The 112,210-nt window shown below is 68.9% G+C and carries 105 protein-coding genes, 1 tRNA gene and 1 pseudogene (2 of these 107 cut by a window edge); 51 read left to right on the plus strand and 56 right to left on the minus strand.

All coding sequences use genetic code 11. The features are described 5' to 3' along the window. The 3 genes in view from ACZZZF_RS13670 to ACZZZF_RS13680 are tightly spaced (at most 47 nt apart) and all read left to right on the plus strand, a layout consistent with a single transcriptional unit that may run on beyond the window. Positions 1 to 1,004: the 3' portion of an aldehyde dehydrogenase family protein gene (locus tag ACZZZF_RS13670; protein WP_463498879.1), read on the plus strand. 358 nt of this gene lie to the left of the window's left edge; 1,004 of the gene's 1,362 nt are visible here — the last part of the coding sequence; its start codon lies beyond the left edge, outside the window; its stop codon occupies positions 1,002 to 1,004. A gap of 47 nt (positions 1,005 to 1,051) precedes the next feature. Further along, a complete protein-coding gene (locus ACZZZF_RS13675) occupies positions 1,052 to 1,831 on the plus strand; it encodes a 3-oxoacyl-ACP reductase (protein WP_463498882.1) in 780 nt (259 codons plus the stop codon). 33 nt (positions 1,832 to 1,864) lie between these two features. After that, a complete protein-coding gene (locus ACZZZF_RS13680) occupies positions 1,865 to 2,593 on the plus strand; it encodes a FadR/GntR family transcriptional regulator (protein WP_072591934.1) in 729 nt (242 codons plus the stop codon). A 34-nt stretch (positions 2,594 to 2,627) separates the two neighbouring features. On the opposite strand, the gene ACZZZF_RS13685 is transcribed toward ACZZZF_RS13680, so the two are convergent. Both ACZZZF_RS13685 and ACZZZF_RS13690 read right to left on the minus strand, forming a co-directional pair. Beyond that, positions 2,628 to 4,016 (minus strand): aminotransferase class III-fold pyridoxal phosphate-dependent enzyme, encoded by a 1,389-nt coding sequence (locus ACZZZF_RS13685; protein WP_463498885.1) that lies wholly within the window; start codon positions 4,014 to 4,016, stop codon positions 2,628 to 2,630. Positions 4,017 to 4,052: 36 nt separating this feature from the next. Continuing rightward, positions 4,053 to 5,537 carry a CoA-acylating methylmalonate-semialdehyde dehydrogenase gene (locus tag ACZZZF_RS13690; protein ID WP_056279153.1) on the minus strand — a complete coding sequence of 495 codons (1,485 nt, stop codon included), beginning with the start codon at positions 5,535 to 5,537 and terminating at the stop codon, positions 4,053 to 4,055. A gap of 99 nt (positions 5,538 to 5,636) precedes the next feature. Here ACZZZF_RS13690 and ACZZZF_RS13695 point away from each other — a divergent pair, with 99 nt between their 5' ends. Then, complete coding sequence (locus ACZZZF_RS13695; RefSeq protein ID WP_447648218.1) at positions 5,637 to 7,175, plus strand: PucR family transcriptional regulator; 1,539 nt, start codon at positions 5,637 to 5,639, stop codon at positions 7,173 to 7,175. A 1-nt stretch (position 7,176) separates the two neighbouring features. Here the strand turns inward: ACZZZF_RS13695 and ACZZZF_RS13700 are convergent. The 6 genes and pseudogenes from ACZZZF_RS13700 to ACZZZF_RS13725 form a co-directional block, all read right to left on the minus strand. Beyond that, positions 7,177 to 8,570, minus strand: a pseudogene (locus ACZZZF_RS13700) (aspartate aminotransferase family protein). Further along, a complete protein-coding gene (locus ACZZZF_RS13705; RefSeq protein ID WP_053097793.1) occupies positions 8,567 to 9,034 on the minus strand; it encodes an Lrp/AsnC family transcriptional regulator in 468 nt (155 codons plus the stop codon). Before ACZZZF_RS13705 ends, ACZZZF_RS13700 begins: the two are co-directional and overlap by 4 nt. Before the next feature lie 88 nt (positions 9,035 to 9,122). Continuing rightward, positions 9,123 to 10,283 (minus strand): acyl-CoA dehydrogenase family protein, encoded by a 1,161-nt coding sequence (locus ACZZZF_RS13710; RefSeq protein WP_053097792.1) that lies wholly within the window; start codon positions 10,281 to 10,283, stop codon positions 9,123 to 9,125. Beyond that, positions 10,280 to 11,038 (minus strand): alpha/beta fold hydrolase, encoded by a 759-nt coding sequence (locus ACZZZF_RS13715; RefSeq protein ID WP_072591929.1) that lies wholly within the window; start codon positions 11,036 to 11,038, stop codon positions 10,280 to 10,282. Before ACZZZF_RS13715 ends, ACZZZF_RS13710 begins: the two co-directional genes overlap by 4 nt. A gap of 44 nt (positions 11,039 to 11,082) precedes the next feature. After that, a complete protein-coding gene (locus tag ACZZZF_RS13720) occupies positions 11,083 to 11,997 on the minus strand; it encodes a sugar kinase (protein ID WP_072591928.1) in 915 nt (304 codons plus the stop codon). Next, positions 11,994 to 13,202: an MFS transporter gene (locus ACZZZF_RS13725; protein ID WP_187250725.1), complete on the minus strand. Its 1,209-nt coding sequence runs from the start codon at positions 13,200 to 13,202 to the stop codon at positions 11,994 to 11,996. The genes ACZZZF_RS13720 and ACZZZF_RS13725 overlap by 4 nt, the downstream gene beginning before the upstream one ends. Positions 13,203 to 13,591: 389 nt before the next feature. Between ACZZZF_RS13725 and nrdH the strand changes: the two genes are divergently transcribed. From nrdH to nrdF, 5 genes are read left to right on the plus strand one after another with little or no spacing between them, the layout of a single operon-like run. Beyond that, entirely contained in the window at positions 13,592 to 13,825 is a 234-nt protein-coding gene (gene nrdH, locus ACZZZF_RS13730) for a glutaredoxin-like protein NrdH (protein ID WP_042537838.1), read from the plus strand. A 6-nt stretch (positions 13,826 to 13,831) separates the two neighbouring features. Continuing rightward, positions 13,832 to 14,293 carry a class Ib ribonucleoside-diphosphate reductase assembly flavoprotein NrdI gene (gene nrdI, locus ACZZZF_RS13735; RefSeq protein ID WP_463498888.1) on the plus strand — a complete coding sequence of 154 codons (462 nt, stop codon included), beginning with the start codon at positions 13,832 to 13,834 and terminating at the stop codon, positions 14,291 to 14,293. 20 nt (positions 14,294 to 14,313) lie between these two features. Continuing rightward, the gene (nrdE, locus tag ACZZZF_RS13740; protein WP_053099256.1) at positions 14,314 to 16,434 is read left to right on the plus strand and encodes a class 1b ribonucleoside-diphosphate reductase subunit alpha; all 2,121 of its coding nucleotides are present in this window, start codon (positions 14,314 to 14,316) and stop codon (positions 16,432 to 16,434) included. Positions 16,435 to 16,444: 10 nt separating this feature from the next. Then, on the plus strand, positions 16,445 to 17,227 hold the full coding sequence (locus tag ACZZZF_RS13745) for an NUMOD3 domain-containing DNA-binding protein (protein WP_463498891.1): 783 nt from the start codon (positions 16,445 to 16,447) through the stop codon (positions 17,225 to 17,227). After that, positions 17,224 to 18,201, plus strand: a complete 978-nt coding sequence (gene nrdF, locus ACZZZF_RS13750) for a class 1b ribonucleoside-diphosphate reductase subunit beta (protein WP_053097786.1) — start codon at positions 17,224 to 17,226, stop codon at positions 18,199 to 18,201. Before ACZZZF_RS13745 ends, nrdF begins: the two co-directional genes overlap by 4 nt. A gap of 659 nt (positions 18,202 to 18,860) precedes the next feature. Here nrdF and ACZZZF_RS13755 read toward each other — a convergent pair. The 4 genes from ACZZZF_RS13755 to ACZZZF_RS13770 all read right to left on the minus strand — a co-directional run bounded on the left by ACZZZF_RS13755 (position 18,861) and on the right by ACZZZF_RS13770 (position 22,198). After that, entirely contained in the window at positions 18,861 to 19,325 is a 465-nt protein-coding gene (locus tag ACZZZF_RS13755; RefSeq protein WP_463498894.1) for a hypothetical protein, read from the minus strand. Positions 19,326 to 19,873: 548 nt separating this feature from the next. Continuing rightward, positions 19,874 to 20,314 (minus strand): hypothetical protein, encoded by a 441-nt coding sequence (locus tag ACZZZF_RS13760; protein ID WP_082297898.1) that lies wholly within the window; start codon positions 20,312 to 20,314, stop codon positions 19,874 to 19,876. A 91-nt stretch (positions 20,315 to 20,405) separates the two neighbouring features. Further along, the gene (locus ACZZZF_RS13765; protein ID WP_082298048.1) at positions 20,406 to 21,752 is read right to left on the minus strand and encodes an MFS transporter; all 1,347 of its coding nucleotides are present in this window, start codon (positions 21,750 to 21,752) and stop codon (positions 20,406 to 20,408) included. A 5-nt stretch (positions 21,753 to 21,757) separates the two neighbouring features. Beyond that, on the minus strand, positions 21,758 to 22,198 hold the full coding sequence (locus ACZZZF_RS13770; RefSeq protein WP_056279186.1) for a MarR family transcriptional regulator: 441 nt from the start codon (positions 22,196 to 22,198) through the stop codon (positions 21,758 to 21,760). 81 nt (positions 22,199 to 22,279) lie between these two features. On the opposite strand from ACZZZF_RS13770, the gene ACZZZF_RS13775 reads away from it, so the two are divergent. The 5 genes from ACZZZF_RS13775 (at position 22,280) to ACZZZF_RS13795 (ending at position 26,929) form a co-directional block, all read left to right on the plus strand. Further along, the gene (locus ACZZZF_RS13775) at positions 22,280 to 23,017 is read left to right on the plus strand and encodes a copper homeostasis protein CutC (RefSeq protein WP_285364359.1); all 738 of its coding nucleotides are present in this window, start codon (positions 22,280 to 22,282) and stop codon (positions 23,015 to 23,017) included. 55 nt (positions 23,018 to 23,072) lie between these two features. Beyond that, positions 23,073 to 23,927: an alpha/beta fold hydrolase gene (locus tag ACZZZF_RS13780; protein ID WP_053097778.1), complete on the plus strand. Its 855-nt coding sequence runs from the start codon at positions 23,073 to 23,075 to the stop codon at positions 23,925 to 23,927. 161 nt (positions 23,928 to 24,088) lie between these two features. Continuing rightward, positions 24,089 to 24,826: a DUF1684 domain-containing protein gene (locus ACZZZF_RS13785; RefSeq protein WP_053097777.1), complete on the plus strand. Its 738-nt coding sequence runs from the start codon at positions 24,089 to 24,091 to the stop codon at positions 24,824 to 24,826. Between the two features lie 49 nt (positions 24,827 to 24,875). Beyond that, positions 24,876 to 25,925: a lipoate--protein ligase family protein gene (locus ACZZZF_RS13790; protein WP_463498897.1), complete on the plus strand. Its 1,050-nt coding sequence runs from the start codon at positions 24,876 to 24,878 to the stop codon at positions 25,923 to 25,925. Beyond that, on the plus strand, positions 25,904 to 26,929 hold the full coding sequence (locus ACZZZF_RS13795; protein ID WP_463498900.1) for a DNA-methyltransferase: 1,026 nt from the start codon (positions 25,904 to 25,906) through the stop codon (positions 26,927 to 26,929). Before ACZZZF_RS13790 ends, ACZZZF_RS13795 begins: the two co-directional genes overlap by 22 nt. 51 nt (positions 26,930 to 26,980) lie before the next feature. Here the strand turns inward: ACZZZF_RS13795 and ACZZZF_RS13800 are convergent, their stop codons facing one another. Further along, a complete protein-coding gene (locus ACZZZF_RS13800) occupies positions 26,981 to 27,526 on the minus strand; it encodes a hypothetical protein (RefSeq protein ID WP_053097774.1) in 546 nt (181 codons plus the stop codon). Positions 27,527 to 27,651: 125 nt separating this feature from the next. On the opposite strand from ACZZZF_RS13800, the gene ACZZZF_RS13805 reads away from it, so the two are divergent. After that, on the plus strand, positions 27,652 to 29,118 hold the full coding sequence (locus ACZZZF_RS13805; protein ID WP_463498903.1) for a carboxylesterase/lipase family protein: 1,467 nt from the start codon (positions 27,652 to 27,654) through the stop codon (positions 29,116 to 29,118). Positions 29,119 to 29,163: 45 nt separating this feature from the next. Here the strand turns inward: ACZZZF_RS13805 and ACZZZF_RS13810 are convergent, their stop codons facing one another. From ACZZZF_RS13810 to ACZZZF_RS13820, 3 genes are all read right to left on the minus strand, one after another. After that, positions 29,164 to 29,637 (minus strand): DUF3237 domain-containing protein, encoded by a 474-nt coding sequence (locus ACZZZF_RS13810; protein ID WP_463498906.1) that lies wholly within the window; start codon positions 29,635 to 29,637, stop codon positions 29,164 to 29,166. After that, the gene (locus ACZZZF_RS13815; RefSeq protein WP_463498909.1) at positions 29,634 to 31,349 is read right to left on the minus strand and encodes an FAD-dependent monooxygenase; all 1,716 of its coding nucleotides are present in this window, start codon (positions 31,347 to 31,349) and stop codon (positions 29,634 to 29,636) included. Before ACZZZF_RS13815 ends, ACZZZF_RS13810 begins: the two co-directional genes overlap by 4 nt. 94 nt (positions 31,350 to 31,443) lie before the next feature. After that, entirely contained in the window at positions 31,444 to 32,100 is a 657-nt protein-coding gene (locus tag ACZZZF_RS13820; protein ID WP_072591912.1) for a TetR/AcrR family transcriptional regulator, read from the minus strand. A gap of 162 nt (positions 32,101 to 32,262) precedes the next feature. Here ACZZZF_RS13820 and ACZZZF_RS13825 point away from each other — a divergent pair, with 162 nt between their 5' ends. Genes ACZZZF_RS13825 through ACZZZF_RS13845 form a run of 5 tightly spaced genes read left to right on the plus strand, consistent with a single transcriptional unit; the run spans position 32,263 to position 39,014 of the window. Then, complete coding sequence (locus tag ACZZZF_RS13825) at positions 32,263 to 33,963, plus strand: amidohydrolase (protein ID WP_463498911.1); 1,701 nt, start codon at positions 32,263 to 32,265, stop codon at positions 33,961 to 33,963. Next, positions 33,960 to 35,618, plus strand: a complete 1,659-nt coding sequence (locus ACZZZF_RS13830; RefSeq protein ID WP_463498913.1) for an ABC transporter substrate-binding protein — start codon at positions 33,960 to 33,962, stop codon at positions 35,616 to 35,618. Before ACZZZF_RS13825 ends, ACZZZF_RS13830 begins: the two co-directional genes overlap by 4 nt. Continuing rightward, positions 35,615 to 36,571: an ABC transporter permease gene (locus ACZZZF_RS13835; protein ID WP_463498916.1), complete on the plus strand. Its 957-nt coding sequence runs from the start codon at positions 35,615 to 35,617 to the stop codon at positions 36,569 to 36,571. Before ACZZZF_RS13830 ends, ACZZZF_RS13835 begins: the two co-directional genes overlap by 4 nt. Then, the gene (locus tag ACZZZF_RS13840) at positions 36,568 to 37,434 is read left to right on the plus strand and encodes an ABC transporter permease (protein ID WP_463498919.1); all 867 of its coding nucleotides are present in this window, start codon (positions 36,568 to 36,570) and stop codon (positions 37,432 to 37,434) included. The genes ACZZZF_RS13835 and ACZZZF_RS13840 overlap by 4 nt, the downstream gene beginning before the upstream one ends. Beyond that, positions 37,431 to 39,014, plus strand: coding sequence for an ABC transporter ATP-binding protein (locus ACZZZF_RS13845; RefSeq protein ID WP_463498922.1), 1,584 nt, complete (start codon positions 37,431 to 37,433; stop codon positions 39,012 to 39,014). Before ACZZZF_RS13840 ends, ACZZZF_RS13845 begins: the two co-directional genes overlap by 4 nt. Before the next feature lie 42 nt (positions 39,015 to 39,056). On the opposite strand, the gene ACZZZF_RS13850 is transcribed toward ACZZZF_RS13845, so the two are convergent. The 8 genes from ACZZZF_RS13850 to ACZZZF_RS13885 form a co-directional block, all read right to left on the minus strand. Beyond that, positions 39,057 to 40,733, minus strand: a complete 1,677-nt coding sequence (locus tag ACZZZF_RS13850) for an amidohydrolase (RefSeq protein WP_463498925.1) — start codon at positions 40,731 to 40,733, stop codon at positions 39,057 to 39,059. A gap of 4 nt (positions 40,734 to 40,737) precedes the next feature. Beyond that, a complete protein-coding gene (locus tag ACZZZF_RS13855; RefSeq protein ID WP_400341361.1) occupies positions 40,738 to 41,205 on the minus strand; it encodes a DUF3237 domain-containing protein in 468 nt (155 codons plus the stop codon). After that, positions 41,202 to 42,905, minus strand: coding sequence for a nickel ABC transporter ATP-binding protein NikE (nikE, locus tag ACZZZF_RS13860; RefSeq protein ID WP_463498928.1), 1,704 nt, complete (start codon positions 42,903 to 42,905; stop codon positions 41,202 to 41,204). Before nikE ends, ACZZZF_RS13855 begins: the two co-directional genes overlap by 4 nt. Continuing rightward, positions 42,902 to 43,765, minus strand: a complete 864-nt coding sequence (locus ACZZZF_RS13865) for an ABC transporter permease (RefSeq protein WP_463498930.1) — start codon at positions 43,763 to 43,765, stop codon at positions 42,902 to 42,904. Before ACZZZF_RS13865 ends, nikE begins: the two co-directional genes overlap by 4 nt. Beyond that, a complete protein-coding gene (locus tag ACZZZF_RS13870) occupies positions 43,762 to 44,709 on the minus strand; it encodes an ABC transporter permease (protein ID WP_295100879.1) in 948 nt (315 codons plus the stop codon). Before ACZZZF_RS13870 ends, ACZZZF_RS13865 begins: the two co-directional genes overlap by 4 nt. Before the next feature lie 30 nt (positions 44,710 to 44,739). Further along, positions 44,740 to 46,389, minus strand: coding sequence for an ABC transporter substrate-binding protein (locus ACZZZF_RS13875; protein WP_463498932.1), 1,650 nt, complete (start codon positions 46,387 to 46,389; stop codon positions 44,740 to 44,742). Positions 46,390 to 46,462: 73 nt separating this feature from the next. Continuing rightward, entirely contained in the window at positions 46,463 to 46,897 is a 435-nt protein-coding gene (locus ACZZZF_RS13880) for a DUF3237 domain-containing protein (protein ID WP_056279234.1), read from the minus strand. Next, positions 46,894 to 48,552, minus strand: coding sequence for a CocE/NonD family hydrolase (locus ACZZZF_RS13885; RefSeq protein ID WP_463498935.1), 1,659 nt, complete (start codon positions 48,550 to 48,552; stop codon positions 46,894 to 46,896). The genes ACZZZF_RS13880 and ACZZZF_RS13885 overlap by 4 nt, the downstream gene beginning before the upstream one ends. A 146-nt stretch (positions 48,553 to 48,698) precedes the next feature. Here ACZZZF_RS13885 and ACZZZF_RS13890 point away from each other — a divergent pair, with 146 nt between their 5' ends. Both ACZZZF_RS13890 and ACZZZF_RS13895 read left to right on the plus strand, forming a co-directional pair. Further along, the gene (locus tag ACZZZF_RS13890; protein ID WP_056279238.1) at positions 48,699 to 49,268 is read left to right on the plus strand and encodes a TetR/AcrR family transcriptional regulator; all 570 of its coding nucleotides are present in this window, start codon (positions 48,699 to 48,701) and stop codon (positions 49,266 to 49,268) included. A 168-nt stretch (positions 49,269 to 49,436) separates the two neighbouring features. Beyond that, on the plus strand, positions 49,437 to 49,871 hold the full coding sequence (locus tag ACZZZF_RS13895; protein WP_463498938.1) for an NUDIX hydrolase: 435 nt from the start codon (positions 49,437 to 49,439) through the stop codon (positions 49,869 to 49,871). Between the two features lie 170 nt (positions 49,872 to 50,041). On the opposite strand, the gene ACZZZF_RS13900 is transcribed toward ACZZZF_RS13895, so the two are convergent. Beyond that, positions 50,042 to 50,581, minus strand: a complete 540-nt coding sequence (locus ACZZZF_RS13900; RefSeq protein ID WP_463498940.1) for a hypothetical protein — start codon at positions 50,579 to 50,581, stop codon at positions 50,042 to 50,044. Positions 50,582 to 50,960: 379 nt separating this feature from the next. Between ACZZZF_RS13900 and ACZZZF_RS13905 the strand changes: the two genes are divergently transcribed. Together ACZZZF_RS13905 and ACZZZF_RS13910 are read left to right on the plus strand one after the other, a co-directional pair. Further along, entirely contained in the window at positions 50,961 to 51,344 is a 384-nt protein-coding gene (locus ACZZZF_RS13905; protein WP_400341378.1) for a hypothetical protein, read from the plus strand. An 81-nt stretch (positions 51,345 to 51,425) separates the two neighbouring features. Further along, the gene (locus tag ACZZZF_RS13910) at positions 51,426 to 51,677 is read left to right on the plus strand and encodes a PASTA domain-containing protein (RefSeq protein WP_400341379.1); all 252 of its coding nucleotides are present in this window, start codon (positions 51,426 to 51,428) and stop codon (positions 51,675 to 51,677) included. A gap of 24 nt (positions 51,678 to 51,701) precedes the next feature. Here ACZZZF_RS13910 and ACZZZF_RS13915 read toward each other — a convergent pair whose 3' ends face one another. Genes ACZZZF_RS13915 through ACZZZF_RS13930 form a run of 4 tightly spaced genes read right to left on the minus strand, consistent with a single transcriptional unit; the run spans position 51,702 to position 53,724 of the window. Further along, on the minus strand, positions 51,702 to 52,049 hold the full coding sequence (locus ACZZZF_RS13915; protein WP_463498942.1) for a hypothetical protein: 348 nt from the start codon (positions 52,047 to 52,049) through the stop codon (positions 51,702 to 51,704). A 58-nt stretch (positions 52,050 to 52,107) separates the two neighbouring features. Beyond that, entirely contained in the window at positions 52,108 to 52,719 is a 612-nt protein-coding gene (locus ACZZZF_RS13920; protein ID WP_463498945.1) for a hypothetical protein, read from the minus strand. A gap of 23 nt (positions 52,720 to 52,742) precedes the next feature. Beyond that, positions 52,743 to 53,156, minus strand: a complete 414-nt coding sequence (locus tag ACZZZF_RS13925) for a hypothetical protein (protein ID WP_400341384.1) — start codon at positions 53,154 to 53,156, stop codon at positions 52,743 to 52,745. Between the two features lie 7 nt (positions 53,157 to 53,163). Next, positions 53,164 to 53,724, minus strand: a complete 561-nt coding sequence (locus ACZZZF_RS13930) for a hypothetical protein (protein WP_463498948.1) — start codon at positions 53,722 to 53,724, stop codon at positions 53,164 to 53,166. A 105-nt stretch (positions 53,725 to 53,829) separates the two neighbouring features. Here ACZZZF_RS13930 and ACZZZF_RS13935 point away from each other — a divergent pair, with 105 nt between their 5' ends. Then, entirely contained in the window at positions 53,830 to 54,606 is a 777-nt protein-coding gene (locus tag ACZZZF_RS13935; RefSeq protein ID WP_463498949.1) for a lysostaphin resistance A-like protein, read from the plus strand. 160 nt (positions 54,607 to 54,766) lie between these two features. Here ACZZZF_RS13935 and ACZZZF_RS13940 read toward each other — a convergent pair whose 3' ends face one another. From ACZZZF_RS13940 to ACZZZF_RS13950, 3 genes are read right to left on the minus strand one after another with little or no spacing between them, the layout of a single operon-like run. Next, the gene (locus tag ACZZZF_RS13940; RefSeq protein ID WP_233277244.1) at positions 54,767 to 55,129 is read right to left on the minus strand and encodes a cupin domain-containing protein; all 363 of its coding nucleotides are present in this window, start codon (positions 55,127 to 55,129) and stop codon (positions 54,767 to 54,769) included. After that, positions 55,126 to 56,532 (minus strand): NAD(P)/FAD-dependent oxidoreductase, encoded by a 1,407-nt coding sequence (locus ACZZZF_RS13945; protein ID WP_463498952.1) that lies wholly within the window; start codon positions 56,530 to 56,532, stop codon positions 55,126 to 55,128. Before ACZZZF_RS13945 ends, ACZZZF_RS13940 begins: the two co-directional genes overlap by 4 nt. A gap of 28 nt (positions 56,533 to 56,560) precedes the next feature. Continuing rightward, the gene (locus ACZZZF_RS13950) at positions 56,561 to 57,028 is read right to left on the minus strand and encodes an Lrp/AsnC family transcriptional regulator (protein WP_463498956.1); all 468 of its coding nucleotides are present in this window, start codon (positions 57,026 to 57,028) and stop codon (positions 56,561 to 56,563) included. A gap of 100 nt (positions 57,029 to 57,128) precedes the next feature. Here ACZZZF_RS13950 and ACZZZF_RS13955 point away from each other — a divergent pair, with 100 nt between their 5' ends. Next, positions 57,129 to 58,562 (plus strand): gamma-aminobutyraldehyde dehydrogenase, encoded by a 1,434-nt coding sequence (locus tag ACZZZF_RS13955; protein ID WP_463498959.1) that lies wholly within the window; start codon positions 57,129 to 57,131, stop codon positions 58,560 to 58,562. A 14-nt stretch (positions 58,563 to 58,576) separates the two neighbouring features. On the opposite strand, the gene ACZZZF_RS13960 is transcribed toward ACZZZF_RS13955, so the two are convergent. Continuing rightward, positions 58,577 to 58,864: a hypothetical protein gene (locus ACZZZF_RS13960; protein ID WP_285364384.1), complete on the minus strand. Its 288-nt coding sequence runs from the start codon at positions 58,862 to 58,864 to the stop codon at positions 58,577 to 58,579. 157 nt (positions 58,865 to 59,021) lie between these two features. Here ACZZZF_RS13960 and ACZZZF_RS13965 point away from each other — a divergent pair, with 157 nt between their 5' ends. Genes ACZZZF_RS13965 through ACZZZF_RS13975 form a run of 3 tightly spaced genes read left to right on the plus strand, consistent with a single transcriptional unit; the run spans position 59,022 to position 62,388 of the window. Continuing rightward, positions 59,022 to 60,161: an ROK family transcriptional regulator gene (locus ACZZZF_RS13965; RefSeq protein WP_072591897.1), complete on the plus strand. Its 1,140-nt coding sequence runs from the start codon at positions 59,022 to 59,024 to the stop codon at positions 60,159 to 60,161. Next, a complete protein-coding gene (locus ACZZZF_RS13970; protein ID WP_056279274.1) occupies positions 60,158 to 61,066 on the plus strand; it encodes a polysaccharide deacetylase family protein in 909 nt (302 codons plus the stop codon). The genes ACZZZF_RS13965 and ACZZZF_RS13970 overlap by 4 nt, the downstream gene beginning before the upstream one ends. Next, the gene (locus ACZZZF_RS13975; RefSeq protein ID WP_463498962.1) at positions 61,063 to 62,388 is read left to right on the plus strand and encodes an MFS transporter; all 1,326 of its coding nucleotides are present in this window, start codon (positions 61,063 to 61,065) and stop codon (positions 62,386 to 62,388) included. Before ACZZZF_RS13970 ends, ACZZZF_RS13975 begins: the two co-directional genes overlap by 4 nt. 6 nt (positions 62,389 to 62,394) lie before the next feature. Here ACZZZF_RS13975 and galE read toward each other — a convergent pair whose 3' ends face one another. From galE to galT, 3 genes are all read right to left on the minus strand, one after another. Then, positions 62,395 to 63,372 carry a UDP-glucose 4-epimerase GalE gene (gene galE, locus ACZZZF_RS13980; RefSeq protein WP_463498964.1) on the minus strand — a complete coding sequence of 326 codons (978 nt, stop codon included), beginning with the start codon at positions 63,370 to 63,372 and terminating at the stop codon, positions 62,395 to 62,397. Positions 63,373 to 63,466: 94 nt separating this feature from the next. Beyond that, entirely contained in the window at positions 63,467 to 64,663 is a 1,197-nt protein-coding gene (galK, locus tag ACZZZF_RS13985; protein WP_463498966.1) for a galactokinase, read from the minus strand. Beyond that, complete coding sequence (galT, locus tag ACZZZF_RS13990; protein ID WP_463498969.1) at positions 64,660 to 65,880, minus strand: galactose-1-phosphate uridylyltransferase; 1,221 nt, start codon at positions 65,878 to 65,880, stop codon at positions 64,660 to 64,662. The genes galK and galT overlap by 4 nt, the downstream gene beginning before the upstream one ends. 158 nt (positions 65,881 to 66,038) lie before the next feature. Here galT and ACZZZF_RS13995 point away from each other — a divergent pair, with 158 nt between their 5' ends. The 7 genes from ACZZZF_RS13995 (at position 66,039) to ACZZZF_RS14025 (ending at position 74,009) form a co-directional block, all read left to right on the plus strand. Further along, positions 66,039 to 66,992, plus strand: coding sequence for a LacI family DNA-binding transcriptional regulator (locus ACZZZF_RS13995; protein ID WP_463499945.1), 954 nt, complete (start codon positions 66,039 to 66,041; stop codon positions 66,990 to 66,992). 277 nt (positions 66,993 to 67,269) lie between these two features. Next, positions 67,270 to 68,433, plus strand: a complete 1,164-nt coding sequence (locus ACZZZF_RS14000) for a Gfo/Idh/MocA family protein (RefSeq protein WP_400341400.1) — start codon at positions 67,270 to 67,272, stop codon at positions 68,431 to 68,433. Between the two features lie 2 nt (positions 68,434 to 68,435). Beyond that, positions 68,436 to 69,608 carry a dihydrodipicolinate synthase family protein gene (locus tag ACZZZF_RS14005; RefSeq protein WP_463498971.1) on the plus strand — a complete coding sequence of 391 codons (1,173 nt, stop codon included), beginning with the start codon at positions 68,436 to 68,438 and terminating at the stop codon, positions 69,606 to 69,608. After that, the gene (locus ACZZZF_RS14010) at positions 69,605 to 70,468 is read left to right on the plus strand and encodes a sugar phosphate isomerase/epimerase family protein (protein ID WP_053097755.1); all 864 of its coding nucleotides are present in this window, start codon (positions 69,605 to 69,607) and stop codon (positions 70,466 to 70,468) included. The genes ACZZZF_RS14005 and ACZZZF_RS14010 overlap by 4 nt, the downstream gene beginning before the upstream one ends. A 555-nt stretch (positions 70,469 to 71,023) precedes the next feature. Next, positions 71,024 to 71,782 (plus strand): sugar phosphate isomerase/epimerase family protein, encoded by a 759-nt coding sequence (locus tag ACZZZF_RS14015; protein WP_463498973.1) that lies wholly within the window; start codon positions 71,024 to 71,026, stop codon positions 71,780 to 71,782. Between the two features lie 71 nt (positions 71,783 to 71,853). Continuing rightward, positions 71,854 to 72,912, plus strand: a complete 1,059-nt coding sequence (locus tag ACZZZF_RS14020) for a LacI family DNA-binding transcriptional regulator (RefSeq protein WP_463498976.1) — start codon at positions 71,854 to 71,856, stop codon at positions 72,910 to 72,912. Next, positions 72,909 to 74,009 (plus strand): glycerate kinase, encoded by a 1,101-nt coding sequence (locus tag ACZZZF_RS14025; RefSeq protein WP_463498979.1) that lies wholly within the window; start codon positions 72,909 to 72,911, stop codon positions 74,007 to 74,009. The genes ACZZZF_RS14020 and ACZZZF_RS14025 overlap by 4 nt, the downstream gene beginning before the upstream one ends. A gap of 373 nt (positions 74,010 to 74,382) precedes the next feature. Here the strand turns inward: ACZZZF_RS14025 and pgm are convergent, their stop codons facing one another. Next, positions 74,383 to 76,026 (minus strand): phosphoglucomutase (alpha-D-glucose-1,6-bisphosphate-dependent), encoded by a 1,644-nt coding sequence (gene pgm, locus ACZZZF_RS14030; RefSeq protein WP_400341410.1) that lies wholly within the window; start codon positions 76,024 to 76,026, stop codon positions 74,383 to 74,385. 62 nt (positions 76,027 to 76,088) lie between these two features. Here pgm and pheA point away from each other — a divergent pair, with 62 nt between their 5' ends. Then, positions 76,089 to 77,039: a prephenate dehydratase gene (gene pheA, locus ACZZZF_RS14035; protein ID WP_053097750.1), complete on the plus strand. Its 951-nt coding sequence runs from the start codon at positions 76,089 to 76,091 to the stop codon at positions 77,037 to 77,039. Between the two features lie 15 nt (positions 77,040 to 77,054). Here pheA and ACZZZF_RS14040 read toward each other — a convergent pair whose 3' ends face one another. The 11 genes from ACZZZF_RS14040 to ACZZZF_RS14090 form a co-directional block, all read right to left on the minus strand. Next, on the minus strand, positions 77,055 to 79,121 hold the full coding sequence (locus ACZZZF_RS14040; RefSeq protein WP_463498982.1) for a molybdopterin oxidoreductase family protein: 2,067 nt from the start codon (positions 79,119 to 79,121) through the stop codon (positions 77,055 to 77,057). Then, a complete protein-coding gene (locus tag ACZZZF_RS14045; protein WP_463498983.1) occupies positions 79,118 to 80,662 on the minus strand; it encodes an FAD-dependent oxidoreductase in 1,545 nt (514 codons plus the stop codon). The genes ACZZZF_RS14040 and ACZZZF_RS14045 overlap by 4 nt, the downstream gene beginning before the upstream one ends. A 2-nt stretch (positions 80,663 to 80,664) precedes the next feature. Then, complete coding sequence (locus ACZZZF_RS14050) at positions 80,665 to 82,056, minus strand: MFS transporter (protein WP_463498986.1); 1,392 nt, start codon at positions 82,054 to 82,056, stop codon at positions 80,665 to 80,667. 125 nt (positions 82,057 to 82,181) lie between these two features. Then, positions 82,182 to 82,466: a DUF6457 domain-containing protein gene (locus tag ACZZZF_RS14055; RefSeq protein ID WP_463498989.1), complete on the minus strand. Its 285-nt coding sequence runs from the start codon at positions 82,464 to 82,466 to the stop codon at positions 82,182 to 82,184. Next, positions 82,463 to 83,200, minus strand: a complete 738-nt coding sequence (mobA, locus tag ACZZZF_RS14060; RefSeq protein WP_463498992.1) for a molybdenum cofactor guanylyltransferase — start codon at positions 83,198 to 83,200, stop codon at positions 82,463 to 82,465. Before mobA ends, ACZZZF_RS14055 begins: the two co-directional genes overlap by 4 nt. Then, positions 83,197 to 84,429 carry a molybdopterin molybdotransferase MoeA gene (locus tag ACZZZF_RS14065; RefSeq protein WP_072591884.1) on the minus strand — a complete coding sequence of 411 codons (1,233 nt, stop codon included), beginning with the start codon at positions 84,427 to 84,429 and terminating at the stop codon, positions 83,197 to 83,199. The genes mobA and ACZZZF_RS14065 overlap by 4 nt, the downstream gene beginning before the upstream one ends. Positions 84,430 to 84,537: 108 nt before the next feature. Next, the gene (locus ACZZZF_RS14070; RefSeq protein WP_463498995.1) at positions 84,538 to 84,747 is read right to left on the minus strand and encodes a methyltransferase; all 210 of its coding nucleotides are present in this window, start codon (positions 84,745 to 84,747) and stop codon (positions 84,538 to 84,540) included. A gap of 230 nt (positions 84,748 to 84,977) precedes the next feature. Then, positions 84,978 to 85,898: a hypothetical protein gene (locus ACZZZF_RS14075; protein WP_463498998.1), complete on the minus strand. Its 921-nt coding sequence runs from the start codon at positions 85,896 to 85,898 to the stop codon at positions 84,978 to 84,980. A 440-nt stretch (positions 85,899 to 86,338) separates the two neighbouring features. Next, positions 86,339 to 87,379, minus strand: coding sequence for an LLM class flavin-dependent oxidoreductase (locus ACZZZF_RS14080; RefSeq protein ID WP_157538247.1), 1,041 nt, complete (start codon positions 87,377 to 87,379; stop codon positions 86,339 to 86,341). Positions 87,380 to 87,442: 63 nt separating this feature from the next. After that, positions 87,443 to 87,679, minus strand: coding sequence for a DUF2795 domain-containing protein (locus ACZZZF_RS14085; protein WP_072591882.1), 237 nt, complete (start codon positions 87,677 to 87,679; stop codon positions 87,443 to 87,445). Between the two features lie 64 nt (positions 87,680 to 87,743). Then, positions 87,744 to 88,166 (minus strand): Hsp20/alpha crystallin family protein, encoded by a 423-nt coding sequence (locus ACZZZF_RS14090; protein WP_463499001.1) that lies wholly within the window; start codon positions 88,164 to 88,166, stop codon positions 87,744 to 87,746. A 121-nt stretch (positions 88,167 to 88,287) separates the two neighbouring features. Here ACZZZF_RS14090 and ACZZZF_RS14095 point away from each other — a divergent pair, with 121 nt between their 5' ends. Both ACZZZF_RS14095 and ACZZZF_RS14100 read left to right on the plus strand, forming a co-directional pair. Next, positions 88,288 to 88,572, plus strand: coding sequence for a MerR family transcriptional regulator (locus ACZZZF_RS14095; RefSeq protein ID WP_053097740.1), 285 nt, complete (start codon positions 88,288 to 88,290; stop codon positions 88,570 to 88,572). A gap of 75 nt (positions 88,573 to 88,647) precedes the next feature. Further along, positions 88,648 to 90,378, plus strand: coding sequence for a cation:proton antiporter (locus ACZZZF_RS14100; RefSeq protein ID WP_072591881.1), 1,731 nt, complete (start codon positions 88,648 to 88,650; stop codon positions 90,376 to 90,378). 58 nt (positions 90,379 to 90,436) lie between these two features. Here ACZZZF_RS14100 and ACZZZF_RS14105 read toward each other — a convergent pair whose 3' ends face one another. The 5 genes from ACZZZF_RS14105 to ACZZZF_RS14125 all read right to left on the minus strand — a co-directional run bounded on the left by ACZZZF_RS14105 (position 90,437) and on the right by ACZZZF_RS14125 (position 93,958). Next, positions 90,437 to 91,864: a dicarboxylate/amino acid:cation symporter gene (locus ACZZZF_RS14105; RefSeq protein ID WP_053097738.1), complete on the minus strand. Its 1,428-nt coding sequence runs from the start codon at positions 91,862 to 91,864 to the stop codon at positions 90,437 to 90,439. Between the two features lie 141 nt (positions 91,865 to 92,005). Then, positions 92,006 to 92,344 (minus strand): hypothetical protein, encoded by a 339-nt coding sequence (locus ACZZZF_RS14110; protein ID WP_463499004.1) that lies wholly within the window; start codon positions 92,342 to 92,344, stop codon positions 92,006 to 92,008. Positions 92,345 to 92,472: 128 nt separating this feature from the next. Further along, positions 92,473 to 92,703 (minus strand): helix-turn-helix domain-containing protein, encoded by a 231-nt coding sequence (locus ACZZZF_RS14115; protein WP_140038115.1) that lies wholly within the window; start codon positions 92,701 to 92,703, stop codon positions 92,473 to 92,475. Next, on the minus strand, positions 92,700 to 93,335 hold the full coding sequence (locus ACZZZF_RS14120) for a hypothetical protein (RefSeq protein WP_463499005.1): 636 nt from the start codon (positions 93,333 to 93,335) through the stop codon (positions 92,700 to 92,702). The genes ACZZZF_RS14115 and ACZZZF_RS14120 overlap by 4 nt, the downstream gene beginning before the upstream one ends. A gap of 2 nt (positions 93,336 to 93,337) precedes the next feature. Next, positions 93,338 to 93,958, minus strand: coding sequence for a hypothetical protein (locus tag ACZZZF_RS14125; protein ID WP_463499008.1), 621 nt, complete (start codon positions 93,956 to 93,958; stop codon positions 93,338 to 93,340). Positions 93,959 to 94,184: 226 nt separating this feature from the next. On the opposite strand from ACZZZF_RS14125, the gene ACZZZF_RS14130 reads away from it, so the two are divergent. From ACZZZF_RS14130 to ACZZZF_RS14145, 4 genes are all read left to right on the plus strand, one after another. Continuing rightward, positions 94,185 to 96,710, plus strand: a complete 2,526-nt coding sequence (locus tag ACZZZF_RS14130) for an ATP-dependent Clp protease ATP-binding subunit (RefSeq protein WP_053097733.1) — start codon at positions 94,185 to 94,187, stop codon at positions 96,708 to 96,710. 124 nt (positions 96,711 to 96,834) lie between these two features. Beyond that, the gene (locus tag ACZZZF_RS14135; protein WP_042539928.1) at positions 96,835 to 97,338 is read left to right on the plus strand and encodes an amino-acid N-acetyltransferase; all 504 of its coding nucleotides are present in this window, start codon (positions 96,835 to 96,837) and stop codon (positions 97,336 to 97,338) included. Positions 97,339 to 97,347: 9 nt separating this feature from the next. Continuing rightward, a complete protein-coding gene (locus ACZZZF_RS14140; RefSeq protein ID WP_463499011.1) occupies positions 97,348 to 98,007 on the plus strand; it encodes a hypothetical protein in 660 nt (219 codons plus the stop codon). 279 nt (positions 98,008 to 98,286) lie between these two features. Further along, positions 98,287 to 98,697, plus strand: a complete 411-nt coding sequence (locus tag ACZZZF_RS14145; protein WP_053097730.1) for a hypothetical protein — start codon at positions 98,287 to 98,289, stop codon at positions 98,695 to 98,697. A 278-nt stretch (positions 98,698 to 98,975) separates the two neighbouring features. On the opposite strand, the gene radA is transcribed toward ACZZZF_RS14145, so the two are convergent. Further along, positions 98,976 to 100,343 carry a DNA repair protein RadA gene (radA, locus tag ACZZZF_RS14150; protein ID WP_463499014.1) on the minus strand — a complete coding sequence of 456 codons (1,368 nt, stop codon included), beginning with the start codon at positions 100,341 to 100,343 and terminating at the stop codon, positions 98,976 to 98,978. 100 nt (positions 100,344 to 100,443) lie between these two features. On the opposite strand from radA, the gene ACZZZF_RS14155 reads away from it, so the two are divergent. From ACZZZF_RS14155 to cydC, 5 genes are all read left to right on the plus strand, one after another. Beyond that, complete coding sequence (locus tag ACZZZF_RS14155) at positions 100,444 to 101,124, plus strand: ArsR family transcriptional regulator (protein WP_463499017.1); 681 nt, start codon at positions 100,444 to 100,446, stop codon at positions 101,122 to 101,124. Between the two features lie 93 nt (positions 101,125 to 101,217). Continuing rightward, a complete protein-coding gene (locus ACZZZF_RS14160; RefSeq protein WP_463499019.1) occupies positions 101,218 to 102,633 on the plus strand; it encodes a cytochrome ubiquinol oxidase subunit I in 1,416 nt (471 codons plus the stop codon). 14 nt (positions 102,634 to 102,647) lie between these two features. Next, a complete protein-coding gene (gene cydB, locus ACZZZF_RS14165) occupies positions 102,648 to 103,670 on the plus strand; it encodes a cytochrome d ubiquinol oxidase subunit II (RefSeq protein ID WP_463499021.1) in 1,023 nt (340 codons plus the stop codon). Positions 103,671 to 103,776: 106 nt separating this feature from the next. Beyond that, positions 103,777 to 105,444: a thiol reductant ABC exporter subunit CydD gene (cydD, locus tag ACZZZF_RS14170; RefSeq protein ID WP_463499023.1), complete on the plus strand. Its 1,668-nt coding sequence runs from the start codon at positions 103,777 to 103,779 to the stop codon at positions 105,442 to 105,444. Continuing rightward, entirely contained in the window at positions 105,441 to 107,111 is a 1,671-nt protein-coding gene (gene cydC, locus ACZZZF_RS14175) for a thiol reductant ABC exporter subunit CydC (RefSeq protein ID WP_463499025.1), read from the plus strand. Before cydD ends, cydC begins: the two co-directional genes overlap by 4 nt. A gap of 333 nt (positions 107,112 to 107,444) precedes the next feature. Here cydC and ACZZZF_RS14180 read toward each other — a convergent pair whose 3' ends face one another. Beyond that, positions 107,445 to 108,221, minus strand: coding sequence for a hypothetical protein (locus tag ACZZZF_RS14180; protein WP_320490639.1), 777 nt, complete (start codon positions 108,219 to 108,221; stop codon positions 107,445 to 107,447). A gap of 127 nt (positions 108,222 to 108,348) precedes the next feature. On the opposite strand from ACZZZF_RS14180, the gene ACZZZF_RS14185 reads away from it, so the two are divergent. Both ACZZZF_RS14185 and ACZZZF_RS14190 read left to right on the plus strand, forming a co-directional pair. Beyond that, positions 108,349 to 109,395, plus strand: coding sequence for a hypothetical protein (locus ACZZZF_RS14185; protein WP_463499027.1), 1,047 nt, complete (start codon positions 108,349 to 108,351; stop codon positions 109,393 to 109,395). A gap of 57 nt (positions 109,396 to 109,452) precedes the next feature. Then, a tRNA-Ser gene (locus tag ACZZZF_RS14190) sits at positions 109,453 to 109,543 on the plus strand. 124 nt (positions 109,544 to 109,667) lie between these two features. Here the strand turns inward: ACZZZF_RS14190 and ald are convergent. After that, on the minus strand, positions 109,668 to 110,786 hold the full coding sequence (ald, locus tag ACZZZF_RS14195; protein ID WP_311258460.1) for an alanine dehydrogenase: 1,119 nt from the start codon (positions 110,784 to 110,786) through the stop codon (positions 109,668 to 109,670). Between the two features lie 429 nt (positions 110,787 to 111,215). On the opposite strand from ald, the gene ACZZZF_RS14200 reads away from it, so the two are divergent. Next, positions 111,216 to 112,210 carry the 5' portion of a glutamine synthetase family protein gene (locus ACZZZF_RS14200; RefSeq protein WP_311258461.1) on the plus strand. It continues 394 nt past the right edge of the window, so 995 of the gene's 1,389 nt are visible here — the first part of the coding sequence; the start codon lies at positions 111,216 to 111,218; its stop codon lies beyond the right edge, outside the window.

Here is a 112,210-nt window from a genome sequence, read left to right on the forward strand (position 1 = left end):
CCTACGGCGTGATCGGAGTCATCGTGCCGTGGAACTTCCCGATGACGATCGCGGCGTGGGCGTTCGCGCCGGCGCTCGCCGCAGGCAACGCCGTCGTCCTGAAGCCCGCCGAGCTCACGCCGTTGACAGCCATCCGACTCGGCGAGCTCGCCCTCGAGGCGGGCCTTCCCCAAGGGCTGTTCGAGGTGGTCACCGGGTCGGGATCCGTGGTGGGGCAGCGTCTCGTCGAGCACCCCGACGTCCGCAAGGTCGTGTTCACCGGGTCGACCGAGGTCGGCATCGAGGTCGCCGCCGGCTGCGCACGCGCGCTCAAGCCCGTGACGCTCGAGCTCGGCGGCAAGAGCGCCAACATCGTCTTCGCCGACGCCGACCTCGAGAAGGCCGTCGCCGCGGTGCCCGGCTCGGTGTTCGACAACGCGGGCCAGGACTGCTGCGCCCGCAGCCGGCTGCTCGTGCAGCGATCGGTGTACGACCGGTTCCTCGAGATGCTCGAACCCGCGGTCAGGGCGTGGCGTGTGGGCGACCCGTCGAGTGCCGACACCGACATGGGGCCGCTCATCTCTGCCGCGCATCGCGACACCGTGTCGGGGTTCCTCGACGACGCGAGCATCGCGTTCCGCGGCAGCGCTCCGAGCGGCGACGGATTCTGGTTCGCGCCCGCCGTGGTGCTCGCCGACCCGTCCGACCGGATCGCCCAGCAGGAGGTGTTCGGCCCGGTCGTCGCGGTGATGCCGTTCGAGGACGAGGCCGATGCGATCCGCCTGGCGAACGACACCGCCTACGGTCTCGCCGGGTCGATCTGGACCGAGAGCCTCGGACGGGCCGTGCGCGTCTCGCGCGGCGTGCAGAGCGGCGTGCTCTCGGTGAACTCGCACTCGTCGGTGCGCTACGCGACGCCGTTCGGCGGCATGAAGGCATCCGGACTCGGGCGCGAGCTCGGTCCCGACGCCGCAGAGCACTTCACCGAGACCAAGAACGTCTTCTTCGCGACAGACGAATCCTGACCAGCGACACCCGGCCCGACCATCCCCACCTGCAACGGAGAGCACACATGACCATCGATCTGACCCAGCGCCTCAAGGACCGCGTCGCGATCATCACCGGAGGGGCGAGCGGGATCGGCTTCGCCACCGCTCAGCGCTTCGCGGCCGAAGGCGCGTTCGTCGTCATCGCCGACGTCGACCCCGCCACGGGCGAGAAGGCGGCGGCCGAGGTGGGCGGTGCGTTCCGTCCCGTCGACGTGGCCGACGAGACCATGGTGAACACGCTCTTCGACGGCGTCGCCGCGGAGTTCGGCCGTATCGACATCGCCTTCAACAACGCCGGCATCTCGCCCGCCGACGACGACTCGATCGAGACGACCGAGCTGCCGGCCTGGGATCGCGTGCAGGACGTGAACCTGAAGAGCGTGTACCTGTGCAGCCGTGCGGCACTGCGCCACATGGTGCCGGCGGGTCGCGGATCGATCATCAACACCGCGTCGTTCGTCGCCCTGCTGGGGTCGGCGACCTCGCAGATCAGCTACACCGCGTCGAAGGGCGGCGTGCTGGCGATGTCGCGCGAGCTCGGCGTGCAGTTCGCGCGACACGGCGTGCGGGTGAACGCGCTGTGCCCCGGGCCGGTGAACACGCCGCTGCTGCAGGAGCTCTTCGCCAAGGATCCCGAGCGCGCGCAGCGACGACTCGTGCACGTGCCGATGGGGCGCTTCGCCGAGCCGTCCGAGCTGGCCGCCGCTGTGGCCTTCCTCGCCTCGGACGACTCATCGTTCATCACCGCCAGCGCCTTCGTGGTCGACGGCGGCATCACGAACGCCTACGTCACCCCGCTGTGAAGCGGGACCATGTCTCTGTGACAAGGTGAAAGCATGAGTGAGCACCCTTCCGACGGCGATCTCGTCGAGGTGCGCCGGGCGGTCTACCGGCCGCTTCGCCGAGGCAACGCCCTCGAGGATGCGGTGGCTCGCCTCGTGCAGACCATCCGCCTCGGCGTCGTCGCCCCGGGGGAGTCGCTGCCGCCGGAACGAGAGCTCGCCGCCTCGTTCGGCGTCAGTCGCGACACCGTGCGCGAGGCGATCCGCGAACTCGCCGATACCGGATACCTGGTGCCCAAGCGGGGGCGGTACGGCGGCACGTTCATCGCCGATCCGCTGCCCCAGCCCTCGGATGCCGGGGAGGTCACGGCGGACGAGATCGACGATGTGCTGGGGCTGCGGCGGGTGCTCGAGACGGGAGCGGTGCGGGCTGCGGCGAGCCGGACGCTGGATGCCGCGACCCGCGCCGACCTATGGGCGCGACATGAGGCCGCGCTGCCCGCCGGGCCCGAGGAGTATCGGCGTCTCGACACGCTGCTGCACCTCGCGATCGCGGAGGCGGCCGGTATCCCCTCGCTCGTCGCGCTGGTCGCCGAGAACCGGGCCGACGTCAATGCGTGGCTCGACACATTCCCGCTGATGCCGCGCAACATCCAGCACTCGGGTGAGCAGCATGAGCAGATCGTGACGGCGATCCTCGCCGGGCGGCCCGATGTCGCCGAGGCGGCGATGCGCGATCACCTCGCCGGTTCCGAAGCGCTGCTGCGCGGATTCCTGATCTGAATCCGCGCAGCAGCGGCTGCGCCTCACGGCACTGTCAGCTCATGACTGCCTCGTCGGCGACGGCGAGAGCCTCGTCGAGCACGGCCAGACCGCGCACGAGATCGTCCTCGCCGATCACGAGCGGCGGTGCCACGTGCATGCGGTTGAAGTGCGTGAACGGCCAGACACCCGCCTTCTTGGCGGCGGCGGCGAAGGCGGCGACGGGCGCGGCATCCGCTCCGCTGGCGTTGAACGGCACGAGCGGCTCGCGCGTCTCCTTGTCGCGCACCAGCTCGACGGCCCAGAAGAGCCCGCGGCCGCGTACCTCTCCGACGCTCGGGTGGGTGTCGACCCAGCCGCGCAGGGTCGGCTCGACGATGCGCTCGCCGAGGTCGCGCACCCGCTCGAGGATGCCGTCGCGGCGGAACACCTCGAAGGTCGCGACGCCCGCGGCGCACGCGAGCGGATGCCCGGAGTATGTGAGCCCTCCCGCGAACGGCGTGGTGTCGAAGGCCTTCGCGATGCGCTCGGAGATGACGACGCCGCCGAGCGGCACGTACCCGGAGTTCACGCCTTTCGCGAAGGTGATCAGGTCGGGACGCCCGTCGTACGCGTCGATGCCGAACCACTCGCCGAGGCGGCCGAAGCCGACCATGACCTCGTCCGCGATGTAGACGATGCCGTAGCGGTCGCACAGCTCGCGCACGCCCTGCAGGTAGCCGGGCGGCGGCACGAGCACGCCGTTCGTGCCGACGACGGTCTCGATGATGATCGCCGCGATCGTTGAGGGTCCTTCGAGCTGGATGGTCTGCTCGAGGTGGGCGAGGGCGCGCTCGGACTCCTGCTCCGGCGTCTCGGCGTGGAACGGCGAGCGGTAGAGGTAGGGCCCGAAGAAGCGCACGGCTCCGGAATCCGGTGTGCCGTTCGCCCACCGGCGAGGATCACCCGTCAGCGAGATCGCCGTCGAGGTCGACCCGTGATAGCTGCGGTACATCGACAGCACCTTGTGGCGGCCCGTCGACTGGCGCGCCATGCGCACGGCGTACTCGTTGGCCTCGGCGCCGCCGTTGGTGAAGAAGACCTTCTCGAAGCCCTCGGGCGCGACCTCGACGATGAGTCGGGCGAGCTCGCCCCGCACGTCGTTGGCCATCGCCGGCTGGATGGTCGAGAGGCGACCCGCCTGCTGCTGGATCGCGGCCACGAGGTCGGGATGCTGGTGCCCCAGGTTGAGGTTCACCAGCTGGCTCGAGAAGTCGAGGTAGGCGTTGCCGGCGTAGTCCCAGAACGTCGAGCCCTCACCCGCGGCGACGGGCAGCGGATCGATGAGTCCCTGGGCGCTCCAGGAGTGGAAGACGTGGCCGCGGTCGTCCGCCCGCACCTGCGCCTCGGCCTCGGGGGCGGGGAGCGGATGCGATGCGCCGTGGCGATCGATGAAGTTCGTCATGTCTCGTGTCTCGGTTCTCAGTGTCTGCTCGGGGGCTCAGTGGTTGCTCGGGAAGCCCAGGTCGATCTGCGAGGGCGTGTGGTCGGGCCAGCGCGTCGTGACCACCTTCGACCGAGTGTAGAAGTGCACCGACTCGGGTCCGTAGATGTGCGAGTCGCCGAAGAGCGAGTCCTTCCAGCCGCCGAACGAGTAGGCGCCGATCGGCACGGGGATCGGCACGTTGACGCCGACCATGCCGACCTCGATGTCGAACTCGTACTGACGGGCGGTGCCGCCGTCGCGGGTGAAGATCGCGGTGCCGTTGCCGTACGCGTTCGCGTTGACGAGCTCGACGGCCTCGGCATAGGTCTCGACGCGCACGACCGAGAGCACCGGGCCGAAGATCTCGTCGTCGTAGACCTTCATTCCGGGAGCGACCCGATCGATGAGGCTGACTCCGATGAAGAAGCCGTCGGAGTCGAACTCCTTCGTCGTGCCGTCGACCACGACGGTCGCACCCTCCGCGGTGGCGCCGGTCACGTAGGAGGCGACGCGGTCGCGGTGCTCGCGGGTGATGAGCGGGCCCATCTCGCTCGCGGCGTCCGTGCCCGCGCCGATCGTGAGTCCGTCGATGCGCGAGGCGATCGCTGCGACGAGGTCGTCGGCGATGTCTCCCACCGCGACCAGCACCGAGACGGCCATGCAGCGCTCGCCGGCCGAGCCGTATGCGGCCGAGACCGCGGCGTCGGCCGCGGCGTCGATGTCGGCATCCGGCATCACGACCATGTGGTTCTTCGCGCCGCCCAGAGCCTGCACGCGCTTGCCCGCGTTCGCCGCCCGCTGGTAGATGGAGCGGGCGATCGGGGTCGATCCGACGAAGCTGATCGCGTTCACCCGCGGCGACTCGAGCAGCGCGTCGACGGCCTCCTTGTCGCCGTTCACGACATTGAGCACGCCGTCGGGCAGTCCTGCCTCCTGGAAGAGCTTCGCGATCCAGATGGCCGCCGACGGGTCCTTCTCGCTCGGCTTGAGCACGACCGTGTTGCCGCAGGCGATCGCCGAGGCGACCATCCACAGCGGCACCATGACGGGGAAGTTGAACGGTGTGATCGCCGCGACGACCCCGACGGGCTGCTTGACCGAGTGCACGTCGACGCCGCGCGAGACCTGCTCGCTGCGCTCTCCCTTGAGCAGGTGCACGAGGCCGGCGGCGAACTCGACGTTCTCGATGCCGCGCGAGACCTCGCCGGCGGCGTCCGAGAGCACCTTGCCGTGCTCCGAGGTGACGATCGCCGCGAGCTCGGGTGTGCGCTCCTTGAGCAGCTGACGCAGGCGGAAGAAGACGTCGGCGCGCTTGATGAGGCTCGTCTCGCGCCAGGCGGGCAGAGCGGATGCCGCGGCGGCGATGGCCTGGTCGACCTCGGCGGTCGACGCGAAGGCGACCTGCTTCGACACCTGACCGGTGGCCGGGTCGAAGACCTGTCCCGTGCGCGCCGCGTCGGCGGTCTCTGCTCCATTGATGAGGTGACGGACGATGTCCACGGGGCTCCTTCGTGCTGCGTGATCCGTATCGAACACTCTGACCGAGCAGCGATACGCTGGGTTCTCTCCCATGATCACAGAGCACGAGAGGGCGAACAGGTGTCAGAACGTAGCGACTTCGAGCTGGGTCGGACAGAACGTCCGGACGGCAGCACGTTTCTCAGCGTCTCCGACGTGCTCTCCGAGCCCGCCGTGCAGCAGGGCGGCCCGTCGGTGCTCGTGGGCGGCGCCGCTCTCGATGTCGCCGTGCGGTGGGTGCATGTCTCCGACAGCCCGGACGTCGCGCGGCTTCTCGACGGCGGCGAACTGCTGCTGACCACGGGCGCCGGGTGGCCGAGCGACGTCGAGCAGCTGCGGGACTTCGCGACCAGCCTGCACCGCGCGGGCATCGCCGGCATCGTGTTCGAGCTCGGCACAGCCCGGGAGGCGGTTCCCCAGCCGCTGGTCGACCTGTGTGCGACGGCCGGACTGGCGCTCATCGCGTTGACCCGAGAGGTCAAGTTCGTCGCGGTGACCGAGGCGGTGCATCACGCACTCATCGCCGCGCAGACGCACGCGCTGCACGAGCGGCAGCACCTGCACGAGCTCTTCACCGCGCTGAGCCTGCAGGGCGCGCCGGCCGATGTCGTGGTGTCCGAGACCGCGCGGGCGCTGCGCGCACCGGTGATCCTGGAGAACCTCGCGGGTGAGGTGATCGCGGCCGAGGGGCTCGACTCTCCGATCGCCGACGTCCTGAGCTCGCGTGGCGACGCCGAGCGGGTGCCGGTGCAGGCGCGGGGAGTGCGCTGGGGCACGCTGCTCGCCCAGCCGGGACCGGCTCACCCCGCCGGGCGGGTCACGGTGCTCGAACAGGGGGCGACGGCCCTCGCGTTCGGCTGCATCGCCGACGGCGGCGACACCGAATGGTCGCTGCTCGCGCAGCGCACGGTGATCGATGACCTGCTGGGGGCGCGCTTCGCGAAGGCCGACGACATCGACGCGCGGCTGCGTGCCGGCGGTTTCGCCCTCGCCGACCGGCAGTGCCACGGGATCGTCGCCCGAGGGTCGGCGTCGATCAGCGAGCTCGCGTATCGTGCACGGCAGGCGGGGTTCGCCGTCATGGCGGCCAGGGTCGAGGGCGACGACGTCGCTCTGCTGTCACTTCCGGCATCCGCAGTGCTGTCCGACGAGGTCGTGCTGCGCATCGCCGGTCCCGACCGCGCGGTGTTCGTCGGCCCGGTCGCCGATGACGTCGTCGGACTGCTCGGCTCGCTGCGCGCCGCGCGCGACCTCGCCGACAGCGACCGCGCCGAGGCGGGGGCCAGAGTGCGGCGGGTCGACGATCGCCCGCTCGAGAGGCTCGTCGCCACCCTGCGCGACGATCACCGGCTGCACGAGCACAGCGAGCGGATGCTGGCGCCGCTGATCCGTCACGACCGAGAGCGTCGCGGCGACCTGCTCGCCGTGCTCGCGGCTCTCGTCGCACACCCGGGCAACCGCTCGGCAGCGGCCGCCGCGAGTCACCTGTCGCGGTCGGTGTTCTATCAGCGCCTCACGCTGATCGGCGATCTGCTCGGTGCCGACCTCGACGACGGCGAGACGATCGCGGCGCTCCACCTCGCGCTCCTCGCGAGGCGGCGCACCGCGGTGACCGACTGAGTCAGAGCACCGACTGGGCGTCGGTGAGCACGCTCCGCAGGATCTGCTCGATCTGACGGAACTCCGCGGGTCCCACCGTCAGCGGCGGTGCGAGCTGGATCACGGGGTCGCCGCGGTCGTCGGCACGGCAGTAGAGCCCGGCCTCGAACAGGGCGGGGAGAGGAAGCCGCGCAGCAGCCGCTCGGACTCGTCGTCGTCGAAGGTCTCCCGCGTCGCTTTGTCCTTCACGAGCTCGATGCCGAAGAAGTAGCCGTCTCCGCGCACATCGCCCACGATCGGGATGTCGAGGAGCTTCTCGAGCTCGGCGCGGAACAGGGGCGAGTTCTCGCGCACGTGCTCGTTGAGCCCCTCCTCGTCGAAGATCGCGAGGTTCTCGAGGGCCACGGCCGCCGAGACCGGATGCCCGCCGAACGTGTAGCCGTGCGGGAACGACACGTCGCCCTTCGAGAACGGCTCGTAGATCCGGTCGCTGATGACGGTCGCGCCGATGGGCGAGTAGCCGCTCGTCATGCCCTTGGCGCACGTGATCATGTCGGGCACGTAGCCGAGGCCCGTGCACGCGAAGGTGTGGCCCAGGCGACCGAACGCGCAGATGACCTCGTCCGATACGAGGAGCACGTCGTGGCGGTCGCAGATCTCGCGCACCCTGGCGAAGTATCCGGGAGGAGGCGGGAAGCATCCGCCCGAGTTCTGCACCGGCTCGAGGAAGACCGCGGCGACCGTGTCGGCGCCCTCGAACAGGATCATCTCCTCGATGCGGTCGGCGGCCCAGCGGCCGAAGGCCTCGAGGTCGTCGCTCGGGCCGCCCATCTCGGCCGCGCGGTAGAAGTTGGTGTTCGGCACGCGGAACCCACCCGGGGTGACGGGCTCGAACATGGACTTCATCGCCGGGATGCCGGTGATGGCCAGTGCGCCCTGAGGGGTGCCGTGATAGGCGACCGATCGCGAGATGACCTTGTGCTTGGTGGGCTTGCCCATCAGCTTCCAGTAGTGCTTCGCGAGCTTGAACGCGGTCTCGACCGCCTCGCCGCCGCCCGTCGAGAAGAACACCCGGTTCAGGTCGCCGGGCGCCTCGGCCGCGAGTCGGTCGGCGAGCTCGATGGCGGCCGGGTGCGCATACGACCACAGCGGGAAGAACGACAGCTCGGAAGCCTGCTTCGCCGCGGCCTCGGCGAGGCGACGGCGGCCGTGGCCGGCGTTGACGACGAAGAGACCGGCGAGGCCGTCGAAGTACTCCTTGCCCTTCGAGTCCCAGATGCGGTGACCGTCGCCCTTGACGATGATCGGGACGCCGCTCTTCTCCATCGTGGACTGCCGTGTGAAGTGCATCCACAGGTGGTCCTTGGCCATGGTCTGGAGTTCGGCCTCGGACGGTGTCGGGCGTTGCGTGCTCATCTGGTCCCCCAGTTGTAGAGCTGCTTCTGCAGCTTGGCGTAGATGAAGGTCTCGGTCGACAGGACCCCGTCGATCGGGCGGATGTGATCGTTGATGAGGGCGAGGAGGTCCTCGTCGTCCTCGCAGACGACCTCGGCGAGGATGTCGAACGAGCCGACGGTGATGACGACGTAGTCGATGGCGGCGATCTCGGCGATGGCCTCGGCCACGACCCTCGTGTCGCCCGAGACGCGGACGCCGATCATGGCCTGCCGGGGGAAGCCGAGCTGCATCGGATCGGTCACTGCGACGATCTGCATCACGCCGGACTCGGTGAGCCGCTGCACGCGCTGGCGGACGGCGGCTTCGCTCAGTCCCACCTCTCGCCCGATGTCGGAGTACGAGCGTCGCCCGTCCTCCTGCAGCAGTTCGATGATCGTCTTCGCGACATCGTCCAGTGGGGGGTGCTTCTTCGAGGACGCCATGATGCGATCCTCGCACCGCAGCGGCCGGTCTTCAACTGATTCCGCAGAATCGGCAGAGCCTCAGGGGTGAAACCGCAGAATATCGCGCTTATGCCTCGAGGGGTCCGAGCCAGGCGCTCGCCGCGGTGGAGTGCGCCGATTCGGGATCGGAGGGATGGAATGCGCCCGCGAGGACGTCCCGGTAGAGACGCGACAGCTCGTTCGACGAGAAGTACGAGCCGCCGCCGGCGACGAGCATCGCCTGATCGACGACGTGCTTCGACATCGTGATCGCCCGGTGCTTGACGCCCGACAGCAGGGTGAACCACCGAGCGCCGTTGTCGACCCTCTCATCGACATCGCGGGCGAGCACCGCGATCTGCGGTGGGAGCGCGTCGTACGCGAGGCCCATGTCGGCGATGCGCCAGCGGATGTCGGGATCCTGGCTGTACGTCGCACCCGTCTTCTTCGAACGGCGCATCTGCGCGGTGAGCACCGCCAGGTCGAGGGCACGGCGTGCGATGCCCGTGTAGACGGAGGCGAGCAGGATCTCGAAGACGGAGAAGATCCCGAAGACGATGGGGTCGGGGTTCGGGCCCGGATCGATGCGACGCACCACGTGCGCGGCATCCGCCACGGCTCCGTCGAGACGCGTCGTGCGGCTCTGGGTGCCCCGCATGCCGAGGGTGTCCCAGTCGTCGCCCGTGACGACCGCGTCGGTGCGGTCGACGAAGGCGAAGACCAGCTTCGGAGCGTCGGCGCTCGTCGTGTCGAGGCCGTGCAGCCCGAGCCTCGTCCATACGGGCGCGAGCGAGGTGAAGATCTTCGTGCCGGTGAACGCGTAGCCTCCGTCGGCGGTGGGCGCGGCCTCGGTGTCGCTCCCGAACAGCACCAGGTCGTTGCCGCCCTCGCTGATTCCGAAGGCGAAGACCTCGCCCGCGACCGCGCCGTCCTGCACGAACTCGAGACCCGGCACGCCGCGGTCGGAGAAGACCTTCGCGACGCCGGTCCACACCAGGTGCATGTTGATCGCGAGCGCCGTGGCGGGAGCGGCGGTCGCGAGACGCTGCTGCAGGATCGCCGCCTCGGCGAGGCCGAGCCCCGCGCCCCCGCGTTCGGCGGGCACGAGGATCGACAGATATCCCGCGTCGCGGAGCTCATCGAGGTCCTGCTCGGGGAACGTGTTCTCGCGGTCGTGGATCGGGGCCCGCTCGCGGATGCGCTCGAGAAGGTCGTCGGGAAGGTAGGCGGTCGGATCGAAGGTGCTCACGCGAGTGCCTCTCTCAGCTGTCGGACGGTCTCTTCGGGCTTGTCGCGGTGCAGCGAGTGCCCGGCGCCCTCGACGACCGACATCGTGACGAGGGGGTTGGAGGCGAGGACGCCGGCCGCGACCTCGCCGGTGAAGATGCTGTAGACCGCGGGATCCGAGGCGATCACATGGGTGGGAACGGTCAGCCGGGCGGCATCCGCAGTGACGTCCCACGGAGTGTTCTGCGCACTCGTCTGCTCGACCGCCCAGGCGCTGGCGCGGTGCACCGCGTCGACCTTCAGCTCCCAGTCCTGCGGGTGCCAGTGCGGATGCTCCTGCCGCACCAGCTCCACCCTGTTGTCGGCGAAGGCGCGCTCCTGGCTCCTGCGGACGATCGCGGCATCCCGGCCGCCGACGAGGATCGCCGGATCGAGAAGCACGAGTCGGCGCGTCCACTCGGGAGCGGATGCCGCCGCCGCCGTGCTGGAGGCCCCGCCGAGCGAGTGGCCGACGACGGCATCCCAGGGTCCCCCTCCGTCGGGCGTCGTCGTGGCGAGGTCTGCCGCGTAGGCGGCGACCGAGTAGTCGAGGGCGCGCGGGGCGTCGCCGTGGCCACGCAGATCCACGGCGGTCGCATGCCATCCGGCGTCGGCGAGGTCGGTGCCGACGCGCCACATGAGAGCCGCGGACGAGCCGAGCCCGTGCACGAGGAGAACGCGACGATCGGATGCCGGGTCGCCCCAGGAGATGCGGGGCAGCGTGAGCGGTGCGGGCATGCAGCAAGCCTACGACCGGCTCGCGGCGGTGAGGCCTGCGGAGCTCAGTCGAGGGGCGGCAGGTCGCCGTGCGTCGTCAGCACGCGGGCCGCTGCGGTGTGGCCCGCGGACAGCCGTGCCGACAGATCTGCGCCGTCGAGGGTCGCGGCGAGGAACCCGGCCGCGAACGCGTCTCCGGCGCCGACCGGCTCGACGACCTCGACACGGGGAGCGGGCACGAACACCGGCTCGTCGTCGCCGAGGAACGCGGTCGCCCCGACGTCGCCGTCCTTGACGATGAGCAGCCCGCAGTGCGGCAGACGGGTGCGGATCTCGGCGGCGGTCGCGGTGCCCCAGATGCGCTCGGCCTCGTCGCGTCCGACGAAGGCGATGTCGGCGGCGTCCGCGAGGCGGGCGAGAGTGTCGGCGGCATCCTGCATCGTCCACAGTGCGCGGCGATCGTTGACGTCGAAGGACACGAGGGCGCCGGCGGCGCGAGCGTCGACGAACAGCTGATCGACCATCGCGCGGCAGGACGGCGAGAGCGCCGGGGTGATGCCCGTGGTGTGCACGATGCGGACGCCGGCGAGCTGGGCGGCGTCGAGGAACCCCGGTGCCATCAGCGAGGCGGCCGAACCGCGCCGGTAGTAGTAGACCGACGACGACTCCACGCCGGGGTCCTTGAACATGACGCCGGTGGGAGCATCCGCATCCGTCGTCACCCAGAGGTCGACGCCGCGCCGCTCGAGCTCGGTCGAGATGCGCACGCCGATCGGGTCGTCACCGAGGCGTGAGGCCCACGCGGCGCGGTGCCCTGCCGACACGAGCCCGACCGCGACGTTGCCCTCGGCTCCCGCCAGACCGAGCGCAGCCGTCTCGGTCTCGGCGAGCGGGGCGCCGAGAGCGGTGACGAGTCCCATGGACTCGCCGATGCAGACCACCTCGGGGGCGGCGGATGCGGGGGAGGGGGCAGAGCTCATGAAGGGGTGACCGCCAGGGGTTCGGTGTCGGGGTGGGGACTCGCGTCGCGATGGCGCAGGTCGGGGAAGGAGCGGACGAAGACGATCGAGACGACGAGGCCGGCTGCGGCGAACAGTGTCGCGGCGAGGTAGGCGCCGCGCGGATCCGTCGCGTCGACCAGGAAGCCGGCGACCGCCGAGCCCGCCGCGGCACCGATGAGCTGTCCCGTGCCCGCCCAGCCGAACGCCTCGGCGGTCTCGCTGAACTTCACGCTCGCGGTCGTGATGGCGAACAGCACGGCGAGGGCCGGCGCGATGCCGATGCCGGCGAGGACCAGCGTGCCGCCGAGCCAGAACACGTTGAGGGAGAACATGGTGAGCGCCAGGCCGACGGTGACGATCGCGAGACGGCGGGCCATCGCCCAGGGGCCGATGGGGATGTGTCCGAACGCGAGTCCGCCGGCGAGGCTGCCGACCGAGAAGACGGCGAGCACGAGGCCGGCGGCGAGGCTGCCGTGCTCGAACGTGGCGACGACGCCGACCTCGACGGCGGAGCAGGCGCCGATGAGGAGGAACCCGATGACGGTGGCGAGCAGCACGGGCGGCTTGAGGACGACCTTGCCGAGGGCGTTGCGGCTGCGGGGGATGCGCACGCGACCGACCTCGGGCGAGAGGATGAACCATGCCCCGCCGCCCACCAGCACGACGGCGACGAGCAGGAGACCCTCGGCGGTGCCGACCTGGGTCGAGACGAGGGTGATCACGACGGGCGCGATGACCCAGATGATCTCCTGCAGCGAGGCATCGAGGGAGAACAGCGGAGTGAGCTGCTTCGAGTTCACGAGCTTCGGATAGATGGTGCGCACGGCGGCCTGCACAGGCGGGGTCGAGAGGCCGGCGATCATGCCCAGGATCATGTAGCCGGGGATGCTGAGGGGGAGGAGCGCGAGCCCCAGCACGGCGACGACGCAGACGCTGAGCGTCAGGGTGAGCACGCGGCGCATGCCCCAGGCGCCCATCCACCGACTCGTGATCGGGCCGGCGACGGCCTGCCCGACGCTCGTCGCGGCGAGCACGAGGCCCGCCGAGCCGTATGACCCGGTCTGCTGCTCGACGTGCAGCAGGATCGCGAGCGAGGTCATCCCGTTGGGGAAGCGAGCGGTCAGCTGTGCAGCGATCATGCGCGCCACTCCGGGCGTGCGAAGAAGGTCCCGATATCCCGCCACGGGTCAACGCTACCGGGAGGCGCGGACGCGGGTCCAAGCGGCTCCTCCGCGACACGCCGCGACACGCCCAAACCGAGTTTCCACAGAAAATCCGATGTCCGAGGTCGGCCGTATCGTCCCCCCTGTGGATGGATCTCTCACAGGTCGTTCCCAGCCGCGATTTCTCGCGGTTCGGAGGCACTGTCAAGGGGGCTGTGCCTGTGGAAGAAACGGTGGAGAACCTGTGTTGTAACAGTGGAGAGCGGTGGAAAACTACACGTATGTAACTACTACCCCTAGTGGTCACCCTGAATGTCCGTACCTATATGTAGTATTGAGATCCCGGTGAGGGTCTACCGGAAAACAGCCTGATTCAGATGCAGGCCAGAGATGTGAGGGGAAGCGAAAAGATGTCGATCACGGTCTACACGAAGCCGTCCTGCGTTCAGTGCAACGCCACCTACCGCGCGCTCGACGCCAAGGGCATCGAGTACGAGATCCTCGACCTGTCGGAGGACGCCACGGCGCTCGAGCAGGTCAAGGCGCTCGGCTACATGCAGGCACCCGTCGTCGTCACCGACGAGGGTCACTGGTCGGGCTTCCGCCCCGACAAGATCGACGAGCTCGCCTCGCGTCTGGCGTGATCCGCCATGAGCGCCGTCGCGACCGCCGCGCCGCTCCTGGTCTACTTCTCGAGCGCCTCGGGTAACACCGCGCGCTTCGTCGAGAAGCTCGGGCTCGCGGCCCGACGCATTCCCCTTCTCCGACAGCAGGAAGAACTCGTCGTCGACGAGCCCTTCGTGCTGGTCACCCCCACCTATGGCGGGGGTGAGGGGCGCGGCGTCGAACGAGGCGCGGTGCCCAAGCAGGTCATCCGGTTCCTCAACGACGAGCGCAACCGGCGTCACATCCGCGGAGTCATCTCGGCGGGCAACACCAACTTCGGCGACTCGTTCTGTCTCGCCGGTGACATCATCAGCCGCAAGTGCAACGTGCCTCACTTGTATCGGCTCGAGATCTTCGGCACACAAGACGATGTAGATCGCGTGAGCGACGGATTGGAGCGACGGTGGGTACCGCAGTTGACGAGCAGGCAGGAGCCGACTCAGTGACGGATACGGTGGCGTTCAAGATGAACCCGACCTACGAGGGCCTGGACTATCACGCCCTCAACGCGATGCTGAACCTGTACGACGCGAACGGCAAGATCCAGTTCGACGCCGACAAGCGGGCGGCGCGCGAGTACTTCCTGCAGCACGTCAACCAGAACACGGTGTTCTTCCACTCGCTCAAGGAGCGCCTCGACTACCTCGTCGAGAAGGAGTACTACGAGCCGGCCGTGATCGAGCAGTACTCGCTCGAGTTCATCCAGAAGCTCAATGACCTCGCCTACGGCAAGAAGTTCCGCTTCGAGACGTTCCTCGGCGCCTTCAAGTACTACACGAGCTACACGCTCAAGACGTTCGACGGCAAGCGCTACCTCGAGCGCTTCGAGGACCGCGTCGTGATGACGGCCCTCGGCCTCGCCGGCGGCGACGAGCAGCTCGCCGTCGCACTGGTCGAGGAGATCATCTCCGGCCGCTTCCAGCCCGCGACCCCGACCTTCCTCAACTCGGGCAAGGCCCAGCGCGGCGAGCTCGTCAGCTGCTTCCTGCTGCGCATCGAGGACAACATGGAGTCGATCGCCCGCGGCATCAACTCCGCCCTCCAGCTCTCCAAGCGCGGCGGCGGAGTGGCGCTCCTGCTCTCGAACATCCGTGAGGCCGGTGCGCCGATCAAGCAGATCGAGAACCAGTCCTCGGGCATCATCCCCGTGATGAAACTCCTCGAAGACAGCTTCAGCTACGCCAACCAGCTCGGTGCGCGTCAGGGTGCGGGCGCGGTGTACCTCAACGCACACCACCCCGACATCATGCGCTTCCTCGACACCAAGCGTGAGAACGCCGACGAGAAGATCCGCATCAAGACGCTGTCGCTCGGCGTCGTCGTGCCCGACATCACGTTCGAGCTGGCGAAGAACGGCGAGGACATGTACCTCTTCTCGCCGTACGACGTCGAGAAGGTCTACGGCGTCCCCTTCGGCGACATCTCGGTCACCGAGAAGTACCGCGAGATGGTCGACGACCCGCGTATCAAGAAGACGAAGATCAACGCGCGCGAGTTCTTCCAGACGATCGCCGAGATCCAGTTCGAGTCGGGCTACCCGTACATCATGTTCGAGGACACGGTGAACAAGGCCAACCCGATCAAGGGCCGCATCAACATGTCCAACCTCTGCAGCGAGATCCTGCAGGTGAACACGCCGACCACGTACAACGACGACCTGTCGTACGACCAGATCGGCAAGGACATCTCCTGCAACCTCGGCTCGATGAACATCGCGCTGTCGATGGATGCCGATGACCTGGGCCAGACGGTCGAGACCGCGATCCGTGCGCTGAGCGCGGTGAGCGACCAGAGCCACATCCGCTCGGTCCGCTCGATCGAGGACGGCAACGACCGTTCGCACGCGATCGGCCTCGGCCAGATGAACCTGCACGGCTACCTCGCCCGCGAGCACGTGCACTACGGCTCCGAAGAGGGCATCGACTTCACGAACATCTACTTCTACACGGTGCTGTTCCACGCGCTGCGCGCCTCGAACAACATCGCGATCGAGCGCAAGCAGGCCTTCGACGGCTTCGAGGACTCGACCTACGCGTCGGGGGAGTTCTTCGACAAGTACATCGAGCGCGCCTGGGTTCCCGAGACCGAGAAGGTCAAGGAGCTCTTCGCGGGCAAGCACATCCCGACGCAGGAGGACTGGGTGGCGCTGAAGGCGTCGATCCAGGAGCACGGCATCTACAACCAGAACCTGCAGGCGGTGCCCCCGACCGGCTCGATCTCGTACATCAACAACTCGACGTCGTCGATCCACCCGATCGCGTCGAAGATCGAGATCCGCAAGGAAGGCAAACTCGGCCGCGTCTACTACCCGGCGCCGTTCATGACGAACGACAACCTGGAGTACTACCAGGACGCGTACGAGATCGGCTACGAGAAGGTCATCGACACCTACGCCGCCGCCACCCAGCACGTCGACCAGGGCCTGTCGCTGACGCTGTTCTTCAAGGACACCGCCACGACGCGTGACATCAACAAGGCTCAGATCTACGCATGGCGCAAGGGCATCAAGACGATCTACTACATCCGTCTGCGTCAGATGGCGCTCGAGGGCACCGACATGGCGGAATGCGTCAGCTGCATGCTGTAATCGGCGAGAGATGATCATGCTGGAATTGAGGGATCGCGTAGGCGGATGGCCGATCATCGGTCTCGTCTACGCGGTCCGCCGCTACGATTCGCCCGAGTATCGGTATGTCGGCATGACAACGAAGTCCGTGGGAGTTCGCAGCAGGCAGCACCTGAAATCTGCGCGGGCGGGGAAGAGAACACCTTTTTACGACTGGATCCGTGCGCGCGATTCAGAGCAAGTAGAGGTGTATTTCGAACCCGTTGAGATAGTGATGGGCAGCCAACTTGAGGCTTTGGGTCTCGCCGAGCAAAGCTGGATTGACGGCGGCCTGGGACCTCAAGGGCACGTCTGGACAGAGGCACAGCGTGAAGCCGCGGGTCAGCGATCGCGAGGAAGGAAACGACCGGATATAGGCTCCGGTCCGGATCATCCGAGCTGGGGGGCTCGACGTTCCGAGGAGCAGCGAGCCAGTTGGTCCGCTCAGCGCAAAGGCATGAACGCTGGGGAGAGGAATCCGAACTTCGCGAAGTTCGGACCCGAGCATCCGAAGTTCGGACATCGGATGTCCGAGCAGGCAAAAGCGAGGCTCTCCGAGATGCGGAAAGGCGAGTTGAATCCCAACTTCGGAACATCCGCGAGCGTCGAGACTCGACTCAAGATGTCGATGACCCGCGCAGGCAAGCCGATGCCATCCAGCAGGCGAAGCGCGCACACCAGGTATCACTCAAACAAAGGCGTGTTCAAGGACACGTGCGCATGCTGCGTCGATGACCGTCAGAATGCACAGGACGAAATGAGGAAAGACGAATGACAGGGCAGAAACTTCAGCTTGTCAATGAGGTTCAGGCGATCAACTGGAACCGCATCCAGGACGACAAGGACCTCGAGGTCTGGAACCGCCTGGTGAACAACTTCTGGCTGCCTGAAAAGGTGCCGCTGTCGAACGACGTCCAGTCGTGGAACACGCTCACGCCCGATGAGCAGCTGCTCACCATGCGCGTGTTCACCGGTCTGACGCTGCTCGACACGATCCAGGGCACCGTCGGCGCCGTCTCGCTGATCCCCGACGCGATCACGCCTCACGAAGAGGCCGTGTACACGAACATCGCGTTCATGGAGTCGGTGCATGCGAAGAGCTACTCCTCGATCTTCTCGACGCTCGCGTCGACGAAGGAGATCGATGAGGCGTTCCGCTGGTCCACTGAGAACCCGAACCTTCAGAAGAAGGCTCAGATCATCATGGACTACTACCAGGGCGACGACCCGCTCAAGCGCAAGGTCGCCTCGACGCTGCTCGAGTCGTTCCTGTTCTACTCGGGCTTCTACCTGCCGATCTACTGGTCGTCGAAGGCGAAGCTCACGAACACGGCCGACCTGATTCGCCTCATCATCCGTGACGAGGCCGTGCACGGGTACTACATCGGCTACAAGTTCCAGAAGGGTCTCGAGAAGGAGACCGAGGAGCGCCGCCAGGAGCTGAAGGACTACACCTTCAACCTGCTGTTCGAGCTCTACGACAACGAGGTGCAGTACACGCAGGACCTCTACGACGGCGTCGGCCTGACCGAGGACGTCAAGAAGTTCCTGCACTACAACGCCAACAAGGCGCTGATGAACCTCGGCTACGAAGCGATGTTCCCCTCGACCGTCACGAACGTGAACCCGGCGATCCTGTCGGCTCTCTCGCCGAACGCCGACGAGAACCACGACTTCTTCTCGGGTTCGGGATCGTCGTACGTCATCGGCAAGGCCGAGGCGACGGAAGACGACGACTGGGACTTCTGAGTCACTGTGCGGCGTCGCGCATTGCGGCGCCGCACACCACCCAAGTGACGGGGGACACCACTAGTTGGCCTCTAGGCGTTTCTACTTGGCCAATCGCCGACCGAGATGGCCAGAGTTGGACAAAGACTGCGCTCCGAGAAATGCGGCGTAGCTGTAGGCCCTCGGAAAAGATGAGATAGGCAAGCTAAACGTGGACAGCGTGCAGCTATCCGAGACATCGAGCTACTTGTTGAGATCGGTCTCGAGGACGCATCGCTGGGACAGTGATGTCTAGGAAGCCGCGACTCACCCGGCCGAATCTGGTGTCTCCCTGGCCAAAGGGGAAGACATCAGAGTCCGCCGGGCGAGTCGCGGCTTCCTTTGCGCTTGCGCTTCGTGATGCGATTGACGCGAAGGGGAAAAGCGTCCGCTCGGTGTCAAAGGATTGCGGCCTCAACCATCAGGCTCTGAACGCAATCCTGACCGGTGACGTCTGGCCAGACATGTACACCATAGCCATGTTGGAACAAGGTCTGGGAACGCCTCTGTGGCCAGGGTTCACGGCCGGCCGCGGTCATAGCTCGGTAGACGGTCGACCGGGAGAAGCCGGGGGGATCCCCACGGTGCAGGGGTGGTGGCTTGGTGACAAGCGTCTCCAAGCCACCGGATGGCCCTCTGGGTCATGGAGTGAGTTCGAAGACCCACGCCAGCGTATTCGCGAAGGGTGTACCGGAGCTCTCGGCGAAGTAGGTCGCGGTCACCACGAACACCGCGGCCCCCTGTTTGTCAGGCAGCAGCGACTGGAGGGGCACTGTTCCCGCTTCTGCTGCAATCGTGAGGGGGCAGGGTTCTGCCGCCAAGCAGTCGTAGATCCTCTCGGGTGGAACCGTCGGATCGATATCGATGAGGCTGCCAGGGTAGACACCGATTGTGAGGCCTGACGGGGTCACAGTATTAATGAGGTCCGCCTGGATCTGTTCCGCGTTAGCGGCTTTGATTCGTGGCACACCATCGATGCGCTCTGTCGGCGTAACTCGCTGTTCCTGACCGGTTCGCCAGTCCACCATGTACGGGGCGATCGTTTCACCCTCAACGAGGAGCGCAGGGGGATGGTCGGGCAAGTCTCGCAAGGCTTGAAACGACATGTCTTCTCCCAGGGTCGGCGATGGCGTGAGCTGTGGTTGGTCCGGGGCGCACGATGTGCACGCGACAGCGATGAGGCCCAGACCAACCAGCAGCACAACTAGTTTGCGTTGCATCCCAGCCGGGACTCATTGAGGCTCGACGTCTGAGCGACGTAGTTCGTCCCCGAGATGAGCACGCGGTGATACGCGTTACCGCGATAAGTCTGAAAGCCGTAGTCGGCGCAGACGATCTTCTTGTCGGGGCTGAGTTGTCTTGGTAGGACCACTTGCCTCTAGACGTTCGTATAGCGCTTCGCGACATGCGCGGTTTGCCTCCACCTCGAGCAGGAAGGATCGCATCATGGCGAAGTCATCGTCACGGTCATCCGCAAAGCCTTCGAAGGGGCAGTTGAGTAAGGCGGGTCGAGTCCTCGGGACTGACTCGTCGAGCAAGACCGCCAAGTCGAAGGCCGGATCGACGCTCGGCAACGGCTGAGCACAGTCACCTGCTGAATGATACGAAGGGGGCGGATGCTGCGGCATCCGCCCCCTTCGTCGTTCCCGCGCGCTCAGGCCGGGGTGTCGTTCGGGTCCAGCGTGCGCAGGGTGTCCTGCTCGACCTCGTTGTCGGCCGTCAGCTGGTCTTCGGTGTTCTCGTCGCCGCCGATGGCCGCGTCGCGGTCGGGGCTGGCGTCGCCCTGGATGGCGCCGCGGGGTGATTCGCCGTGCGAGCTGTCGCCCTGGATGGCGCCGCCCTGGGCAGCGCCCTGCGCGTTCTCGTCGTCGGCGTCGCCCTGGATGGCACCGCGCGGCGAGTCGCCGTGCGAGCTGTCGCCCTGGATCGCGCCGCCCTGATTGGAGCCCTGGGCGTTTCCGTCGAGCTCGTCGGGCTGACGCCCGGCGTCCGCCGTCGACTGGCCGTCAGGAGCGGTGTTGTGCTCGGGGATCACGTCGGGGGAGCCTTCTGCGGGCTGCTCGGGGTGCGGGGTGCGTCCTGTGTTCTGGTCCATGACGTGACGGTACGTCCACCCCGCCTGCGCGTGGAGGGCATTGACAAACCGGTCTCACGCGTTCCGCCCGCGATGCCCGGTCAGAACGCGGTCAGTCCTTCTTCGAGGTGCGGATCGGCGTGGTGACGGCTGCCTCGTCGCTGAACTCGACCGGTTCGGCCTTCTTCTCGAGGATCTCGGCCTCGTCGACGATGTTCAGCGGTCGCGTCTCGTCGAGCGTCATGAGGAATCGGCTGCCCTCGGAGCGGTGCAGTCGTCCGGAGGTGAAGACCCAGATGGCGCCGATCGCGCACGCGACGAAACCGGCGGTGCCGCCGAGCATGATCGCCGTGCGCGGCCCGAAGGTGTCGGCCACCCACCCGGCGATCGGGGCGCCGACCGGCGTCGAGCCCATGATCACGGCCATGTACAGCGCGAGCACGCGGCCGCGCAGGGCAGGCGCCGTGGTCATCTGCACGTAGCCGTTGGCGGTCGTCAGCAGAGTCACGATCATGAACCCGGTGAACGTCAGCGTGATCGCGTACGTCAGATACGTGGGCATGGATGCGGAGACGAACGCCGCGACGCCGAATCCCCCGGCAGCCAAGATCACGACACGCACCCTGGCTCGGTCACGCCGGGCAGCCAGGAGCGCACCGGCGAGCGAGCCGATCGCGAGCACCGAGCTCAGCACTCCGTACCCGTCGGCGCCCGCCCCGAACTCGATCGCCATGGTCGAGGCGAAGATGGGGAAGTTCATGCCGAAGGCGCCGATCAGGAACACCGTCACGAACACGACGCGCAGATCGCTGCGCCCCCACACATAGCGGAAGCCCTCGGCGAGTCCGCCGGGGCGGCGGTTCTTCAGGCGCGGTGCGAGCTGGCCGGTGCGCAGCATCAGCAGCGCGACGAGCATCGCCAGGAACGTCACGGCGTTCGCGATGAACACCCAGCCCGAGCCGATCGCGACGATCAGCAGGCCGCCGACGGCCGGGCCGATCATGCGGGCCAGGTTGAAGGATGCCGAGTTGAGGGCGACCGCGTTGGACGTGTCGCCGGCGGAGACCATGTCGGAGACGAACGCCTGCCGCGCGGGGGCGTCGAAGGCGTTGACGACACCGAACGCCGCAGCGAAGCAGAACATCATCGGCAGCGTCATCACCCCGTTGAGCAGCAGCACGCCGACGGCGATCGCGAGCATCAGCAGGGCGCTCTGGGTGGCGAGCAGGATGCGGCGGCGCTCGAAGCGATCGGCGACCCATCCGGTGAGGCTCACGAGCACGAGCGGCGGACCGAACTGCAGCGCCATCGTGACGCCCATGGCCGCGGCGTCGTTGTCGGTGAGCTCGGTGAGCACGACCCAGTCCTGGGCGGTCGCCTGCATCCACCCGCCGATGTTCGAGACGAGGGCACCGGCGAACCAGATGCGGTAGTTGATGTTCGAGAAGGAACGGAACATCGCGCTCATCGGTCGACCACCTTTCGCATCAGGGCGCTCGCTGCGCGCAGCGTCGCCAATTCGTCCTCCGTGAAGTCCAGTTCGCCGAGCATCTCGGCGAGCAGCTCGTCTCTTCGTCGGATGGTCTGCTCCACGATCTCGGTGCCTGCCTCGGTGATGTCGACCTGCACGCGGCGGCGATCTTCGGCATCCGGAGTGCGGAGCACGAATCCCTGCTCTTCGAGCCCGTTGATCATGTTCGTCATCGACGGCGCGGTGACCCGCTCGCGCTCGGCCAGGGAGCTGATGGTGCGGCGACCGTGCATGCGCAGCGTCGCGAGCACCGCGAGCTGCGCGTCGCTCATCGCGTCGACGGCGCGAGCGCATCGCAGGCGCCGTGCGAGCCGGAACGTCGCCATGCGCAGGTCTGTCGCGGTGAGGTGGAGGGAATCATCAGGCGCAGACATTACTTAGACAGTCTAAGTAATTTTCGCCCGGATCGGAAGTCGGTGGCAGGACGCACCCGCAGCACGGGTCACAATGGACGGGTGACCCGAACCCCCGCGATCGAAATCGCCGTCCAGGATCCCGCCGGAGTGCGCATCGCCGGAGCCGTCGGCGCCGCGCGCGTCGAGCTGGCCCAGGCCCTCTCGCTCGGCGGCCTCACTCCGTCGCCGGCGACCCTCGACCTGTCGATCGACGCCGCGCATGCCGTCGGTGTCGAGGTGCACGTGCTCGTCCGGCCTCGGGCGGGCGGCTTCCGCTACTCCGCCGACGAGATCGCGATCGCCGAGAACGATGTCCGACGTGCGATCGAGGCGGGAGCCGACGGTGTCGTGATCGGCGCCCTCGACGACGAGGGGCTGCTCGACATCCCCGCCATGCGGCGTCTGCGCGACGCCGCCGGGGCGGCATCCGTCACCCTGCATCGCGCGATCGACGTGACCCCCGACCCCGTCGCCACGCTCGTCGCCGCTCGCTCGCTGGGCCTGCGCCGCGTGCTGACCTCGGGCGGCGCCTCGGTCGCGATCGACGGCATCGACACGCTCCGGGCGCTCGTCGCCGAGGCCGCCGGCGAGATCGAGATCATGGCGGGCAGCGGAGTGGATGCCGCCAGCGCCGCCGCCCTCGCCGCCGCCGGTGTCGACGCCCTGCACTTCTCCGCGAAGCGCACGGTGAGCGAAGACGGCGGCGTGCGCATGGGCTCCGCCGCGGACGGCGTCGGAGGATACGAGGTCACCGATCTCGAGATCGCCCAGGGCGTCATCGCCGCGCTGTCGAGCTGACGCGTCCGACGCGGTCGGCCTGACGCATGTCGCGCACTCTCAGTAGGGTGGGGGCGTGACCGATACGCGCGAATTCACGGATGCCGACGGCATCGCCATCGTCTACGACGTGCACCCGGCGGTCGGTGATGCGCGGGGAGTCGTGCAGCTGCTGCACGGGGTGGGCGAGCACGCCGGTCGGTACGGCGCGCTGATCGCCGCGCTCACCGAGGCCGGATTCATCGTCTACGCCGACGATCATCGGGGGCACGGGCGCACCGGCATCCGTCAGCACGGCGGACCCGAGAAGCTCGGTCGACTCGGCAAGGGCGGTCTGCGTGCGGCGGAGGCGGCGATCTGGCAGCTCACCGGCATCATCAAGGACGAGCACCCCGACCTGCCCCTCGTGCTGCTGGGGCACTCGTGGGGATCATTCCTCGCGCAGATGCTCGTGAACGACCACCCCGAGGCATGGGATGCGGTGATCCTCTCGGGCTCGGCTCTGCGTACGCCCGGATCGCTCAACGCTGCACCGCTCAACGCCCGCTGGGCCGCCGACGACGCCACGGGCCTCGAGTGGCTGAGCCGCGATCCGGCGGTGTGGACGGCGTTCGACGAGGATCCGCTCACCACGAACCAGCCGCTGCTTAAGCTGTTCGGCCCCGTCGAGGCGGCCAAGCTCTACGGCCGTCCGCGCAAGGACCTCGGCCGCGACATCCCGCTGTTGCTGCTCGTCGGTCGCGACGATCCGGTCGGCGGTCCGCGCAGCGTGCACAAGCTCGCCGACGAGTACCGCACCCGATCGGGACTCACCGACATCACGACGCTGGTCTACCCCGATGCGCGTCACGAGATCTTCAACGAGCTGCAGCAGGACGAGGTGCGCGCAGACATCCTGTCGTGGCTCGACACCCGCATTCCCGCTCGCTGACCGTCGCCTCGATCCGGGCGAGCCGCGCCATCATCCGGTCGGCTCGCGCGTCGGCGTGTTACGCCCCGTGAACGGACGTTACAGCGGGTGAATCCGCGTGACGTCATCCCGGCATATCGGCCTCTCCTCCGCATAGATTCACGGCGAGAGGGAGGTGCGGGGTGGGATTCGAAGACGAGTGGCGTGCATGGCACGACGCGCGGGAGCGCTATGCCGGCGCGGAGTACGGCCCGGCCGCGCTCGAGTCGACGAACTGGCTCATCACCGAACCCGCCGCCGTGGAGGGGGTCCCGGGTCTCTGGGCGCTCACGGGAGACGGAGGGATCCGCGGCAGCGATCTCGGCACGGCCGGGTCGGTCGTCACGCTGAGGGGCCGTGAGACGCTGCGGCTCGGACGCCGCGAGCTGCGTGTGTTCGACCGGCGCGGCGAGGTCGCGCTGCGGGTGTTCAACCCCCGACGCCCCGAGCGCGAGCGGTTCAGCGCGATCGACGCGTATCCGCCTCGGGAGGGATGGCGGATCCCGGCGGTGTTCGAGCCCACGCCGGGCGAGACGATCACCGTGACCTCGATCGACGGGCGCTCGCACGACACCGACCTCGCCGGACGGCTGCGGTTCACGCTCGACGGTGTCGCGGTGGCGCTGGCCGCGACGCGTGCGCCGCAGGGCGGCCTGAGCGCCGTCTTCGCCGACGGGACCAACGGCACCGAGACCTATCGGTTCCGCTTCCTGCCGGTCGAGGAACCGGCATCAGACGGCTCGGTGGTCATCGACTTCAACCGCGCCTACCTGCCGCCGTGCGCCTTCTCGGACCAGTACGTGTGTCCTCAGCCGCCGCCGGGCAACCGCTTCTCGGCGCCGATCCGCGCCGGAGAGCGCGCGGTGGTGCACGGGCGCTGATTCCGCGGCGTACCGCGCCGACCTGACGGCCCCGCCTTAAGCTGTAACCGTGCACGGTGAATACAAGGTTCCAGGAGGAAAGCTCGTCGTCGTCGACCTCGAGGTCGAAGACGGCAGGATCGCCCGTTTCCGGCTCGCCGGCGACTTCTTCCTCGAACCCGACACGGCGCTCGACGACATCGACCGGGCGGTCACCGGGCTGCCCGTCGAGACGGACGCCACGGCCATCGCCGCCGCGGTGCGCGGTGCGCTCCCCGAGGGCGCGCAGCTGCTGGGCTTCACGCCCGAAGCCGTCGGCACCGCCGTGCGCCGCGCCCTGGTCACGGCTCCCGGCTGGAACGATTTCGACTGGGAGATCGTGCACGAGAAGGCGGTCTCGCCGCGCATGAACCTCGCGCTCGACGAGGTGCTCACCTCTCGGGTCGGCGAGGGGCGCCGTCGCCCGACGCTGCGCATCTGGGAGTGGGACCAGTCGGCCGTCGTCATCGGCTCATTCCAGTCGTACCGCAATGAGGTCGACCCCGAGGGCGCCGCCCGGCACGGCTTCGACGTCGTGCGCCGCATCTCCGGCGGTGGCGCGATGCTCATGGCCGCAGGGCAGATCATCACCTATTCGCTCTACGTGCCGGCATCCCTCGTGCAGGGCATGACCTTCGCCGACTCCTATGCGTTCCTCGACGACTGGGTGCTGCAGGCGCTGCGCTCGCTGGGGATCGATGCGATCTATCAGCCGCTCAACGACATCGCGAGCTCGTCGGGCAAGATCGGCGGAGCCGCGCAGAAGCGCCTCGCCAACGGGGGAGTGCTGCACCACGCCACCCTGTCGTACGACATCGACGGCCAGACCATGACCGAGGTGCTGCGCATCGGCCGCGAGAAGCTCAGCGACAAGGGGACGACGTCGGCCGCGAAGCGAGTGGATCCGCTGCGCAGCCAGACCGGCCTCGCGCGGGCCGAGATCATCGAGCGCTTCAAGGACACCTTCCGCTCGCTCACCTCGGCGGAGGACGGCACGATCAGCGCCGTCGAGTACGCGGATGCCGAGGCTCTGGTGGAGTCGAAGTTCGCCACCGACACGTGGCTGCACCGGGTTCCGTGACCGACCCCGCGCCTGACCTCTCGTCTGATCCCGGGGCGGTGGATCCCGCTCCTGTCGTCCGCGGTGACGTCTCGATCATCCAGGGCGACAACCTCGCCGTCGCGGCGACCCTGCCGTCGGCGTCGTTCACGCTCGTCTACCTCGACCCGCCGTTCAACACGGGCCGGACGCAGGAGCGACAGGTGGTCACCGCCCGTCGCACGTTCACGACTCAGCAAGAACCGGGTGCGTCCGGAGTCGGACTCCCGGAATCCCGCGGGTCGGATGCGGCGGTCACGCCGATCGTGCTGAGTTCTGAACCGGCGGCGCCGCCGGCCGAGGTGCGGCACGGGTTCCACGGCCACGCCTATGAGCGGGTGCGCGGGATGCTCCGCACCTACGACGACCGCTTCGACGACTACGGCGCCTTCCTGATGCCGCGACTCGAGGAGGCGTGGCGACTGCTGGCCGACGACGGCACCCTCTATCTGCACCTCGACTACCGCGAGGCGCACTACGCGAAGGTGATGCTCGATGCGGTCTTCGGCCGCGACTGCTTCCTGAACGAGCTCATCTGGGCCTATGACTACGGTGCGAAGTCCCGCCGTCGCTGGCCCACCAAGCACGACACGATCCTCGTCTACGTGAAGAACCCCCGCGAGTACGTGTTCAACTCCGACGACATCGATCGCGAGCCGTACATGGCTCCCGGCCTCGTCACGGCAGAGAAGGCCGCCCGAGGCAAGCTGCCCACCGACGTGTGGTGGCACACGATCGTGCCGACGACCGGCCGCGAGAAGACCGGATATCCGACGCAGAAACCCGAGGGCATCCTGCGGCGCATCGTGCGGGCGTCCAGCCGTCCGGGCGACCGTGTGCTCGACCTCTTCGCCGGCAGCGGCACCGCCGGGGCCGTCGCCTCGGCTCTCGGGCGCGACGCGGTGCTCGTCGACGACAACCCCGAGGCCGTGCGCGTCATGACCGAGCGGATGCCCGATGCCGTGGTGACCCGCGTCGGGGAGTAGCCCCGCACGCGGAGCACTCTCAGCAAGGATGCTCGCCTGCCGCAACAGGCGTCAGCGTGGTGCGTGGGTTCTCGTGTGCGCGTGGCAACGCGCGAGCAGGTCGGCGCGGCGTCTGATGGCGGCTTGTGCGCTCTCGGTGACGCTGCGTCCCACGCTGCTCGGGGTGGTCACATCGAGACCGGGGCGGGCGAACAGGACGTCGTAGAACGGAGCGAGAGTCTCGTCGGAGAACTTGAGCGTGCGACTGAGCGTCTGCAGCGGCGTGCCCCACCGACTGCCGCTGTCGGCATTGATATCCGCACCTTCATCGATCAGGCGGGCGAGCAGAGGCGCTTCGGCGGTGAAATCGTGTGCTGTCGCGCTCAGCAACACGTGCAGAGCGTTCACGTGGCTCTCGGTCGCTGCGGCGGCATCAGCGCCGTCGTCGAGCAGTCGCGTGGCGATCGCGACCCGGCTGGCGGGATCGGCGTTGCGGAGGGCTCGCATCAGCAGGGTCGATCCGTCCTCGTCTGCCCACCGTGCGAGCGAGGGCTCGTAGTCGGCGAGAAACTCGGCCTCGTTCGTGATCGCGGAGAAGTAGGCGCGGGGGTAGACCATGACGTCGACACTAGGCGACGGGCGCGGTCCGTGGCGGGAACATGCGGGACGAGGATCGACCGACGGGACACATCCCGGGCTGCCGTTCGGCGGGGAGAGAGTCTCGGCGTGAGAGTGTGAGAGTCATGACCGAGTACGTCGAGGTGCAGACCGCCGCGGGGCGGGTTCGCGGGCGGTGGCGCCCGACCACCGGAGACAGGGGCGCACCGCGGTCGGCGGCCTTCCTCGGCATCCCGTTCGCGGAGGCGCCGGTCGGTGACCTGCGGTTCCAGGCGCCGGTGCCGAAGGCGCCCTGGGACGGCATGCTCGACGCCCTCGAGTTCGCTGCGACCGCCCAGCGCGGCGATCCCGGGGTGACACTGATCCCCGAGCCGAGTGTCGAGGGCGACTCGACTCTGAACGTCAATGTCTTCACGCCCGATCCCACGGCGGCGGGTCTTCCCGTGCTGGTGTGGATCCACGGCGGCGGATACTTCGCGGGCTCTCCGGCGAGCCCCTGGTACGACGGCCGGAACTTCAACCGCGACGGCGTCGTCACCGTGTCGATCTCGTATCGGCTCGGCTTCGACGGATTCGGCTGGATCGAGGACGCCCCGTCGAACCGTGGCGTGCGCGACTGGCTGCTCGCTCTCGAATGGGTGCAACAGAACATCGCCGCATTCGGCGGAGACCCCGAGCGGGTGACGATCGCCGGACAGTCCGCGGGCGGCGGCGCCGTGCTGACCCTGCTCGGCATGGAGAAGGCGCAGCACCTGTTCCACGGCGTCTATGCGATCTCGGGAGCGCTCGGCGATGTCGCGGCGCCGCGAGCCGAGGCATTCGGGCGGGCGCTCGCTGCGGCGGCGAGCGTCGACCCCACCGTGGCCGGATTCTCATCGGTCGCGGAAGAGCGTCTGCTCGCCCTGCAGAAGAAGGCCACCCAGCTCGGTCCGTCGTCGATGACCAGCATGATCGATGAGGGGCTTCCGCTCGGTCCCGCGATCGACGGCGACCTTCTCGTACGTCCGACCCCTGACTCTCTGCGTGCCGGCGTCGGTGCCGACAAGCCGCTCGTGATCGGCGCAGCCGACGACGAGTTCACCATGGCGTTCACGGGCAGCGCCGCGAGGGCGCTGCGCTGGGTGCCGCAGGGCGTCCTCCTGACCCCGCTGGGCCTGCGCAAGACGATCCGCGCGGACTATCTCGCCGCGAACGCCGACGTCGCCCGTCTCGGCAAGGCCCGCCTCGCCGGTCGCGTCCTCACCGATCGGATGTTCCGCAGCGGAGTTCCCCGCATCGCAGCCGCCCGGGGCGACGCGCCCACCTGGCTCTACCGGTTCTCGTGGCCGTCAGGGCATTTCGGCTTCGCGGAGCACTGCCTCGACGTGCCGTTCTTCTTCGACTGCCTCGACGGCCCCTCGATGGAGGCGCTCGCCGGACCGAATCCGCCGCAGGAACTCGCCGACGAGCTGCACGATGCCGCCGTCGCGTTCCTCACCACGGGTGATCCCGGCTGGCCGGAGCACCAGGGGGATGCCGGAATCGTGCGGGTGTACGACCTGCCCACCCGCGACGTCGCCGATGCGTACGCGTCGGTGCGTGCGCTGGTCTGACACGCCTCGACGGGCCCGAGCCGGGCCCGTGCCCGGCTGCGGGGCTCAGTTCACCCGGTAGGCGCGGTAGCGCACGGCATCCGCCTGCCTCTGAGCGGCCGAGAGGAACAGGGTTCGCTGCAGGTGGGCGAGTGCCGGCGCGGCCGTCTCGATCTGCACGGTCGTGCGGAAGTAGTACGCGCCCGGGTCGACGTCCTCACCGCGTCGCAGCTGCTCGAGCACGTCGGGAGTGCCTGTGCGGAGTCCCGTCGCGTGCAACAGCAGCAGGTCGCCTCCGTCGGTCCGTGCCGAGTAGCGGCCGTCGATCTCGATCGTCCCGTCGGGTCGCAGGATCTGCCAGTCCGCTCCGCCGGGCAGGATCTCGGCCTCGACGGCGCCCGTGATGCGCCCGCCGAGGATCGGCACGACACGGCGATGGCCGACGCTGGTGGCGTGGTGATCTTCGAGCGGGCCGAGGTCGACGGTGACGTCGAAGGCGAACTCGAGGTCGGGTCGGGGGAGTTCATCGTGCGAGGTCATCGGGTCTCCTCATGGTCGGCGGCGAGCAGGTCGCAGAGTCTCTCCAGCACGGGAACCGCGGCCGCGAGCGCGGTTCGCTCCTCGTCGTCGAGCCGACTCGTCGCCTGTGCGACGAGAGCGGAGTTCGCGGCGTCGAACCGGTCGAACAGGTCGAGCGCCTTCGCTGATGCCTGCACCATGACCCGACGGCCGTCGGAGGGCGCCGGGCGTCGTTCGATGAGGCCCTCGCCCTCCATCGCCCCGAGGAGATTGCTCACGGTCGATCGGCTGAGTCGCAGCCGCGCGGCGATCTCCGCCGGACCCTTCGAGGTGCCGCGTGGCAGGGCCCGGATCACGTCGATCTGGGCATCCGACAGCTCGGGAAGCCCAGCCTCCGCCCGCGTCGCGGCGAGGAGCGCGCGCCGCAGGGGGGAGATGACGCCGGCGAGTCGAGCCGCATCGAAACCGCTCATCGACCCACCGCCGACGCCGGGGTGAGCGAGGGGCGCTCGTTGAGGATCTCGGGGAAGGAAACCGGCCGCCTTCTTGTAGTCGGCGGCGATCCGCTCGCGCTCGTCAGAGGGGATCACGTCGTCGATGTCGGCGAAGCCCTGCGGCGCGCGCTCGCGAGCGAGCTGCATCACGCGCTCCGGCCCCGTGGCGCGAGTGCCGGCGAGCAGAGCGGTCATCGCGGGGCGGCGGTCCTGCTCGTATGCGGCGAGACCCTCGTCGATGCTCGGGGCTGTCGCGAGGTGGAAGGCCAGCGTGCGCGCATCGAGGATCGCCTGGGATCCGCCGTTCGATCCGTTCGGGTACATCGCGTGCGCGGCATCACCCAGCAGCGTGGTGCGACCGAACGTCCACTGCGGCAGTGCGTCTCGGTCGACCATGGGGTACTCGAGGATCTCGTCGGCGGCGGCTATCGCGGCCGGCACATCGAGCCAGTCGAAGCGCCAGTCGCGGAAGAGCTCGGCGATCGGTCCGGGCTCGACGTGGCGGTTCCAGTCCGCGTCTCCCGTGCCGCCGACGCGGCGTTCGGCGATGAAGTTCACCAGCATCCGTCCGTCGGCGTCGGCGTCTGCGGGTGCGAGCGGATACGCGACGAACTTCTGCTCGCCGTCGCCCGCCATGATCATGGTGCGGCCGTCGAGGAACGCCGGAATCCGCGTGACCCCGCGCCACAGGGTGAGGCCGCTCCAGGGCGGGGCTCCTTCACTCGGGTAGCGCAGAGCGCGCAGTGCCGAGTGGATGCCGTCGGCGCCGATGATCACGTCGGCGGTCTCCTCGACCGTGCCGTCGGCGGTGGCGAAGCGCGCGGTCTCGGTGCCGTCATGGTTCGTGGTGACGTCGATGAGGCGGTGATCGAGGCGGATGGGCTCTGCGAGTCGCGCTGCAGCGAGGTCACGCAGAGCGAGTTGCAGACGACCGCGGTGCACCGACAGCTGCGGCCAGCGGTATCCGGCCTCGCGCCCGCGCGGTTCGCTCCAGATCGGCTGCCCGAAGCGGTTGTAGTAGGCCAGCGTCTGCGGTTCGACCCCCAGCTCGGCGATGGTGTCGGCGATGCCGAGCTCGGTGAGCTCGCGCAGTGCGTGCGGCAGCAGGTTGATGCCCACGCCGAGCCCACGGATCGCCGTGCTCCGCTCGAACACGGCGACGTCGCGCAACCCGGCCTCATGCAGGCTGACCGCTGTGGCGAGTCCGCCGATCCCCGCCCCGATGATGATGATCTTCATTGATCGCTCCTGTTCGCGGCTCATCCGAGCCGCCGTCAGATATAGTTTTGTCACAAAACCATATCCAGCGCAAGAGGCGGATCGACAGAGCTCCTCAGCGAGCGGCGGCCGTGCGTGCGGCCTCGATGATCACGTCGACGCCCAGCAGGAAGAGCTCCCGGTCCTGCAGATCCGACAGCAGCGCGCTGTTCTCGGCGATCAGGGGGAACTGTCGCGGATCGGCGAGCAGCGGCGAGTCGATCCAGGGGCTGTCCTCGCCGTCGTGGCTGCGGTCCGCTCTCGCTCGAGCGATCCCCGCGGCGCCAGAGAGCACGTGCGAGGCGAGCAGTGCGTAGTGCCGCACCAGCTCCTGCCCTCGCAGCCCGGCACGATGGAAGGCATCGAGCATCAGCTCGATCGCCGCGAGCTCGCCCGCGCCGTGCGTGGTCAGGCTCGTCGCCTCCGCGCCGATGGCCGGGTAGCGGGTGAAGGAGGCGAGGGTCGCTTCGCTCAGCATGCGCAGGCGGCCCGCCCAGTCGTCGACCGGAAGGTCGACGCTTGCTGCGGCCTGGCCGTTGAGCTCGTCGAGGAGTGCGCCCATCAGGGCGTCCTTGCTCGCGAAGTGACGGTAGATGGCGGTCGGGTCGGCGCCGAGATGGGCACCGAGCTCTCGCACCGAGATGGATGCCGCTCCGGTCTCGGCGAGCTCCATGCCGGCGTCGATGATCGTCGCCCTGTCGAGCCGCACGCGCGCGGATGCCTTGTTCGCCATTCGTCTCTCCGGTCTTCTCTGCTCCATCGTGCCATGCGATGCGGCGATCCCGAGCCGATGGCAACGGAATCGCATCGCCTCTGACAACACTGTTGACACCATAGATGACCGAGGATACGTTTGTCGCGTTCCAGCAGCATCGACGATGAGGGAAGGTCCACTATGGCGAGCGAGTTCGTCTTCCACGGAGGTCTCGTGTTCACCGGCAGCGGTTCTCCGCTCGCGGATCATGCCGTCGTCGTGCGCGACGGTCGCATCGCGGCGGTCGTCCCGGAATCCGAGGCGGACCTCGACACCTTCCCCGACTCGTGCCGCATCGACCTCGGCGGGGCGCTGCTCAGCCCCGGCTTCCAGGACGCGCACATTCACCCGGTGGGCGGCGGAATCGAGCTGCTGCAGTGCAATCTCTCGGACGCGGCGGATGCGGACGACACCGTCGCGATCATCCGCGCGTACTCACAGGCGCACCCGGAGGAGGAATGGATCCTCGGCGGAGGCTGGAGCATGGACCACTTCGCCGGGGGCAACCCGCGGCGTGAACTGCTCGACGACGCGACAGGCGGTCGGCCCGTGCTGCTGCAGAGCCGGGATCACCACAGCACGTGGGCGAGCACGGCGGCCATCGAGCGGGCGGGGATCACGGCCGAGACGGAGGACCCGACGGACGGCCGGATCGTTCGCGATATCGACGGCTCTCCCGCCGGTACGTTCCACGAGGGCGCCGGCGACCTCTTCGCCGCGGTGCGCCCCGCGACCTCTGCCGATCTCGCCTACCAGGGACTGCTGCGTGCACAGGAAGAGCTCATCGCCCTCGGCATCACCGGGTGGCAGGACGCCATGGTCGGTGCGGACTCCGGCGGGATCTCGGATCCGCTCGCCGCGTATGAGCGGGCCGCGGCCGAGGGGCGATTGCTCGTGCACGTCGTGGGGGCGCAATGGTGGTTGCGAGACGGCGGAGTCGACCAGGTCGCCCGCATGACCGAACGCCGCGAGCGCGCCGCCGCCGCTCATCCCGATCGCCGGATCGACCTCGGAACCACGAAGATCATGGTCGACGGCGTCGCAGAGAACCAGACCGCGGCGATGCTCACCCCCTATCGGGACGAGTCCGGACACGACACGTGCAATCACGGACTGAGCTTCATCGACCCGGACCGGCTGCGCGAATACGTGACGGCCCTCGACGCCTCCGGTCAGCAGGTGCACATGCACGCGCTCGGCGACCGCGCCGTGCGCGAGGCCCTCGATGCTCTGCAGGTCGCCCGTGACGCCAACGGCGACACCGACGGACGCCACCACCTCGCGCACCTCCAGGTCGTCTCGGAGGACGACACCACCCGCTTCGCGCCGCTCGGTGCGATCGCCAACATCCAGGCGCTCTGGGCGACCCACGAAGACCAGCTCGACGACCTGACGCTGCCGTTCCTGCAGGACGGACAGGTGGACCGCCAGTATCCGTTCGGCGATCTCGTGCGACAGGGTGCGCGACTGGCGGCGGGCAGCGATTGGCCGGTCTCCACGGCAGATCCGCTCGCGGCCATCCATGTCGCCGTGAACCGCTCGTATCCGGGGTCCGAGCGGCCGCCGCTCGGGGGAGCGCATCAGCGACTCGACCTCGAGACGGCATTCACCGCGTACACCTCGGGGTCCGCGTACGTGAACCGACGCGATGACGATACCGGCAGCATCCGCGAGGGATACCTCGCCAATCTCGTCGTGATCGAACCGAATCCCTTCCGACTGCCGGTGGCGGAACTGCACCGGGCGCGCGTCACGTCCACCTGGATAGACGGGCGCCGCGTCCACACGGCAGACGCTCTCGCCTCCACCTCGCCCGGCACCGACCGCAAGGAGTCCCGATGAACCGCACGCTCCGCTCCCGTTCCCTCGCCAGAGGAGGCGCGACCGCGCTCGTCGGCGTCCTCGCCGTCGCGGCGCTCGCCGGCTGCGGCCCGGCCGACACGACCGGCTCCGGGTCGGACGAGCCGATCGACTGGGAGCTGACCGAGACGACGGCCGCGCCCAGCGGCGACATCGACTCGTTCACGTTCGCGACCTATGCCGAGCCCTACTCGCTCGACTACGCCTACGCCTTCGACTACGCCGACAACTCGATCCTCGCCAACACCTGCGAGTCTCTGCTGCGGCTGAACCCGGACTACTCCCTCAGCCCCGGCCTCGCCGAATCGTTCGCGCATCCGACGCCCGACACCTGGGTGTACACGATCCGAGAGGGCGTCACCTTCCACGACGGCACTGCGCTCACGGCGGCCGATGCGGTCGCGTCGATGAGCAGACACCTCGACCCGGCCGTCGGATCGTTCTGGTACTCCGTCTACCAGAACGTGAAGTCGATCGAGCAGACCGGCGAGCGCGAGGTGACGGTGACGATGACCGGGCCCGACTCGCAGTTCAATCTCGGCATGGGCGGGTCCGCCGGCGTGATCGAGTCGGCCGCGACCCTGGCCGAGAAGGGCGCCGACTACGGCAACTCGACGGGCGGTGTGAACTGCACCGGTCCCTTCGAGCTGACCTCGTGGGAGTCCGGTGAGTCGATCACGATGACCCGCTACGACGACTACTGGGATGAGGGACTCCGGGCGCGGTCCGGCGAGGTCGAGTTCGTCTTCATGACCGACCCCACCGCGCGCATCAACGCACTCAAGTCCGGAAGCGTCGACGGATCGTGGATGGTTCCCATGGAGGCCGTCTCCACGCTCCGATCGGCGGGCAAGGGAGACGTGCTCTTCGGGATGAGCACCGCGGTGGGCAACATCGTGGTCAGCGATCTCGACGGTCCCCTCGGCGACGTGCGCGTGCGCAAGGCCCTGCTGCTCGCGATGGACCGTGACGGCATCCTTCAGGCTGCGTACCGAGGCGTCGGCGAGACGACCGACGTGATGACCACCCCGTCGGTCTGGCAGGACGCCTCGGATGCCGCGCGCACCGCGGCCTTCGACGACATCACCTCGTACGACCAGAACCTCGAGGAGGCGAAGAAGCTCATCGCCGACGCGGGGGCAGAGGGAGCGGAGCTGACCTACGTCACCGCCCCGATCAGCAACGACTTCGGCGTCATCTCGCAGGCTACCGTCGCCGCTGCCCGGTCGATCGGGCTGACGGTGAACGTCGAGACCGTCACCCCGAACGCCTACACCGCGCTGTTCTCCGACCCCACCGCCCGCGAAGGCGTCGACCTCTTCTACACGAGCTGGTATCTCTCGAGCCCGGATGCGTTGGAGATGTACTCCGTGCTTCGGACAGGCGACTTCAGCAACTACGGCGGGTGGTCCGACCCGGAGTTCGACGCGATCCTTCAGGAGGCCGTCACGATCGACGACCCGGCCGCGCGCAGCGAGCTCACAGCCGAGGCCCAGCGGATCGCGAATGCGGAGCTGCCGTGGCTCCCGCTGTATCAGGCGCCGATATCGCTCTATCTGGGCGAGAGGATCACCGGAGTCCAGCCGTCGATCGCCTTCATGTACTACCCGTGGGCGGCCACGATCGGCGCCCGATGACAGCCGCGCGCCGGGTCGCCGGGAAGCTCGGTGGGCTGCTGCTGACCCTGTTCCTGGCATCGCTGCTCGTCTTCTTCTCGCGCTTCCTCGTGCCCGGCGACCCGGTGAGCTTCCTGTTGCGCGGGCGCAAGCCCAGTGCAGAGGCGGTGGCGCAGGTGACCGCCCAGTACGGACTGGACCTGCCGCCGTGGGAGCAGTACCTGCGATGGGTTCTCGGTCTGCTCCACGGCGATCTCGGGCGCTCCCTGCAGTACCGGCAGGACGTCACCGAGGTGATCGGCGACCGGCTTCCCGTGACCCTCATGCTCGTCACGATGGCGGGGACGATCGTGCTGGTCGCCGGCGTCGTGCTCGGTGCTGTCGCGGCGCTGAACCGCGGGAGGGCGTTGGATCGCTTCGTCCTGATCGGACTCACGGTGCTCGGCGCGATCCCGTCGTTCGTCGGGGCGATCGTCCTCATCGCGGTGTTCTCCGTGCAGCTCGGCTGGTTCCCCTCCTTCGGGTCGGGCGAGGGCTTCACCGACATGGTCTATCACCTGACCCTGCCGTCGATCGCCCTGGCGCTCGTCTTCATCGTGCTCGTCGGCAAGGTGACCAGGTCGGCCATGGTCGATCAGCTGAGCCGCGAGCACGTCGAGGTGTCGACGAGTCGGGGCGTGCGTCGATCGATCGTCGTGCGGCGGCACGTGCTGCGCAATGCCCTCGGTCCGATCCTGACCGTGAGCGGCGTGCTCGTGGCGGGGCTCATCGTCGCCAGCTCGATCGTCGAGGCGGCGTTCGGGCTGTCGGGGATCGGGTCGCTTCTCGTGCAGTCCGTCGATCGGCTCGACTTCCCCGTGGTGCAGGCCATCGTCCTCTTCGTCGTGTGCGCGTTCGTCGTCATGAACGCGATCGTCGACGTCCTCGAACCCTGGATCGACCCCCGATCCGCTGCAGGAGCTGGTGCCCGATGACCTCCTCGACTCCGACGCTCGCGATGCGGGTGCTGCGCGCACCTCGCGGGCGCCGCCCGCGATTCCTCTACCTGGCCAGCGTCGTCGTTCTCGGCGCGGTCGTGCTGGCGGCGATCTGCGCCCCCTTCGTGGCACCCTACGACCCGGATGCGGTGGACTTCACGTCGTTCCTCGCGCCGCCGTCCGCGGCCCACTGGCTCGGCACCGACTCCCTCGGCCGGGACCTGCTGAGCCGCCTCATCTACGGCGGTCGCACGGCGCTCATCGGCCCGCTGCTCGTCGTGCTGTTCTCCACCGTCCTCGGCATCCTGTTGGGGCTGTGGGCCGGGTGGCGCGGAGGGTGGATCGATGCCGCACTCAGCCGGATCTTCGACGTGCTGTTCGCCTTCCCGTCTCTGCTGATCGCGATCATGGCGGTCGCGCTGTTCGGCAAGGGGCTGGTCGCCCCGGTCATCGCCATGAGCATCGCGTACGCGCCGTTCGTGGCACGGCTCACGAGGTCGCTGGTCATGGCCGAGCGCTCGAGGCCGTATGTCTCGGCCTATCGGGTGCAGGGGTTCGGCGGAGGCTGGATCGCCTTGCGGCGAGTGCTGCCGAACGTCACGCCGATCGTGGGCGCGCAGTCGACCCTCAACTTCGGATACGTGCTCGCCGAGCTCGCCGGCCTCTCGTTCCTGGGGCTCGGCGTGCAGGCGCCGACCGCCGACTGGGGCGCGATGATCAACGAGGCGCAGTCGGGAGTCGCCGCAGGGCAGTTCCTGCCGGCGATCGCCCCGGCCGTAGCCGTCGTGCTCGTCGTCGTGTGCGTGAACATCATCGGCGAAGAACTGTCCGACCGAATCGGCGGAGGGAACCCCTCATGAACGCTCTGCTCGACATCCGCGACCTGACGCTCGATCTTCCGAACGGCACCAGACTGCTGCACGGCATCTCGCTGCGGATCGCCTCCGGCGAGACCGTCGGCCTCGTCGGCGAGTCCGGCTCGGGCAAGTCGCTCACGGCCCGTGCGGTGCTGGGTCTTCTTCCCGATCGTGCGACCGTCGGCGGAGCCGTCGCTGTGAACGGACGGTCCCCGCTCGCGGGCGCGGCGGAGCGACAGGAGATCCGTCGGCACGAGGCCGCGATGGTCTTCCAGGATCCGCGCGCCGGCATCAACCCGATGCGGACCATCGGCGATCACATCACCGAAGGGCTGCGGCTCTGCGAGGGGTGGGCGAAGGAGGCCGCTCGCACCCGCGCCGTCGAGCTCCTCTCCGCCGTCAGGCTTCCCGCTCCGGCGGATCATCTGTCGCAGCATCCGCACGAGCTGTCGGGCGGCATGCTGCAGCGGGTCATGATCGCCGGGGCCCTGAGCACATCTCCGGGCCTGCTCGTCTGCGATGAGCCGACCACCGCTCTCGACGTCACGACACAGGCGGAGATCATCCAGGTGCTGCGGGATCTCTGCGAGCAGAGCGGGATGGGGATGCTGTTCATCACCCACGACCTCAACCTCGCGGGGTCGCTCTGCGATCGGCTCGTCGTCATGAAGGACGGCGCGATCGTCGAGGAGGGGGCGGCGCGGGACGTGCTGGTGGCGCCGACCGCCGAGTACACCCGACGTCTGGTCGCCGCGACGCCCCGCATCTCGGGGGAGATCTCACCGCCGACGGCCGTGTCGGGTGCCGAGGCGCAACTCATCGTGACGGGGGTGGGCAAGACCTATCGGCGCCGCGGTGCAGAGCCGGTCTCCGCCGTGATCGATGCGGATCTGGTCGTTCCCCGCGGCGGTGCGCTCGCCGTCGTGGGCGAATCCGGGTCGGGCAAGTCGACTCTGGCGCGGATGATCGTCGGACTCGAGGAGCCGGATGCCGGAGCGATCACGATCGGCGGCCGATCCATGGCGGGCATCCCGCGATCGCGCGCCGAGCGGCTCGAGCGTGCCAAGAGCGTGCAGATGGTCTTCCAAGACCCGTACCTCTCGCTCGATCCGCGAATTCCCGTGGGGCGAGCGATAGAGGATGTGCTGAGACTCCACAGCGGCCGCACGGGGAACGACGCGGCCGAGCGCGTGCGCGAACTGATCACCGCCGTGGGGCTGGGGGAAGAGCATCTCACCGCCCGCCCGCGCACGCTGTCAGGCGGCCAGCGTCAGCGTGTGGCGATCGCCAGGGCGCTCGCCGTCGAACCCGAGCTGCTGGTGATGGATGAGGCGACGAGCGCACTCGACGTGTCCGTGCAGGCTCAGGTGCTCGATCTCGTCGCCCGGATCCGCCGGGAGCAGGGGCTGACCCTGCTCTTCATCAGTCATGACCTGGCGGTCGTGCGAAGAGTCTGCGCCGAGACGATCGTGATGCGTCGCGGGGAGATCGTGGAGGCGGGCGCGACAGAGCGTCTGCTGAGCGATCCCCAGCACGAATACACCCGGTTGCTGATCGACTCGGTGCCCGTGCCGATCACGTGAACCGAGGCGGCGACGCACGGGACGGTGCGTCGCCGCGTCGGTTCACTCGCGCGTGTGCACGACGGCTCCGCCCACGATCGTGACGGCGGTGCCCACGCTGATCAGCGCCTCGGCCGGGATGGCGAACGGATCGACGGTCGACACCGCGATGTCGGCACGGCCGCCGATGCGCAGCATCCCCCCTCCGCCCAGCACGAGCTCGGCGGATCCGCTGGTGTACGCGGCGAGCGCCTCGGTGAGGGTGAGACGCTGGGTGGCGTCGAGGGGTTCGCGCGGCTGTCCGTCGGGGCCGGGGAGAGTGCGGTTGACGGCGACGTGGATCGCGAGCCACGGGTCGGCCGGCGATACGGGCCAGTCCGACCCCATGGCGATCGCGGCGCCGCTGTCGGCGATCGCGCGGAACGGGTAGCCCGCGCGCATCCGCGCGTCGCCGATCATCGGCACGACGGCCGGGTCGACGGATGCCCAGAGGCCCTGGATGTTCGCGGTGATGCCGAGAGGGCCGAAGCGGCGGGCATCGTCGGGGTGGACCATCGACAGGTGCGCGAAGTGATGGCGCTGACCGGTGCCGTTGGCGCGTCGGGCAGCCTCGACCGCGGCCAGGGCGACACGCACGCCACGGTCGCCCATGATGTGCAGGTGCATCGCGAACCCCGCGGCGTCGAGCGAGACGACGAGTGCCTCCAGTGCCTCGGCGTCGATGTGCAGTTCTCCGCTGCCGGCGTGGCTGCAGTACGGCTCGAGCAGCGCCGCGGTCTCGCCGTGGGGAACGCCGTCGACCATCGCCTTGGCGGTCGATGTGTCGAATCCGGCCGCCGCGTTCGCTGTTCGCAGAGCGACGAAGCGCTCGACCAGCTCGGGCACCTGCGCGGCGGTGGTGCCGGGGGGAACCCAGAGCGCGCCGGACGTGCGGCTGCGGAGAGTGCCGTCGGCGATGGTCGCGAGATACGCGGCAGTGCAGTCGGCCTTGCCGTTGTACTCGCCGAGGATGGCCTCGTGCCAGCCGGTGATGCCGAGCGTCCAGAGGAAGTCCTGCGCGTTGAGCAGGCCAGCCGATATATCGGCATCGGTCGACGCCGGGATCGCTCGACCGACGAGCTCGGCCGCCGTCTCGTTGAGGTATCCGGTCGGTTCGCCCTCGTCGTCATGGTGGATGTGACCGTTCGGCGGCGCCGGGGTGTCGCGGTCGACTCCGGCGAGCTGCAGTGCGCGCGAGTTGACCCAGAGGGTGTGGTGCCCGGCGTCGCTGAGCGCCACAGGGCGGTCGGGCACGATCGCGTCGAGCAGCTGCCTGGTCGGGTGCGGGAACAGCTCGTGGCTCCAGCCGCCGCCGGTGATCCACTCGGCATCCGTCGCCTCGGCCGCTGCCGCGATCAGCGACAGCGTCTCGTCGACCGTGCTCGCGCCGGTGAGATCGCAGCTGAGCCGCTCGACACCCGCGAACGCGGCATGGATGTGCGCGTCGACGAAACCCGGAAGGATGCCGCCGCCGGCCGCCTCGATCACCCGGGTGTCCGAGCCAGCCAGGGCACGGATCTCGTCGTCGGAGCCGATCGCGATGATGCGCTCGCCGCGGATGGCGACGGCGGTGTCGGCGGTGCCCACCCGGCCGTCGAACACGTGGCCGTCGACGATGCACAGATCGGCGGTGAGGGTGCGGGTCATGGTCGTGCCTCTCGTCGTGGCGGCTGCGCCGCTCTGGTCGTGCTCGTCGATCATCTCGTCACACCACTCGGAAGACGCGGATGACGACCTGGTCGTCTCCCGGTCGCGCGTAGCCGACGAACTGCGACTCGGCGAGCCAACGCAGGGGCTCCGCATCCGTCTGGAACACGAACGCCGTGCGGTAGTAGAGATCGTGCTCGGACGGCTGTCCGCCCGACTCGAACTGCGCGATCGCCGCCTCGTTCGCCCGCCAATAGCCGCGGTTGACGACATCGACGAGATGGCCGTCGATCTCGATGAGATACCGCGCATCGAGCTGGGTGGTGACGCCATGGTCGACCCACCAGTCGCCTCCGCCCGGAACGACACGCCCTTCAGCGCGAGGCCCGGTGACGCGGCCGCCGATGATCGGAGTGAAGTGCAGCTGGCCGCCCTCACCCCGACCGATGCGCTGAGGCGGGGTCACATCGACCTGCAGCTCGAAGCAGAACTCGAATGCGGGGGTCATCAGCTCGGTGTCGGTCATCGCCGTCTCCTCGTGGTCGGTCGGTCGAGTCCGATCGTCGGGATCGGAGTGGTGCGCACCGGAATGCGCCGCTGCGGCGCCCAGCCCTCGCTCGGGATCGAGTCGAGAAGCAGGCGGGTGTACTCAGCCTGAGGGTCGTCGAGCACGGTGCCGGTAGCGCCGCGCTCCTCGATGCGGCCCTCGCGCATCACCACCACGTCGTCGCACAGTCGGCGGATGACGGTGAGGTCGTGTGTGATCATCAGCAGCGCGACGCCGGTCTCGAGGCGGATGCGTTCGAGCAGCGTCAGGATCTCGACTCGGGTGGTGACGTCGAGCGCCGACACGGCCTCGTCGAGCACGAGGATGCGCGGCTCGGCGGCCAGTGCCCGCGCGATCGCCACGCGCTGCCGCTGGCCTCCGGAGAGCGAGCGCGGACGCGCGTCGAGCAGGGCGGGGTCGAGGCGCACGGACTCCAACAGTGCGCCCACTCGCGCGGAGAGCGCGGCGCGGTCGTCGTCGCGGCGGTGCACGCGGATCGCTTCGGTGAGGCACTGTCGCACGGTCTGGCGTCGGTCGAGCGACTGGTACGGATCCTGGAAGACCATCTGCGCGGTCTTCGCGCGGATGCGGCGCTCGGTGCCCGAGGCGGCGGGTGTGCTCCAATCGGAGCCGCCGACGTGCACGGTGCCGGCATCCGTGCGCTCCAGGCCGCAGATGATGCGGGCCGTGGTGGATTTACCCGACCCGGATTCCCCGACGATGCCCAGAGATCCTCCGGCAGCGAGGGTGAACGAGACGTCGTCGACGGCGGTGAGCACCTCGTGCCCGCGCCCACGGGCCGCTCGCACGCGGAATCGCTTGGTGAGACCGTCCACTCGCAGGAGCGGCTCGGCGTCGGCGGAACTCGACGGCTCCGCGGGCGCAGTCAGCGGCACGGCGTCGAGCGAGGCCGACATGAGGATGCGCGTGTAGTCCTGCGTGGCATCCTCTCTCATGCTCCCCGCCCGCAGCGTCTCGATCGTGCGCCCCTCTTTCATGACCACGACCCGATCACACACGGCACCGGCGAGAGCGAGGTCGTGGGTGATGAACAGCAGCGACAGGTCGCGATGGCGACGCAGGTCGCCGATCACCGCCATGACCTCCTCCTGTGTGGTCACATCGAGGGCGGTGGTGATCTCGTCGGCGAGCAGCAGGCGCGGATCCATCGCCAGAGTGGATGCGATCATGACCCGCTGCAGCAGGCCGCCCGACAGCTCGGCCGGTCGCTGACGCAGTCGACGGGCGGGAGAGGGGACTCCGACCTCGTCGAGCAGCTCGATCGCGCGGCGCTCGGCGGCGTCGACCGTGAAGCCTGCCACGGTGACCAGCGCCTCGGTGAGGAAGTCGCCGATCGTCCGCAGCGGGTTGAGGTGCGCGCGGGGCGTCTGGAACGCCATGCCGATGCGCAGCGCCCGCAGCTCGCGTCGCCCGCGGTCGTCGAGGGACGCGAGGTCCTGGCCTTCGACGCTGATACTTCCCGCCGTCGTGAAGGACTCGGGCAGGAGGCCGGCGATCGCCCGCACGCTCAGCGTCTTCCCCGAGCCGGACTCGCCGACGAGGCCGACGGACTCGCCGAGGTCGACGTCGAGCGTGCAGTCGTGAACCAGCATGCGAGGCCCCTCGGGAGTCGGCATGCCGATCGCCAGGCCCTGCAGTTCTAGCACCGGTGCCGTCATCGTTCCTTCTCCTCTGCCCAGGTGGTGGTGCGTGCGCCGATGATGCCGACCGCGAGCACGGTGACGACGATCAGCGCCGCCGGGAAGAGCGACTGCTCGGGAGCCCCGGCGAGTATGGCGGCCTGCCCTCCGGCGATCATGGATCCCCAGTCGGCGGCGGGAGGCTGCTGGCCGAGACCCAGGAACGAGATCGCGGCGAGGTCGAGCATCGCGTAGCCGAAGCCGACCGTCGCCTGGGCGGCGACGACCGGGATGAGTGCGGGGATCAGATGACGGAAGCAGATCGCCGCGCTCGACACCCCCTGCACCCGCAGCGCTGCGACGTAGGGACGACCCAGTTCGCGCGAGGCCGCCGTCTGGGTGAGGCGCGCGACGACCGGGATGTACGCGATCGACAGTGCGACGACCGGGGCGACGAGTCCCTTGCCGAACATGGCCACGGCGAGGACGGCGAGTACCAGGCCCGGGATGGCGAAGATCACGTCGATGATGCGCGCGATCGTGCCGCGGACGAATCCGCCGAACCAGGCGGAGGTGACGGCCAGCGCCATGCCGAGCGTGGTAGAGAGCACGACGACGATGACCGGGGCCGCGACACTGGCCGAGGCGCCGGCGAGAACCCGCGACAGGATGTCCCTGCCGAGGTCATCGGTGCCGGACGGATGGTCGAGGGAGACCACGCCGTTCGTGGGCCCGACGTAGAGCTGGTCGGGTGAGTAGGGGGCGAGCCAGGGGCCGGCGACGGCGATCACGGCGATGACCGCGAGCACGACGACGGCCACGACCACGAGCGGGTCCCGTCGGGCGAGACGACGTGCGGCGACGGGGATGCGCCCCGCGGCGAGCTGACCGACGCTCATGCGTTCCTCCTGGTTCCCGCGCTGTCGGGATCGATCGCCGCCGCCAGCAGGTCGGCGATCGCGTTCAGTACCACGAACAGCGTGACGAGCAGCAGCGAGACGACCTGCACGACCGGGAGGTCTTTGCGGGCCGCAGCCTCGGTGAGGAGGGAGCCGATGCCGCCGAGGCCGAAGGCCTGCTCGGCGATGGCCGAGGCCGCGAAGAGCCCGGCGATCGTCGTGCCCGAGATCGCCAGGATCTGCGGCGCCGCGTTATGGAAGACGTGACGACGGAACACCCGCGGCCACGGGATGCCGCGGACCCGGGCCGTCTCGACATGCTCGGAGTGCAGCTGCGCCACGAGAGCGCTGCGCGTCACCCGGCTGATGTACGCGATGAACATCAGCGCGAGCGACGCCGCAGGCAGAACGAGGTGCCAGAGCCGATCGAGTCCTTCGTCACCCGCCCCGAAGGTCGGGAACCAGCCGAGCGAGGTGGCGAAGATCCAGATCAACAGGATCGCGACGATGAACGTAGGCAGAGCCATGCCGAGCGACGTCGAGACCGAGACGATCATGTCGGTACGGCGGCCGCTCACCGCGGCGAGGATGCCGGAGCCGAGGCCGAACACCGCGATCAGGGCCGTCGTGAGCAGCACCAGTTGGAAGGTCACCTCGAAGCGGGCCCCCACGAGCACGGAGACGTCGGTCTTGTAGACGAACGACCGGCCGAAGTCGCCGGTGACGACGCCGCCGAGCCAGTGCAGGTACTGCAACCAGACCGGGTCGTCGAGTCGGTACTCGGCGCGGATGGCCGCGATGAGCTCCGGGGTCGGACGAGCACCGCCCGCCAGCGCCGACACCGGGTCTCCGGGCGTCAGCAGCAGCGCCGAGAAGATGATGACGCTGGCGAGGAAGAGCGTGAGCGCGAGTCCGCCCAGCTTTCCGAGCACCGTCCTGATCATGAGGGGATCCGTTCCGTCGTCCTGGACGACTCACTCGCCGCCGAGGTGCAGCGCCCAGGGGGAGCTGTAGATCGCGACCGAGGTGGTGATCCCGGTGAGGTCGTCGGCCAGGTAGGTGAGCTGGTAGGCGCCGGCGAGGGTGACCTGCAGCTGGTCGGCGGCGAAGATCTCCTGTGCGCTCACGAACGCGTCGGCCGCTGTGGTGGCATCCGTCGCGGTGCGCGCCGCCTGGAGGTCGGCCGTCACCTCGTCGTTCGCATAGCCCGACCAGTTGAAGATGCCGCCGATCTCGGCCGGCAGCATGAACAGCTGCGGGTAGCCGAGCACGCCGGGCACCTCGAGGTATCCGGTCGTCGCGACGAAGTCGATGCCCTCGCGCAGCTCGGGCGTGTAGAACAGTGCCCCGAAGTCGGCGGGCTGGCGTTCGTCGATCGAGATGGTGAGGCCGATGTCCTTCGCCGCGCTCTGCACGATGGATGCCGTCTGCGAGAACTCCTTCGCGCCGGCAGGCACCGCGAGCACGAGGGGCACCGAGGTGTCGATGCCGGACTCGGCGATCAGCTTCTTGGCCGCATCCAGGTCGACCTCGGGTGCGGGGAGGGCGTCGTAGGCATCCTGGTAGATGTCCTTCGCCTCCATGCCGCTCCACACGAACGGAGGCACGATCGTCTTCTGCACCTCGCCGAGCCCCTGCAGGACGGTGTCGATGTAGACGTCGCGATCGATGGCGAGGCTCAGCGCCTGCCGCACCCGCGGGTCGGCGGCCGCGCTGTCGGCCGACGCGGGGCCGAAACTGTACGAGGCCGTGGAGGGTCCCGCGATCAGGCGGCCGGCGCCGCCGTCGGCCTCGAAGCTCTGCCGCGATCCGGGAGGCACGGTGAAGGCACCGTCGATCTCGCCAGCCGTCAGGGCGGAGGTGAGCGTGGGGCCGTCGGTGACGAACACGAAGCGGATGCGGTCGGTCAGCGGAGCGCCGTTCCAGTAGTCGGGGTTCGCGGTGACCGAGATCTCGGAGCCCGGCTTCCATTCGTCGAGCTGGTAGGGGCCCGCGCACATCAGGCCGCCGCCGGAGGTTCCGAGATCCTGACCGGCGGTGGCGCCGAAGGCGGAGCTCATGACGGCTCCGCCTCCGCCGCCGAGGGCATCGCGGAATGTCGTGTCCGGGGCTGCGAAGTGCACGATGACGGTGTCGTCGTCGGGCGTCTCGATGCTCGAGACCAGCGCGAAGGCCGCGTACCACTGCGACGCGGGGGTGCGGTTGCGCTCCAGGCTGTAGGCGACGTCCGCGGCGGTCACCGGAGTTCCGTCCCAGAAGGTGACGCCATCGCGCACCGTGATCTCGAAGGTCACGGGATCGACCCACTCGGCCGTCTCGGCGATGCCCGCTTCGAGGGTGAAGTCGGGTTCGACCGTGAGCAGGCTGTCGCACAGGTTCGGGATGATGATGTTGGCAGAGGACGACGGGTCGAGCGTCTGAGGCTCGCCCTCGACGACCGCCCACGTCACTTCGTCGACGGGCGTGGTCGCCGCGGGCAGCGCGGTGACCAGCGACGAGGCGTCGATCTCGTCAGTGGACGAGTCTGTCGTGCCGGCGCGCGGTGCACAGGCGGTGGCGGCGAGAACGGTCGCGGTCGCCAGGGCGGCGGCGACGGTGAACCGGCGTCGGGTGGTGCGGGTCATGTCGGGTCCTCTCAGGTGCGTGCAGCGGGAGCGTCGTCGACCCCGCCGGGGGTGGTGGTGCGGGCGGTGCGGGTCATCTGACGACGTAGACGCGGATGCAGATCTGCTCGTCCTCGTCGCGGGCGAGGCCGATGAACTGGTTGCGGCTCAGCCAGCTGTGTTCGGGTGCGTCGGTCTGGAAGACCGGGGCGGTGCGGAAGTACGACGAGCCGTCGGCCTCTTCGCGGTAGTAGCCGCGGTTGAGGATGTCGATCGCCGCACCGTCGGCTGCGCGCAGCAGGTAGCGTGCCTCGAGCTGGAACGTGCCGTCGCGCTCGACAGACCAGTCGCCTCCACCGGCGATAACCGTGCCCTGCAGCAGGGGGCCATCGATCGTGCCCCCGGTGATGGGGGTGAAGGCGAGCACCTCGTGCGGTCCACGGCCCAGGTGGATGTCGGTGTCGACGTCGACCCGGATCTCGAACGCGTACTCGAGGATCGGCTCGGGCTGGGGGGTGTTCGTGGTCATGACAGTTCTCCATCCAGGACGGGGAGGTGGATCGTGAGCCCGTCGGGGCCCCCGACGGTGAGGTGCTGCTGATTGGTCGCGGTGGGCCCCCAGGCCCACGGGTCGGCGCCGGTGCCGGTCTGTGGGATGAACTCGGGATAGTCGCTGCTCGACACGTGAACGCGGAGGCAGTGGCCGGCCTGGAGCCGGTATCCGATCTGCCCCAGGCCGATGTCGATGGTCGCTGGCGTCGTGGCTTCGGCGATCTGACGCTGCCCGCGGGCGATGCGCAGTGCTGTGCCGTCGGGTGAGACGTCGAGCAGTCGGACGAACAGGTCGAGCACGGGGCCGTCGGAGCGGACCGTCGCGGTGGCGCTCACGGGGCCGGCGAGGTCGACATCGGCGGCGACCGGAGACGACGTGAAGACGAGCACGTCGCCGCGGGCGCCGATCGGTGCGTCGTCCGGCATCTCGAGGAGGAAGGAGAAGGCGTCCTCGGCGCTCGACGGCACGAGGTCGTCGGGGTCGTGCGTCCACGTCAGCTCGGTCGGGTGCTCTGCGGCATCCGTGCGCAGCCCTCCCTCTGCGGTCGCCTGCAGCGTGACGGTGCGGATGCCGGCGGGCGGCCACGCCGCATCCGTCCGCTCCTCTGTCGTACCGGCGAGGTTCCAGCGCACTGCGGGGATGTCGGAGGGGGCGCCGTGGCCGCGCAGGTAGACCTCGAAGAACTCGAGCGCGGGGTCGAGAGTGCGGGGGAGGAGCGCACGCACCTGGTCGTCGGTGCGCTCGGCCACGCGGTCGGCCGGGTCGCTGAGCAGCTCGTAGCCCTCGTGGTCGATCGACTCGATGCGGAGGTGATGGTGAGCGGCCCACGCCGGACTCTTCGCGATGTCGTCGACATCGGCCCACGACAGGGGCGAGCAGTTGTCCCACCAGCCGATCGTGTGCAGCGCCGGAACCGAACGGCCGGCGAAGGGCGAGCCGAGCGGGAAGCGCGGCAGGTGAACAGGCCGCGGGTACCACTGGTCATAAGAGATCGAGCGCTCTCCGGCCTCGGCGAGAAAGTCTTCGACCTGGGCGGCGAAGTCGCGCCGAGTCCAGTCCGGCTCCCACATGTAGGTGTCGTTGCCATGGAAATGGCTCACGGGATAGAGGTAGGTGATCGCCCACTCGACGTCCGAGACGCGCTCGCCGGGTGCGCGATGCACGGGTTCGCCGAGGCGGGTGCCGGTGACGCGAGGCGCGATCGCCTTGAGCGCGGGGTGGCCACTGGCCGCTGCCGCCCACTGGGTGTAGCCGTAGTAGCTGTCGCCCCACATCGCGACCCGGCCGTTCGACCACGGCTGCTGCACGATCCAGTCGAGCGTGTCCTCGCCGTCCCGCACCTCGTTGACGAAGAGCAGCGCCTCGCCCTCGGAGCGGAACTTGCCCCGCACGTCCTGGGCGACCACGCGGTAGCCGCGGGCCATCAGGTACTCGGCGATCAACGGGATGTAGGTGTAGGTGCCGCTCTTGTCGTAAGGCAGGCGGATGAGGATGGTGTCGCCGGCGCGGTCGCCGCCGTCCGAGGGGAGGTAGACGTCCGCCGCGAGCAGCACGCCGTCGCGCATCCGGATGCGGGCGGGACGCGCCAGGTCGCTCTCGGGTGCCGCGGGGATGCGGATGTAGCGGGTCATTGCTCTCCTTCGAAACCTCTGCGCCGGGAAGACCGCGGTGCTCGATGAATCACAACGTAAGTCCGTCGAAGTTAATAGTCAAGTCTGACTAGACTAAAAACTTGTAACATCTATGTATCCTGCTGATGCAGGGAAAAGGGGGAACGATGGCACGTCCGACCGTGGCCGCAGAACGACGCGACCAGATCATCGAAGCCACCTTGCAGACCGTGGCCCAGCACGGCATCGCCGGAACCTCACTCGACCGCATCGCCGAGGCGGCAGGGATGTCGCGCGGACATGTGCGGCACTTCGTCGGGAACCGCGATCAGCTGCTCGCGGAGACCGCGCGGCACGTCTTCTCCGATGAGAAGGGCGGGCTGACGATCCTCCCGTCCACCCTGACGTCGTTCACCGAGGCGCTCGACTACCTGTTCGGCGAGGACTTCACCCGATCGGATGCCGAGAACGCCGTCGTGCTCGGTTTCGTCGAGCTCTCCCGCACGAACCCCGCGATCGCCGAGGTGCTCACGGAGGCGTACGGCAGCACGCGCACCACCCTGGCCGCGCTCGCGGCAGCGGAGTACCCGAACGCCGGTGCGGCGACCTGCGAGCTGGTCGCCGATGGAACACTCTCAGCCGCACTCGGCAACGTCTTCATGGGTGACTTCGACCCCGACGAGGTGCGGACAGCGCGGGTGCGCCGCGCCGTCGAGGTGCTGGTCGCGGCACTCTGAGATCGGGCGGCGGGCGGCTGTTGCGCGTCTGCCGCCGGTGCGATGCCGCTGTCCTGCCGGAAACTATCCCCATCCTCGGCACCTCACGCCGGGTCCCAGCCCTCGGCTATCCTGGCGGGCGCGCCGTATGCGTCGGATCGCCAAGCGCTTCGACCTCGAGAGGGAGCTATGAACCGTCCGCACAAGGTGGTCGCTTATATCGTCAGAGATGACCGGATGGTGGTGCTGAGGCACGCTGATCTGCCCTGGGACGAGGCTGGATTGCAAGTGCCTGCTGGGACGATCAGATCAGGAGAGCTCCCAGAGGATGCGGTGCTTCGAGAAGCGCGCGAGGAAACCGGACTGGAGGGGTTGCGCGTCGTGCGATTCCTAGGGGCCGGCGAGTACGACATGCGCCCGTGCGCTGAAGCCATTCATGCGCGGCACTATTTCCACCTCACCACGGATAGCGCTGATCTGCCTGAACGGTGGGAGGCGTTTGAAGAGAGCGACGGCGCGGGCGAGCGCATCCGATTCGAGCTCTACTGGATCCCACTTAGGAAAGCCCACGTCATCGGTGGCGGCCAGGCGGCATTCCTTGGCCACCTGGCCGCGGAACTCTAGTCGGGACGTCCCACTGAGCTCCGGCCGAAAGGGCCCGCCCATAGCGGGTTATGGCTCACGTTTCCGGAGGCTGGTCGAGACGGCGGAGCGCTCGAGCGCCGCAAAGGATCGTTTTCGGCAGGAGTCGAACGCCTCCCAATTCTCCGCATCACTACGGAGCCAGTGAGCGATCAGCTCAGGCTGTTCTTGGAGATGACGAGTAGGAGCAGCTGTGCCACGCCGGTGGCAGTGAAGATCACGGCAACGGTAGTCACGCGCCGTTGCCAGGCCGGCTCGTCGGCACGTAACAGGTAAGCGGCGCTGATGCCCACTCCGAGGGCGGGACCCGAGACCACGGGGAGCACGGGAATGAAGGCGAGAGCCATCCACTCCCGGTCCAGCGCGAAGAGAAACGGCAGCCACAACATCGCGAGGGTGAACAGTATGGCGGGGGCGCCGGTGATGATGGCTACGGCGAGAAACCAATCGGCGTCCGCGTCATCGTCGAGCGGCGCGGCCGCAACGTGAGAGACCAGAACGCAGCCGACAATCAGCAACATCGCCAGATACAAGGACGTCGGGTCAAAGTTCTCCGGGGCGCTCAAAAAGAAGGAGTGAATGCTCGCAAGCACTGTCACCGTCAGTACTGCGCAGCCCGCGGCCACGAGAAGTACGGAGACGGCTCTGCGCTTCGCTTGTCGCGATGGGGGTGCTTCTGTCGTGTTCACCACGTGTCCACCGTAGTCAGCGTGGCTCCGCGAATACCCTGACGTCTCCAATGAACCCGTATCGAACGATGGTCAGCCGTCAGGGATCGCCCCGATTGCTGAAGGCACCTGGGTGAGCATCGGCGATGACTCCCAACTGCGCGATCGACACTGGTTCCCGCTCGTACTGTCATGCCGAACTACTTGACAACCTCAACCTCCGGAAACGGGTGTCAGAACCAGGTTTTGAACCCCGTTCACGGCAAGGCGTTTACGGCGCTCGACGCGACTGCTCCGTAACGATCGATTGCGGCAGGCGACCTTCGAGCAAAGAGCCCCCTCGGCCCCTGACCAGAAGTCGTACTCTGGCGGGTACGCGTCTGCCCCTGATACCGTCGGGCTCATGGCAGCCCAGATCGCCGAGCAGGGTTCAACGGCGGCTCCGCATCGTCGGCCGCAACTCCGGCCCATCGCGATCCTTGCACTCGGCGTTGTCGTCGTCCCGCTCGCCTTTGCGACGGCATTCAACAGCTGGGGCGCACTCACCGAAGACACCGCCATGCGCATGGCGTTTGCTACTGTCGCCGGCCAGGTTATCGCCGTTCTGACCGGATTCTTGGTGGTCGGAATTGCGTGGAAGCGCCGATACCGTCTCACGCAAATCGCGGTTCTCGCCGCCATCGCGGTCGCTATCACCATCAACGCGTTCGCGATCGTTGCGTCGACCGGAGACCTGCTGTTGTCCCGTCTCGACCTCATCGCCGAAACGAATCTTCTCAACCAGTAGCGCGAAACGGTATCAGTCGTTGCTGACGTACACGGTAGATGTCGGACACGAGTGGGCCTTCGGCGGCGTAGTGTCCATCTCATGTGGGAGAGCGTGGGAGAAGCGGTCACGGTTCCACTGGTCGAGGGCATGTCATTCCGGGCCGCCCAAGAGATTGCCTCGGCCGCGGGTGTGACCCTCGCCAATCCAGACCCTGACGGTCCGCCGATCGGCGCACTGGCATGGGGGCGGAACTACCTCGTCTTGCATCAGACGCCCCCTGCCGGGACGGTCGTGACCCGGCACTCATCGGTAGCGATTCGCGTCGAAGAAAAGCTTCACGAGGAACGCTGACGACGCGGACCCGTCGGTAGCGGGTTAGTGGTACAGGGGAGGCGGCGTAGCCAGCACGGCGATCAACGCCCCCATCACGAGGACCGTGCTGAGCCCCACGATGCTCCATACCGTGGCACGTCGCTCGCGCTTCGGATACACGTCGCCTAGCCCCACCAGCACGGCCGACAGCAGCAGCACGAGCCAGACCACAAGCGCGATGATGCCCATCCCGATACCGATCGCCCGCTCGGTATCGTCCGAATCGGCGTACTCGATGACCGTGAGGCCGGGGCCCGCCAAGCTGAGGCCGGCTAAGCCGAGCATGAGAGCCCCGAAAAGTCCGATGAGCGTCGCGGCGATGGTCAGGGAGGCACTGCCGACGATCCGCACGGCCCCATAGTGGCACGTGGCGGGCGCGAGCGCAGTCACGAGCGTCGGCAGCGCACAGCTACTGGCAGTTCGGCGACTGCAGCAGCGGAAGCTCGAACCTGGTCAGCCTCGCGGCCGGTCCGGGCTCGAGGGCGAACCATCCGGCGATCTGCCCGTCGGCGATCCGCGTGCCGTAGTCGCCGGCGGTGAACGGCTGATGGCCGTCGTCCGCGCTCGTGTGCAGGACTGGGGTGGCGAGCAGCCCATCCTGCTCGAGCACGTCTATCGATGACAGGAAGAGGAAAGACCTCTCTTCGACGACGTATCCCGATTCGCACCCGTCGGCCAGTAGGGGGGTGACGAGCCACGGCATGGTCAGAAACCCCCAGAACACTGCCACCACGGTTCCGCCGATCGACAGCAGTCGCCCGATCACGATCAGTCCGAGCCAGCCGGAAGGCGCCGAGACGGTGCAGAGCATGTAGCTGATCGCGATGAACGCGAGGATCGTGGATGCTCCGATGATGTGTCGTGACGGCAAGGTGCCGAGCAGCAGCTGAGCATCGCCACCGGATGCGGAATCGACCACGGCCACGCCGATCACCGCGATCGTCGCTGCGGCCACTGCCACTGTCGCCGCTGTCTGCAGCATCCGCGGGTGCCGGGATGCCGTGAGGGTGCGCTCACTCATCGCCGCTCTCTTTCACGAACGCATCACGAGCAGGACAGGTGCGAATACACCTCGATGACTCGCTCGATATCGGGGTAGCCCGCTTCTTCCAGAGCGTCCCGCACGTCCTCCCGCACGGATTCCAAGTAGGCGGACCCTCGGAGCCTGATCTCGGGAACGGAGTCGAGGTCAGGATCATCGTCGAGGAGCGAATACCACTCCGACCACTGAGACTCGCTGACCACCGCCTCATCGAGAGCTTTGGTGGCGATGCTGCTGGCCTCGGCGGGCGGATCGTCGACCGCGGGACTGAGCCACCATTCGATCTCGCACGTGCCACCCGGCACAGACACGGTTTCGGAGCGATCGGGACCGCTTGCCGGCGCCACGAGGCCGCAGCCGGTCATCGCCAACAGGGCCGCCACCAGAGAACCACCGAACAGCCAAGGTCGACGCATGCAGAGATCATAGGTGAGCGTTCTGAGCATGCTCCGTCGTCAGCTCGACGAGCATTGCCTGACCAGCGGACATCGGTTCGGTCGTGAGCTCCACGGATCCGAAGGGGAAAGGGTAGAAGAACGTCCCTGTTCCGTCCCACTCGGTGATCGGGATCATCGCGAACCAGATCTGGCTGATCGCGACCGAGACGACGGCGAGGATCGCAATGGCAACAGCGGCCCGATCGAGGTATCGGATTGCTGAGGGGATGTCTTGCGCGCGGCGCAGCACCGCGGTGATCGCCGCCAATACGATCGCGGCGAACGCGAAGAGGATCAACGGGCTGGGCTGCAGAGCGAGATACACGCACGTCGGCGCGGTCTCGGTCGCGTTGCCGGCTGCATCGATGAAACCGCCGTCCGCTGCGACGCCACCTGGACAGTATCCCTTGCCGCTCGTCATGAACGTCGAGTAGCCCAGAGCGGCGACCAGCGCGACCACGACCAGGCGCCGAACGCGAGCGATGATCTCCATGCCCGGCACTGCGGACTTTGTCGTCGGCGCATCCCGCCTCGCGGTCTGAGACACGTTGACCCCCTTGTGCTTTGCCCATGACACTATCGACGGCCGCGCCGAACATCCACCGATATGTTGGTGATTGGAACGAGCTCGCCGACGGAAGGCACAAAACTCATGCGCGTCACCCCTCGGGTCTGGATCGGCCTCGCGATCTACGTCGGCTATGTCGCGGTCATCTTCGTCGTGTCGAAACTGAGCGGTGTCGCTTACACCGAGATCGGAACCTCCGCCGAGTTCACGTGGCGAGGGGCGGTGCTCGACCTGGCGGTCGGTGCCGTGCTGCTCGCCATCACCACGTGGCTGCTGGGATGGTGGAAGCCCGCGCTGTTCGAACGCTCGCGCTCGCACCACAAGTGGCCGATCTTCGTGCCTGCGATCATGCTCGTCGTCGCTGTCGCGAACCTGTTCAACACCGACTGGTCGAAGTTCGATGCGTCGTTCCTGCTGTCGCTCCTCGCCCTCGGGCTCGCCGTCGGATTCTGCGAGGAGCTGATGTCACGAGGACTCCTGCTGACGGCCCTCCGCTCACGCCTCTCCGAGGTATGGGTGTGGCTGCTCACCTCCCTGCTCTTCGGCGGGATGCACATCATCAACGCCGCGCTGGGCGCCCCCGTCGGCCCCACGCTCGGACAGGTGGTGCTCGCCGCCATGTCGGGCACCTGCTTCTACATCGTGCGTCGGGTGACCGGGTCGCTCATCTGGGCGATGGCCTTGCACGGCCTCTGGGACGTCTCAGTCTTCGCGGTCGGCTTCGCCCCGCTCGGCACGGCCTGGGCCGCGTTCCTGAGCCCGGTGATCGGCATCCTCGCGGTCGCCGTCGTCTACTGGGTGATCAAGGGCGCCGATGAGAAGCCGGTCGTCGTGGCGCAGGCAGCATCCGCGCGCGTCTGAGGAGGAGCGGAGCGGAGGGGCGTCGAGAGGGCGCGGCGGAGTCGTTGAATACTGGTGCGGCGTGCGTTCCTGCGTAATAGTGAATGCATCACGATCAGCCCGTTGCCGAAAGGTGCGGGCTGATTTTCTTTTGGGGATCGCCTGGTCACACTTCAGCGCGTCAGGCGATGTAGATCTTGCGCAGCGTCTCGGTGACCGTCCACGCGGTGCGCTGCCCCGCGGCGAGGCGCACGACCGACCCGGGGCCGACCTCGACGGCGGGCAGCGGGGGGTCGACGAACTCGATCCGCGCCTGACCGGTCAGCACGACGAACACCTCGTCGACCTCGGTGTCCGATGCCGTGCCGGGCGTCATCTCCCAGATGCCGATCTCGACCTCACCCAGAGTCCCCAACGCCTGCACAGCCGTCGTCGGGCGACCGATGAGCACGTCCACCGCAGGCAGCGGTTCGTGCATCAGCGGCAGCGCCGCGGCATCCACTCCGGTTCCCGGCGCGAGCTCGCCCGGCGCGAGCTCGCTCACGAGTCGAAGCCCATGCCGACGGCATCCAGCGTCTTGAGGAACAGGTTGCGCTTGCCCTCGTTGTGATCGGCCCGGTTCATCGCGGCTCGCACGAGGTTGACGCCGATCGAGGCGACGGGCTCGGGCGGGAACGGGATCGGCTTCTCGCGCACCATTGCGAGCTCGGTGCGCTCGGTCGGCTCGCCCGACAGCTTGTCGAGCATGACGTCGGCGGCGAAGCGCGCGGCGCCGACGCCGAGCCCGGTGAACCCGGTCGCGTAGGTCACGCGTCCCTTGCGGGCGGTGCCGAAGAACGCGCAGAAGCGACTCGACGAGTCGATCGCCCCCGCCCACCGGTGCGTGAAGCGCAGCCCCTCGAGCTGGGGGAACGTCGTGAAGAAGTGCGAGGCGAGCTTGCGGTGGCTCTCGGCGCGATCCTCGTACTCGGGTCGCACCTTGCCGCCGAAATGGTAGACCGCGTCGTATCCGCCGAACAGGATGCGATTGTCGGCGGTGAGGCGGTAGTAGTGGAACTGGTTGGCGCTGTCGGCCAGGCCCTGGCGGTTCGACCACCCGATCGACGCCAGCTGCTCGTCGGTCAGCGGCTCGGTCATGAGCACGTAGTCGTAGACGGGAACCGTCATCAGGCGGTTGCGCTTGAGCAGCGAGGGGAAGACGTTCGTGGCGAGAGCCACGGCATCCGCTCGCACCTGCCCGCCGTCACGTGTGACGAGCGTGATCGCGCTCGATCCGTCGCCGATGACCTCGCGCACGAGCGACTGCTCGTAGATCTCGACCCCGAGTTCGACCGCGACGCGCGCCAGCTCGAGACCGAGCTTGGCGGGGTGCACGAGCGCACAGGCATCGCGCTCCCAGGCGCCGGCGAGGAACGTGTCGGAATGCACCTCGGCCTGCACGGCCTCGCGGTCGAGGAATCCCTCCTCCTCGCGCAGCCACTCCACCTGGTGCGGCTCGACGGCCACGGCGAGTTGACCGGTGCGCTCGAAGTCGGCATCCATGCCGTACCGCTTCACGGTCTCTTCGATGCCGTCGAGGTTCTCGATCCCCAGCTCTTCCAGGCGGTCGATCTCGTCGGGCCAGCGCGTGAGGCCGTTCTCGTGTCCGTGCGTGAGGCTCGCTTCGCAGAACCCTCCGTTGCGGCCCGACGCCGCCCACGCGATGCGCGACGCCTCGAGCAGCACGACGCGGCGCTCAGGGTCGCGCTCCTTCGCACGCACGGCGGTCCACAGGCCGGCATAGCCCCCGCCGACGATGGCGAGGTCGGCGGTGATGCTGCCGGTGAGCGCGGGGTGCGAGACGCGCTCGACGTCATCGAGCCAGAACACGCTGAACGCGGTGTCGCGCAGCGAGGCATCGATCACGGCATCCGCGGGGCGGCGACGTTCGAAGACCGTGGTTCCCATGGTGTTCTCCTGGTTCCGGACCCGCGCCTCAGCGCGTGCCCCAGTTGTAGAGGTCTTTGTAGAGCCCTGCGTAGAGCAGGCTCTCGGTGTGCGTGATGCCGGGGATCGTGCGGATGCGGGTCGCGATCAGATCGAGCAGGTGGCTGTCGCTCTCGCACACCGCCTCGACGAGGATGTCGAACGTGCCGAGCGTCACGACGACGTACGCGAGCTCGGTGATCTTCGTCAGCGCCTCCGCGATCAGCCGCGGGTCGCCCGTGACGCGGATGCCGATCATCGACATGCGGTTGAAGCCGAGCTGCATCGGGTCGGTCACCGCGACGATCTGGATGATGCCCGCCTCGGTCATCCGCTGCACGCGCTGACGCGCCGCCGCCTCGCTGAGCCCCACCTCTCGGCCGATCTCGGCATAGGGCCGTCGACCGTCCTCCTGCAGCAACTCGACGATCCGCTTCGAGATGTCGTCCAACACGGGCTGCTTCGGCGTGGTGCTCATGTGTCGATATTGACAGGATCGGCGCTCCCTGGCAACTGATTCCATCGTTAAGGTCACTTCACTCTTCTGTATTCGTGATCCGGTCGCTAGCATGGCGAGCATGGCCACAGAACTCCTTCAGAACTTCATCGGCGGGCAGTACGTTCCCCTGAGCGGACAGAAGCGGATGCCGCTGATCGACCCGGTGACCGAGGAGGCCTACGGCGAGCTGCCGGTCTCGGACGCCTCCGACGTGGACGCCGCCTACGCCGCCGCATCCGCCGCGTTCCCGATCTGGCGCGACACCACTCCCGCCGATCGCCAGCTCGCGCTGTTCCGCATCGCCGATGAGATGCAGACCCGCGCCGAGGAGTTCGCCGACCTCGAGTCGAAGGACACCGGCAAGCCGCGTGCCAGCCTCGTGGCCGACGAGATCCTGCAGTCGATCGACCAGCTGCGCTTCTTCGCCGGAGCCGCCCGCAGTCTCGAAGGACGCGCGGCGGGGGAGTACCTCGCCGGCCACACCTCGTTTGTGCGACGCGAGCCGATCGGCGTGATCGGACAGGTCACCCCCTGGAACTATCCGCTGAACATGGCCGTGTGGAAGATCGCCCCGGCGCTCGCCGCAGGCAACACGGTGGTGCTGAAGCCCGCCGAGTCGACGCCCCTGACCACCCTGCTGCTCGCCGAGATCGTCGCGCTGCACACGCCCGCCGGCACGCTCAACGTCGTGCTCGGCGACCGCGACACCGGCGTGGCGCTGGTCGAGCATCCGACGCCGCAGATGGTCGCCATCACCGGATCCGTGCGCGCCGGGATGGCCGTCGCGCGATCCGCGGCGAACGACATCAAACGGGTGCACCTCGAGCTCGGCGGCAAGGCGCCCGCGATCGTCTTCCCCGATGCGAACCTCGACAAGGCGGCATCCGGCATCGTCACCGGCGCGTTCTTCAACGCCGGACAGGACTGCACCGCGGCCACCCGCGTGCTCGTGCACTCGTCTGTGCACGACGAGTTCGTCGCCGCGCTGGTCGCGAAGGCGAAGACGGATGCCCGCACGGGCGCCCCGCACGAGGAGGGCGTGCTCTACGGTCCCCTCAGCAGCGCTGCCCAGCTCGCTCAGGTGCAGGGCTTCGTCGACCGCCTGCCTGCACACGCCACGATCGAGACCGGCGGTGCGCGTCAGGGTGAGAAGGGCTACTTCTTCGAGGCGACCATCGTGTCGGGTCTGCATCAGGACGACGAGGCCGTGCAGGGCGAGATCTTCGGCCCGGTGCTGACCGTGCAGTCGTTCGAGACCGAGGAGCAGGCGCTCGAGATGGCGAACGACGTGCCCTACGCCCTCGCATCCTCGGTGTGGACCGCCGATCATGCCCGCGCGATGCGCTTCTCGCGCGACCTCGACTTCGGCTGCGTATGGATCAACACCCACATCCCGTTCGTCTCGGACATGCCTCACGGCGGTTTCAAGCACTCGGGCTACGGCAAAGACCTCTCGCAGTACGGCTTCGACGACTACACGCGCATCAAGCACGTGATGTCCGCGCTGGACTGAGACAGGGTCTCGGGCTACCAGCGCGAGCGGATGAGCGACCCTCGCGTGAACCGCACCACCGAGATCGTCATCGGCACACTGCCGACGGGGGCATCAAGCGCTCGCGCGAGCAGCAGCTCGGCGGCCGATCTGACCTCGGCGAGCGTCGCGGCGACGCCGCGCACGTCGAGGTCGGCGACGTGCAGCACCCACCACCCGCGCTCGAGCAGGGCCGTCACCTCATAGGGGTACACGGCCGGGGTCGGAGTGTCGCTGCGCGACGACGGACGTCGGTCGAGTCGGTGCGAAATGGTCGGTCGCATCGGATGCCTCCTCCCTGTGGTCGGACGGGGCCACGGTGGCTCCCTGAAGCAAGACACGCACGGCCGTGGATCGTGACGCGGATCAGGGTCCGGATCTCTCGACACGTATGACGCGATGTGTCAAGCTGGGGCGGACGTCGAATCCGGGGGGATCAACTTGGCACGACCACTTGCGGGGCCCCAGACCCTGCTCCGAACACTCAACGGCCGCGCGATCCTCGAGACGCTCGCGCGCCGAGGCCCGCTCACCCGCGCCGAACTGGTCGCCGAGACCGGTCTCTCTCGCACTGCGGTGACGCAGGTGCTGCGGATGCTCGAATCATCGTCGGCGGTCGCCGCTGCGGGCGTCGATCGTGACACGCGGGGACCGGCAGCAGGGCGCGTCTCGCTGCATCCTCATCTCGGACTCGCCGCGGCAGTGCACGTCGACGCCCACGCCGCCCACGTCGCGCTGGTCGACCCCACCGGAGCCGTGCGGGCCGAGAGCCACGCCGCCTTCCCCGTGCGCGGGGACCGCGTGCAGCACATCGCCGGCCTCATCGATGCCTGTCAGAGGGCGGTGGCCGGTCCGCTGCTGCTCGCGGTCGTCGGCATCCCGGGCATCGTCACCGCCGACGGGGGCATCCGCGATGATCAGGGTCCCGACGGCGGCGCGTTCAAGAACGCCCTGTCGACGCGTCTCGGCTGCCCGGTGCGGGTGGAGAACGACGTCAACCTCGCGGCGCTCGCCGAGCTCTCCGAGGGCGCCGGCGCGGCGCTCAGCAGCTTCGCGCTGCTGCTCCTCGACGACGGACTCGGCGCCGGCATCGTGATCGACGGCTCCCTGCACCGGGGCTTCTCGGGCGTGGCAGGCGAGGTCATGTACCTGCCGCAGAGTCCGCTGCCGATCGGCGCTCCCGTGCTCGGTGACGCCGTCGTGCGCGACCTCGCACTGGCGAACGGGCGTGACCCGGACGAGACGATCGACCAGCATCTCGACGCCGCCTCCGCCGGCGATCCGGCCGCACTCGCCATGGCCGCCGAGATGGGACGCAGGCTCACCCTGATCGCGGGCAGCATCGCGCTCGTGCTCGACCCCGAGGCGTTCCTCCTCAGCGGCACGGCCGCGCACCCGGCGCTGGCCCGAGCGGCGGTCGCCTTCGCCGAAGAGCTCGCCCCGCAGCTCCCGCTCACCCTCCTCGTCTCGTCGTTCGGCCCGGAGGCGCCGCTGGTCGGCGCAGTCGGTGAGGCGGCATCCGCTCTTCGCGCGACCGTGTTCTCGCGGTTGCTTCCCGCATCGGACAGGAGTCGGCGATGACCTCGGACCTCGCGGATCGCCTCGGCCTCGCGCCGGGAGCCAGGGGCGTGATCATCAACGCCGACGACTTCGGCATGTGCCACGCGGCCAACACCGCGATCATGCAGCTGCTCGATGCGGGGCACATCGACTCGACGACGCTCATGGTGCCGTGCGCGTGGGCACCCGAGGCGCTCGCTTTCGCGGCCTCGCGCGCCGACCTCGACGTCGGCGTGCACCTCGTGCTCACGAGCGAGTGGACCGACTACCGCTGGCGGCCCCTCACCGGCACCGACACCACCCTCGTCGACGACGCGGGGTACTTTCCCGCCGGCGTTCTCGCGATCGAAGAGCTCGCGTCGGTCGACGACGTCACCGCCGAGATCGCCGCACAGCTGCAGACGGCGCTGGACGCCGGGGTCGACGTGACGCATCTCGACAACCACATGGGGTCTGTCTACGGTCTGCTGACCGGGCGGGACTTCCTCGGCCCGGTGTTCGAGCTCGCCGCCCGCAACGGCCTGCCGTTCCGGCTGCCGCGCAGCATGGACGGGACCGGCGACGACGCCGCCCTGCAGGCGAAGCTCGCCGAGGCCTCGGCCGCCGCCGACGCGCTCGGCGTCGAGATCATCGATCGGCTGTGGAGCCACCCGTTCGAAGAGGCGCCGGACGAGTCGTACGAACAGGTGCGCGACGGGTTCATCGCGCTGCTGCGCGCGGTTCCGGCCGGAGTGACCGAGATCTACCTGCATCCGATGGTCGACGACGACGAGCTGCGCGCGGCCGTCGACTTCGGTGCGGCCAAACGCGGGCACGAGCTTCGCCTGCTCTCCGACCCCGAGGTGCTGCAGGTGTTCGCCGACGAGGGACTGGTGCGGCTCGGATGGCGCGATCTGCGCGATCTGCAGCGGAGCCGACGCGCATGACCTCGCTGACGACGCGGCTGCGCGACCGACGACTCGACGCCGCCCCCACGAGGGCTCAGGCCATCGCGTTCGGAGCATCGGGGTTCCCGACCCAGCTCATGGCGCAGACGTTCTCGGCTTTCGTCGTCTACTTCTACGTCACCCACCTCGGTGTCGCGCCAGCATGGGTGGCCGCGGCGATGATCGCGCACGGCGTGCTGAACGCGGTGCTCAACCCGGTCGTCGGGGCGCTGTCCGACCGCATCCGCACGCGGTGGGGCCGCCGCATCCCGTGGATCGGTCTCGGCATCGTGCCGCTCGTGGTCGCCTTCGCGCTGGTGTGGATGCCGCCGGAGCTGCCGACCGCCGGGCTGATCGTCTGGTTCCTGATCGTGGTGGCGGTGTACGACATCGCCTTCGTCGTGGTCGTGCTGAACATCTCGGCGCTGTTCCCCGAGATCTTCCGCACCACCGATGAGCGGGCGCGCGGCAACGTGCCCCGGCAGATCTTCGCGATCCTCGGCATGGTGCTCGGCACCGCGGGTGCCCCTGCGCTGTACGACTCGATCGGCTGGCCGGGAATGGCCCTCGTGCTCTCGGCGGTCTGCCTCGTGCTGCTCGTCTGGTCGTTCTTCGGCGGCATGATCGAGCGTCGAGTGCCCGAGGCCGCATCCGAGGCGATGCGCTGGGGCGACCAGCTGAAATACACGTTCGCGAACCGGGCGTTCGTGCCCTACGTGCTCGGCTCGCTGTTCATCCAGACCTCGATCGCCGTCATCCTCGCGGCGCTGCCGTTCTACGTGCGCTACTCGCTGGGCGCCGCCGAGGGAGAGGCGAGTCTGCTGCTGGGGGCGATCTTCGTCACAGCCATCCCGTCGATCGTGCTGTGGAGCGCGATCGTGCGCCGCACCTCACCCCGCGCAGCGCTGCTGTGGAGCGTCGCCGTGTTCGGGATCTCCGTGCTCGGCTACCTGCTGCCGTCGACCGTGCTCGCCGCAGCGCTCATCGGCGTCGCGGTGGGCGTCGGCGTCGGCGGTCTGCTGCAGCTGCTCGAGGTCGTGCTCGCCCAGATCATCGACGAGGACGCCACGCGCACCGGTCATCGACGCGAGGGCGCGTACTTCGGGGTGAACGGCTTCGTCGTGCGCGGTTCGGTCGTGCTGCAGGCCGTCGTGGCGGCGGTGGTGCTCACGGCATCCGGCTTCGACGCCTCGCTCGGAGATGCGCAGCCGGAGGCCGTCGACGGCGGGATCCGCGTCATGGTCGCGGTGGTCCCGCTCGTCTTCGCCGCCCTCGCGTGGCTGTGCTTCTGGCTCTACCCGATCCGCACGCGCGACCTCTGACCGACGTCAGGACGCGGCCTGGCGGGCCTCCCAGCCCGTGCGCACCATCTCGTCGACCGTGTATCGCATCTTCCAGTCGAGGTCACGCGCGGCGAGCTCGCCGGTCGCGACGATGCGGTCGGGGTCTCCCGGACGCCGAGGGCCGATCTCAGGGGTGAAGTCGATGCCCGTGACGCGTGCGACCGCGTCCATGATCTGCTTCACGCTGAGGCCGTCGCCCGAGCCGAGGTTGTACGCGGCCTCGATCGGCTCGCCACCGGCGAGACGCTTCGCTGCGGCGACATGGGCGGCGGCGATGTCGCCGACGTGCACGTAGTCGCGCACGTTGGTGCCGTCCTCGGTGTCGTAGTCGTCGCCGTTGATGCGGGGGGTCTCGCCGGCGATGAGCTTCTCGAACACGATCGGGAAGAGGTTGTGCGGGCTCAGGTCATAGACCGACGGGTCGGCCGAGCCGACCACGTTGAAGTAGCGCAGCGAGGTGTGACGCAGCGGCTTGTCGGAGTCGGCGGTCGCGATCGCCTGGTCACGGAGCAGCCACTCGCCGATGAGCTTGGACTCGCCGTAGGGGCTCGCCGGCTTCTTGGCGGTCTCCTCGACGACGAGCGGCACATCGGGAGTGCCGAACACGGCCGCCGACGACGAGAACACGATGTTGGTGACGCCCGCGGCATCCATCGCCTCGAGGATCACCCGAGTGCCCTCGACGTTCTGCGCGTAGGTGTGCAGCGGAAGCTGCACCGAGACGCCGGCGTACTTGTAGCCGGCGACGTGGATGACACCCTCGGCGTCATGATCGCGCAGCGCCTTCTCGACCAGTTCACGGTCGAGGATGCTGCCCTGCACGAAAGCCACGCCCTCGGGCACGAACGATGCGACGCCGCTCGAGAGGTCGTCGAGGACGACGGGCGTGAGCCCGGCATCCGCCAGTGCGCGAACGACGTGCGAGCCGATGTAGCCGGCGCCGCCGGTCACGATCCAGGACATTGTGCTCCTCAGGGTGGGGAAGTGTTCAGTATCTCAGGTCGCGATCGGCGGACTCTGAGGCCGCGCGTTCACGACGTGGTCGAGCGGGCAGCGGTCACGCGTCGCGATGCGCCCCGGCCGACGGCGTGACGGTGAAGATCACGGGGGAAGTGAAACCGGATGCGGCGAACGCCGCCGACACGGCATCCGTCACCTGCTGCAGCGAGTCCTGCTCGATCAGCGCGATCGCCGCACCGCCGAAGCCTCCGCCGGTCATGCGAGCACCGAGTGCGCCGGCCGCGAGGGCCGTTTCGACCGCCGTGTCGAGCTCGGGGACCGAGATCTCGAAGTCATCGCGCATCGAGGCGTGCGAGGCCACGAGCAGGTCGCCGATCGCACGGGCACCGTCTTCGCGCAGCACCACGACGGTGTCGAGCACGCGCTGGTTCTCGGTGACCACGTGCCGCACGCGGCGGAACGTCACGTCGTCCATGAGCTCCTCGGCGCGGGGCAGGTCGTCGACCGAGACGTCGCGCAGGCTCGGCACGCCCATGATCGCGGCACCGCGCTCGCAGGCCGCACGGCGCTCGCCGTATCCGCCCGTGGAGTGCGCGTGCTTGACCCGGGTGTCCATCACGAGGATCGCGAGGCCGGCCTCGGCGATGCCGACCTGCACGAGGTTCGCATCGAGCGAGCGGCAGTCGAGGAAGATCGCGGCATCCGGCTCGCCGAGCATCGACGCCATCTGGTCCATGATGCCGGTCGGGGCGCCGACCGCCTCGTTCTCGGCCTTCCGACCGACGCGGGCGAGGGCGACGCGGTCGAGCCCGGCGGCCCAGAGGTCGTTGAGCGCGGATGCCGTGGCACCCTCGATCGCCGCCGACGACGAGAGCCCCGCGCCCACGGGCACGTCGGATGCGATGGCGATGTCGAGCCCTGAACCGGTGGCCGCGGAGGGAGCGACACCGTCGGCCTGGCGCAGCGCCCACGCGACGCCGAGGGGGTAGGCGGCCCACTCGGGCACGCGCGGCGCGGTGCCGGTCGGGGTCGGGAACAGCTCGTCGAGGTCGTCGAGGGAGACCTCGACCGGCTCGTCGGCGAAGGTCGAGGCGACGCGGATGCGGCGGTCGTCACGGATTCCCACGGCGGCGACTGTGCGATGCGGGATGGCGAAGGGCAGCACGAATCCGTCGTTGTAGTCGGTGTGCTCGCCGATCAGGTTCACGCGCCCCGGCGCCGACCAGACGCCTTCGGGGGTGCGACCGGTGAGGTCGGTGAAGAGTGCGCGCGCGGCGTCCTGGGTGGTGGTCATGCGGATGCCTCGTCTGCGTTCTGGTCTGCGGATGCGGTGTGTGCGGCGTCGGCCTTCGCGATGGCCTCGCGGATGCGGGCCGCACCCTGCTCGGGGGTGACCTCGGCGGCCCAGGCCCACATCGCGGCCTCGGATCCCGCGAGGAACTTGAGCTTGTCGGCCGCGCGGCGGGGGCTGGTCAGCTGCAGGTGCAGGCGCACGCTGTCTCGGCCGACGTTCACCGGGGCCTGGTGCCAGGCGGCGATGTAGGGCGTCGGGGTGTCGTAGAGCGCGTCGACGCCGCGGAGCAGTCGCAGATAGAGGGGTGCGAGCTCGTCGCGTTCGGCATCCGTCGTCTCGGCGAAGTCCGGAACGTGGCGGTGCGGCATGAGGTGCACCTCCAGCGGCCAGCGGGCGGCGAAGGGCACGAATGCCGTCCAGTGCTCACCGCGGAAGACGACCCTCTCGGATGCCTGCTCGGACTCGAGGATGTGCTGGAACAGGTCGGGCGCGGTGCGATCGATCGAGTCGAGCAGGCGCGTGGTGCGCGGCGTCACGTAGGGGTAGGCGTAGATCTGGCCGTGGGGGTGGGGGAGCGTGACGCCGATGGCCTCGCCGCGGTTCTCGAACGGGAAGATCTGCTGGATGCCCGGCAGCTTCGAGAGGGCGGCGGTGCGGTCGGCCCAGGCCTCGATCACCGTGCGGGCGCGCGTCACCGACTGGGTGCCGAACGAGCCGGTGTGCTCGGGGCTGAAGCACACGACCTCGCAGCGTCCGACCGACGTGCGGGTGCGACCGAGGCCCAGGGCGCTGAGGTCGTCGAGCCCGCGCGGAGGGTTGCTCGCTGCGGGGGCGGTGCCGGTGGCTTCGGCGAGAGCGGGGCCGAACGCGGGCGAGCGGTTCTCGAAGACGGCGACGTCGTAGAGCGACGGCACCTCAGACGGGTTGGTCGGCGACTGCGGAGCGAGCGGGTCGGCATCGGCGCTCGGCATCATCACGCGGTTCTGCCGGTTGGCGGCGACCGTGATCCAGTCGCCGGTGAGCACATCGAGGCGCATCGTGGCGGTCTCGCCGCGGGCGTCGAGCGTCCGGCTGTCGACGGCGCGGTCGGCCCCGAGCGTCGTGTCGGGATCATCGAAGTAGATCAGTTCGCGGCCGTCGGCGAGCGTCGTCGCGCGCTTGACGATGCCGGCGGAGAGGGTCTCGGTTCGCAACTCGGGAGATTCGGGCGTGTTCACGTAAACATGGTACGCACAGCGCCGTGGTAACGTCAACATTCCGGAGTTGTGAGCGCGTAGAGAGGGTGCCCGTGGACGACGAGCTGCTGCGCGACGATGATCTGCGTCGCGGCGCCGCGCGCCCGCGCCGCCGCCAGGCCCCGTCCGGTCGTGTCTCGATGGCGATGGTCGCCTCCCGCGCCGGCGTCTCGGGTCAGACCGTGTCGCGCGTCGTCAACGACAGCCCTCGCGTCGACCCCGCGACCCGCCGGCGCGTCGAAGCCGCGATGGCCGAGCTCGGCTACCGCCCCCACCGCGCAGCGCGCGCTCTGCGCACCGGACGCTCGCAGACCATCGGACTCGTCGTCACCACTCTCGCGACGGTCGGCAACTCGCGGATGCTGCAGGCCACCGCCGAGGCCGCGGCTGAACGCGGCTACGCCCTCACCCTCGTCACCGCGGGCGACAGCGTGGCCGACGCCTTCGAGCGCCTGGCCGAGCAGGAGGTCGACGGCGCGATCGTGCTGAACGAGGCGTCGGCGCTGGTACCCGCAGCCGATCGGCCGCCGGGACTGCGCCTCGTGGTCGTCGACGCCCCGGGGTCTGCGGATCTGGCGGTCGTGCACAGCGACCATGTCGGAGGCGCCGCTGCGGCGACCGCTCACCTGCTGGGCCTCGGACACGAGACGGTGCACCACCTCGCCGGGCCTGCCGACTCGTTCGCGGCCGCCGAGCGCGAGCGCGGATGGCGGAAGGCGCTCGCGGAGGTCGGGGTCGAGGCGACCGAGGTCGTCCGCGGCGACTGGACCGCCGAGGCAGGGTTCGCCGCGGGCGAGGCGCTGCGAGCAGCATCCGCCGTGTTCTGCGCCAACGACCAGATGGCGCTCGGGCTCCTCCGTGCGCTCGCCGAGTCGGGGCGGCGGGTTCCCGAGGACGTCAGCGTCATCGGCTTCGACGACGTGCCGGATGCCGCCAACTACCGCCCACCGCTGACGACGATCCGTCAGGACTTCGCCGCCTTGGCACACCGCGCCGTCGACCTGCTCGTCGCCGACATCGAGGGCGCCGCGGGCGGTGCGGCATCCGCTGTCGTCGTGCCGACGCTTCTGGTCGAACGCTCCAGCACCCGCTGAGCCGCGCCGCCCGCACCCTCTGCCCCCGCACCCCGCCTGCCCCCGCACCCCGGCCCCGCCCCCTCGCGGTGCGTGGCCAGAAACGCACGTGAATCGCGCCTTCGGATGCGTTTGTGACCACGCACGCGGCAGGGGGGGGCCATGCCACCGCCCCGCGAACCCGGATAGCGGTTTCCACCCGCCGCTTGCGCGCCCGACGGAGTCGTGGCATGCTGACGGAAAGCGCTTACCCACATCGGGCGACCGGCGCACGGGCTTCCCACAGAACGGACCAGCAATGTCACAGGCGACACCCCGCGAGATCGGGATCATCATGAACGGCGTCTCCGGGCGCATGGGCTACCGGCAGCACCTCGTGCGGTCGATCCTCGCGATCCGCGACCAGGGCGGCATCGAGCTGCCCGACGGATCCCGCATCACGGTCAAGCCGCTGCTTGTCGGCCGCAACGAGGCCAAGCTCGCCGAGCTTGCCGCGAAGCACGGCATCGACGACTACACGACCGACCTCGACGCAGCGCTCGCGGACCCGAAGTGGGAGATCTACGCCGATTTCCTCGTGACCAAGGCCCGCGCCTCGGCCCTTCGCAAGGCGATCGCGGCCGGCAAGGCGATCTACACCGAGAAGCCGACCGCCGAGTCGCTCGACGAGGCCCTCGAGCTCGCGCGTCTCGCGGACGAGGCCGGCGTCAAGACCGGCGTCGTACACGACAAGCTCTACCTGCCGGGCCTGCAGAAGCTCAAGCGCCTCATCGACTCCGGTTTCTTCGGCCGCATCCTCTCGGTGCGCGGCGAGTTCGGCTACTGGGTCTTCGAGGGTGACTGGCAGCCCGCGCAGCGCCCCAGCTGGAACTACCGCACCGAAGACGGCGGCGGCATCATCGTCGACATGTTCCCGCACTGGAACTACGTGCTCGAGAACCTGTTCGGCGAGGTCAAGAGCGTCTACGCGCAGGCCGCCGTGCACATCGCCGACCGCTGGGACGAGAACGGCGAGCACTACACCGCCACCGCCGAGGACGCCGCGTACGGCATCTTCGAGATCGAGGGCGGCATCGTCGCCGAGATCAACTCCAGCTGGACGGTGCGCGTCAACCGCGACGAGCTCGTCGAGTTCCAGGTCGACGGCACCCACGGATCCGCGGTCGTCGGACTCTTCGGCGCGAAGATCCAGCCCCGCAACGCGACTCCGAAGCCGGTCTGGAACCCCGACCTCGAAGACAGCCACGACTACGACGCCGACTGGCAGAACGTCCCGACCAACGATGTCTTCCTCAACGGCTTCCGTCAGCAGTGGGAGGAATACCTGGTCTCGTTCGTCGAGGGCACGAAGTACCCCTTCGACCTGCTCTCGGGCGCCCGCGGCGTGCAGTTCGCCGAGGCGGGGCTGACCTCCAGCGCCGAAGGCCGCAAGATCGCACTCACCCCGCTGACGCTGGGTTGAGCATGACCACTCTCCGACTTCTCGACGCCGCGGGCGCGGTGACGGATGCCGAGCTGCGCGAAGGCGGCGGGTACACGCGTCCGGCCTCTCCGCTGCAGAGCCGCGTCGCGTACGCCGCAGCCCACGTCGTGCCGAAGGTGCACGCCGACAACACCCCGGGGCAGCCCGCCGACATCGACTGGGACTCGACTCTGGCGTTCCGCCGCAACGTGTACTCGTGGGGTCTGGGCGTCGCCGACGCCATGGACACCGCTCAGCGGAACATGGGGCTGGATGCCGCGGCGACGCGCGAGCTCATCGCGCGCAGCGCCGAGGTCGCCCGCGAGGAGGGCGGCTCGGTCGTGGTCGGCGTCAATACCGATCACGTCGCCGAGTCGCACATCTCGCTCGACCAGGTGATCGACGCCTACAAGGAGCAGCTGCACTTCACCGAGGAGCAGGGGGCGGGCCCGGTGCTCATGGCCTCTCGCCACCTCGCCCGTGTCGCTGAGAACGCCGACGACTACCGTCGCGTCTATCGCGAGGTGCTCTCGGCGGCCACCGTCCCGGTCGTGCTGCACTGGCTCGGCACGGCTTTCGACCCCGAGCTCGCCGGGTACTTCGGAGCGGACGACTGGCAGGCGGCATCCGCTGTGCTGCTCGACGTGATCGCCGAGAACCCCGACAAGGTCGCCGGCGTGAAGATGAGCCTCCTGAACGCCGAGTCGGAGATCTCGGTGCGCGAGCGACTGCCGCAGGGTGTGCGCATGTTCACCGGCGACGACTTCAACTACGTCGGCCTCATCGGCGGAGACACCGTGGGGCAGGGTGACGGGCACTCCGACGCGCTGCTCGGCGCGTTCGCGGCCATCACTCCGGTCGCCTCCGCGGCGATCCAGGCGCTCGATGCCGGGGACCCCGAGCTCTACCTCGAGATCCTCGGCCCGACCGAAGAGCTCAGCCGCCAGGTGTTCGCCGCGCCGACCTTCTATTACAAGACCGGTGTCGCCTTCCTCGCCTGGCTCAACGGGCACCAGCCCGCGTTCCAGATGGTCGGCGGACTGCACTCGGCGCGCAGCCTTCCGCACCTCAGCCGCATCGTCGAGCTGGCGAACGCGTCGCTCGCCCTCGAGAATCCCGAACTCGCACGCGAGCGCTGGCACGGGATGCTCCGCCTGAACGGAGTGGACCTGTGACCGTCGACCCGCGCCTGTCGATCAACCAGGCCACGATCAAGCACGCAGACCTCGCGACGGCGCTGCGGGTGACGGCGGATGCCGGCATCCAGGCGATCGGCCTGTGGCGCGAGCCCGTGAACGAGGTCGGGCTCGACGTCGCCGCGCAGATGCTCGCCGATTCGGGGCTGCGCTTCACGACCCACTGCCGCGGTGGTTTCTTCACCCTTCCGGAGGGGCCGGATCGCATTGCTGCGCTCGACGACAACCGCCGAGCGATCGAGGAGACCGCGACCCTCGCCGCCGCGGGCGCCGACGGATCGACGGCCGTTCTCGTGCTCGTGGCCGGCGGCATCCCGGTGGGATCGCGCGATCTGATCGGCGCGCGCGAGCGTGTGCGCGATGCGATCGGCGTGCTCGCGTCCGACGCGAAGGCGGCGGGCGTGACGCTCGCGATCGAGCCCCTGCATCCGATGTACGCCTCCGACCGCGCCGTCGTCTCGACGCTCGGGCAGGCGCTCGACATCGCGGCCGATTTCGATGCCGACGTCGTGGGCGCGGCGGTGGACACGTTCCACATCTGGTGGGATCCGCAGGTGCTCGAGCAGATCACGCGCGCCGGCCGCGAGGGGCGCATCGCGACGTACCAGGTGTGCGACTGGAAGACCCCGCTCGCCGCCGATGTGCTGCTGTCGCGGCACTACACGGGTGACGGCGTGATCGACTTCGGCTCGCTCACGCGGGCCGTGATCGACACCGGATACGACCGTGACATCGAGGTCGAGATCTTCAACGCCGACATCTGGGCGGACGCTCCCGAGCACGTCGTCCGTCGTACGGCCGAGACCTTCGGCACCGCGATCTCGCCGCATCTGCGCTGACGGCCGCCGAGATCCGGTCGGGGTCGGGTTTCGGGTCGGGCACCGGCCGCAAACCCCCGCGAGTGGGCCACGCTTCCACCGTCTGCAGGACCCGAGCACGGACGCAGGGCCGTAACACGGTTTCTGTCCTGCATCCGTGCCTGGGACCTGCAGATGGGACGGGGGACGGCGGTCTTCTCGTCGGACCGGACCGGACCGGACAAGACCGAACCGGACCGGCCGAGGGAACCGGAACCGGACCGGACCGTTCGCCGGAGCACGTGCAGGACTCGAGCACGGATGCAGGGCTGTGACACCGTTTCTGTCCTGCATCCGTGTCTGCGTCCTGCAGATGGGAGGGGGTGCGGCGGTCTTCTCGTCCGACGGGACCGGACCGGAAAAGACCGGACCGGAAAAGACCGGACCGGAACGGACCGGACCGGACCGGACAAGACCGAACCGGTCCGGACGCCGCCGAAGACCGGATCCCCACCCGGGAACCGCCCACCTGTACGCGGCGGTCGCGCACGGCGCAAGCCCCGAGACACCCCGCCGAACGATTGAGAGGATGACGTCATGACGAAGATCCGCCCAGGACTCTGCTCGGTGACCTTCCGGTCGCTGAGCGCCGAACAGGTGGTCGACCTCGCTGCCGACGCCCGACTCGAGGTCATCGAGTGGGGAGCCGATTCGCACGTGCTGCCCGGCGACGTCGAGCAGGCCGCGAGGGTCGCGACGCTCACGACGGATGCCGGGCTCGTCGCGTGCTCCTACGGCTCGTACTTCCGTGCCGGTGCCGACGAGCCGATCACCCCCGTGCTCGACACCGCCGAGGCGCTCGGTGTCGATCGCGTGCGCGTCTGGGCAGGGCCGATCGGGTCCGACGAGGCGTCGCCGCAGGACTGGGCGTCGACGATCGCCCGACTGCAGGATGCTGTCGATGAGGCCGCCGCCCGGGGAATCTCGCTCGCGCTCGAGTTCCACTCCGGAACGCTCGCCGACACCGCCCCGACGACGCTGCGGGTGCTCGACGAGGTGGCTCGGCCGACGCTCAGCTCGTACTGGCAGCCGACGGTCGGTGCCACGGTCGATGCGGTGCTCGACGAGTACCGCGCGGTCGCCGACCGGGTCAGCGCCGCGCACGTGTTCTCGTGGTGGCCGGACCACGAGAGGCTTCCGCTGCGGGCGAGGGATGCCCTGTGGACCCGCTTCTTCGCGGAGGCGCTGTCCGCGACGACTCCGCCCCGCGATGCGCTGCTCGAGTTCGTACCCGGCGATGATCCGACGCTGCTGCGTGGCGAGGCGGCGACGCTGCGCGCCTACCTCTCCCTCTGAGCGATGCGCCCCCGCAGCCCGGTCGCCGGACCCTCCCCGGCATCGCCCTCACCGCGCAGTATGCTCAGGGCATGAGTCAGCAGGAAAGCCCTTCCCGCGTGCGTCAGCCGCGGCATTCGCGGGGCGCGGCCCCGACCCTGCATGACGTCGCCCGTGAGGCCGGGGTCTCGCTCGCCACGGCATCCCGTGTTCTCAACGGATCCGAGCGCAAGGTGGCCGAGTCCTTCCGTGAGCGCGTCGAGCAGGCGGCCGCCGAACTGGGCTACACGGCGAACGCATCGGCGCAGGCGACCGCCCGAGGAAGCTCGCCCGTCATCGCACTCCTGGTCGCCGACATCGCCGACCCCTACTTCGGACTCATCGCGGCCGGTGTCGCCCGCGGAGCCGACGAACAGGGCCTGGTCGTGACGATCGCGATCACCGAGCGAGATCCGGCACGCGAGGCGCGCATCGTGCGGGCCCTCCGTGGGCAGCGACCCCAGGGCCTGATCCTCGCCGCATCGCGCACGAACGAGCCGACGGACTCCGACACCTCACGCGAGCTCGCGGAGTACGCCCGCTTCGGTGGACGCGTGGTCACGTTCGGCGCCGGCAGCGCAGACAACCGCCACGTCGAGATCGACAACCGCGCCGGCGCCGAAGCGCTCGGTCGTCGCATGGCGTCTCTCGGATACCGCTCCGCCATCGCGATCGGTGCGGCCGAGGGAGTGCTGACGTCGGACGAGCGTCTCGCCGGATTCCGCGCCGGCTTCGAGACCGACGGCGGGGCGATCGAGCGGGTGATCCGCGGCGACTTCCGCCGCGAATCGGGTGCGCAGGCGATGACGGCGGCCCTCGCCGACGACGTCGAACCCGGCACCCTCGTGTTCGGCATGAGCGACGTGGTCGCGATCGGAGCGATGGCGGCGATCCGCGAGGCCGGTCGTGAGGTCGGCGCCGACATCGCGGTCTGCGGCTTCGATGACGTGCCCTCGAGCAGCGATGTCACCCCGGCGCTCACCACCGTGCGCGTGCCGCTCAGTGAGGTCGGATATCAGGCCTTCCGTGCGACGGTCGACGCCGACTGGCAGCAGGCTCCGCTTCCGCTCGAGGTCATCGTGCGGGCGAGCACCCCCGGACTCACCCGATGACCCGCGTGGTGCTGGCGCCGGACAGCTTCAAGGGCACGATCACCGCGGCGGATGCGGCGGCATCCCTCGCCGAAGGCTGGTCATCGGTCGAGCCGACCGCGACGTTCGTGCACCGCCCCATGGCTGACGGCGGCGAGGGCACCGTCGCCGCGTTCGACGCGGCAGTACCGGGAGCGCGACGCATGCCGGTCGTCGTCGACGGACCCGCGGGGCTGCCGCTGGAGACGAGCTGGCTGCTGCTTCCCGTCTCGGGGGATTCTCCCGGGGGGACCGCCGTCGTCGACCTCGCGTCGACCTCGGGCATCGAACTGCTCGACGAACTGCGTCCGTGGGATGCCGACACCACCGGATTCGGTCAGGCGATCGCCGCAGCCCTCGACCACGGCGTCACGCGACTGGTCGTCGGCATCGGGTCGAGCGCGTCGACCGACGGCGGCACCGGGATGCTGACCGCCCTCGGTGCGCGATTCCTCGATGCCGACGGTGAGCCGGTCGCGCGAGGAGCCCGCGGTCTCGCCGACATCGCCTCCGTCGACCTGAGCGGTCTCCGCACGGCGCCGCAGGTGCGCGTGCTCACCGACGTCACGAATCCCCTCGTCGGCCCGCGGGGCGCCGCAGCCGTGTTCGGACCGCAGAAGGGTCTCGTCGGCCCGGAGCTCGACGAGGTGGATGCCGGACTAGCGGGCCTCGCCGAACTGCTCGGCCTCGACTCCGCACTTCCGGGCACCGGAGCCGCCGGTGGCACGGGCGGTGCGCTGGTCGTCTGGGGTGCGACGCTCGCCCCGGGCGCTGCCGAGGTGGCGGACCTGATCGGCCTCGCCGACGCGATCGCCGACGCCGACCATGTCATCACAGGCGAGGGGTCGTACGACGGTCAGTCCGGAGACGGCAAGGTGCCCTCGTTCATCGCCGGCCTCGCGTCGACGACCGGTGCGACCGCCCTGCTCGCCGCCGGACGCATCACGGCCGACTCCGACACCGCGCTGTTCACGGCATCCGCGTCGCTCACCGAGATCGCCGGATCGTCGGATGCCGCGCTCGCCGACCCCGCCCGCTGGTTGCGCGAGGCCGGAGCCCTGCTCGCCCGCTCGGTCTGACGCCTCGCGTCCGCGCGCGTCGGCCCACGGTGGGGTCGCTGTTGCGCAGCATCCGTCCGCATTCGTCCGCATTCTTCCGCCCGGGTTGCCCCCCGCCCCCGCAGCATCCGCCCGCCAGCCCGTCGGGACCACTTTCGCAGCCGGCTCGCCAGTCGGGGCCACTTTCGCACCGGGGATGGCCGTTTCGGGTGCGTAATTGACCCCGCACGCACAAGGAGGGGATGCCGTGGGGCAGTCCGCCCCGGGGGCGTTCCGCCCCGCGGGCGTTCCGCCACGCGGGCGTTCCGCCACGAAAGCGTTCCGGTCCCGGATGCACTTCTGCCCCCACACGGGCGACGTGCGGGGGCAGAAGAACAGCCCGAAGGGCGCGGGATCAGCCCCCGAGGGCGGCGGACACGACGGCGCGAGCCTCCGCCTGCACCTTGGCGAGGTGCTCCGGGCCGCGCAGGCTCTCGGCGTACAGCTTGTAGACGTCTTCCGTGCCCGAGGGGCGGGCGGCGAACCAGGCGTGCTCGGTCTGCACCTTGAGGCCGCCGATCGCCGCACCGTTGCCGGGGGCGTGCGACAGCTTGGCGGTGATCTCCTCACCCGCGAGGGTCGTCGCCGAGACGGCATCCGGAGCGAGCTTGCCCAGCGTCGCCTTCTGCGCGGGCGTCGCCGGGGCGTCGACGCGCTGGTAGGCCGACGAGCCGAAGGCCTGCTCCAGCTCGGCATACCGCTCCGACGGCGTCTTGCCGGTGACCGCGATGATCTCGGCCGCGAGCAGGCACAGCAGGATGCCGTCCTTGTCGGTCGACCAGACGGTGCCGTCCTTGCGGAGGAACGATGCTCCGGCCGACTCCTCGCCGCCGAACGCGACCGAGCCGTCGAGCAGACCGGGCACGAACCACTTGAAGCCCACCGGCACCTCGAGGAGGCGGCGTCCGAGCGATTCGGCCACCCGGTCGATGATCATCGACGACACGAGGGTCTTGCCGATCGCGGCGTCGCGCGGCCACTCGGAGCGGTGCGAGAACAGGTAGTCGATCGCGACCGCGAGGTAGTGGTTCGGGTTCATGAGCCCGGCGTCGGGGGTGACGATGCCGTGGCGGTCGGCATCCGCGTCGTTGCCCGTCAGCACGTCGTAGTCGCCCTTCTTGGCGACGAGCGAGGCCATGGCCGACGGGGAGGACGGATCCATGCGGATCTTCTCGTCCCAGTCGAGTGTCATGAAGCGCCAGGTCGGGTCGACCTCGGGGTTCACGACGGTCAGGTCGAGGTCGTAGACCTCCTTGATGAGCGCCCAGTACTCGACGGATGCGCCACCGAGCGGATCGGCGCCGATGCGCACTCCGGCGGTGCGGATGGCGTCGATGTCGATGATCGTCGCCAGGTCGCGCACGTAGGCGTCACGGAAGTCGTACCCCGGAAGCGCGTCCCAGTCGATGTCGGCGAACCGCTCGCGCTTGACGTCGACGAGACCGCCGGCGATCAGCTCGTTGGCGCGGTCGGCGATCCAGCCGGTCGCGTCGGTGTCGGCCGGTCCGCCGTGCGGCGGGTTGTACTTGAAGCCGCCGTCGCGGGGCGGGTTGTGCGACGGGGTGACGACGATGCCGTCGGCGCGGCCGGCGGCATCCGGCGCGAGGTCGCGGTTGAAGGTGAGGATCGCGTGGCTGAGCGCGGGCGTCGGCACCCAGGCGTCGCGCGAGTCGACGCGGACGTCGACGCCGTTGGCCACGAGCACCTCGATGGCGCTGCGCTCGGCGGGCAGCGAGAGCGCGTGGGTGTCGCGACCGAGGAACAGGGGACCGGTGATCCCCTGGCTCGCGCGGTAGTCGACGATCGCCTGGGTGGTCGCCAGGATGTGGTTCTCGTTGAAGCTCTTGGTCAGCGACGACCCGCGGTGACCGCTGGTGCCGAACGCGACCCGCTCGGCGGCGACCCCGGGGTCGGGAACGCGGTCGTAGTAAGCGGCGATCAGCTCGTCGACATCGATCAGATCAGATTCCTCGGCAGGGAGGCCGGCGCGGCTCGTCATGCAGACAGTCTGCCCCCATCTCGGCATCCGCGCATCTTCTGGGCGTGTGCCGGTGCCCTAAGGTGAAACGCGTGACTGAACGCCGCACCTACAGCTATCTCGGCCCCGCCGGAACATTCACCGAAGCGGCGCTCGAACAGGTCGCTGAAGCACGGGGTCAGGACTGGCGTGCCGTGCACAACGTCGGAGAAGCCCTCGCGGATGTGCTCGAGGGGCGCAGCGACGCCGCGATGATCGCGATCGAGAACTCGATCGAGGGCGGCGTCTCGACCACGCAGGATGCGCTGGCCACTCTGCCTGGCCTCCGGATCATCGGCGAGTACCTCGTGCCGGTGAACTTCGTGCTCGTGGCGCCTCGGGGCACGACCCTGGCCGACATCAGCGTGATCGCCGCGCACCCTGTCGCGTACGCCCAGTGCCACGGCTGGCTCGGGGAGCACCTCCCCAGGCACTCGCATGTGCCCGCGGCGAGCAACGTCGCGTCGGCGATCGGCATGCTCGACGGCGGTCTTCCGGCCCAGGCGGCCATCGCCGCCCCGGGCGTCGTGAAGCACCTCGACGTCGACGTGCTGGCCGAGGACATCGGCGACAACGCTCAGGCCGTCACCCGCTTCGTGCTCGTGACCCGCACCACCACGGCGCCGGCGCCGACCGGGGCCGACAAGACCTCGCTGATCGTCGAGCTGCCGAACGATCACCCCGGATCCCTGCTCGAGATGCTCGAGCAGTTCTCGACCCGCGGCATCAACCTCTCGCTGATCCAGTCGCGTCCGATCGGCGACGAGCTCGGCCGCTATCGGTTCGTGATCGACGCCGACGGCCACATCGAGCACGAGCGCATGGCCGACGCCCTGCTCGGCATCCGCCGTTTCAGCCCGCGCGTGGTGTTCCTCGGGTCGTATCCGCGAGCCGACCGGCAGATCGTGCAGTACCCCGAGCGCTACTCCGACGACATCTTCGTCGAGGCGCGCGACTGGCTGCGCGGCATCCTCAGCGGCGAGCCGGACGACTGAGCGCCGCCTCCACGATCAGACGGCGCGGAGCTCGACCAGAGCCCGTTTGAACTCGGGCATCGCCGAGTGCGGATCGACCCGGTCGTCGGTGAGCAGATTGGCGCTCTCGGCATCCGCATAGTGGAACGGCAGGAACACCGTGTCGGGCCTGATGTCGTTCGTCAGCTCGGCCCGCGCCCGCAGGGTGCCGCGGGAGTTCCAGAGACGGATGCCGTCGCCCTCGCCGATCCCATGACGACGCGCGGTCGCAGGGTGCAGCTGCGCGACGAGATCGGGCCGCTTCTCGGTGAGCTCGGGGATGCGGCGGGTCTGCGCTCCGCTCTGGTACTGCTCGAGCAGGCGCCCGGTGATCAGGGTGAGCCGGTCGGCGCTCGCCGTCGGATGCTCCCGAGCCCGTACGGCGACGAGCTTCGCGCGCCCGTCTGCGTGCGCGAAGCGGTCGGCGAACAGTCGAGGGGTGCCGAGGCTCCCGATCGGGAAGGGCCAGTGCGCCTCGATGCCGAGGTCGAGCAGTTCGTGGCTGAGGCCGGAGTAGTCGGCGCGGCCGCCGGCGGAGGCGCGGGCCAGCTCGCCGAACACCTCCGACGGCACGAGGCTCCAGGTGCCGGGGGCGTCGAGGCGACGGGCGAGCTCGGCCATGATCCACAGCTCGCTGCGGGCGCCGGCGGGGGCGTCGACCGCTCGGCGGCGACGCAGCACGCGGCCCTCGAGGTTGGTCATCGTGCCCTCCTCCTCGGCCCACTGCAGCACGGGGAGCACGATGTCGGCGGCCTTCGCGGTCTCCGAGAGGAAGAAGTCCGAGACGACGAGCAGATCGAGCCGGCCCAGGGCCTCGCGCACGGTCGAGACGTTCGGCGCCGACACGAACACGTTCGAGCCGTGCACGAGCAGCGCTCGCACGCCGCCCGGGAGTCCGGCGCTCTGCAGCAGCTCGACCGCGGGGATGCCGGGCCCGGGAAGGTCGTCGGGGTCGACGCCCCACACGGCCGCGACCGAGGCGCGGGCGGCCGGGTCGCTGATCGACTGATACCCCGGAAGCTGGTCGGCTTTCTGTCCGTGCTCGCGTCCGCCCTGGCCGTTGCCCTGCCCGGTCAGCGTGCCGTAGCCGCACCCCGGTGTCCCCGGAAGACCCAGGAGCAGTGCGAGGTTGATGGCGGCCGTCGCGGTGTCGGTGCCGTCGACATGCTGCTCGACGCCGCGGCCGGTGAGGATGTAGGTCGAGTCGGAGTCCGCCAGTCTGCGTGCCAGATCGCGGATGCTGCGCGCCGGCACCCCGGTGACGGTCTCGGCACGCTCGGGCCACCACGCCGACACCGACTGGCGGAGGGCGTCGAAGCCCGATGTGCGCTGGCGCACATAGCCGTCGTCGTAGAGCTCCTCGGCGATCACGACATGGATCACTGCGAGCAGCAGCGCGAGATCGGTGCCGGGCACCGGCTGCACGTGGATGCCGGCGCCGTCGGCGCTCAGTCGTGCCGTCGAGCTGCGGCGAGGATCGACGACGATGAGACCGCCGCGGGCCCTGGCGCCCTGCAGATGCGAGACGAACGGCGGCATGGTGTCGCCGACGTTCGATCCCAGCAGCAGCACCGTCTCGGCGGTGTCGAGGTCGGTCAGCGGGAACGGCAGGCCGCGGTCGATTCCGAAGGAGCGGTTGGCGGCGGCCGCAGCGGATGACATGCAGAAGCGGCCGTTGTAGTCGATGCGCGACGTGCGCAGTGCGATGCGGGCGAACTTGCCCAACTGGTACGCCTTCTCGTTCGTGAGCCCGCCGCCGCCGAAGACGCCGACCGCATCGGGGCCGTCCTCCTCGGCAATCAGACGCAGCCGCGCGGCGATCAGATCGAGGGCCACGTCCCAGTCCGCCGGGTGCAGTTCGCCGTCGGTCCCGCGCACCAGGGGAGTGGTGAGGCGACCGGCGTCGGCGAGCAGCTCGGCCGAGGTCCACCCCTTCTTGCACAGCCCGCCGCGGTTCGTCGGGAAGTCGCGTCCGGCGACGGTGACCGGCAGCGGTGCGCCCACGGTCGGGGTCAGCGTCATCGCGCACTGCAGCGCGCAGTAGGGGCAGTGGGTGTCGGTCATGCGACGGCCCCCGCGTGGGCGTGCAGCATCTCGGTGATGCGGGCGCGGCATCCTCCGCATCCGGTGCCGGCGCGGGTGCACTCGCCGACCGCAGCCACCGACGAGCAGCCGTCGTCGATCGCGTCCTCGATCTGGCCGACGGTGACGGCGTTGCAGATGCAGAGGGTCGCGTCACGACCGGCCGGTGCGATCGCATCGGCGTCAGGATCATCGAGACGCAGCAGCAGCGAGCGGTCGGCGGGCAGTTCGCCGCCGCGCAGGTACAGCACGCTCAGTTCGGCCGCGGCCCGCGGCATCCCGACCGCCACGAATCCGGTGAGGATGCCGTCGCGCGTCGCCATCTTCACGTAGGTGCCGTGCTCGGGGTCGGCCCAGACGGCGATGCCGGGGGCATCCTCACCGGCCGGGACAGGGGCGAAGGGGTCGGCCGAGACGTCGCCCGCGGATGCGATGTCGACCAGCTCGCCCTTGAGCACGACGACGCCGGGGTGCTCGTCGGCGAACTCGCCCGGGTGGTCGTCGGCACTGTCGAGCTCGGCGGCGATGGCCGCGGCGAGCCAGCTCGCCTGACGCCAGCCGGGGCCGACGAGGCCGTGCGGTCCGCCCGGCACCTGGCGGTCGTGCAGGAACTCGGCGGGGTCGGCGATGTGGGCGCAGTCCCCGATCGCATGGATGCGCGGATCCGACCACGAGCGCAGTGCGCCGTCGACGAGCACGCCGTTGCCGACGCGGAGTCCCGCGGCCTCGGCGAGCTCGGTGCGCGCCCTGACGCCGCACGACAGCACGAGCAGATCGCCCTCGATGCGCTTGCCGTCGGAGCTCGCGAGTGCACGGAACCGGCGGATGCCGTCGTCGCCCTCGACCCCGATCACACCCTCGGCACGGGTGTGCGGCACCAGCGTGACGCCGGCCGAGGCGAGAGCGGTCGAGAGGATGCTCGCCGACCCCCGGTCGAGTTGGCGGGGCATCGGCATCGGACCGAAGTGGGCCACGGAGGGCACGGCGCCGGCGTCAGCGAGCAGCATGGCGAGCTCGATCCCCAGCACGCCGGCTCCGAGCACCACGACCCGGCCGCCGCGTGCGACCACGGCGCGCACCTGCTCGGCATCCGACAGATCGCGGAGCACGCAGACCCCTGCGGTCAGGCTGCTGTCGAGGCCGGTGGTGTCCGGACCGAGGGTCTCGAGGCCTTCGAGCGACGGGACGATCGATCGCGCGCCGGTCGCGAGCACCAGGCGGTCGTACCCGACGGTCGATCCGTCGACCAGCTCGACGACCCGCGCATCCCGATCGATCCGCACCGCTCGCGCCCCCAGCCGCAGATCCACACCGGAGAGACTCGCGGCAGTGGCGAGAGTGAGCTCGTCGGACGATGCCTCGCCCACGGCGTATTCGGCGAGCAGCACCCGGTTGTACGGATCCGCCGTCTCGGCGCCCAGCACGGTGACCGTCGCCCGACCCCCTGCCACGAGCGGCAGGAGCTCTTCGGTGAAGCGGATGCCGACAGGCCCCGCGCCGATGACGACGATGCGCTCGGTCATGGTCAGATCCGGTGTCCGGCGAGCGAGGGCCGAGGCATCAGATAGACGAAGACCGTGATGAGGAGCAGCACGATGTAGGCGGCGACGAATCCGCCGAATGCCGGAGCGTACGAACCTGTGCCGCTCTTCGCCGCCGCGAGAACCTGCGGGATCACGAATCCGCCGTAGGCGCCGATGGCCGAGATCAGCCCCAGGGCGGCCGCACCCTTGCGCTGGGTGCTGACAGCGAGCGCGTCGCCCGCGGTCGCGGCACCGCGTGCGGCGAAGACGTTGGGGATCATCCGGTAGGTCGCGCCGTTGCCGGCGCCCGCCGCGACGAACAGCAGCAGGAAGCATCCGAGGAAGAGCGCGAAGCTGTTCGCCTCGAGAGTGACGAGCAGCGACAGGGCGCCGACGATCATGAGCGAGAACGCGGCGATCGTCATCCGTGCTCCGCCGAAGCGGTCGGCGAGCTTTCCTCCATAGGGGCGGGCGAGCGAGCCGACGAGGGCCCCGAGGAAGGCCAGCGACAGCGAGGCGCTGCCGATCTGGAACGTCGAGAACTCGGGGAAGGTGTCGGCGATGAGCTTCGGGAAGACGCTCGAGAAGCCGATGAACGATCCGAACGTGCCGATGTACAGCAGCGACAGCACCCACAGGTGCGGTTCGCGCAGTGCGGCGGCGGCCCCGGCGAAGTCCGCCTTGGCCGACGACAGGTTGTTCATGTGGCGCCATGCTCCCCACACGGCCACGAGGATCAGCGGCACCCACATCCAGCCGGCGAACGACAGGCTGAAGGTCGACGCGGCGGTGATCGACACGACGATCGGCACGGCGAGCTGGGCGACCGAGGTGCCGAGGTTGCCGCCGGCGGCGTTGAGTCCGAGCGCCCAGCCCTTCTCCTTCTGCGGGAAGAAGTAGGTGATGTTCGCCATGGAGCTGGCGAAGTTGCCGCCGCCGAAACCGGCGAGAGCCGCGACGGCGAGCAGCACGCCGAACGGGGTCTCGGGATCCTGCACGACGATGCCGAGCAGGACGGCGGGGATCAGCAGCAGCAGCGCCGAGACGATGGTCCAGTTGCGTCCGCCGAAGCGGGCGACGAGGAACGTGTACGGGAACCGCAGCGTCGCGCCGACGAGGCTCGGCAGCGAGATCAGCCAGAACGACTCGGTGGTGCTCAGAGTGAACCCGGCGGCGGGGAGCAGCACGACGACGATGCTCCAGAGCTGCCAGATGATGAAACCGAGGAACTCGGCGAAGATCGACCAGCCGAGGTTGCGGCGGGCGATCGCCTTGCCCTCGGTGGCCCAGAAGGCCGAATCCTCGGGGTTCCAGCCGTCGATCCACCGGCCGGGGCGGCGCGTGAGGGTCACGGCGGGGGTGTCGACGCTGCTTCTTCCGGTGATCTGGGACATCGCGGCTCCTGCGTTCGAGAGGTGAATGCTCTGAACGTAGGCGGCGGATGTTGCAGGGCCGCACGAGTGCGATTACCGGACGATTACTTCTCGATCACATCGGCGAGGTGGGCGATGAGAGAACTTCAGGAATCCTGGTCTTCGGCGCGCCATTCCCCGGCCAGCTCGGTGATGGTGGCGACCGCCGCAGCGGTGTCCTCGCGGCTGCCGCCCGCGCGACCTGCGGCGAGGCCGGCGAGGTAGGCGCTGAGCGGTGCGGCCGGGCGGGCGACGCCGTGCGCGACATCCCGGGCGAGATCCAGGAGCAGGGCGACATCGACGGACTCGCGATCGATCCCGAGCGCGCTGCAGACCGCCGTGGTCCAGTCGTCCAGGGCTTCGACCGGAAGGTGTTGCGGCTTGTCGGTCATGTCGTCTCCTCATCTGGTGCTCCGTCGCGCGGGGGCATCGGTGCCGCGGCGCGGGCCCGTTCGAGATCGTCCCACGTGTCGACATCGGTCGCCAGGTCTCCCGCCGGAATCGCCCTGATGCGCAGGCGCGCCAGCAGCGATCGCAACGACGCGTCGCGGCCGCCGTCGGGGAGAGCCGCGGCGGCGGATCGCAGGGCATCGGTGCGGTAGCGGCCGACGAGCCACTGCATGCGTCCCGACGCGTCGATCAGGCAGACGCCGTCGATGCCGTGCGCACCATTCGTGCTGGGGGCGTCGTCCTTGCCGATTTTGCCGTCGGCGTCGGCCTTGCCGTTTTTGCCGTCGGCGTCGGCGGAGAGGGGCGGATGCCGGTGCAGCAGCGCCACGGCGCCTTCGGCGTTCGGCAGGTCGGCCGCCAGCACCAGGACGTCGGCGGTGTCGACGAGAGCGAGGCCGGCGGCGATGCCGGCGACCGGTCCGCCGAACTCCGGGGTCTCCCGGGTCCATACGACGCGAACACGGGTCGGCGCCGGTGGACCTACGACCACGATGGGGTCGCAGCCGTCGACGGCGGCGATGGCGCGGTCGAGCAGGGTGCGGCCGCCGACCTCGAGCAACGGCTTGGCAGTCCCGTCGAGTCGTGAGGCCCGCCCGCCGGCGAGGATGATCGCGGCAGTCGGCCCGGACGCCGGTGTCGCGGCGTCCGGTGTCTCGGTCGTGCGCGTCCCGGTCACGAGAGCAGCATCACATCGACCAGGTCGCCTGCTGCGACGGCTGATACGTCGGCGGGCACGACGGCATAGGCATCCGCTCTGGCGAGTCCTGCCGCCAGATGCGCGCCCGATGACCCGTCGGCGGCCGCCGGGCGCACCGACCAGGCGGCCGGGTCGGATCGGTCGAGGGCGACGGGCACGTACTGCTGTCGTCCTACCGGGCTGCGCCACGCTGCGGTGCTGGCGAGGCGGAGCATCGGGCGCTGCAGGCCTGCGCGACCCTGGAGAGCGAGCAGCGCCGGCCGCACGAAGGCCTCGAACGACGCGGCGACGCTCGCCGGATTGCCGGGCAGTCCGAACACCAGCGCGTCGCCAAGGCGCCCGAAGGCCTGAGGCCTGCCCGGCTGCATGGCGACCGCCACGAACTCGATGCGATCGCGCAGCACGTTCTTCACGACCTCGTGGGCTCCGGCGCTGACTCCGCCGGACGTGACCACGACATCGACGCGCGCATCGACGAGCGCGCGATCGAGGAGTGCGGTGAAGGCGGCATCCTCGTCTGTCACCGTGTCGACCGAGACGACGTCAGCGCCCGTCTCCGCGCACAGCGCAGCGAGCAGCACCGAGTTCGACTCGGGGATCTGCCCGCGGGCGAGGTCGGCGCCGGGGTCGGCGAGCTCGCTGCCGGTCGAGATGACCGCGACGCGAGGACGACGATGCACCGGCACAGTGTCGATGCCGGTGGCCGCGATGGCCGTGAGCTGGAGCGGGCCGAGGGTGGTGCCCGCTGTCGCGACGACGGCTCCGGCGCGCAGCTCCTCGCCGCGGCGGCGGATGTTGGCACCCGCGCGAGTCGGCGCAGTGACCACGATCGCAGGCGCATCCCACGCCTGCAGGCCGTCGCGGGTGTGCTCGAACGGCACGACGACGGTCGCCGTGTGCGGCACAGGGGCGCCGGTCATGATGCGTGCGGCTCGTCCCTCACGCAGCTCGGGTTCGTCGGCCGACCCCGCCGGGAGGTCGGCGACCACCGCGAGCTCGACGGGGTGCACGGCCGTGGCCGACTCGACGTCGGTGAACAGGACCGCATATCCGTCCATCGCCGAGTTGTCGAACACCGGCACATCGACCCGAGCGTGCACGGTCGTGGCGAGGACGCGGCCCGCCGCCCGTGCGAGCGGCACCGATTCGGCATCCAGCGGTCGGGTGGCGGCGATCACCTTCGCCCGCTGCTCCTCGACCGTCAGCATGCCGGAGGAGCGAGGGGAGTGGTGATTCGCATGCAGTCAGCGTACGACGGTCGCGGGGATGCCCCGCGACCGCGCCGCCCCTCTGCCCCTTGTTTCCCCGTTCGAAAGTCAGTGCTCGCGGAACATCGGCCAACCGCTGCCCGGCAGCATGTGCGAATGCAACGCGCCCTTCGCCGATTCCAAGGTCGGGTACGTGCCTGTCGCCGCATCGGATCCGGCCATGACGACGGTGTATCCCTCGTCGTCATGTCGGAGGCTGCCGACGACGCCGTTCGTGCCGTACGCCACCCAGAGGGCCAGGGTCTTGGTAGTGCTCATCATCGAACCCCTTCCGTTGCGGGTGACCCTACGCCCCGGCGCACCGGAATACCAGCCCCTGACGCGGAGTCTTGGCGGCATTCGCCACATGGCGCCGGTGATGCGGGGCCAGTTGTGCATCGCAAACGGATGATCCGGATGCGGAACTGGCACCGCCGGGACGCCGGATGCGGAAATGGCCCCGCCTGCGGGCGTGGGAGGGGCGGGCGGGACGCAGAGATGTGCGAGCGTCAGCGACGGGATGCCATCGCGCGACGGATGCGGTCCATCAGCGGTCGCCCGTCGTCCAGGTCGAGCTGAGTCACGCGGATGACGATCCAGCCGAGGTCCTCGAGATCCCGCTGCCGCTGGATGTCGCGGCGCCACTGATCGCGACTCGTGCGGTGGCCGTCGCCCTCGTACTCGATCGAGATCCTGAGGTCGGGATAGGCCATGTCGCTGCGCGCGATGAGGAGTCCGTTCTCGTGGATCTCGTACTGCACGACGGGTTCAGGAAGACCTCCCGCGACGATGAGCAACCGCGTCTCGGTCTCCTTGGGCGATTCCACTCCTTCGCGCGCACGGGACAGCGCGTCACGGACTCGTCGAGAGCCGGGGAAGCGGCCCCAGGCCTGCAGGCGCTGTTCGATGTCGGTCTCTGTCAGGGGAGGGCGCCCCTGACGCAGCCCGGGATAGTTGTCGGCCGTGCTCAGCACTGCGTCGAGGGCGATGACCACCTGATCCTCGGTCAGCGTCGCGGCGCACATGAACAGAGCCGCGGCCGGATCGACGACCGGAATCCCACCGATTCGCCAGGGATGGGCCCGTCCCTCTGCCAGGCGTCGGCCGGTGACGCCGCGGCGGCGGACGCGCGCCGAACCCGTCGTCACGACCACGAGGATCGCTGTCTCGACGTTCCAGATGCCGGGATGCGGATACCCCCACACCCGCATCGCCGTCTCCCCGCCGATGAGCTGACCACGGTGCAGGAGGGGCGCGAGGGCGACGACGCGATCGAGTGGTGTCTCTACAGCCGTGACCGAACGCACCCCGCGGAAGGGCCTGTCGAGATCGCGCGCGGACACGCGACCCCGACCGACACCGGCGGCCGCGGCCTGCCGCACGGAGAAATGGCGCCCGAGTTCGTCGGGCAGGAGTATCCGATGGCGCATCCCATCAGGCTCGCTGGTCGGATGTGTCTTCCTGGCCTGATGACCGCGAGATCCCGAGAGATGTGGACAAGTCGCGCCTGTGGACAGAATGGGCGCCGCGTTCCTCCGGCGTGGTGCGGGGCCACTTCTGCATCGGGTGCCGCGAGCGGGGCCAGTTCTGCATCGGGTGCCGCGAGCGGGGCCACTTCTGCATCGGGTGCCGCGAGCGGGGCCACTTCGGCATCTGAAACCGGCGTTTCGGATGCACAAGTGGCCCCGCCTGGCGGCGGGATGCGGAAGTGGCCCCGCTCGCGTGCGCGAGCGCGCGCGGCGACCAGCGTGCGGCGACCAGCGCGCGGCGACCAGCGCCCGGCGACGAGCGCGCGACGGCCCAGCGCGCGACGGCACGCGGCGCCCCCTTCGCCTACAGCCCGGCGCCTACAGCGCGGCGCCCGCGGCGCCTACAGGGCGGCGGCGATGAGCTCGAGCGTCTGGGCGCGGCCGGCGGCGGCGTCACGAGGCTCGGACTCGTATGCACCGGCGACGGGCGACAGCATGACCTCGTCGACGCCGTACTTCTCGGCGAACGCGCGCACCTCGGCGGCGACCGACTCGCCGGTGCCGACGAACCAGCGCGAGCGGGCGGCTTCGACGACCTGGTCGGTCGCGGCATCCGATTCTGCGGCGAGGGCCTCTTCGACGGTCTCGAGTGCGATGAGCGGCTTGTTGAGGCGCAGGCGCGACATCATGCGCAGCTGCGGAAGGGCGCGCGCCTCGGCCTCTTCCTGTGTCGGCGCGGCGACGACGTTGACCGTGAGGAACGTCCGCGGCTCGGGGTGCTCTTCGCTCGGCTGGTAGCCGGTGCGGTAGAGGTCGAGTGCGCGTTCGAGGCCCTGTCCCGAGAAGTGGTTGGCGAAGACGTAGGGCAGGCCGTGGGATGCCGCGAGCTGCGCCGAGTAGTCGCTCGATCCGAGCAGCCACACCTCGGGGCTTCCGGTGGCGGCCGGGGTCGCGTGCACCGTGTACTCGCCACCCGAGGTGAATCGCACGGTGGCGCCCTCGCCCGAGATGAGTGCGGCGATGTCCTGCACGTTGCGCGGGAACTGCTCGACGTCGCTGGTCGTGCCCGATCCACGCAGCAGCTGGGTGATGACGGGGTCGCTGCCGGGCGCGCGGCCGAGGCCGAGGTCGATGCGTCCGGGCGCGATGGCCTCGAGGGCGGCGAACTGCTCGGCGACGATGAGCGGTGCGTGGTTGGGGAGCATCACTCCGCCGGATCCCAGACGGATCTGCGTCGTGCGCATCGCGGCGGCGGCGATCAGCACCGGGGGAGTGGTGGATGCCACGGCCGGCATGTTGTGGTGCTCGGCGAACCAGTAGCGGCGGTAGCCGAGCCGGTCGGCGGTCGCGGCGAGATCGAGGGAGGAGGAGATCGCCTCGGCACTGGTCTGGCCGGTGCGAACCGGGACGAGGTCGAGGACGGAGAGCGCGGTGGAAGTCATCCCCGAATGCAACGGCGGGGGCGGGCGGGGCATTCCCGTCCGCCCCATCGTCGCCGGTGCGTCTCAGACAGCGACGAGACCTGCGGATGCCGAGGGCGCGAACTCCTCGGTGAGCGCGCGTCGCGTGAGGTGATAGCGGATGTGCCAGGCGGCGCTGAAGCTCTGCTCGGGAAGCTGGGCGAGGGCCGTTCGGTCATCGGGGCCGAGGCCGTCGCGGGCTGCTTCGCGGAGCAGGTCGTCTCGTGTCGCCGGGTACTCCATGCCGCGGAGGAACCGGTCGAGAGCAGAAGAGGGGCGCATGGGATCGTCCTTTCCGAAGAGAGAGCGGGGTGGGCCGGGGTGTGCGCCCCGGCCCACCGAAGGGTCAGGCGGTGATCGGCTGTCGGTTGTCGCTCGACTCGACCTCGATCTTGCGGGGCTTCGCGCGCTCGCTGACCGGGATGATCACCGAGAGCACGCCGCTCTCGTACGAGGCGCTGATCGCGTCGAGGTCGACGCCGTCGCCGAGCGAGAACTGGCGGAGGAACGAGCCCGCGCCGCGTTCGCGTGCGAGCCAGCGGACGCCTTCGCGACCGTCGGCCGTGCGCTGCGCGCGGATCGTGAGCTGTCCGCCGTCGAGGTCGACGTCGATCGAGCCCGGATCGATGCCGGGGAGGTCGGCGTGCAGGATGTACCTGTCGCCGTCGCGGTAGAGGTCCACCGGCATGAGACGCGGTGCGCGGACGGAGTCCAGCACGCTCGCAGCGAAGCGGTCGAGCTGACTGAACGGATCGAAGGACATGGCCATGAGTGTCTCCTTTCGTGTGGCCCGAGCGGGCGTTCTCCGGTGCAGATTATCTGCAACCGTCGCTATAGATTTTTTATAGAACAACGCGAGATAGAATGCAAGTGCGTAGAGGGAGGTGCCCATGGGTGATCGTGATCCGAGCATGCCGGTCTACGGCATCGCCGTCGCCGCGCAGCTCAGCGGGGTCCCTGAGGCCAGCCTCCGACTCTTCGAGGCGAAGGGGCTGGTCACGCCCGCGCGCAGCGAGGGCGGCACGCGCCGCTACAGCGATGACGACCTCGAGCGCATCCGCCGGGTGACCGGGCTGCGCGTCGAGGGCATCAACATCGTCGGCATCCGTCGCGTGCTCGATCTGGAGGACGAGAACGCCGGGCTCCGCGACGAGCTCGCCGACGATCGCCCCTGATCCGCGGCCCGCTGCGCCCCGTGACCGACGCGGCTGCGCCCCGCGACCGACGCGGGAGGGCAGTACTTTAGGGGCATGGATGCCGAGATCTTCTACGTGCTCGTCGGTGCTGTCGTGGTGGCCGCGATCGCCCGATGGCGCGGCTGGCCGGCGCCGCTCCTCGTCACTGTCGTGGCGCTCGCGGCATCCTTCCTGCCTTTTGTGCCGGATGTCGAGATCGACGGCCATCTGCTGCTGAACCTCGTGCTGCCGCCGCTGCTCTACTCGGCGGCCCTGGACGTCTCGTTCGTCGGCTTCAAGCGCAGCCTCCCGCAGATCCGCCGGCTCGGCATCTGGCTCGTGCTGCTCACGGCGCTCGCGGTGGGGTTCGTGGCCTGGTGGATCATGCCGTCGCTGACCCTGCCGGGCGCCCTGCTGCTCGGCGCGATCGTGGCGCCGCCGGATGCGGTGTCGGCCGCCGCGATCGGCCGCAAGCTCGGTCTGCCGCGCCGCATCATGACGGTGCTCTCGGGCGAGAGTCTGATCAACGATGCGACCTCGCTGACGCTGTACCGCGTGTTCGCGGCGATCCTCGCGGGCGCGACCGTGTCGGTGTGGGGCGGCGTGGGACAGTTCCTGCTGGCCGTCGCCGTGGGTGTCGCGATCGGACTCGTCTTCGGCATCCTGCTGCATCAGCTCCGCATGAGGATCAACGATGCGGTCGTGATCGGGACCTTCGGCCTGCTCGCACCGTTCGGCGCCTATGCGATCGCCGAGCACCTGTTGGGTTCCGGAGTGCTCGCGGTCGTCGCGATGGGCCTGTACGTCGGATACAACTCACCCCGCACCGATTACACGACCCGCCAGCAGGAGAAGCCGCTCTGGCTGTCGGCCGATCTGCTGCTCGAGAGCTTCGTGTTCGCGTACATCGGTCTGCAGTTCCCCCGGGTGCTCCGCGACCTCGGCAGCGAGTCCGTCGAGCAGATCCTCGTGCTGTCGGGCATCGTGCTGCTGGTCGTGCTCGTGGTGCGTCCGCTGTACATCTATCCGACGAGCGCGTGGGCGAACTTCCAGGACCGCAAGCGCCTTCAGCGCTGGGATCGCGGCGTCGAGAGCGGGGAGTTCGAGAAACGTCATGAGAAGTCCCGGCGGTGGGGGCAGTTCACGGCCGACGAGCTGCGGACGCACATCGTGCGCGACCAGATGGCCGGGCTGCAGCTGACCTGGAAGGACAGCGCGGTGATCTCATGGGCCGGTATGCGCGGCGTCGTGACGCTCGCGATCGCTCTCGCGGCCGCCGATCTCGCGACGCTCGACGAAGAGGCCTCGCACGCGATCGTCGTGGTGGCGTTCGTGGTGACCGTGGGCACACTGCTGCTGCAGGGGCTCACGCTGCCGATGCTGATCCGCCGCCTCGGCATCGAGGGAGACGTCGATCACGACGACGATCAGCGTGCGCTCGCCGCGGTGCGGGAGAAGAGCCGAGAGGCCGGCAAGGCGTTCCTGGCCGAGAAGCGCGTCGAGTGGGAGGCCAAGTACGGTGAGGTCGACCTGGGAGTGTTCGATGCGTTCACGAAGCGCATGACCCGCGTCGAGAAGGACACCGACGACGCGCAGCAGGTCGAGGATGCCGCAGCTCGCCCGTCCTTCGACGACCTGGCTGCCCTGAGCCGGGGATGGCTGCAGGTGCGCCGCGACATCCTTCTCGCGGAGAGGGACGCGGGCAACCTCGATGAAGAGCTCATGCGCGAGCTGATGACGGCGATGGATGCCGAGGAGCTCGCGCTCGACACCCGCGGTGCCACCCGCCAGCAGGGTCGCGCATAGCGGGAGACGGACGAGCGCCCCGGAAGGGACGAGGCGCTCGGGCGGTGACGGAGAGAGGTCAGCGGGTGCTGGCCGGCTCGGTCTCGGATGCCGCGGCATCCGCCTCGGGTGCGTCGTCGTCGGCCGAGTCGTCGGCGAACGGCAGGCCCTCGCGGGGCGCGTTGTAGAGCTCCTCGTCGAGGATCCCCTCGCGCTTGGCGACGATGGTGGGCACGAGCGCCTGGCCCGCGACGTTGACCGCGGTGCGGCCCATGTCGAGGATCGGGTCGATCGCGAGCAGCAGGCCGACGCCCTCGAGCGGCAGGCCGAGCGTCGACAGCGTCAGGGTGAGCATCACGGTCGCGCCCGTGGTGCCCGCGGTGGCCGCCGAGCCGACGACCGAGACGAGCACGATCAGCAGGTACTGCACGAGGGTGAGTTCGATGCCGAAGAACTGCGCGACGAAGATCGCGGCGATGGCCGGATAGATGGCGGCGCAGCCGTCCATCTTGGTGGTCGCGCCGAACGGCACGGCGAAGGAGGCGTACGAGCGGGGAACGCCGAGGTTGCGCTCGGTCACGCGCTCGGTGAGGGGCAGGGTGCCGATCGACGAGCGGCTGACGAACGCCAGCTGCACGGCGGGCCAGACGCCCGAGAAGTACTGCCTGATCGACAGGCCGTTGGTCTTCACGAGCACCGGGTAGACGACGAAGAGCACCAGAGCGAGACCGATGTACACGGCGATCGCGAACCAGCCGAGCGAGGCGAGCTTCTCCCAGCCGTACTCGACGACTGCGGCGCCGATCAGGCCGAAGGTGCCGATGGGGGCGATGCGGATGATCCACCACAGCACGCGCTGGATGACCTTGAGCAGCGACTCGGTGAACGCGAGGAAGGGCTCGGCCTTCTTGCCGGCCTTGAGCGCCGCGATGCCGACGGCGACCGCGATCACGATGACCTGCAGGATGTTGAAGTTGACGCTCGAGGAGAATGTGCCCTCGGTCGCGCCGGGGTTGGTGCTGACGCTGAGGCCGAGGAAGTTCTGCGGGATCAGACCGAGCAGGAAGTTCCACCAGGTGCCCACGGTGTAGGGCGCGCTCGGGGCGAGGTCGTCGCCGGCGCGCGACCCGGGCTGGATCACGAGTCCGAGCACGATGCCGATGCTCACGGCGATGAACGCGGTGATCGCGAACCACAGCAGCGTCTGGCCGGCCAGGCGTGCGGCGTTCTGCACGCGCCGCAGGTTCGAGATGCTCGCCACGATCGCGGTGAAGATCAGCGGCACGACGGCCGTGCGCAGCAGCGTGACGTACGAGCTGCCGATCGTGTCGAGGGTGGCCGAGAGGCCGTTCGGCTCGTCGCCGGTCGCTCCGAGCTGACGGGCGATCAGGCCGGCGGCGATGCCGAGGACGAGTGCGGCGAGGATCTGGAAGCCGAACGACGTCAGCAGCTTCCGGACGGGACCGCGGGTGTCTGGCGCCTTCGTGGCGCGGACGGTGGTGCTCATTGGATCGGGGACTCCAGAATCGGTGCGCGCCGTGTGCGCGCTATCCGTCCACGCTAGGAGCCGCGCACGCGACCGGAGGCGGAGATGACGAAGGATGACGGATGCCGCAGCATCCGTCATCCTTCGGGGTCGGCCCGGGGGTCAGCCCGCGCACTTCTCCAGGTTGTCGGTGAGGATCTGCGTGGTGAGTGCCTTGTCCTCCTCGCTGGACTGCTTGTCCTCGCCGTTGGCGATGTAGGTGAGGGTCTCGTTGCTCAGGTCGGAGTCGACGAGGGCGTCGGCGAAGCAGGTCGCGACGTCGTCGGTCACGACATCACCGAGTCCCTGCTCTTCGTAGACCTTCTGGATGCCGTCGGCGACGTCTTCGACCGCGGGGCGGGACGTTCCTCCGCAGGCGGCCAGCGAGAAGGCGAGTGCGGCGATGGGCAGAGCCATGAGGATGCGGGAGGATGTGCGCGGGTTCCGGTCGTTGAGCTTCATGGGGTCAACGCTATCGACCCACAGGAGATTCATAGAAGGGGTTGCGCTGAGCATGCCGTCCGTGATGCTGTCCCGCGCCGTCACCCGAGGGCGGTCATCGGAACAGGAGCCCCCCACCGCGGTCCCCCCTACGCGAGCACCAGCAGGTCGCCGACCTCGCACCCGAGGGCGTCGCAGATCGCGCGCAGGGTCGAGTACCGGATCGCTCGCGCGCGGTCGTTCTTGAGCACCGACAGGTTGACGATGCTCACCCCGACGCGTGCGCTCAGCTCGGTCAGCGTCATCCCTCGCTCGGCGAGCAGCTCATCGAGCCGGCAGTGGATGCCGGTGAGCTCGTCGTCGTTCTCCGCCGGGCTCATACGAGACCCCGAGTCTCATCCTCGAGGGCCGCGTTCGTGCGCTGCAGGCGGATGCCCTGACGGAACGCTGCTGCGATGAGGCCCACCGCGACGCCGGTCGCGAAGATCGGGACGATGGACCAGAAATCGATCGGATGCACCGGCTCGCCCGTGCCGATGCCCACCGCGGCGGACACCCCGTTCAGCCCCAGTTTCTCGAGCAGCACGATGAACATCGGAGCGAGCACGAGGGTCCAGCCGATCGCGTCGAAGGCCCGTGCGTTGCTCCGCACGAAGAAGCGTCCGCGGAGGAAGTTCCAGGCGACGAGCATCACGCCGACGATGACGATCAGCGGGGCGAGCGCCCAGAGGACGAGAGAGCCGATGATCGCTGCGGTCGAAGCGGCGTCCACCCCGGTGGCGAACACCATCGCCTCCTGAGCGATCCCCTCGACCGACGCGGCTCCTGAGCCGACGGTCGCGTCGATCGGCTGCTCGTCGATCGGAATGGACCACGCGATACCTTGATTTCGGAAGGTCCCGAGCACCCGGAACACGGTGCTGATCGAGGTGACCAGCAGAGCGGCTGCGCCGAAGAGGATCACGGTGATCGCATCCGCGGTCTGCGAACGTGTCGCGGTGGTCGTGCTCATCATCAGACGAGCCCGTCCGTGTCGCGCTGCAGCCGGTCGCCGATCACGAAGACCGTGCTGATGAGGGCGATGACGAACGCCCCGAGGACGAACGTGAACGGCTCGACGCTGATCACGGCGTTGTCCACCCCGTTGTCGGTGATCCTGGCGACCGTCGCGTTGGCCAGCATGTTGTCGAAGAAGCGCACGGTGGCGAACCCGACCAGGCCGGCGATCCCGGCGGTCGCGACGAGAGCGGTGTTGCGGCGGCTGAACACGCGGCCGGTCAGCACGCTCCGCGCCAGCAGGATCAGGCATCCGATGACGAGGACGATCGTGAGGATCTGCGCGACCTGCCCGATGATGCCGGGCACGGCGGCGATCGCCGGAAGCTGCGGGGCGGTGATGATCGCACTGTCGAGACCGACCGTGATGGAGTCGCCGGTGCTGAGGGGCAGCTCGACAGGCGCCGTCGAGCCGACGAACTCGACCAGCACGGGCACGTCGACCCCGCGAGTCAGTTCGATGATGCGGATGATCGAGAACACCGTGATGTAGGCGGCGATCAGTGCTCCTGCGATGCAGAAGCCGATCAGGGCTCCGGAATCGCCGCGAGAGATCGTGCGGTCCTTCGTCGAGGTCATCGTCCACTCCTTATCGAGAGTCGTTATTACCGATAATCGTTAACATAACGACTGTCGATAAGTCCGTCAACCCCAGTGGTCCAGGAGACGCGTCACCGGCGGTCACGGCACTATGCCGACGGCGAACACGGGCATACTGCCTGCGCACGGTGGTTACTCTCGATGTACAAGCGCTTCACGCGTCTTCGCCAGTGTCGAACAACACGTGCGAATAAGGAGTCACAGCATGTTCGAGAGATTCACGGACCGAGCCCGTCGAGTGGTCGTCCTCGCCCAAGAAGAGGCGAAGATGCTCAACCACAACTACATCGGCACTGAGCACATCCTGCTCGGCCTCATCCACGAGGGTGAGGGTGTCGCAGCCAAGGCGCTCGAAAGCCTCGGCATCTCCCTTGACGCCGTCCGCGAGCAGGTGCAGGACATCATCGGTCAGGGCCAGCAGCAGCCCACCGGTCACATCCCGTTCACGCCGCGCGCCAAGAAGGTGCTCGAGCTCAGCCTCCGCGAGGCCCTGCAGCTCGGCCACAACTACATCGGAACCGAGCACATCCTGCTCGGCCTCATCCGCGAGGGCGAGGGTGTCGCAGCCCAGGTCCTCGTCAAGCTCGGCGCAGACCTGAACAAGGTCCGCCAGCAGGTCATCCAGCTGCTCTCGGGTGCCCCCGGACGCGAGCCGGCAGCCGTCGGCGCGCAGTCGAACGACACCCCGAGCGCCCAGGGCGGCTCGCAGGTGCTCGACCAGTTCGGCCGCAACCTCACGCAGGCCGCGCGCGACAACAAGCTCGACCCGGTCATCGGGCGCGAGAAGGAGATCGAGCGGGTCATGCAGATCCTGTCTCGCCGCTCCAAGAACAACCCCGTCCTGATCGGCGAGCCCGGCGTCGGCAAGACCGCCGTCGTCGAGGGCCTCGCCCAGGCGATCGTCAAGGGCGATGTGCCCGAGACGCTGAAGGACAAGCAGCTCTACTCGCTCGACCTCGGCTCGCTCATCGCCGGTTCCCGCTACCGCGGTGACTTCGAAGAGCGTCTCAAGAAGGTCACCAAGGAGATCCGCACGCGCGGCGACATCATCGTCTTCATCGACGAGATCCACACCCTCGTGGGTGCGGGTGCCGCCGAGGGTGCGATCGACGCGGCCAGCATCCTCAAGCCGCTCCTCGCTCGTGGCGAGCTCCAGACCATCGGCGCCACCACCCTCGACGAGTACCGCAAGCACTTCGAGAAGGATGCCGCTCTCGAGCGCCGCTTCCAGTCGATCCAGGTGAACGAGCCGAGCCTCCCTCACACGATCAACATCCTCAAGGGGCTGCGCGACCGGTACGAGGCGCACCACAAGGTGCAGATCACCGACGGCGCGATCGTCGCGGCATCGAACCTCGCCGACCGCTACGTGTCGGACCGCTTCCTGCCCGACAAGGCCATCGACCTGATCGACGAGGCTGGCGCACGCCTGCGCCTCAGCATCCTGTCGAGCCCGCCCGAGCTGCGCGAATTCGACGAGAAGATCGCCAAGGTCCGCGAGCAGAAGGAAGTCGCGTCCGAGGACCAGGACTTCGAGAAGGCCGCATCGCTGCGCGACGAGGAGAAGAGCCTCCTCGCCGAGCGCCTGCGCCTCGAGAAGCAGTGGCGTTCGGGTGACGTCGCGACCGCTGCGGTCGTCGACGAGGGTCTGATCGCCGAGGTGCTCGCACAGGCCACCGGCATCCCGGTATTCAAGCTGACGGAAGAGGAGTCCTCGCGACTCGTCTTCATGGAGAAGGCGCTGCACCAGCGCGTCATCGGTCAGGAAGAGGCCATCGCGGCGCTCTCCAAGACGATCCGCCGTCAGCGCGCCGGCCTCAAGGACCCGAAGCGTCCCTCGGGCTCGTTCATCTTCGCCGGCCCCACGGGTGTCGGAAAGACCGAGCTCGCCAAGGCGCTCGCCGAGTTCCTGTTCGACGACGAAGCGGCTCTCATCTCGCTCGACATGAGCGAGTTCGGTGAGAAGCACACCGTCTCGCGTCTGTTCGGTGCCCCTCCCGGGTTCGTCGGATTCGAAGAGGGCGGCCAGCTCACCGAGAAGGTGCGCCGCAAGCCGTTCAGCGTGGTGCTGTTCGACGAGATCGAGAAGGCCCACCCGGACATCTTCAACTCGCTGCTGCAGATCCTCGAAGAGGGTCGCCTGACCGATGGTCAGGGCCGAGTGATCGACTTCAAGAACACCGTCATCATCATGACCACCAACCTCGGTGCGCGTGACATCGCCGGTGGTCCGGTCGGATTCCAGATCGAGGGCGTCAACTCGACGAACTACGAGCGGATGAAGGGCAAGGTCAACGAAGAGCTCAAGCGCAACTTCAAGCCCGAGTTCCTCAACCGTGTCGACGACATCATCGTGTTCCCGCAGCTGTCGAAGGAAGAGCTGGTGCAGATCGTCGATCTGTTCACGAAGCGCCTCGGCGAGCGTCTGCTCGACCGCGACATGACGATCGAGCTCTCGCAGGCCGCCAAGGAGCGTCTCATCGAGATCGGGTTCGACCCGGCGCTCGGTGCCCGTCCGCTGCGTCGCGCGATGCAGCACGAGGTCGAGGACCGTCTGTCCGAGAAGATCCTGCACGGCGAGCTGAACCCCGGCGACCACGTGAAGGTCGACGCGAAGGACGGCGAGTTCCTCTTCGAGCACGGTCCCCGTGGTGAGAAGGTCGCGGTCGGCGTCAACACCGGCGGAGCGATCTCCGGCACCCCCGACCTGGCGGTCGCCAGCGGGGAGTGACCTGATCACAGAAGGGGCGGATGCTGCGGCATCCGCCCCTTCTGCATGTCCGGGGGACTCCAGCACTCCGGCATTCCGGGCTCGCTCAGGGTCTGGGGAGGTGACGGGTTCTAGGCTTGACGGTGTGAGCGAGTACATCGTCCGGCCTGCGCGCAGCGCCGACATCATTGGCATCCGGAACCTCCTGCAGCCGATGGTCGAGCAGCGCATCCTGCTCGGCAAGGATCTCGCTGTGCTCTACGGCGCCGTGCAGGAGTTCGTCGTGGCCGAAGCCGACGGCGAGCTGATCGGATGCGGTGCGCTGCACGTCTTCTGGGAGGACCTCGGCGAGGTGCGCACCCTCATGGTCCGCGGGGACTGGCTGCACCACGGCGTCGGCGGCGCGATCGTCGGCGCGCTCGAAGAGCAGGCTCGCGAGCTCGGGCTCAGCCGACTGTTCTGCCTGACCTTCGAGGTCGACTTCTTCGGCCGCCGCGGATACTCGATCATCGGCGAACAGGTCGTCGACCCCGACGTCTACTCTCAGCTGCTGCGCAGCGGCGATGCGGGTGTCGAGGAGTTCCTCGATCTCGCGCATGTCAAGCCGAACACGCTCGGCAACACCAGGATGCTGAAGAGCCTCAACTAACCTGAATCAATGCCTCGCCACTCCGCCGCCGTCTATCGTCGCCGACGATTGGTGACCCTCGTCGCGGCGATCCTGCTCGTCGCCGTCATCGGCGCCGCGGTGTGGCTGCTCCTGGCACGCCCGTGGGCCAGCGCCGCCGAGGCGACGCCCTCGCCGAGCGCCTCGGCCTCGGGATCCCCGTCGCCGGATGCCACGACCTCCGAGCCACCCGCAGCCGAGTCGCCGTCGCCTGAGCCGTCGGCCGATGAGACGCCCGGGATCGTCGCGTGCGAGGCCAAGGACGTCGAGGTGGCGGCCGTGACGGATGCCGATTCGTACGATCCCGGGGTGCTGCCGCAGCTGTCGATCTCGCTGACGAACCGCGGGTCGACCGACTGCGCGATCGACGTGGGGTCGACGACTCAGCGGATGACGGTGTCGAGCGGCACCGATGTCTGGTGGACGTCGACCGACTGCCAGGAGAACCCGAGCAGCATGGTGGCCACGCTCACCGCCGGCGCGACCGTGACGAGCAAGGTGCCGGTCACCTGGGACCGCACGCGGTCGAGCGTCGAGACGTGCGCGGACGAGAATCGGCCGCGAGCTCCCGGCGGCGGAGCGTCGTATCACGTCGCTGTCGAGATCGGCGGCTTCAAAGGCACGACGACGAAGCAGATCCTCCTGTATTGAGGCAAAAACTAGCCAAAGGTCTTGAATACAGTCCTGCACTCAGTTTCGGGTGACACTGCTGTTTCTTTGGGATACCATTGGAGTGACCCTCGCAGACTTGCGGCGCATGCCATCCCCAGTGGCGTCGAGCACAGCGTCCCCAGCGCTTCGACATGCCGCCCGAGGGTCCGTGGGCCCTCTCGAGTACCCCAGTCCCCAATGGATGACTCGAGAGGGCCCCTTTCTTCTCCCGGCTCGGTTTCGGACCGCGCTGCGGCATCCGCTGAATATGCTGGATGCATGGCAGCGAAGAAGTCGAAATCCGCGAAGAGCAAGCCCGCACCTGAGGATTTCCGGTCGGATGCCCTCGCCCAGGCGTTGGAGAAGCAGGACATCGCCGCGGTCGCTCTCGCACTGCGCCACGGCACCACGGTCGTGCCGCTCGTGAAGCCCGGCGCCCGCGACAACCCTCTCGACAGTGGCGAGGTCTGGACCTATCGCGACCCCAACTCGGGCGATCTGGCGCTGCTGCTGTTCAGCGATGCCAAGAACAAGCCGGCCAACCTCCCGCCGGGGGTCGGCATCTACAGTGCGGAGTGGCTGCGGAAGTTCCTCGGCGCGCACCCGATCACCACGGTGTTCCTCGACATCGCGGGACCGCACCCGATGCAGGCCTCGCCCGAGGAGCTGCTCAAGGCCCTCGACGCCTGAGTAGCGGCGCGAGCTCGCTCGCCCAGGCGACCGGCGCAGGCCCCGCGGCCCGTGCCGGGTCACTTTTCGCATCGGATGATCTGTGCGGGGTCAGTTTCGCATCCCGATCGCCCATTTGGGGTGCGGAAGTGGCCCCGCTTGGCGGTGTGGTGCGGAAGTGGCCCCCGCTTGACGGTGCGGTGCGGAAATGGCCCCGCGGTGCGGTGCGGTGCGGAAGTGGCCCTGCTTGACGGTGTTCGACCCGGATGAGCGCGGGACAGGCGCTCATCGCCGCGAGCTCAGAACGGCGGGATGTCGGCTTCGCTGCGCCTGCTCGTGTTCCGCGCACGCACGTCGTTGAGCGCCGCACGCAGCGTCTTCGAGCGGTCGTCGACCACCTGGTCGTAGCCGAGCCGCGACGCCTCGGACCGACGCTGCGCCGACTGGGTGACGGGGCGGATCTCGCCGGCGAGGCTGAGCTCTCCGACGGCGGCGACCGTGCGAGGCACCGAGATCTGCTGGATCGACCCCGCCACAGCGATCGCGATCGCGAGGTCGGCCGCAGGCTCGGTGAAACGCACCCCGCCGACGGTCGAGACGTAGACGTCGAGGTTGCTCGTCTTGAGGCCGGCGCGGCGTTCGAGGATCGCGAGCACCATCGCCACACGCGACGAGTCGAGTCCGTGCACCACCCGACGGGGATTCGGCGCGGTGGTGGTGATCGTCAGCGCCTGCACCTCGACCGGCAGCGCCCTGCGGCCCTCGAGCGAGATCGCGACGCAGGTTCCCGGCTCGGTGGCACCCTGCGACAGGAAGAGGCCGGACGGGTCGGGCACCTCGGAGATGCCCGCACCCGTCATCTCGAAGCAGCCGACCTCGTCGGTGGGACCGAAGCGGTTCTTCAGCGCGCGGATGAAACGCAGCGATGTCTGACGATCGCCCTCGAAGTGGCAGACGACGTCGACGAGATGCTCGAGTACGCGCGGCCCGGCGACGGTGCCGTCTTTCGTCACGTGCCCGACGAGGATGACGGGCAGCCCGCGGTCCTTCGCGACGCGGATCAGCGTGGCCGCCACTTCTCGGACCTGGCTCGGCTGACCGGCCGCGCCGTCGATGAGCGACGACGAGACGGTCTGCACCGAGTCGACGATCACGAGCTGCGGGGCGACCTCGTCGATGTGGCCGAGGATCGTCGCGAGGTCGGTCTCGCTCGCCAGGTAGAGCTCGTCGTGCAGCGCGCCTGTGCGCTCGGCGCGCAGGCGCACCTGTGCCGGAGACTCCTCGGCGCTCGCATAGAGCACCCGACGGCCGGAGCGGGCGGCTTGAGCGGCGACCTCGAGCAGCAGCGTCGACTTGCCCACACCCGGTTCTCCGCTGAGCAGGATCGCCGCGCCGGGAACGATGCCCCCGCCGAGCACGCGGTCGAACTCGCCGACCCCGCTCGTGCGACGTGGGGCGTCTTCGGTGGTGATCTGCGTGATGGGTCGCGCGGCCTTCGCCGCGGTCGGCGCGAGCGGCGTGATCCGGCTCAGGATGCCCGTCTGGGTGCCCTGCTCCTGCACGGTTCCCCACTGCTGGCACTCGGCGCAGCGACCCACCCACTTGGCGGTCGTCCACCCGCATTCGGTGCAGACGTACGCAGGAGGGGCGGGTTTTCGGGTGGCCATGCAGCCAGGCTATCGCCGAGATCAGACATCCCTATCGCCTGGGGCATTATTCACGGCCGAACCACCCCATGGCGCCGAGCCCCCGCGGGATACTGGATCCATGGCCAACGGCGGGCCCGTCTGCGGGCCGATCTCGACCTTCTCGCGAGTGCAGATCCTGCACGCGCTGTTCGAAGGCGGCCCCCGCATCGATGGCGACGCCGAGCACGACGGCGGACCCGTCCGGACCCGCGGGGAGCGCACGATCGGCGAGCTGTGCGAGGCCACCGGCCTGCATCCCAACACGGTCCGCGAGCACCTGCAGCGCCTCATCGAAGGCGGCTACGTCATCCAGGCCAGTGAGCGCCGCACCACTCGCGGCCGTCCGCGCACGCTGTACAGCGCAGTGACCGGTGCGGCGGATGCCTCGAGCCCCATCGCCCGCGACAAGGCGAAGGCGGCCGCCGTCCGCGGCGATCTGCTGCGTCGGGTCCTGCCTGCGTCGGCATCCTCTCTCGGTCGCGATGCGACCTACCAGCTGGACGCCCTGATCGAACACTTGGAGGAGAGCGGCTTCGAGCCCGTCGTCGATGACGAGCAGCTCACCGTCGATCTCAGCCCGTGCCCGCATGCCGCGGGTCGCGCCGAAGACCGTCCGATGCTGTGCTCCGTGCACCTCGGCCTCATGCAGGGGGTGCTCACCGAAGCCGGTGGGCCGCTCGCCGCCGAGGCCGTTCGCACCTCCGTCCTGCCGGCGGACTGCACCGTGCAGCTGCGTCTGACGGAGATGTCCGCCGCCTAGGCGCGCATCTGCCTTATTCACGGTCGGCGGCCCATCGGGGGCGGCAGGCCCGTCGTTAGCGTGGCACCCAGGGCACGGAAGAAGGAGTGGCTCATGGAATGGTTGGACCCGCTGGTCCTGTCTCGATGGCAGTTCGGTCTCACGACCGTCTATCACTACCTGTTCGTGCCGCTGACGATCGGCATGGCGTTCGTCGCCGCGATCTTCCAGACCGCGTGGGTGCGCACCGGCAAGGTGCAGTACCTGCACCTCACCCGGTTCTTCGGCAAGATCTTCCTCATCAACTTCGCCATGGGCGTCGTGACGGGCATCGTGCAGGAGTTCCAGTTCGGCATGAACTGGTCGGACTACTCGCGCTTCGTCGGCGACGTCTTCGGCGCTCCGCTCGCGTTCGAGGGGCTGCTCGCCTTCTTCTTCGAGGCCACGTTCATCGGCCTCTGGATCTTCGGATGGGACAAGCTGCCGCAGAAGCTGCACCTCGCCACGATCTGGTGCGTCTCGATCGGCAGCATCCTCTCGGCGTACTTCATCATCGCCGCGAACGCCTTCATGCAGAACCCGGTCGGGTACGTCTTCAACCCCGAGACCAACCGCGCCGAGCTCACCGACTTCTGGGCGCTGCTGACCAACCCGGTCGCGCTCGCCGCCTTCCCGCACACGATCTTCGGCGCGCTGATGTTCGCCGCCGGCGTCGTGATCTCGGTCTCGGCCTGGCACCTGGCACGCGGACAGCACTTCGACACCATGCGCATCTCGCTGAAGTTCGGCCTGTGGGCGATGATCTTCTCGACCGCCGGGGTCGTGCTCACGGGTGATCAGCTGGGCCTCGCGATGTATGCCGCTCAGCCGATGAAGATGGCGGCCGCCGAGGCGACCTTCAACACGGTGTGCGGCCCGGATGCCTCCTTCAGCCTCTTCACGCTGGGCACCCCCGACGGCAGCTCCGAGCTGTTCTCGATCCGCGTGCCGTACCTGCTGTCGCTGCTGTCGACCCACACGTTCGACGCGTGCGTGCACGGCATCAACGACCTCAACGCCGAGTACGCCACCACCTTCGCCGACACCGGACTCACCGAGTTCGCTCCGATCCTCTGGGTCACGTACTGGGCGTTCCGCTGGATGATCGGCCTCGGCATGGCCGCCGCCCTCGTCGCCGTGGTCGGCCTCTGGGTCACCCGCAAGAGCGCCAAGAACCCGCCGGCGCGGTGGATGTGGAAGCTCGCGATCTGGTCGTTCCCGCTCGCGCTCGTCGCCAACATCATGGGCTGGGTCTTCACCGAGATGGGCAGGCAGCCCTGGATCGTCTTCGGACTCATGACCACGCAGGACGGCGTCTCGCCGGGTGTCAGCGGCGTCGAGGTGCTGATCTCGCTGATCGCCTTCACCGCGATCTACGCCGCGCTCGCCGTGGTCGAGATCCGCCTCATCATCCGTGCGGCCCAGAAGGGTCCGGACACCGAAGAGCAGCCCCACGAGGAGACGGCCCAGCTGCCGTCCGTCGTGTACTGAGAAAGGGATCAGTCATGGAATACATGTGGTTCTGGATCGTCGCCTTCCTCTTCGTCGGCTACTTCGTGCTCGACGGGTTCGACTTCGGCGTGGGCATGTCGCTGCCGTTCCTCGGCAAGAACGACGTCTCGCGTCGCCAGGTCATCAACACGATCGGCCCCATCTGGGATCTCAACGAGACCTGGGTGATCGTCGCCGGCGCCTGCCTGTTCGCGTCGTTCCCCGAGTGGTACGCGACGCTGTTCAGCGGGTTCTACCTGCCGCTGCTGCTGATCCTGCTCGCGCTGATCCTGCGCGGGGTGTCGTTCGAGTACCGGCACCAGCGTGAGGGCACTCAGTGGAAGCGCGGCTTCGACCGGATGATCGTGATCGGCTCGGCCGTGCCCGCGCTGCTGTGGGGTGTCGCGTTCGGCAACATCGTGCAGGGCGTGGCGATCGACGAGAACCACATCTACGTGGGCGGGTTCTTCGCACTGCTGAACCCGTATTCGCTGCTCGTCGGCATCACGACGCTGCTGCTGTTCTTCCTGCACGGCGTGCTGTTCGTCTCGCTCAAGACCGACGGACAGGTGCACGCGGACGCTCGTCGTCTGGTCAAGCTCGCCGCCGGGCCGACGGTGCTCGCCGCCGCTGGCACCGTGCTCTGGACGATCGGAATCGCCTGGGATCGCGAGTCTCCGCTCATGCTGATGGTCATCGGATGCGGTCTCGTCGCCGCGCTCGCCCTGATCGCGTCGGTGCTCTTCTCGATGCGCGGACGTGACGGACGGGCCTTCACGGCGGGCGCCGTCACCGTGGCATCCGCTGTCGTGATGCTGTTCGCGGCGCTGTTCCCCTACGTGATGCCGTCGACGATCGACCCGGCCTTCAGCCTCACGATCGAGAACGCCTCGAGCACGCCGTATACGCTGACGATCATGAGCTGGACCGCCCTGATCGCCCTGCCGCTGGTGCTCGCGTACCAGACCTGGACGTATTGGATCTTCCGCAAGCGCGTCACCCGCAGCTCGATCGAGGGGGCTCCGGCGCACGCGTGAGACACGACTTCTGCTCCGGTCGCAGTTCGCGCCGCCTCTCTGATCGGGGAGCGGCACGAACTGCGACCGGAGCGACCTGTCTGACCACGGCTGAGCGGGTGGCGCGGTGAAGCCGGTCGACATCCGGCTGCTGCGGTATGCGAGCGCCGCCCGCGGATTCCTGCTGCTCTCCGGCGCGATCGGGGTCGTGCAGACCGCGGTGACCATCGCGTTCGCGTGGATGCTGACGGATGCCGTCACCGGCGCGCTCGCCGGGCGCGATGTCACGGCATCCCTGCTCTGGCTGCTCGGACTCGCGGCCCTGCGGGGCGTGCTGATCGCGGCCTCGGATGCCGCCGGGACCCGCGCCGCGGCGAAGACGGGCATGCAGCTGCGTGCCGCTCTGATCGCCGCCGTCGGCCGCTTGGGACCCGGATGGCTCGCGCAGCGCAATCAGGCTGGCCTCGCCGTCACCGCAGGGCACGGGCTGGAGGCGCTCGACGCGTACTTCGCCCGGTACATCCCGCAGCTCGTGCTCACCGTCATCGCGACGCCGGTGCTTCTCGCGGTCATGTGGTGGCAGGACTGGCCGAGTGGACTGACGGCGCTCATCACGCTGCCGCTGATCCCGTTGTTCCTGATCCTCATCGGCATCGCGACCCGCACGGTGCAGCGCACGCAGTGGCAGACGCTGCAGCGACTCGCGGCACGGTTCGCCGACACCGTGCAGGGGCTCTCGACGCTGCGTCTGTTCGGGCGCGAGCGCAGGGCCGCTGCGCAGATCGAGCACACGGCCGACCAGTACCGTCGCGAGACCATGAAGGTGCTGCGGTTCTCGTTCCTGTCGGGCTTCGCGATGGAGCTGCTGGCCTCGCTCGCGGTGGCGCTGATCGCCGTGGCGGTGGGCTTCCGGCTGCTGTCGGGTGACCTGTCGCTCGAGGTCGGGCTGTTCGTGCTGCTGCTCGCGCCCGAGACGTTCCTGCCGATCCGCCAGGTGGGCGTGCAGTTCCACGCCGCGTCCGAGGGGGTCGCGGCGACCGAGGATGTGTTCGAGGTGCTCGATGCGGCCGGGGCTCGGGCGGACTCGCTCCATGACTCCGGAGATCGGGCGACGGTCGGGCCGGATCCTGCCGATCCGGCCGGTTCTCCGGATGGATCTCCGGAGTCGTGGAGCACGAACGCGCGAGACCTGGTCGTCACCGACCTGCGCGTGCGCGATCTGGCACCCGTCTCATTCATCGCGGCGCCCGGCACCATCACCCTGATCGAGGGGCCGAGCGGCGCGGGCAAGTCCAGCCTGCTCGCGGCGCTGCGCGGTGCCGTCCAGTTCGAGGGGTCGGCCACGGTCGGCGGAGTCGGCGTGGGCGACCTCGCTCCGTCCGAGTGGCTGGCGTGGAGCGGACAGCGCCCCCAGCTGAGCCGCGGCACGATCGCCGCGAACGTCGCGCTCGGTGACGACGAGCCCGACGACGACGGCATCCGCCGCGCCCTCGACGACGCGTGCGCGACCGACCTCGATCCGGCGCTCGAGCTCGGCGTGCAGGGGAGCGGTCTATCGGGCGGCCAGGCGCAGCGCGTCGCCGTCGCACGGGCGCTGTATCGGCACGCCGCTCATCCGGACGCGGTGCTCGCTCTCGACGAGCCGTCGAGCGCCCTCGACCCCGACACCGAAGCACGGCTCTGGTCGTCGCTGCGCGAGCGAGCGGATGCCGGAGCCACGGTCCTCCTCGTCTCGCACCGCCGCTCGGCCAGGGCCATCGCCGATCACGTCGTCGAGCTGGGGGTGCACGCATGAGCATCAGCGACTCCGCCCGGATCCGCGACGTCCTCCGACTCGCGCAGCCGCCGATGCGCCGCTTCCTCCCCGGCGCGATCTGGGGTTTCCTGTCGGCGGGCGCCGCGGTGAGCCTGCTCGCGGTGAGCGGCTGGCTGATCGTCAGCGCATCGATCGTCGACTCTCTCGTGCCGCTGTCGATCGCGGTGGTCGGGGTGAGGTTCTTCGCGGTGTCTCGTGCGGTGACCCGGTATCTGGAACGGCTGAGCGGCCACGATGCGGCGCTGCGTCAGCTCGCCTCGACACGCGCCGACATGGTGCGGCGCCTCACTCCGCTGTCGCCTGCCGGACTCGGACGCACCGACCACGGTCGCGTGCTCTCGGCCCTCGTCGACGATGTCGAGAACCTGCAGAACCTGCCGCTGCGGGTCGTGCAGCCGCTCGCAGTCTCGGGGCTCGTCGCCCTCGGCGCCGTCGGATTCCTGGCGTTCGTGTCGCTGCCGGCCGCGCTCACTCTCTCCGCATGCCTCGTGGTAGCGGCCGCTGCGGCGATCGGACTGGGGTGGGTGTTCGGCTCTCGGGCCGAGGCCGCCGTCTCCCGCCGTCGCGGCGACCTCTCCGCCGCGCTGACCGACTACTTCGGCACGCTCGATGTGCTGCTCGCCTATGGAGCCGAACCGCAGGCCCGCGAGCGGGTGCGGCAGGCGGATGCCGAGCTGCGCCGCGCCGTCGGCACGGCATCCCTGGCGCAGGCGATCGCGGCCGGCGTCGTGTCGGCGGTCGCGGGCGCGGCGTCGGTCTGGGCGCTGGCTGTCGCGGCTCCCGGGCTGACGACCGGGGCGATCGACGGACCCTGGCTCGCCGTGGCCGTGCTCGTTCCCATGGTCGTGTTCGAGGTCTTCGGCGCCGTGCCGATCGCCGCGGCATCCTGGCGCAGCGTGCGTTCGAGCGCCGAGCGCATCGTCGACGTGCTGCCGGCGGAGATCCCGGCCGAGTTGAGGTCGGACGACGGCGAGGATGTGACGATCGTCGGAGTTCCCGCGCTGCGACTCCGTGATGTGCGCGCGTGGTGGCCCGGGGGGACGCCGGCTCTCCGAGGAGTCGACCTGGACCTGCCTCCGGGAGAGCGTGTGCTGGTGGCCGGTCCGAGCGGGGCGGGCAAGAGCTCGCTCGCTGCCGCGCTCGTGGGGTTCCTGCGGATCGATGGGGAGTATTCCGTCGGAGGCAGGAATGCGGCGGAACTCTCCGGTCCCGCGTTGCGACGCACGATCGGGCTGTGCGAGCAGAGTCCGCAGCTGTTCGACGAGGACATCCGCCAGAACCTGCTGTTCGCCCGAGACTCCGCGACCGACGATGAGCTGCTCGCGGTGCTCGACCGCGTCGGCCTCGGCGCCTGGGTGCGTGAGCGGGGCGGACTGGATGCGCGGGTCGGCGACCGCGGCGGACTCGTGTCCGGCGGGCAGGCGCAGCGGATCGCTCTGGCTCGCGCGCTGCTCAGGGGCTTCCCGGTGCTGGTGCTCGACGAGCCGACCGCGGGTGTCGACCCCGATGCATCCGATGCGCTGCTGCGCGACCTGCTGCACGCGGCGGGGGAGCAGTCGGTGCTGCTGATCTCGCACGTCGCCCCGCCCGCGGGCACCGTCGACCGGGTCGTGCGGTTGGACGACGGGCGCACGGTCGCGGAGTAGTCCGGCGGCTGTCGGGGTTCAGGGGCGACTTCTCGCCGCTACCCCCGGGCACAGTGTCGGACGTCTAGGGCGGCGTGCCCTGGCATCCGTTCGTCCGTTCGGTGTGTCGGGGGTGCAGTCCGACGTCGTGCCGGGGTTCGGGAATGACAGGCCCGCCCGGTGTCATGTCGGCGACCGTGTGCAGGACGGAAGCACCGATGTCGGTTCAGAACTGCGTTCTGGTCCTGCATACGTGCTTCGGTCCTGCAGACGGACGCCAGCCCGGCCGAGTTCAGATGCCGGACCTATCGGGGCGGGGCTCCGTCATCATGCCCGACCGAGGAAGCGCGGAGGTCAGACGCTGAGGTCGGCGCGCGGTTCCATCACGATGCCCTGCGCCTCGAAGACGCGGCGGCGCTCTTCGATGCGACGGTGGAGTTCGACCTGCGCGTCGTCGACGAGCTGCGGGTCGAGGTCGACGGTCGCCGGGTGCGGGTCGCCGTGGTTCGCCTCGATGTAGGCGTCGAGCTCGGGACCCGACGTCCACGAGGTGATGAGGGCGTACCGCGGGGTCGTGCCGCGATGCCAGACCGCGTGCCAGAAGCGCTGGGTGTCGACGATGATGCGGGATCCCTCGCGCAACGGCAGGCGGATCTCGGTCGCCGGGTCGAAGCGGTCGGAGCGCAGGAGAAGCAGCGAATCCGTGTCATCGGACAGGTTGTAGTAGCCGCGCACGACCCAGCCGGTGCCGTCTTCGTTGAGGCGGTTGTTGTCGTCCTGGTGCAGGTTGTAGACGGCATCCGCGTAGTCGTTGGGCTGCAGTTCGATGACGCGGCAGCGGCCGACTCCGGCGCCCGGCTCGAGGGCGCGTCGCTGCAGGGTCGGGGCGATCGCGACCTGCGACTCGACCCACACGCCGTCCTTGTCGGTGCGGGGAGGGGTCTGGTTCCAGAAGCCGTTGCATTCGATCGCGCCGGCGTAGCTGGCGAGCGGGGCGAAGCGGGTGACGCCCGACGAGCGCCAGCCGATGTACTCGAGGTCGAGCCACTCGGCGGGATCGGATGCCTGATCGTGGTCGTCGAGCACGACGTAGCCGGTCTCTGCCAGCGCCTCCGATGTGATGAAGCCCATTGGGTCCCCTCCGTGCCTCGACTCCGCGGCGCACCCTGCGACGGATGCCTTTAGGACAGCCTAACTTGGAGGCGCGGCGTTCGCCCGAGAGGGTGCCGGAGAAAACACGCGCCGATAACCTGGATGCATGACTCAGCCGCAGGGTGCCCTCCTCGTGGGCAGTGTGAACTTCGACGACGCCGAGACCACGATGCGCACCGCCGCCGATCTGCTGGGTCCGCGACTCCGCCGCATCCCCGACGGTGAGGTCGGCAAGCGATTCCACTGGATCATGTTCCAGCCCGACGTGCTCGGCGAGGCCGACGGCATCGAGCGCATCGGCGATGAGCCCATCCCGTTCAGGGCCGGCATCGACGCTCGACCGCTGCGCATCGCCGACGGGGTGGACGCGGCGAGCATCCAGCTCCCGCCGCTGGGATATGCGGATGCCGCGATCGAGTCGTATGCGATCTTCTCGCGCCTGCGAGACGAGGGCGTCGTACCTGCCGCGACCCGCTTCCAGGTCTCACTTCCGACGACGGTCGCGGTCGTCTCATCGTTCTTCTTCGGCGATGACCGCGCCGCCATCGACCCGGTCTACACCGCCGCGCTGCTGCGCGAGGTCGACAGCATCCTCGCGGCGATCCCGCACGGCGACCTCGCGATCCAGTGGGACGTGGCGAGCGAGATGGGGATCATCGAGGCCGCGCCGGCGTTCGGGCGGGTCATGGACGTGTGGTGGGAGGGCGATCCGTTCCCCGGTCTCGTCTCGCGCCTCGCAGGACTGATCGACGTCGTGCCGGCCGACGTCGAGGTCGGAGTGCACCTCTGCTACGGAGACGTCGCCGAGAAGCACTTCTTCGAGCCGACGGATGCGGCGAACCTCGTCCGCTACGCGAACGCCGTGATCGCCGCATCGGCCCGCCCGCTGACCTGGCTGCACCTGCCCGTGCCGATCGAACGCGATGACGAGGCGTACTTCGCGCCCCTCGCCGACCTCGCGTACGACGGTGAGCTGTACCTGGGGCTCGTGCACCGGGAAGACGGCGCGGAGGGAGCGGAGCGGCGGATCGCCGTGGCCCAGCGCTTCGCTCCGCAGTTCGGCGTCGCGACCGAATGTGGCATCGGCCGGGCCCCCGAGGGGACGACCGACGGCATCCTGCGCACGCACGCGGAGGTCGCCGCCGCCTGGTGATCCGGTGCTGACCCACTCGATTCGCGCCGTGGCGCGGGTTGTCGTAAGCTAGTCCGCGGTGACGTGTCCGAGCGGCCGAAGGTGCAACTCTCGAAAAGTTGTGTAGGGTAACCCCCTACCGTGGGTTCAAATCCCACCGTCACCGCCACCACGAAGGCCCCGCATCCCCTGGAAACACTGGGATGCGGGGCCTTCGTCATGCCTGGAGTCTCGGTTTCGGTAACGCAGCGGTAACGGACTTATGCGAACGCCTAGGGCTCATCCCCGGCGGTTCAGGCCGCGAGTGCCGCCTCGAGAGTGGTCGTTGCCATGCCGAGAGCTTCGCCCACGAAGGCATTCGTGAGGTGACCCGCGTGGGTGCTGAGCCCCTTGGCGAGTGCCGCATCGGCCCGCACCGCCTCGTGCCAACCTCGGTCGGCCAGAGCGACTGCATACGGCAGGGTGGCATTCGTGAGCGAGATCGTCGACGTGCGCGGAACCGCTCCGGGCATGTTCGCCACGCAGTAGTAGATGGCGTCATGTACCGGGAAGGTGGGGTTATCGTGAGTCGTCGGACGTGACCCTTCGAAGCAACCGCCCTGATCGATGGCGATGTCGACGAGGACCGATCCGGGCCGCATGCGCGCGACCATGGCGTCGGTGACCAGCTTGGGGGCGGCTGCGCCCGGGATGAGAACCGACCCGATGACGAGATCGGCATCCGCGAGGTTCTCTGCGATCGTGTAGGGATTGGAGCGAAGAGTCGTGACTCGACCATCAAAACGCGCTTCGAGGGCACGGAGCCGGGAGAGGTTCACGTCGAGAATCGTGACCTCAGCCCCGAGCCCGACCGCCATCGCCGCGGCGTGCTCGCCGGCGACGCCACCGCCGATAACGACGACCTTGCCCTTGGGGGTGCCGGGCACTCCACCCAGAAGAAGACCTCGACCGCCTTGGGTGCGCATCAGCTGGTTCGCGCCGACCTGGGCAGACAAGCGCCCTGCGACCTCTGACATGGGAGAGAGGAGGGGCAGGCTGCGATCAGGCAGCTGCACCGTCTCGTAGGCGATCGCCGTCGTCCTGCTGTTCAGCAGAGCCTGTGTCAGGGGTGCGTCCGCTGCGAGATGCAGATAGGTGAAGAGGATCTGCCCGTCCCGCATCAGGGGGTACTCGCTGCCGATCGGCTCCTTGACCTTGAGAATCATGTCGGCAGCGGCCCAGACGGCCGAGGGGTCAGCGGCGAGCGTCGCCCCCGCCTGCTCGTACTCGTCGTCGGAGAAGGCGCTTCCCAATCCTGCGCCGGATTGCACGATGACGAAGTGGCCGTGGTCGACGAATTCGGCGACCCCCGCTGGTGTCACCGCGATCCGATTCTCGTTGTTCTTGATTTCCGTGGGGACACCGACGATCATCTCGTCCTGCTTTCTTGGTGTTGTTCGTGGTCTGACGATGCGCAGGCGCAGCGCTGCACCCGGAGGTCGACTCTGCGGCAGGTCTGCCACCGAGCTGTGGGCGCACGGCACCGCATCGAGCGCAGTGTCGTCTCCCGAGATCATGCGCGGCGCATCCCCCGGGCAGAGGTGCGCGCGGCACGGTGATGTCGAGAGGGATGTGCTTCACGCACACGTGTTGCGTCGCGCTAAGCGGTGAGGTGGATGTGGCCACGCACTGCTTCGCGTCGACGCGTCGAAGCAAGCGACCGAGTGATCGGTACGCGTTGCACCGCAGGCAGTGAAACCATGTGCGTCATGCACATGACGGCGATTCCCGAGCAAATATAGTCTCGCTGCACGCTCTAGAGATTCATTCACGTCACAAGACACAGCTGAAAGGCAGGGCACATGAACGATGAGGTTCTGATCGAGGATCCGAAACGCTACGTCGAAGAGTTCGTCGCCGAGCACGGGATCAAGGTGATCAAGATCGGTGCGCCCGACATCGACGGTCTGTGGCGAGGGAAGCGCTTGTCGGCGCAGTACTTCGTGGAGTCAGCGTTCCAGGCAGGCACGAATATCTGCAACATTCTCTTCGGATGGGATATCCAGGACGCGAGTATCCCGAACCTGACGTTCACCGGCTGGCACAGCGGATATCCCGACGTGAACCTCCGCCCGGATCTCACGACGCTCCGTACGGTTCCCGGGGAGCCGGGAGTGGCGTCGGTGATCTGTGACATCTACCAGCCCGATGGAACGCCGCTGGCATTGTCTCCACGAGGCGTGCTCCGGCGGGTGCTCGACCGGGCCAAGTCACTCGGCTATGAACCGGTGTGCGCCTACGAGTTCGAGTTCTATCTCTTCGAGGGAACGCCGCGGGAGCTTGCGCGTCGTGGCTGGCGCGATCTCGAGCCGATCTCGAGCGGGAACCACACCTACAACATGTATCGCGATTCCGGCACTGAGTATGTGATCGGACTCATTCGCGATCGCCTGGCGGAGCAGGGCGTCTTCATCGAGGCGAGCAACAGCGAACATGGCGCAGGACAGTTCGAGGTGAACATCCACTACGGCGATACGTTGCGGGCCGCGGACAGTGCGCTGATCCTGAAGCATACGGTCAAAGAGATCGCGGCAGCTCACGGACTGACTGCGTCGTTCATGGCGAAGATTCGGCCGGATCAGGCCGGCTCATCGGGACATGTGCATCAGAGCCTCGTCAGTGTCGAGGATGGTGATGCACTCTTCGCCAATCCGGAGAACCCCATCGAGCTGAGCGAGATCGGTCAGGCGTATCTCGCCGGACTTGTAGCCGGCGCCAGAGACTTCACGGCGCTTTACCTTCCGACGATCAACTCGTACAAGCGCGTTGAGGGCGGTCAGTGGGCCGGCTCGAGCGC

Source organism: Microbacterium sp. AC215 (assembly GCF_979258645.1).

Coding starts and splice junctions, on each gene's coding strand:
- ACZZZF_RS13675 (WP_463498882.1), top strand. CDS start 1,052: ATGACCATCGATCTGACCCAGCGCCTCAAGGACCGCGTCGCGATCATC.
- ACZZZF_RS13680 (WP_072591934.1), top strand. CDS start 1,865: ATGAGTGAGCACCCTTCCGACGGCGATCTCGTCGAGGTGCGCCGGGCG.
- ACZZZF_RS13685 (WP_463498885.1), bottom strand. CDS start 4,016: ATGACGAACTTCATCGATCGCCACGGCGCATCGCATCCGCTCCCCGCC.
- ACZZZF_RS13705 (WP_053097793.1), bottom strand. CDS start 9,034: ATGGCGTCCTCGAAGAAGCACCCCCCACTGGACGATGTCGCGAAGACG.
- ACZZZF_RS13715 (WP_072591929.1), bottom strand. CDS start 11,038: ATGCCCGCACCGCTCACGCTGCCCCGCATCTCCTGGGGCGACCCGGCA.
- ACZZZF_RS13720 (WP_072591928.1), bottom strand. CDS start 11,997: ATGAGCTCTGCCCCCTCCCCCGCATCCGCCGCCCCCGAGGTGGTCTGC.
- nrdH (WP_042537838.1), top strand. CDS start 13,592: ATGTCGATCACGGTCTACACGAAGCCGTCCTGCGTTCAGTGCAACGCC.
- nrdI (WP_463498888.1), top strand. CDS start 13,832: ATGAGCGCCGTCGCGACCGCCGCGCCGCTCCTGGTCTACTTCTCGAGC.
- nrdE (WP_053099256.1), top strand. CDS start 14,314: ATGAACCCGACCTACGAGGGCCTGGACTATCACGCCCTCAACGCGATG.
- ACZZZF_RS13745 (WP_463498891.1), top strand. CDS start 16,445: ATGATCATGCTGGAATTGAGGGATCGCGTAGGCGGATGGCCGATCATC.
- nrdF (WP_053097786.1), top strand. CDS start 17,224: ATGACAGGGCAGAAACTTCAGCTTGTCAATGAGGTTCAGGCGATCAAC.
- ACZZZF_RS13755 (WP_463498894.1), bottom strand. CDS start 19,325: ATGTCGTTTCAAGCCTTGCGAGACTTGCCCGACCATCCCCCTGCGCTC.
- ACZZZF_RS13760 (WP_082297898.1), bottom strand. CDS start 20,314: ATGGACCAGAACACAGGACGCACCCCGCACCCCGAGCAGCCCGCAGAA.
- ACZZZF_RS13765 (WP_082298048.1), bottom strand. CDS start 21,752: ATGTTCCGTTCCTTCTCGAACATCAACTACCGCATCTGGTTCGCCGGT.
- ACZZZF_RS13770 (WP_056279186.1), bottom strand. CDS start 22,198: ATGTCTGCGCCTGATGATTCCCTCCACCTCACCGCGACAGACCTGCGC.
- ACZZZF_RS13800 (WP_053097774.1), bottom strand. CDS start 27,526: ATGGTCTACCCCCGCGCCTACTTCTCCGCGATCACGAACGAGGCCGAG.
- ACZZZF_RS13805 (WP_463498903.1), top strand. CDS start 27,652: ATGACCGAGTACGTCGAGGTGCAGACCGCCGCGGGGCGGGTTCGCGGG.
- ACZZZF_RS13810 (WP_463498906.1), bottom strand. CDS start 29,637: ATGACCTCGCACGATGAACTCCCCCGACCCGACCTCGAGTTCGCCTTC.
- ACZZZF_RS13815 (WP_463498909.1), bottom strand. CDS start 31,349: ATGAAGATCATCATCATCGGGGCGGGGATCGGCGGACTCGCCACAGCG.
- ACZZZF_RS13820 (WP_072591912.1), bottom strand. CDS start 32,100: ATGGCGAACAAGGCATCCGCGCGCGTGCGGCTCGACAGGGCGACGATC.
- ACZZZF_RS13825 (WP_463498911.1), top strand. CDS start 32,263: ATGGCGAGCGAGTTCGTCTTCCACGGAGGTCTCGTGTTCACCGGCAGC.
- ACZZZF_RS13830 (WP_463498913.1), top strand. CDS start 33,960: ATGAACCGCACGCTCCGCTCCCGTTCCCTCGCCAGAGGAGGCGCGACC.
- ACZZZF_RS13835 (WP_463498916.1), top strand. CDS start 35,615: ATGACAGCCGCGCGCCGGGTCGCCGGGAAGCTCGGTGGGCTGCTGCTG.
- ACZZZF_RS13840 (WP_463498919.1), top strand. CDS start 36,568: ATGACCTCCTCGACTCCGACGCTCGCGATGCGGGTGCTGCGCGCACCT.
- ACZZZF_RS13845 (WP_463498922.1), top strand. CDS start 37,431: ATGAACGCTCTGCTCGACATCCGCGACCTGACGCTCGATCTTCCGAAC.
- ACZZZF_RS13850 (WP_463498925.1), bottom strand. CDS start 40,733: ATGATCGACGAGCACGACCAGAGCGGCGCAGCCGCCACGACGAGAGGC.
- ACZZZF_RS13855 (WP_400341361.1), bottom strand. CDS start 41,205: ATGACCGACACCGAGCTGATGACCCCCGCATTCGAGTTCTGCTTCGAG.
- nikE (WP_463498928.1), bottom strand. CDS start 42,905: ATGACGGCACCGGTGCTAGAACTGCAGGGCCTGGCGATCGGCATGCCG.
- ACZZZF_RS13865 (WP_463498930.1), bottom strand. CDS start 43,765: ATGAGCGTCGGTCAGCTCGCCGCGGGGCGCATCCCCGTCGCCGCACGT.
- ACZZZF_RS13870 (WP_295100879.1), bottom strand. CDS start 44,709: ATGATCAGGACGGTGCTCGGAAAGCTGGGCGGACTCGCGCTCACGCTC.
- ACZZZF_RS13875 (WP_463498932.1), bottom strand. CDS start 46,389: ATGACCCGCACCACCCGACGCCGGTTCACCGTCGCCGCCGCCCTGGCG.
- ACZZZF_RS13880 (WP_056279234.1), bottom strand. CDS start 46,897: ATGACCACGAACACCCCCCAGCCCGAGCCGATCCTCGAGTACGCGTTC.
- ACZZZF_RS13885 (WP_463498935.1), bottom strand. CDS start 48,552: ATGACCCGCTACATCCGCATCCCCGCGGCACCCGAGAGCGACCTGGCG.
- ACZZZF_RS13890 (WP_056279238.1), top strand. CDS start 48,699: ATGGCACGTCCGACCGTGGCCGCAGAACGACGCGACCAGATCATCGAA.
- ACZZZF_RS13895 (WP_463498938.1), top strand. CDS start 49,437: ATGAACCGTCCGCACAAGGTGGTCGCTTATATCGTCAGAGATGACCGG.
- ACZZZF_RS13905 (WP_400341378.1), top strand. CDS start 50,961: ATGGCAGCCCAGATCGCCGAGCAGGGTTCAACGGCGGCTCCGCATCGT.
- ACZZZF_RS13910 (WP_400341379.1), top strand. CDS start 51,426: ATGTGGGAGAGCGTGGGAGAAGCGGTCACGGTTCCACTGGTCGAGGGC.
- ACZZZF_RS13920 (WP_463498945.1), bottom strand. CDS start 52,719: ATGAGTGAGCGCACCCTCACGGCATCCCGGCACCCGCGGATGCTGCAG.
- ACZZZF_RS13925 (WP_400341384.1), bottom strand. CDS start 53,156: ATGCGTCGACCTTGGCTGTTCGGTGGTTCTCTGGTGGCGGCCCTGTTG.
- ACZZZF_RS13935 (WP_463498949.1), top strand. CDS start 53,830: ATGCGCGTCACCCCTCGGGTCTGGATCGGCCTCGCGATCTACGTCGGC.
- ACZZZF_RS13945 (WP_463498952.1), bottom strand. CDS start 56,532: ATGGGAACCACGGTCTTCGAACGTCGCCGCCCCGCGGATGCCGTGATC.
- ACZZZF_RS13950 (WP_463498956.1), bottom strand. CDS start 57,028: ATGAGCACCACGCCGAAGCAGCCCGTGTTGGACGACATCTCGAAGCGG.
- ACZZZF_RS13955 (WP_463498959.1), top strand. CDS start 57,129: ATGGCCACAGAACTCCTTCAGAACTTCATCGGCGGGCAGTACGTTCCC.
- ACZZZF_RS13960 (WP_285364384.1), bottom strand. CDS start 58,864: ATGCGACCGACCATTTCGCACCGACTCGACCGACGTCCGTCGTCGCGC.
- ACZZZF_RS13970 (WP_056279274.1), top strand. CDS start 60,158: ATGACCTCGGACCTCGCGGATCGCCTCGGCCTCGCGCCGGGAGCCAGG.
- ACZZZF_RS13975 (WP_463498962.1), top strand. CDS start 61,063: ATGACCTCGCTGACGACGCGGCTGCGCGACCGACGACTCGACGCCGCC.
- galE (WP_463498964.1), bottom strand. CDS start 63,372: ATGTCCTGGATCGTGACCGGCGGCGCCGGCTACATCGGCTCGCACGTC.
- galK (WP_463498966.1), bottom strand. CDS start 64,663: ATGACCACCACCCAGGACGCCGCGCGCGCACTCTTCACCGACCTCACC.
- ACZZZF_RS13995 (WP_463499945.1), top strand. CDS start 66,039: ATGGCGATGGTCGCCTCCCGCGCCGGCGTCTCGGGTCAGACCGTGTCG.
- ACZZZF_RS14000 (WP_400341400.1), top strand. CDS start 67,270: ATGTCACAGGCGACACCCCGCGAGATCGGGATCATCATGAACGGCGTC.
- ACZZZF_RS14005 (WP_463498971.1), top strand. CDS start 68,436: ATGACCACTCTCCGACTTCTCGACGCCGCGGGCGCGGTGACGGATGCC.
- ACZZZF_RS14015 (WP_463498973.1), top strand. CDS start 71,024: ATGACGAAGATCCGCCCAGGACTCTGCTCGGTGACCTTCCGGTCGCTG.
- ACZZZF_RS14020 (WP_463498976.1), top strand. CDS start 71,854: ATGAGTCAGCAGGAAAGCCCTTCCCGCGTGCGTCAGCCGCGGCATTCG.
- ACZZZF_RS14025 (WP_463498979.1), top strand. CDS start 72,909: ATGACCCGCGTGGTGCTGGCGCCGGACAGCTTCAAGGGCACGATCACC.
- pgm (WP_400341410.1), bottom strand. CDS start 76,026: ATGACGAGCCGCGCCGGCCTCCCTGCCGAGGAATCTGATCTGATCGAT.
- ACZZZF_RS14040 (WP_463498982.1), bottom strand. CDS start 79,121: ATGACCGACACCCACTGCCCCTACTGCGCGCTGCAGTGCGCGATGACG.
- ACZZZF_RS14045 (WP_463498983.1), bottom strand. CDS start 80,662: ATGACCGAGCGCATCGTCGTCATCGGCGCGGGGCCTGTCGGCATCCGC.
- ACZZZF_RS14050 (WP_463498986.1), bottom strand. CDS start 82,056: ATGTCCCAGATCACCGGAAGAAGCAGCGTCGACACCCCCGCCGTGACC.
- ACZZZF_RS14055 (WP_463498989.1), bottom strand. CDS start 82,466: ATGACCGACAAGCCGCAACACCTTCCGGTCGAAGCCCTGGACGACTGG.
- ACZZZF_RS14065 (WP_072591884.1), bottom strand. CDS start 84,429: ATGCTGACGGTCGAGGAGCAGCGGGCGAAGGTGATCGCCGCCACCCGA.
- ACZZZF_RS14070 (WP_463498995.1), bottom strand. CDS start 84,747: ATGAGCACTACCAAGACCCTGGCCCTCTGGGTGGCGTACGGCACGAAC.
- ACZZZF_RS14075 (WP_463498998.1), bottom strand. CDS start 85,898: ATGCGCCATCGGATACTCCTGCCCGACGAACTCGGGCGCCATTTCTCC.
- ACZZZF_RS14080 (WP_157538247.1), bottom strand. CDS start 87,379: ATGACTTCCACCGCGCTCTCCGTCCTCGACCTCGTCCCGGTTCGCACC.
- ACZZZF_RS14085 (WP_072591882.1), bottom strand. CDS start 87,679: ATGCGCCCCTCTTCTGCTCTCGACCGGTTCCTCCGCGGCATGGAGTAC.
- ACZZZF_RS14090 (WP_463499001.1), bottom strand. CDS start 88,166: ATGGCCATGTCCTTCGATCCGTTCAGTCAGCTCGACCGCTTCGCTGCG.
- ACZZZF_RS14095 (WP_053097740.1), top strand. CDS start 88,288: ATGGGTGATCGTGATCCGAGCATGCCGGTCTACGGCATCGCCGTCGCC.
- ACZZZF_RS14100 (WP_072591881.1), top strand. CDS start 88,648: ATGGATGCCGAGATCTTCTACGTGCTCGTCGGTGCTGTCGTGGTGGCC.
- ACZZZF_RS14105 (WP_053097738.1), bottom strand. CDS start 91,864: ATGAGCACCACCGTCCGCGCCACGAAGGCGCCAGACACCCGCGGTCCC.
- ACZZZF_RS14110 (WP_463499004.1), bottom strand. CDS start 92,344: ATGAAGCTCAACGACCGGAACCCGCGCACATCCTCCCGCATCCTCATG.
- ACZZZF_RS14115 (WP_140038115.1), bottom strand. CDS start 92,703: ATGAGCCCGGCGGAGAACGACGACGAGCTCACCGGCATCCACTGCCGG.
- ACZZZF_RS14120 (WP_463499005.1), bottom strand. CDS start 93,335: ATGAGCACGACCACCGCGACACGTTCGCAGACCGCGGATGCGATCACC.
- ACZZZF_RS14125 (WP_463499008.1), bottom strand. CDS start 93,958: ATGACCTCGACGAAGGACCGCACGATCTCTCGCGGCGATTCCGGAGCC.
- ACZZZF_RS14130 (WP_053097733.1), top strand. CDS start 94,185: ATGTTCGAGAGATTCACGGACCGAGCCCGTCGAGTGGTCGTCCTCGCC.
- ACZZZF_RS14140 (WP_463499011.1), top strand. CDS start 97,348: ATGCCTCGCCACTCCGCCGCCGTCTATCGTCGCCGACGATTGGTGACC.
- ACZZZF_RS14145 (WP_053097730.1), top strand. CDS start 98,287: ATGGCAGCGAAGAAGTCGAAATCCGCGAAGAGCAAGCCCGCACCTGAG.
- radA (WP_463499014.1), bottom strand. CDS start 100,343: ATGGCCACCCGAAAACCCGCCCCTCCTGCGTACGTCTGCACCGAATGC.
- ACZZZF_RS14155 (WP_463499017.1), top strand. CDS start 100,444: ATGGCCAACGGCGGGCCCGTCTGCGGGCCGATCTCGACCTTCTCGCGA.
- ACZZZF_RS14160 (WP_463499019.1), top strand. CDS start 101,218: ATGGAATGGTTGGACCCGCTGGTCCTGTCTCGATGGCAGTTCGGTCTC.
- cydB (WP_463499021.1), top strand. CDS start 102,648: ATGGAATACATGTGGTTCTGGATCGTCGCCTTCCTCTTCGTCGGCTAC.
- cydC (WP_463499025.1), top strand. CDS start 105,441: ATGAGCATCAGCGACTCCGCCCGGATCCGCGACGTCCTCCGACTCGCG.
- ACZZZF_RS14180 (WP_320490639.1), bottom strand. CDS start 108,221: ATGGGCTTCATCACATCGGAGGCGCTGGCAGAGACCGGCTACGTCGTG.
- ACZZZF_RS14185 (WP_463499027.1), top strand. CDS start 108,349: ATGACTCAGCCGCAGGGTGCCCTCCTCGTGGGCAGTGTGAACTTCGAC.
- ald (WP_311258460.1), bottom strand. CDS start 110,786: ATGATCGTCGGTGTCCCCACGGAAATCAAGAACAACGAGAATCGGATC.